At 38.5% G+C, this 115,343-nt stretch carries 101 protein-coding genes and 1 riboswitch (1 of these 102 running past the window's edge); of the genes, 65 read left to right on the forward strand and 36 right to left on the reverse strand.

Annotated features, from left to right (window positions below; all coding sequences use genetic code 11):
- Positions 1–170: 170 nt before the first annotated feature.
- The 3 genes from UXI14_RS09085 to UXI14_RS09095 form a co-directional block, all read right to left on the reverse strand.
- The gene (locus UXI14_RS09085) at positions 171–848 is read right to left on the reverse strand and encodes a DNA-binding response regulator (RefSeq protein WP_335965872.1); all 678 of its coding nucleotides are present in this window, start codon (positions 846–848) and stop codon (positions 171–173) included.
- 7 nt (positions 849–855) lie between these two features.
- A complete protein-coding gene (locus tag UXI14_RS09090; protein WP_335965873.1) occupies positions 856–2,877 on the reverse strand; it encodes a tetratricopeptide repeat protein in 2,022 nt (673 codons plus the stop codon).
- 123 nt (positions 2,878–3,000) lie between these two features.
- Positions 3,001–3,159, reverse strand: coding sequence for a hypothetical protein (locus UXI14_RS09095; protein WP_277898474.1), 159 nt, complete (start codon positions 3,157–3,159; stop codon positions 3,001–3,003).
- Between the two features lie 300 nt (positions 3,160–3,459).
- Here UXI14_RS09095 and UXI14_RS09100 point away from each other — a divergent pair, with 300 nt between their 5' ends.
- On the forward strand, positions 3,460–4,305 hold the full coding sequence (locus UXI14_RS09100) for an RteC domain-containing protein (protein WP_335965874.1): 846 nt from the start codon (positions 3,460–3,462) through the stop codon (positions 4,303–4,305).
- 42 nt (positions 4,306–4,347) lie between these two features.
- Here the strand turns inward: UXI14_RS09100 and UXI14_RS09105 are convergent, their stop codons facing one another.
- A complete protein-coding gene (locus UXI14_RS09105) occupies positions 4,348–5,319 on the reverse strand; it encodes a WD40 repeat domain-containing protein (protein WP_335965875.1) in 972 nt (323 codons plus the stop codon).
- Positions 5,320–5,820: a hypothetical protein gene (locus tag UXI14_RS09110; protein WP_335965876.1), complete on the reverse strand. Its 501-nt coding sequence runs from the start codon at positions 5,818–5,820 to the stop codon at positions 5,320–5,322.
- A gap of 36 nt (positions 5,821–5,856) precedes the next feature.
- Here UXI14_RS09110 and UXI14_RS09115 point away from each other — a divergent pair, with 36 nt between their 5' ends.
- The 16 genes from UXI14_RS09115 (at position 5,857) to UXI14_RS09190 (ending at position 23,392) form a co-directional block, all read left to right on the forward strand.
- Complete coding sequence (locus tag UXI14_RS09115; RefSeq protein WP_335965877.1) at positions 5,857–6,009, forward strand: hypothetical protein; 153 nt, start codon at positions 5,857–5,859, stop codon at positions 6,007–6,009.
- Between the two features lie 112 nt (positions 6,010–6,121).
- Positions 6,122–6,718, forward strand: coding sequence for a Crp/Fnr family transcriptional regulator (locus UXI14_RS09120; protein ID WP_335965878.1), 597 nt, complete (start codon positions 6,122–6,124; stop codon positions 6,716–6,718).
- A gap of 66 nt (positions 6,719–6,784) precedes the next feature.
- Positions 6,785–7,663: a pirin family protein gene (locus UXI14_RS09125; protein ID WP_335965879.1), complete on the forward strand. Its 879-nt coding sequence runs from the start codon at positions 6,785–6,787 to the stop codon at positions 7,661–7,663.
- Between the two features lie 54 nt (positions 7,664–7,717).
- Positions 7,718–8,035, forward strand: coding sequence for a GNAT family N-acetyltransferase (locus UXI14_RS09130; protein WP_335965880.1), 318 nt, complete (start codon positions 7,718–7,720; stop codon positions 8,033–8,035).
- Positions 8,032–8,607 (forward strand): TMEM175 family protein, encoded by a 576-nt coding sequence (locus UXI14_RS09135; RefSeq protein ID WP_335965881.1) that lies wholly within the window; start codon positions 8,032–8,034, stop codon positions 8,605–8,607. Before UXI14_RS09130 ends, UXI14_RS09135 begins: the two co-directional genes overlap by 4 nt.
- Before the next feature lie 7 nt (positions 8,608–8,614).
- Complete coding sequence (locus UXI14_RS09140; protein WP_335965882.1) at positions 8,615–8,920, forward strand: phosphoribosylpyrophosphate synthetase; 306 nt, start codon at positions 8,615–8,617, stop codon at positions 8,918–8,920.
- 1 nt (position 8,921) lies between these two features.
- Positions 8,922–9,830: a pirin family protein gene (locus tag UXI14_RS09145; RefSeq protein ID WP_277898483.1), complete on the forward strand. Its 909-nt coding sequence runs from the start codon at positions 8,922–8,924 to the stop codon at positions 9,828–9,830.
- A 489-nt stretch (positions 9,831–10,319) separates the two neighbouring features.
- A complete protein-coding gene (locus UXI14_RS09150) occupies positions 10,320–10,598 on the forward strand; it encodes a helix-turn-helix domain-containing protein (protein WP_335965883.1) in 279 nt (92 codons plus the stop codon).
- 87 nt (positions 10,599–10,685) lie between these two features.
- Positions 10,686–11,345: an ATPase gene (locus UXI14_RS09155; RefSeq protein WP_335965884.1), complete on the forward strand. Its 660-nt coding sequence runs from the start codon at positions 10,686–10,688 to the stop codon at positions 11,343–11,345.
- 1 nt (position 11,346) lies between these two features.
- Entirely contained in the window at positions 11,347–14,094 is a 2,748-nt protein-coding gene (locus UXI14_RS09160; RefSeq protein WP_335965885.1) for a family 78 glycoside hydrolase catalytic domain, read from the forward strand.
- Between the two features lie 329 nt (positions 14,095–14,423).
- On the forward strand, positions 14,424–15,266 hold the full coding sequence (locus UXI14_RS09165) for a hypothetical protein (RefSeq protein WP_335965886.1): 843 nt from the start codon (positions 14,424–14,426) through the stop codon (positions 15,264–15,266).
- A 167-nt stretch (positions 15,267–15,433) separates the two neighbouring features.
- Positions 15,434–15,856, forward strand: coding sequence for a hypothetical protein (locus tag UXI14_RS09170; protein WP_277898488.1), 423 nt, complete (start codon positions 15,434–15,436; stop codon positions 15,854–15,856).
- Positions 15,857–16,016: 160 nt separating this feature from the next.
- Positions 16,017–17,102, forward strand: coding sequence for an efflux RND transporter periplasmic adaptor subunit (locus UXI14_RS09175; RefSeq protein WP_335965887.1), 1,086 nt, complete (start codon positions 16,017–16,019; stop codon positions 17,100–17,102).
- A gap of 23 nt (positions 17,103–17,125) precedes the next feature.
- Positions 17,126–20,368: an efflux RND transporter permease subunit gene (locus UXI14_RS09180; RefSeq protein WP_335965888.1), complete on the forward strand. Its 3,243-nt coding sequence runs from the start codon at positions 17,126–17,128 to the stop codon at positions 20,366–20,368.
- Positions 20,369–20,381: 13 nt separating this feature from the next.
- Positions 20,382–21,815, forward strand: coding sequence for a TolC family protein (locus UXI14_RS09185; RefSeq protein ID WP_335965889.1), 1,434 nt, complete (start codon positions 20,382–20,384; stop codon positions 21,813–21,815).
- A 380-nt stretch (positions 21,816–22,195) separates the two neighbouring features.
- Positions 22,196–23,392 (forward strand): AAA family ATPase, encoded by a 1,197-nt coding sequence (locus tag UXI14_RS09190; protein ID WP_335965890.1) that lies wholly within the window; start codon positions 22,196–22,198, stop codon positions 23,390–23,392.
- A 330-nt stretch (positions 23,393–23,722) separates the two neighbouring features.
- Here the strand turns inward: UXI14_RS09190 and UXI14_RS09195 are convergent, their stop codons facing one another.
- Genes UXI14_RS09195 through UXI14_RS09205 form a run of 3 tightly spaced genes read right to left on the reverse strand, consistent with a single transcriptional unit; the run spans position 23,723 to position 26,209 of the window.
- The gene (locus UXI14_RS09195) at positions 23,723–24,310 is read right to left on the reverse strand and encodes a porin family protein (protein ID WP_335965891.1); all 588 of its coding nucleotides are present in this window, start codon (positions 24,308–24,310) and stop codon (positions 23,723–23,725) included.
- Between the two features lie 56 nt (positions 24,311–24,366).
- Positions 24,367–25,320, reverse strand: coding sequence for a transketolase C-terminal domain-containing protein (locus UXI14_RS09200; RefSeq protein WP_277898504.1), 954 nt, complete (start codon positions 25,318–25,320; stop codon positions 24,367–24,369).
- A gap of 43 nt (positions 25,321–25,363) precedes the next feature.
- Positions 25,364–26,209, reverse strand: coding sequence for a transketolase (locus UXI14_RS09205; RefSeq protein ID WP_277898505.1), 846 nt, complete (start codon positions 26,207–26,209; stop codon positions 25,364–25,366).
- Positions 26,210–26,481: 272 nt separating this feature from the next.
- On the opposite strand from UXI14_RS09205, the gene tgt reads away from it, so the two are divergent.
- From tgt to UXI14_RS09360, 31 genes are all read left to right on the forward strand, one after another.
- Positions 26,482–27,612, forward strand: a complete 1,131-nt coding sequence (gene tgt / locus UXI14_RS09210) for a tRNA guanosine(34) transglycosylase Tgt (protein ID WP_335965892.1) — start codon at positions 26,482–26,484, stop codon at positions 27,610–27,612.
- 65 nt (positions 27,613–27,677) lie between these two features.
- The gene (locus tag UXI14_RS09215; RefSeq protein ID WP_335965893.1) at positions 27,678–28,757 is read left to right on the forward strand and encodes an LptF/LptG family permease; all 1,080 of its coding nucleotides are present in this window, start codon (positions 27,678–27,680) and stop codon (positions 28,755–28,757) included.
- Positions 28,744–29,646, forward strand: coding sequence for a DMT family transporter (locus UXI14_RS09220; RefSeq protein ID WP_335965894.1), 903 nt, complete (start codon positions 28,744–28,746; stop codon positions 29,644–29,646). Before UXI14_RS09215 ends, UXI14_RS09220 begins: the two co-directional genes overlap by 14 nt.
- Before the next feature lie 47 nt (positions 29,647–29,693).
- A complete protein-coding gene (locus tag UXI14_RS09225) occupies positions 29,694–30,647 on the forward strand; it encodes an acetyl-CoA carboxylase carboxyltransferase subunit alpha (protein ID WP_277898509.1) in 954 nt (317 codons plus the stop codon).
- A gap of 169 nt (positions 30,648–30,816) precedes the next feature.
- Positions 30,817–32,364: a replicative DNA helicase gene (dnaB, locus tag UXI14_RS09230; protein ID WP_335965895.1), complete on the forward strand. Its 1,548-nt coding sequence runs from the start codon at positions 30,817–30,819 to the stop codon at positions 32,362–32,364.
- Between the two features lie 186 nt (positions 32,365–32,550).
- Positions 32,551–33,345: a 3'(2'),5'-bisphosphate nucleotidase CysQ gene (gene cysQ / locus UXI14_RS09235; RefSeq protein ID WP_335965896.1), complete on the forward strand. Its 795-nt coding sequence runs from the start codon at positions 32,551–32,553 to the stop codon at positions 33,343–33,345.
- The gene (locus UXI14_RS09240; RefSeq protein WP_277898512.1) at positions 33,346–33,762 is read left to right on the forward strand and encodes a DUF2061 domain-containing protein; all 417 of its coding nucleotides are present in this window, start codon (positions 33,346–33,348) and stop codon (positions 33,760–33,762) included.
- A complete protein-coding gene (gene cysC, locus UXI14_RS09245; protein ID WP_335965897.1) occupies positions 33,763–34,356 on the forward strand; it encodes an adenylyl-sulfate kinase in 594 nt (197 codons plus the stop codon).
- Positions 34,357–34,358: 2 nt separating this feature from the next.
- Positions 34,359–35,264, forward strand: a complete 906-nt coding sequence (gene cysD / locus UXI14_RS09250) for a sulfate adenylyltransferase subunit CysD (RefSeq protein WP_277898514.1) — start codon at positions 34,359–34,361, stop codon at positions 35,262–35,264.
- A 21-nt stretch (positions 35,265–35,285) separates the two neighbouring features.
- A complete protein-coding gene (cysN, locus tag UXI14_RS09255) occupies positions 35,286–36,542 on the forward strand; it encodes a sulfate adenylyltransferase subunit CysN (protein ID WP_335965898.1) in 1,257 nt (418 codons plus the stop codon).
- A gap of 265 nt (positions 36,543–36,807) precedes the next feature.
- Entirely contained in the window at positions 36,808–38,073 is a 1,266-nt protein-coding gene (locus UXI14_RS09260) for a nucleotide sugar dehydrogenase (RefSeq protein ID WP_335965899.1), read from the forward strand.
- Positions 38,074–38,084: 11 nt separating this feature from the next.
- Positions 38,085–39,161 (forward strand): dTDP-glucose 4,6-dehydratase, encoded by a 1,077-nt coding sequence (rfbB, locus tag UXI14_RS09265; RefSeq protein ID WP_335965900.1) that lies wholly within the window; start codon positions 38,085–38,087, stop codon positions 39,159–39,161.
- 50 nt (positions 39,162–39,211) lie between these two features.
- Positions 39,212–40,072: a glucose-1-phosphate thymidylyltransferase RfbA gene (gene rfbA, locus UXI14_RS09270; RefSeq protein ID WP_335965901.1), complete on the forward strand. Its 861-nt coding sequence runs from the start codon at positions 39,212–39,214 to the stop codon at positions 40,070–40,072.
- Between the two features lie 114 nt (positions 40,073–40,186).
- The gene (gene rfbC / locus UXI14_RS09275; protein ID WP_335965903.1) at positions 40,187–40,729 is read left to right on the forward strand and encodes a dTDP-4-dehydrorhamnose 3,5-epimerase; all 543 of its coding nucleotides are present in this window, start codon (positions 40,187–40,189) and stop codon (positions 40,727–40,729) included.
- A gap of 62 nt (positions 40,730–40,791) precedes the next feature.
- On the forward strand, positions 40,792–41,604 hold the full coding sequence (rfbD, locus tag UXI14_RS09280) for a dTDP-4-dehydrorhamnose reductase (RefSeq protein ID WP_335965904.1): 813 nt from the start codon (positions 40,792–40,794) through the stop codon (positions 41,602–41,604).
- Between the two features lie 269 nt (positions 41,605–41,873).
- A complete protein-coding gene (locus UXI14_RS09285; RefSeq protein WP_335965905.1) occupies positions 41,874–43,265 on the forward strand; it encodes a UDP-glucose 6-dehydrogenase in 1,392 nt (463 codons plus the stop codon).
- 23 nt (positions 43,266–43,288) lie between these two features.
- Positions 43,289–44,422, forward strand: coding sequence for a UDP-N-acetylglucosamine 2-epimerase (non-hydrolyzing) (wecB, locus tag UXI14_RS09290; RefSeq protein WP_335965906.1), 1,134 nt, complete (start codon positions 43,289–43,291; stop codon positions 44,420–44,422).
- Positions 44,415–45,632 carry a UDP-N-acetyl-D-mannosamine dehydrogenase gene (gene wecC, locus UXI14_RS09295; RefSeq protein ID WP_335965908.1) on the forward strand — a complete coding sequence of 406 codons (1,218 nt, stop codon included), beginning with the start codon at positions 44,415–44,417 and terminating at the stop codon, positions 45,630–45,632. The genes wecB and wecC overlap by 8 nt, the downstream gene beginning before the upstream one ends.
- Positions 45,633–45,655: 23 nt before the next feature.
- A complete protein-coding gene (locus tag UXI14_RS09300; protein WP_335965909.1) occupies positions 45,656–46,927 on the forward strand; it encodes a nucleotide sugar dehydrogenase in 1,272 nt (423 codons plus the stop codon).
- Positions 46,928–46,929: 2 nt separating this feature from the next.
- Positions 46,930–47,925: an SDR family oxidoreductase gene (locus tag UXI14_RS09305; protein ID WP_335965910.1), complete on the forward strand. Its 996-nt coding sequence runs from the start codon at positions 46,930–46,932 to the stop codon at positions 47,923–47,925.
- A gap of 24 nt (positions 47,926–47,949) precedes the next feature.
- Positions 47,950–49,278, forward strand: a complete 1,329-nt coding sequence (locus UXI14_RS09310; protein ID WP_335965911.1) for a lipopolysaccharide biosynthesis protein — start codon at positions 47,950–47,952, stop codon at positions 49,276–49,278.
- Entirely contained in the window at positions 49,269–49,811 is a 543-nt protein-coding gene (locus UXI14_RS09315) for an acyltransferase (protein ID WP_335965912.1), read from the forward strand. Before UXI14_RS09310 ends, UXI14_RS09315 begins: the two co-directional genes overlap by 10 nt.
- Positions 49,812–49,826: 15 nt before the next feature.
- On the forward strand, positions 49,827–50,855 hold the full coding sequence (locus tag UXI14_RS09320) for a hypothetical protein (RefSeq protein ID WP_335965913.1): 1,029 nt from the start codon (positions 49,827–49,829) through the stop codon (positions 50,853–50,855).
- Positions 50,848–52,104, forward strand: a complete 1,257-nt coding sequence (locus UXI14_RS09325) for an O-antigen ligase family protein (RefSeq protein WP_335965914.1) — start codon at positions 50,848–50,850, stop codon at positions 52,102–52,104. Before UXI14_RS09320 ends, UXI14_RS09325 begins: the two co-directional genes overlap by 8 nt.
- Positions 52,076–52,513 (forward strand): serine acetyltransferase, encoded by a 438-nt coding sequence (locus UXI14_RS09330; RefSeq protein ID WP_335965915.1) that lies wholly within the window; start codon positions 52,076–52,078, stop codon positions 52,511–52,513. The genes UXI14_RS09325 and UXI14_RS09330 overlap by 29 nt, the downstream gene beginning before the upstream one ends.
- 131 nt (positions 52,514–52,644) lie before the next feature.
- Entirely contained in the window at positions 52,645–53,577 is a 933-nt protein-coding gene (locus UXI14_RS09335) for a glycosyltransferase family 4 protein (protein ID WP_335965916.1), read from the forward strand.
- The gene (locus UXI14_RS09340; protein ID WP_335965917.1) at positions 53,578–54,819 is read left to right on the forward strand and encodes an O-antigen ligase family protein; all 1,242 of its coding nucleotides are present in this window, start codon (positions 53,578–53,580) and stop codon (positions 54,817–54,819) included.
- Between the two features lie 49 nt (positions 54,820–54,868).
- The gene (locus tag UXI14_RS09345) at positions 54,869–56,482 is read left to right on the forward strand and encodes an alginate lyase family protein (protein WP_335965918.1); all 1,614 of its coding nucleotides are present in this window, start codon (positions 54,869–54,871) and stop codon (positions 56,480–56,482) included.
- A gap of 5 nt (positions 56,483–56,487) precedes the next feature.
- Positions 56,488–57,678: a glycosyltransferase family 4 protein gene (locus UXI14_RS09350; RefSeq protein ID WP_335965919.1), complete on the forward strand. Its 1,191-nt coding sequence runs from the start codon at positions 56,488–56,490 to the stop codon at positions 57,676–57,678.
- Between the two features lie 26 nt (positions 57,679–57,704).
- Positions 57,705–58,844, forward strand: coding sequence for an MraY family glycosyltransferase (locus tag UXI14_RS09355; RefSeq protein ID WP_335965920.1), 1,140 nt, complete (start codon positions 57,705–57,707; stop codon positions 58,842–58,844).
- Positions 58,845–58,892: 48 nt separating this feature from the next.
- Complete coding sequence (locus UXI14_RS09360; protein ID WP_335965921.1) at positions 58,893–60,170, forward strand: O-antigen ligase family protein; 1,278 nt, start codon at positions 58,893–58,895, stop codon at positions 60,168–60,170.
- A 28-nt stretch (positions 60,171–60,198) separates the two neighbouring features.
- Here UXI14_RS09360 and UXI14_RS09365 read toward each other — a convergent pair whose 3' ends face one another.
- The 8 genes from UXI14_RS09365 to UXI14_RS09400 all read right to left on the reverse strand — a co-directional run bounded on the left by UXI14_RS09365 (position 60,199) and on the right by UXI14_RS09400 (position 72,258).
- Complete coding sequence (locus UXI14_RS09365) at positions 60,199–62,247, reverse strand: tetratricopeptide repeat-containing sensor histidine kinase (protein ID WP_335965922.1); 2,049 nt, start codon at positions 62,245–62,247, stop codon at positions 60,199–60,201.
- A 167-nt stretch (positions 62,248–62,414) separates the two neighbouring features.
- Positions 62,415–64,367: a DUF349 domain-containing protein gene (locus tag UXI14_RS09370; protein ID WP_335965923.1), complete on the reverse strand. Its 1,953-nt coding sequence runs from the start codon at positions 64,365–64,367 to the stop codon at positions 62,415–62,417.
- 719 nt (positions 64,368–65,086) lie between these two features.
- Positions 65,087–65,824, reverse strand: a complete 738-nt coding sequence (gene aroE / locus UXI14_RS09375; protein WP_335965924.1) for a shikimate dehydrogenase — start codon at positions 65,822–65,824, stop codon at positions 65,087–65,089.
- The gene (locus UXI14_RS09380) at positions 65,817–66,839 is read right to left on the reverse strand and encodes a DUF368 domain-containing protein (protein ID WP_277898547.1); all 1,023 of its coding nucleotides are present in this window, start codon (positions 66,837–66,839) and stop codon (positions 65,817–65,819) included. Before UXI14_RS09380 ends, aroE begins: the two co-directional genes overlap by 8 nt.
- Before the next feature lie 2 nt (positions 66,840–66,841).
- Positions 66,842–67,756: a DUF368 domain-containing protein gene (locus tag UXI14_RS09385; protein WP_335965925.1), complete on the reverse strand. Its 915-nt coding sequence runs from the start codon at positions 67,754–67,756 to the stop codon at positions 66,842–66,844.
- A 32-nt stretch (positions 67,757–67,788) separates the two neighbouring features.
- Positions 67,789–69,192, reverse strand: coding sequence for a tetratricopeptide repeat protein (locus UXI14_RS09390; RefSeq protein WP_335965926.1), 1,404 nt, complete (start codon positions 69,190–69,192; stop codon positions 67,789–67,791).
- A gap of 88 nt (positions 69,193–69,280) precedes the next feature.
- Positions 69,281–70,474 (reverse strand): aspartate aminotransferase family protein, encoded by a 1,194-nt coding sequence (locus UXI14_RS09395; RefSeq protein WP_335965927.1) that lies wholly within the window; start codon positions 70,472–70,474, stop codon positions 69,281–69,283.
- Positions 70,471–72,258, reverse strand: a complete 1,788-nt coding sequence (locus UXI14_RS09400) for an OstA-like protein (protein WP_335965928.1) — start codon at positions 72,256–72,258, stop codon at positions 70,471–70,473. Before UXI14_RS09400 ends, UXI14_RS09395 begins: the two co-directional genes overlap by 4 nt.
- 384 nt (positions 72,259–72,642) lie before the next feature.
- On the opposite strand from UXI14_RS09400, the gene UXI14_RS09405 reads away from it, so the two are divergent.
- Together UXI14_RS09405 and UXI14_RS09410 are read left to right on the forward strand one after the other, a co-directional pair.
- A complete protein-coding gene (locus tag UXI14_RS09405; RefSeq protein ID WP_335965929.1) occupies positions 72,643–75,804 on the forward strand; it encodes a SusC/RagA family TonB-linked outer membrane protein in 3,162 nt (1,053 codons plus the stop codon).
- Positions 75,805–75,816: 12 nt separating this feature from the next.
- On the forward strand, positions 75,817–77,268 hold the full coding sequence (locus UXI14_RS09410) for a SusD/RagB family nutrient-binding outer membrane lipoprotein (protein ID WP_335965931.1): 1,452 nt from the start codon (positions 75,817–75,819) through the stop codon (positions 77,266–77,268).
- 124 nt (positions 77,269–77,392) lie between these two features.
- Here UXI14_RS09410 and UXI14_RS09415 read toward each other — a convergent pair whose 3' ends face one another.
- From UXI14_RS09415 to UXI14_RS09435, 5 genes are all read right to left on the reverse strand, one after another.
- Complete coding sequence (locus UXI14_RS09415; RefSeq protein WP_335965932.1) at positions 77,393–78,664, reverse strand: adenylosuccinate synthase; 1,272 nt, start codon at positions 78,662–78,664, stop codon at positions 77,393–77,395.
- An 18-nt stretch (positions 78,665–78,682) separates the two neighbouring features.
- A complete protein-coding gene (locus tag UXI14_RS09420) occupies positions 78,683–79,126 on the reverse strand; it encodes a transcriptional repressor (protein ID WP_277898554.1) in 444 nt (147 codons plus the stop codon).
- A 41-nt stretch (positions 79,127–79,167) separates the two neighbouring features.
- Positions 79,168–81,372, reverse strand: coding sequence for a RelA/SpoT family protein (locus UXI14_RS09425; RefSeq protein ID WP_277898555.1), 2,205 nt, complete (start codon positions 81,370–81,372; stop codon positions 79,168–79,170).
- 121 nt (positions 81,373–81,493) lie between these two features.
- A complete protein-coding gene (locus UXI14_RS09430; protein ID WP_335965933.1) occupies positions 81,494–82,732 on the reverse strand; it encodes a M48 family metallopeptidase in 1,239 nt (412 codons plus the stop codon).
- Positions 82,733–82,797: 65 nt separating this feature from the next.
- Entirely contained in the window at positions 82,798–83,598 is an 801-nt protein-coding gene (locus UXI14_RS09435; protein WP_335965934.1) for an RNA methyltransferase, read from the reverse strand.
- A gap of 261 nt (positions 83,599–83,859) precedes the next feature.
- On the opposite strand from UXI14_RS09435, the gene UXI14_RS09440 reads away from it, so the two are divergent.
- From UXI14_RS09440 to UXI14_RS09460, 5 genes are all read left to right on the forward strand, one after another.
- A complete protein-coding gene (locus UXI14_RS09440; protein ID WP_335965935.1) occupies positions 83,860–84,531 on the forward strand; it encodes a TetR/AcrR family transcriptional regulator in 672 nt (223 codons plus the stop codon).
- Positions 84,528–86,174, forward strand: a complete 1,647-nt coding sequence (locus UXI14_RS09445) for an ATP-binding cassette domain-containing protein (RefSeq protein ID WP_277898559.1) — start codon at positions 84,528–84,530, stop codon at positions 86,172–86,174. Before UXI14_RS09440 ends, UXI14_RS09445 begins: the two co-directional genes overlap by 4 nt.
- A gap of 3 nt (positions 86,175–86,177) precedes the next feature.
- On the forward strand, positions 86,178–87,545 hold the full coding sequence (locus UXI14_RS09450; protein ID WP_335965936.1) for a biotin/lipoyl-binding protein: 1,368 nt from the start codon (positions 86,178–86,180) through the stop codon (positions 87,543–87,545).
- Positions 87,523–88,959: a TolC family protein gene (locus UXI14_RS09455; RefSeq protein WP_335965937.1), complete on the forward strand. Its 1,437-nt coding sequence runs from the start codon at positions 87,523–87,525 to the stop codon at positions 88,957–88,959. Before UXI14_RS09450 ends, UXI14_RS09455 begins: the two co-directional genes overlap by 23 nt.
- Positions 88,960–89,254: 295 nt before the next feature.
- Positions 89,255–89,647 (forward strand): hypothetical protein, encoded by a 393-nt coding sequence (locus UXI14_RS09460; RefSeq protein ID WP_335965938.1) that lies wholly within the window; start codon positions 89,255–89,257, stop codon positions 89,645–89,647.
- A 3-nt stretch (positions 89,648–89,650) separates the two neighbouring features.
- On the opposite strand, the gene UXI14_RS09465 is transcribed toward UXI14_RS09460, so the two are convergent.
- The 3 genes from UXI14_RS09465 to UXI14_RS09475 all read right to left on the reverse strand — a co-directional run bounded on the left by UXI14_RS09465 (position 89,651) and on the right by UXI14_RS09475 (position 95,046).
- Positions 89,651–90,946: an amidohydrolase family protein gene (locus tag UXI14_RS09465; RefSeq protein WP_335965939.1), complete on the reverse strand. Its 1,296-nt coding sequence runs from the start codon at positions 90,944–90,946 to the stop codon at positions 89,651–89,653.
- Positions 90,947–90,953: 7 nt separating this feature from the next.
- Positions 90,954–93,959, reverse strand: coding sequence for an amidohydrolase family protein (locus tag UXI14_RS09470; RefSeq protein WP_335965940.1), 3,006 nt, complete (start codon positions 93,957–93,959; stop codon positions 90,954–90,956).
- A 76-nt stretch (positions 93,960–94,035) separates the two neighbouring features.
- Positions 94,036–95,046, reverse strand: coding sequence for a DUF3810 domain-containing protein (locus tag UXI14_RS09475; protein ID WP_335965941.1), 1,011 nt, complete (start codon positions 95,044–95,046; stop codon positions 94,036–94,038).
- Between the two features lie 183 nt (positions 95,047–95,229).
- On the opposite strand from UXI14_RS09475, the gene UXI14_RS09480 reads away from it, so the two are divergent.
- Positions 95,230–96,693, forward strand: a complete 1,464-nt coding sequence (locus tag UXI14_RS09480) for an aminoacyl-histidine dipeptidase (RefSeq protein ID WP_335965942.1) — start codon at positions 95,230–95,232, stop codon at positions 96,691–96,693.
- Positions 96,694–97,192: 499 nt separating this feature from the next.
- Here UXI14_RS09480 and UXI14_RS09485 read toward each other — a convergent pair whose 3' ends face one another.
- Genes UXI14_RS09485 through UXI14_RS09495 form a run of 3 tightly spaced genes read right to left on the reverse strand, consistent with a single transcriptional unit; the run spans position 97,193 to position 99,896 of the window.
- A complete protein-coding gene (locus UXI14_RS09485) occupies positions 97,193–98,308 on the reverse strand; it encodes a peptidylprolyl isomerase (RefSeq protein ID WP_277898568.1) in 1,116 nt (371 codons plus the stop codon).
- An 11-nt stretch (positions 98,309–98,319) separates the two neighbouring features.
- The gene (gene gldI / locus UXI14_RS09490) at positions 98,320–98,886 is read right to left on the reverse strand and encodes a gliding motility-associated peptidyl-prolyl isomerase GldI (RefSeq protein ID WP_335965943.1); all 567 of its coding nucleotides are present in this window, start codon (positions 98,884–98,886) and stop codon (positions 98,320–98,322) included.
- Positions 98,883–99,896: a bifunctional oligoribonuclease/PAP phosphatase NrnA gene (locus UXI14_RS09495; protein WP_335965944.1), complete on the reverse strand. Its 1,014-nt coding sequence runs from the start codon at positions 99,894–99,896 to the stop codon at positions 98,883–98,885. The genes gldI and UXI14_RS09495 overlap by 4 nt, the downstream gene beginning before the upstream one ends.
- A 74-nt stretch (positions 99,897–99,970) precedes the next feature.
- On the opposite strand from UXI14_RS09495, the gene UXI14_RS09500 reads away from it, so the two are divergent.
- A complete protein-coding gene (locus tag UXI14_RS09500) occupies positions 99,971–100,999 on the forward strand; it encodes an alkaline phosphatase D family protein (protein ID WP_277898571.1) in 1,029 nt (342 codons plus the stop codon).
- Positions 101,000–101,210: 211 nt separating this feature from the next.
- Positions 101,211–101,630, forward strand: a complete 420-nt coding sequence (locus UXI14_RS09505) for a nucleoside-diphosphate kinase (RefSeq protein ID WP_277898572.1) — start codon at positions 101,211–101,213, stop codon at positions 101,628–101,630.
- Between the two features lie 245 nt (positions 101,631–101,875).
- Here UXI14_RS09505 and UXI14_RS09510 read toward each other — a convergent pair whose 3' ends face one another.
- The 5 genes from UXI14_RS09510 to UXI14_RS09530 form a co-directional block, all read right to left on the reverse strand.
- Positions 101,876–102,172, reverse strand: a complete 297-nt coding sequence (locus UXI14_RS09510) for a DUF721 domain-containing protein (RefSeq protein WP_277898573.1) — start codon at positions 102,170–102,172, stop codon at positions 101,876–101,878.
- Positions 102,173–102,199: 27 nt separating this feature from the next.
- Entirely contained in the window at positions 102,200–102,634 is a 435-nt protein-coding gene (locus UXI14_RS09515) for a hypothetical protein (RefSeq protein WP_277898574.1), read from the reverse strand.
- 144 nt (positions 102,635–102,778) lie between these two features.
- The gene (locus tag UXI14_RS09520; RefSeq protein ID WP_335965946.1) at positions 102,779–103,123 is read right to left on the reverse strand and encodes a hypothetical protein; all 345 of its coding nucleotides are present in this window, start codon (positions 103,121–103,123) and stop codon (positions 102,779–102,781) included.
- Positions 103,120–104,424, reverse strand: coding sequence for a voltage-gated chloride channel family protein (locus tag UXI14_RS09525; protein WP_335965947.1), 1,305 nt, complete (start codon positions 104,422–104,424; stop codon positions 103,120–103,122). The genes UXI14_RS09520 and UXI14_RS09525 overlap by 4 nt, the downstream gene beginning before the upstream one ends.
- A gap of 39 nt (positions 104,425–104,463) precedes the next feature.
- Positions 104,464–104,527, reverse strand: a riboswitch (Fluoride riboswitch).
- Positions 104,528–104,578: 51 nt separating this feature from the next.
- Entirely contained in the window at positions 104,579–105,658 is a 1,080-nt protein-coding gene (locus UXI14_RS09530) for a DNA replication/repair protein RecF (protein WP_277898577.1), read from the reverse strand.
- 130 nt (positions 105,659–105,788) lie between these two features.
- Between UXI14_RS09530 and UXI14_RS09535 the strand changes: the two genes are divergently transcribed.
- The 7 genes from UXI14_RS09535 to UXI14_RS09565 all read left to right on the forward strand — a co-directional run bounded on the left by UXI14_RS09535 (position 105,789) and on the right by UXI14_RS09565 (position 112,217).
- A complete protein-coding gene (locus tag UXI14_RS09535; protein ID WP_335965948.1) occupies positions 105,789–106,553 on the forward strand; it encodes a tetratricopeptide repeat protein in 765 nt (254 codons plus the stop codon).
- Between the two features lie 65 nt (positions 106,554–106,618).
- A complete protein-coding gene (gene ribH, locus UXI14_RS09540) occupies positions 106,619–107,101 on the forward strand; it encodes a 6,7-dimethyl-8-ribityllumazine synthase (protein WP_335965949.1) in 483 nt (160 codons plus the stop codon).
- 242 nt (positions 107,102–107,343) lie between these two features.
- Positions 107,344–107,637: a hypothetical protein gene (locus UXI14_RS09545; RefSeq protein WP_277898580.1), complete on the forward strand. Its 294-nt coding sequence runs from the start codon at positions 107,344–107,346 to the stop codon at positions 107,635–107,637.
- Entirely contained in the window at positions 107,637–109,472 is a 1,836-nt protein-coding gene (mutL, locus tag UXI14_RS09550; protein WP_335965950.1) for a DNA mismatch repair endonuclease MutL, read from the forward strand. The genes UXI14_RS09545 and mutL overlap by 1 nt, the downstream gene beginning before the upstream one ends.
- A gap of 21 nt (positions 109,473–109,493) precedes the next feature.
- Positions 109,494–110,237 (forward strand): rhomboid family intramembrane serine protease, encoded by a 744-nt coding sequence (locus UXI14_RS09555; RefSeq protein WP_277898582.1) that lies wholly within the window; start codon positions 109,494–109,496, stop codon positions 110,235–110,237.
- Positions 110,238–110,300: 63 nt separating this feature from the next.
- Positions 110,301–111,173 carry a rhomboid family intramembrane serine protease gene (locus tag UXI14_RS09560; RefSeq protein ID WP_335965951.1) on the forward strand — a complete coding sequence of 291 codons (873 nt, stop codon included), beginning with the start codon at positions 110,301–110,303 and terminating at the stop codon, positions 111,171–111,173.
- Between the two features lie 27 nt (positions 111,174–111,200).
- A complete protein-coding gene (locus tag UXI14_RS09565) occupies positions 111,201–112,217 on the forward strand; it encodes an endonuclease/exonuclease/phosphatase family protein (RefSeq protein WP_335965952.1) in 1,017 nt (338 codons plus the stop codon).
- A 178-nt stretch (positions 112,218–112,395) separates the two neighbouring features.
- On the opposite strand, the gene UXI14_RS09570 is transcribed toward UXI14_RS09565, so the two are convergent.
- From UXI14_RS09570 to dapB, 4 genes are all read right to left on the reverse strand, one after another.
- Positions 112,396–112,707: a DUF6122 family protein gene (locus UXI14_RS09570; protein WP_335965953.1), complete on the reverse strand. Its 312-nt coding sequence runs from the start codon at positions 112,705–112,707 to the stop codon at positions 112,396–112,398.
- 11 nt (positions 112,708–112,718) lie between these two features.
- Positions 112,719–113,354: a WbqC family protein gene (locus tag UXI14_RS09575; RefSeq protein WP_335965954.1), complete on the reverse strand. Its 636-nt coding sequence runs from the start codon at positions 113,352–113,354 to the stop codon at positions 112,719–112,721.
- Between the two features lie 113 nt (positions 113,355–113,467).
- Entirely contained in the window at positions 113,468–115,024 is a 1,557-nt protein-coding gene (lepB, locus tag UXI14_RS09580; protein WP_335965955.1) for a signal peptidase I, read from the reverse strand.
- 117 nt (positions 115,025–115,141) lie between these two features.
- Positions 115,142–115,343 carry the 3' portion of a 4-hydroxy-tetrahydrodipicolinate reductase gene (gene dapB / locus UXI14_RS09585; protein ID WP_335965956.1) on the reverse strand. Its footprint extends 503 nt past the window's final position, so 202 of the gene's 705 nt are visible here — the last part of the coding sequence; its start codon lies beyond the right edge, outside the window; it ends in the stop codon at positions 115,142–115,144.

Below are 115,343 nucleotides of genomic sequence, written 5' to 3' on the forward strand. Positions count from 1 at the left end.
CAGCTTTTACATGGTATAAAGTTACAATCCCGGATGTTAAAGCCGGTAACCGTCCCGAATACTTTTTTTATTCAAAAGGTATAATTATAAACCATTTTTTAACATTTTAAGGTGTTGTATGTCCAGATGAAGGCGCAGAGCAGTCTTTTTAAGGACCGCGGGGACGGTTTTTAAATAAACCCCATTTCTTTGGCCTTGCGTACCAGTTCACGATCATTTCTGCCTTTCACGTTGAAGTATGTCCGCAACTTGGACTTACGGTTTAATAAAGTGGAATGTGCCAGTGGAATGATTTCGTCCATGTCGTTAAGGGTGCCGCCTTGGGAAAGTTCATAGAGTATTCGCCGATCATGTTCATCAATGGTAAAAGTCTTTGCCACATAGGAGCGCATAGCTAGCCATACGCTGGGACTATAATAGGGCTCGTTATTTAAAACAAGGCTTAAATTGCTGTTCAGTTCATCCGGTTTTAAGTCATTTTTTACCATAAAACCTTCCGGATTAATGCTCTGCAGAATATTGTGTATGCGAAAAGGTTCGTTGTGAGTGGTTGCAATGATAATTCGGGTTTCCGGGTACTCCTTACGTATTTTAAGCCCTAGGTCTTCTCCCGATATTATCTTATTGTCCAAAGACGGGGGCAGGTTAATATCCAAAAAGAGGTAATCTATTTTGTAAAGGGACGATACCCTGTTAAATACCGCAAGGGTTTCATCAGAGGAATGCACCTCTATGATGTTCAGATTGAGTAGCTTATGATTGGCCACATCGATCAGCGTGTCACGAATGGCTCTGGTGAAGATCCGATGGTCATCCAATAGTACTACATTATAATTTTCTTTTTTCATAATTCGGTTATATTTTAGTTAAGGGGATTCGGATGTGGAGGATCGTTCCTTTTCCCGGTTTGGATTCAATTACAAAACGCCCATTGAGTTCTTTTACATTGGATTCAATATGGGAAAGGCCGATACCATGCGTTGTTTCCTGTTTCTTGATTCCTTTTCCGTCATCTGCCATGGTTAGTTGTATTTCCGGTTCCCGATAGGATAAACATATCTTTAGGTGCTTGGCTTGTGCGTGTATGATACAGTTTCGGACCCCTTCTTCAATGATGTTATAAAGGTGGTTTTTGATCATTAGCGGGACTGCCTTCCAGGGGATACCGCTATCGTTGTTTAAGTAATATTTCATGTTTATGGTATTACACCGGGTTTGGATTAGTTTCTCGATTTCCTCTATAAAATTATTTTCAATGGCCGAAGCCATTTTATGGAGCTTATGCGAGGCATCCCGTATTTGCTGCTCGTATTCCCGGAGTTTCTCTATATTTTCTTTATGCTCCTGCATTATTTCAGGGGGACCGGTCAGTGGTAACCTGAACCAACTGATACGGAAACCTGCCATATCTCCCAATATCTTTCCGTGCAATACCTTTGATATGCGTTCCCGTTCTTTTTGAAGGGCCTTGTGCTTTTGATTTTCCTGATAAAGGAGCTTGTTGCGTATGTGCTGCTGTTGATTCTCCAGGTGCAACATCCGGTTACGGGCAATTTCACGGTAATAAAAATACGTGGTTGCCAGAAGGATAAAGACCACAACCGAAACAGAAATGATCCACAATCTTTGGGTAGTGAGCGTTTTGGTCCTTTCAATGTACTTATTGGTTTCATATCGAACCCGGGCAAACTTGTTACGTACCTTTCTCTCATGGTTATGAATCCTTTCGGTAAGGATTGAAAATTCCTCCAGATAGGAGCTCTTCGAAGAGGGGTCTACTTTAGAGAGAAACTTCAAGCTTTTTAGGGTTTCACTGTTATTTTTTATTTTTCTTGCTTTCTGTAATGCTTCTTTAGCCAGTGAAATGGCCCGTTCCGTATTTTTTTTAAATGCAAAATATGCCGCCAGGTGCAGCATGCTGGTCACAACACCGGTCTGTTTATTTAGGCTATCGCGTAGATACAGAGCCGGATAAAAATCATTTTCATTTATGGTAGGATCTTTCATTAATAAGCGGGTATAGGCAACATTGTCTTTAAGACGGGCATATAAAGCGGGGTCTGTGGTTTTTAAATCTAACATCTTCAAAGCGTTATCGAAGTAAAAAAGGGAGCGGTCATACTGCTTCTGGTCCTGGAAAAGAATCCCCAGGTTATTGTTTAGATGGGCATTTAAAAGCTCTGTACAGCCTATTTTCCTGAGATTGTTCATGGCCATTGTGTAATATTCAATAGACCTTTCAGGTTCGTTGAGCTCGTAATAGACAATTCCCAATAGGTTATAGCAATAGTATAACTGTTTGTGTTTTTTAAGCGGCTCCAGGATAGTAATAGCTTGGAAAAGAAGTACTTCACAGGCCGTATAATCTTTGATACGGCTGTGTACGATGGCCATATTATACAGCATTTTACCGGTATAATATGGAGCAGGGATTCTTTGATAAAGGTTCAGGGCCTCATTATAGTGATAGTAGGCGCTATCATAACATTCCTTTTGAAGGTAAAATGCGCCATAGTTCCAATGAGCATCTGCTTTGACCGTATTGTCCCCATAGCTAGTAGCCAGATCCAAGGTTTTTTGATTCGCAGCCATGAAAAGTTCGGGGTCTTTTAGTTGAAAGGCCCGGTAGGCAATGGTCGCCAAATACGATTTCTTTATGGAGTCATTGGTAAGGGTATTGGCATAGGTATAAGCACTGTCCAAATAAAACTTTCTCTTAGTGAGCGAGTGGTTGTCGTTCTGTGTTTGATGCAGCCATAGGGATACCTTGTCCTCATGGTCTTGTTCTTTGGATATTTTTTGGTTACAAGAAAAAAAAGAAACAACAATAACAAGAAGAAAAACACAGTGACAGTATGTTAGTCTACCAGCAATCAAAAAGATTTGGAATGTTTTGCAAAAACAAATTTATAAAAAAACCCTCAACAAATACAGTTGAAGGCTTTTTCCGGATATAAAGATTAATTAAAATGTACCGATCCGCATTACTAAAATCGGTATTCAATCTTTTTCATTATCGGGTGGAATACTCACTTCATCCCCAGTAGCATATATATTGCTGGAGGTTTGTTGCTCATCGGCAAGGTCTTCTGGTGGCGTACAGGATTGTACGACCATCATGGACACTGCCAAAAGCAGTATCGTGCCTACGGTTTTCATGATTTAATATTTTAAAAAGGATCATTAGATGTCAGGGCCGTCAATGCGGCCTATTGCTAATCCGTAGTGCACTATGGAGGTATGAGCGGCGATATTTGCCCATACATAAAAAGCGGCTTTCAATGTGATAAAAGTAGATGGAGAAAATGTTAAAACACTGGTATAAACAGATAAAAAAAAGGATCATTACATATAATTTTTATTGCCCATAGAAAGGTAAATTGGAGCCCTTAAATTCCTTCCTTCATTTTTTTTGGACCTCACCCCCGGCCTTTTCATAAAGCAAAAAACTACCTGTATATGAATGATTATGAGAAATTGCTCAATGAGTTGGAAAATCGGCTAAATCAAATGGAAATCAATGAAAATGATGTATTAATAAGAGCGGAAAAAGGAATTCAGATTACCAAAGGGATTGTAGGGCGGATTAGGCGAATGGTCTTGGAAAGGGATTTTGTTAATAAAGCGGAAGAAAAAGATTTTTTTCGACGGATTAAACCGCGTGTCGTGAGCAGGTTCATCTGTTATACAAAGTTATATGACCTGGAGAGTAAACGGCCAATGAGCAGCAGCAAACTTCAAAAGCGTTATTTACAACATGCGATAAAAGAACTACAGTCCTATTTCACTGATAATATCGAATTTTACAATTATTACAGAAGGGGAGCGACCATTTTTGACGACGTATTTTTTTTAAGGAATAAATCGAACATCCGCATGGCCCCGGATGCGTTAGGCTCCTTTATGGACAGTGAATTCTCTACCAGCCATGATAATGTGGTGGCCATTATTTTAGGCCATGACATGCTAATTGATTATCTAAAAAAAGAAATGAAAAAGATAAGGGCAACAAACCGCACACAGCTGGCATCCACATCCCTTCCGGACCTAAGGTTGTCCTGGACCGCTTCCAAAGCTGCCTTAACAGAACTTATCTATGCCCTGTATTCCAGTGGGGTATTTAATCACGGGAGAAAGGACTTAAAGGGGATTACTGCAGCCTTTGAAAGGTTATTTGATATACGGATGGATACCGTTTATAAAAGTTATTCCGATATAAAGGCCCGAAAGGGAAACCGGGCCCGTTTTTTACAGGAACTGATCGACCGGTTCAATGACCGCATGGATGCGGATGATGCCCTATAGGCCAGGCGAGGGGACCGGCCTATCACAATATCCCCGAGGTCTTTATAGGTCCCAAAATTCAATGCCGCCTTTAAGGTCAACGGTTACCAGTTGTGATCGGTCCTGTGTGATATCCATGGCGCTCGGGGTCGCCCTATGTTTTGAATATGTTTCTACAATCGCCCCGGACGGCTTGTTCCATTTCCTGATCGATTTGTCCAGGCCATAGGTATATAGATGACCCTTGGTCATCAAGCCTGTAATCACTTCCAGGTTCAAGGGCACGTTCACCGTGGTATCTTTATCAGCGAGATAAATCGGCCAGTCGGGGTGTTTTTTTGAATAATATAAACTATCTGATGCGGTATTGTAATATCCGAACTCCTTGCCGTCGATTAATAAAAAATTAGCTTCACTATCGACATCGGCCAGCTTCCCTTTTATCGTATGTTGTTTGATTTCGTTTGTTTTATAATTCCATACGAGGATCTTATTCATACGCCCGTCAAAGTAAATATCCCCGTTATCGGTGATATATTTTGGACGCATTTGTTTTAATTCAGCCGGCGTGTCCAATTGTTTAAAATCATTTTCTGTATCCCATATATAGTGGTTCCCCTTAAAATCAAAAGTGGCCAGGATACCGTTTTTTTGATTGTAACAAAGCTGGTATGCCCAGCTTGCTTTCAGTGGTATTTTTTTGATAAGCGCGCCGCTTAAAGTATTAATAACGACAATACCAAGATGTAATGTAGCGGCATACACTTCATTTTTTTCGGCATTGTAGGCCATGTTGTATATCTCATCATCAATAGCGGCTATTTGTTTTCTGTTGTTTTTTTGGTTGATGAGCTCATATATTTTTCCATCATAGGTTGAAACAAATACGGTATCACGGCTTGATGTAAACACAACATCGGTATAGGATACCGGATTGATACCCGTGAATTTACTTTTCTTTATGGTGATTCTCTGTTTGCAATTCGTAAAAAGCAGGGATAGAAACACTAAGGTAGCTATTTTATAAAATTTCATTTATTGTTGATCGGTTTTGATTAACTCTTGTTTGTTTCCATTATCTAAAACATCCATCCAGGTACCATCGTCTGAGGTCCCGAGATTGATCTGATTTGCATTTTTACCCCACATCTTAAGGGTGGCCGCTCCCTGAGGTTCTGCCATAAACAACACCCGTTGGGATATTTTGGAGTCAAGGGTCAAAAATACGTTCCCATAGGAATCATCGGTCACATAACCGCCCCTTTCCTGTCCTTCGTGATCATAGAGCATGACCCCGGAGACCCCTGAATTGTCACCCCTGTAAAATCGATAACCAAAGGATTGGGCAGGGGGGAGATGGGATCCGATAATAACCCTTGCAACACCTGTAGAATCAGTAACTACCAGACCTTTGACCTTTAGGATTTCATTGGATAGGTCAATTTCTACCTTCCGGTTGTTTGCCATATAAATAACCAGGCCTATAGTAATTGCCAGGTTAAGAAATAAGAGGAATTTAAGTGTCCTATTTTTCATTCGTTGTTTTTTTTTCAAGACGAGTTAGTTAAAATAATGTTACATCCTAATTTAAAAAAGGAAGATTCGGTACGTATCGATTTTAAAAAGACAGCCGATCCGATTCCCTTTGATATCACAAGGATTGAATACTTGGCACAAATATCAAAATTCTTTTTTTCTCAAAAAATAGATAAGGCAGAATTATAATAGGGCGCTTTTTTGTTTTCTACAGATAATACCTGTGAAAAGCGCCTTTTATTTTCAAAATATAGACGATAAAGCGTATTTTAGTATTCTTATGGAAACTGTAATTTAAAAAATGAAGATTTTTAGGTTTAAAACATACCTGACCAGTAACATGGAGGTGCTTGAACCGCCGACGCAGGAGCTTTTGTCCAATTGCAGTCAACGAACTGTCGATAAAGGGGATTATTTGTTGCGTGAGGGGGAATCCACCGGTAGTTCTTATTTTGTGGAAGATGGCCTGCTCAGACAATTTTCAATCGATGAAAAAGGCAAGGAGCACATACTTCAATTTGCCCCTGAAAATTGGTTTGTTTCCAATAGGGAAAGTGAGTATCTGAACAGGCCTTCTTCCTACTTCATTCAGGCAATAGAGGATGCCAGAGTGCTTGTTGTCGAAAGGGAATTAATTGAAAGGCTATCAAAAAGCAATCCTGCATTTATTGAATTTAATACACGGTTGCTGCATAGGCATATTGCGGGCCTGCAAAAACGTGTGACGCAATTGCAAAGTTATACCGCTCGGGAAAGATACCTGGATTTCGTCCGATCGTATCCCGATGTTTTGCTTAGGGTTCCCCAAACCTATGTTGCTTCCTATCTCGGCATAACGCCAGAAAGCCTGAGCCGGGTACGAAAGGAACTGGCCAAAGAACAACAGGTTATTTCTTAACCTACATCAATGTAGGTCGGAAGCAGTCACTGTAAATTTGTACTATAAATCAAAAAAGGAGAAAAAATGAAACCAAGAACTATTGAAATGATAGCTACTCCAAGCGCTCCCCACTTTGTGGGTGACGGATTTAGGGTACATAATTTTATACCGAGTTATCCCAGGATGGATATGAAACGGATGGACCCGTTTATTATGTTGGATTACAATGCAAAATTTGAGTTTCCCCCTTCTGAAAGGCCAAAAGGGGTCAGTGTCCATCCCCATAGGGGGTTTGAAACCGTTACCATCGCCTATCATGGAAAGGTGGAACATCACGATTCATCGGGTGGCGGGGGTATTATAGGAGAGGGCGATGTGCAATGGATGACAGCGGCAAGTGGCGTGCTGCACAAGGAGTACCATGAAACCCAGTGGAGTAAAAAAGGAGGTGTTTTCCAGATGGTGCAGCTTTGGGTAAACCTCCCTGCAAAGGATAAAATGAGCAGGCCGAAGTACCAATCGATTGTAAATAGTGAAATGGCAAAAGTCGGGCTTGCGGACAATGCAGGGACGGTGGAGGTCATCGCAGGGGAATACAAAGGGATAAAGGGAAGTGCTGACACCTTTAGCCCCTTGCATATTTATAACGCCCGTTTGAACAAGGGCGGAAAAGCCGAATTTCAGCTGCCCTCGGACTTTAATACCGCACTTTTAATTATCGAGGGGGAAATACTCCTAAATGAAACCGAGACGGTTGCTGCCGATAATTTGGCGTTAATGGCCAATGACGGAGAAGATTTTACCGTTGAAGCTACCGAAAATGCCGTAGTATTGGTATTAAGCGGCGCTCCATTAAACGAACCTATAGCCGCACACGGCCCCTTTGTGATGAACACACATCAGGAATTGGTCGAAGCTTTCAACGATTTCAATACAGGGAAGTTCGGTTATTTAGAAGATTAAGTTATAACAGGAGCTGTCGGGTACAGGCCTGACAGCTCATTTTATCTAAAAAATATGAAAGAACGGTTCAAGAATATACCACTGGTAAAAAATGAAACAAAAAAGCGTTTCGAGATGGAAGTAGATGGATATTTTGCATTTATTAATTATGGCGAAATAGGAAACCAAATAACACTGGTACATACCGAAGCAGCACCGGAACTCTCCGGTACGGGGGCAGCTTCTGCTGTAGTTGAAAAAACATTACATTGGTTAGGGCAAAACAATAAAACATTGCTGCCTTTTTGCCCTTATGTATTTGCTTATATAAAGAAGAACCCTCAATGGAAACGTATCGTGGATAAACGATTTAACGCATACGATAAATTATGAAAACAAACAGATTGGAAGCCTTTAGTGACGGGGTTTTGGCCATTGTAATCACCATCATGGTATTAGAGATGAAAGTTCCGGAGGGTGCAAGCTGGGACCATTTATCGGCCGTATTGCCAAAATTTATGTCATATCTTTTAAGTTTTGTCTATCTCGGTATTTACTGGAACAACCATCACCATCTGTTCCAGGCCATACAAAGGGTAAATGGTAAAGTGCTATGGTCGAACCTCTTATTGCTTTTTACGCTTTCATTGGTTCCTTTTACAACGGCTTGGATGGGAGAAAACCATTTTGAGAAAAATCCGGTAATTCTCTATGGCATGAATCTGTTATTATGCGCCATTGCTTATGCACTATTGGAAAATGCCAGTACGGGCTCTGACGGGAAATCTTCTGTTATAGGTTCCGCCTTGACCGGTAAAAGAAAGGAAGCTGCCTCGGTAGTGTTATATCTGATCGGAATTGTATTGGCGGTATTTTATCCCTCTATGGGGATAAGCTGTTTTATTGTAGTTGCGGCCATTTGGTTAATACCGGATAAACGTATTGAAAATCAACTAAAAAAATGATAAGGATATGGAAAGTTACAGCAATTTGATCGAAGGCATAAACGGCTTAAAGGAGCAAGGTTATGTAGAAGATTTCAACCTAAAGGAAAATTGCCTTGAATGTCGCGAGGGAGCCTATAAGGTCTTTCATGATGAATTTGAAATAGATAAATGGTTTCGTATCGAAGGGGATGATTCCAGCGCAGAGAATGCTTCCATTCTCTATGCCATTTCATCTGAGAAGTACGGGTTAAAAGGAACCATGGTCAATGCTTATGGGGTTTACTCAGATAGTATTGCCGATCAAATGTTATCCAAATTAAAATTTGCCTGATATGCAATCAAACGTAGGTCTCATTATAGAAGAAAAAGCAGCCGATATCGGTAATTTTATGGTAGGCAGGCTGCTTCCCTTTAGACAAAAAAGAGCAGTCGGCCCATTTTTATTTATAGACCATATGGGCCCCGCCTGTTTAAAAGAATATCAAAATTTGGATGTCCCGCCACATCCGCATATCGGACTTTCCACGTTGACATATTTATTTGACGGTGCGATATTTCATCGTGATAGTCTGGGCAATTCAATAGAAATAAAACCCGGGGAGGTTAATTGGATGACTGCGGGAAAAGGAGTGGTCCATTCGGAGCGGACACCCGAATATTTAAGGGGGCAGGATACGTACCTGCACGGATTTCAAATATGGATCGGATTGCCAAAACATTTGGAACAGTGCGAACCTTCCTTTTTTCATATAGATAAAGATGCCATTCCTGCCTGGGAAGATAAAGGGGTTGCCTATAAACTGATTGCCGGGTCGATAAAGGACAGGGAATCGCCCGTTCCGGTGCACAGTCCCATGTATTTTATAGAAATAAAAACCAAGAAGCCGCAAACAATAGATATCGGCAATAGGCTTTTTGGAGAAGTCGGAATGTACGTTCTTGACGGGACGGTAAAAATCGAGGGCAATGACTACGGTAGCAAACAATTAATGATAGCCAAAAATGCTTCCTTATGTGAATTCGAGACCAATGGGCAGACAACACTTTACCTGTTCGGAGGGGAGCCTTTTCAAGAGGAACGTTTTATGTTTTGGAATTTTGTAAACTCTGACAGGTCCGTTTTGGAAAGTGCCAAAGAAAATTGGAAAAATCAAAATTTAGTAGCTTTCCCAAAAATACCCGATGATGACAAAGAATTTGTGCCCTTGCCTGAACCCAAGGCCATCAAGAGTAAACGATAAAACATTGACCCGAAAAAAAGAGGGAGAACAGGGGAAGAGACCAGGCATTGTAGCGGACAATACCCTTTAGTAAAAATAAATGGCTTAAAGTATGGGTAGTATCCCATGGCGGTTGGTGGTAATTTTACGGTATGCCCGTTGCTGTACTTACAAGCACCGGGGACCTTTCCCGTATATGGAACGTATTGCAAATACTTCGATAATAGGAAATAAGTTCGTAATTACCTTCAGTTTACGGATTTATTTCCTTTATGTTTTTTAAGCTAATTTATTGCTTTTACGGGGTTTCTTTTTATAGGGGAGGTTACAAATTGCCATAGACCCGGATAAATTAAATGTGTTAAAATTTATACGTAATTACGGGTGTCTTACGAATGATTCTTAAAAAAACCTTTCAAGTTTGTGTCGGAAAGTTAAATCACTGCAAAGCCGTCATGTGTAGTATCTAAGGTTTTACCTTTGGCGGTTTTGCTTTTTAAACCACAAATTATGAGCAGAAAGATAGTTACCAATGAAGACCTGTATCAGTTTAAAACGGAACTGATCAATGAAATCAAACAAATATTGAATTATGAAGGCGGCGAATCCCAAAAAAAATGGTTGAAAAGCAATGAGGTCCAGCAGTTGTTGGGGATATCGTCCGGCACACTTCAAAACTTACGGGTCAACGGGACCCTGCCTTATTCAAAAATTGGAGGGGTGTTGTATTACGAATATCAGCAAATTATAAATATCCTGGAGAACAACATGGTCAATTGCCGGTTTTAAGGACCCGGGCATTCATTATTCTCGAAGCCTATCGGAGAATACCCGATAGGGAAGGTAAGGAACATCCAATAGCCATAGTATATCTTTATGAAAAGGCGCCATCCGCTGATTATAAAAGAAGGTAAGGACACCTATCGCCTCGGTGAATTTAGGGGCGGTCTGCTGTTGTATGATTTTGAGGGGATTTTAAATTACCTAGAGGCCAGGGGGAAAATGCTGTTTGGGAGCAAATTTAGGATATATCCAAAAAACCATACAACACTATATAAATTATCGGTCTATCTTATCAGGGATACAAGAAGTTGTAAAAGACTCGGGATCGACCCGGACAAGGGCATACTTTTATCGGGCCCAAAAGGGTGTGGCAAGTCATGTCTTATAAAGCTGATACGGCATTTAATACCGGGGCAGCGGTTTTATGAGCTTATCCCATGTCACAATATCGTGTTCGGCTTTAATTGCATAGGTGACCATATTACAAGGCAATATGAAGACGACCGTCTTTATTGTTTTGATAACCTGGGATCGGAACCTATGGGAAATTATGCCGGGGACAACCGTGATGTAATGGGCGATATATTACTGATCAGGAACCGGTTGTTCAGAACGCATAAGGTAAAGTGTTTTGCGACCACACGGCTCACGGCCCGGGATCTGGAAGCACGCTATGGCCATAAGGTATATAAAGGCATGCGGGAGTTATTTAATTTAATAACCTTTAACAAGGGGAACAGGAAGAAACCATAGCTTGCTATTAAAATCAGTGGTTTTCTTTGTAAAGGGGAAAGAAAATGATAAATTCACTTCAAAAATAGAATTTCCCATGCGTTACCTCTTTCCACTATTATGTGCCATTTGTCTTTGCTCATGTCAAAAGAAAAATAAAATATCCCTGGACCGTCTTCAGGTGGAACATCTATCCGCTCCCATGGGAATAGATACCCCCAAACCGAGGTTCTCCTGGACGCTTTCAACCGATACCCCTGAATTATCGCAAAAAGAATATCATATATATGTAGCTGAAGATTCTTTGTCCCTGGTGGAAGGTGGGAATATTTTGTGGGACGAACATGGTGTTGCATCTGATAACCTGATAGTTTATAAGGGCCGGATGCTAAAACCCTTTACCAAGTATTATTGGGGTATTTCGGTAGTGGGAAATAATGGTGAGGAAAGTAATCTGGCCATCTCGCATTTCGAGACCGGGATGATGTCTACCAATAATTGGAAGGGTAAATGGATTACCGATACCGAAGATGTCAACCTAAAACCTGCCCCGTATTTCAGGAAAGAAATAACCCTTGACAAAAAAGTGGTCAGGGCCCGGGCATACATTGTAGCCGCCGGATTGTACGAACTTTACATCAATGGGCAGAAAGTAGGCAATCACCGCTTGGACCCGGTCTATACCCGGTTCGACAGGCGTAATGTATATGTAACGTATGATGTGACCGATGAACTCCGGCATGGTAAGGCTGCCATTGGCGTATTGTTGGGCAATGGTTGGTACAATCATCAATCAACGGCAGTTTGGAATTTTGACAAAGCAGGATGGCGGCACAGGCCCCGGTTTTGTCTTAATATACGGTTGACGTACCAAGACGGTTCCACAGAAATTATTTCAACCGATAAAAGCTGGAAAACCGCGTTAAGCCCGGTAGTTTTTAACAGTATATACACGGGCGAACATTACAATGCCCTCTTGGAACAAAAAGGATGGGACAAAGCAGGTTTTAATGATTCTTCATGGAGCAATTCCATGGAAGTCAAGGCGCCTTCAAATACCATTGTGGCGCAGGCTATTCCACCAATTCGGAACATACAGGAGATAACGCCCGTCTCTATGAGGAGACTCGGCGGCAAACATTACATTTTTGATTTGGGGCAGAATATTTCAGGGGTCACAAAACTTCAGGTAAGCGGCCAAATAGCTGCCAGGATATGGGTGTCCCATGCAGAACAATTGGACAGTCTGGACTATCCGGACATGTCCAATATCGATGTACATTACCGTCCGCAGGATAACTCGGACCCTTTTCAAACGGATATTTACACATTGTCCGGGGGTATACAAGAGGTCTTTATGCCCAAATTCAATTATAAAGGGTTTCAGTATGTCGAGGTGAAAAGCAATACCCCAATAGATCTTCAAAAGAATGATCTAAAAGGAGAGTTTATGCATACCGATGTAAAGCCGATCGGGAGCATCCATACTTCCAACGAAACCATAAACAAAATATGGCAGGCGACCAATAATTCATACCTGTCAAACCTTTTTGGATATCCAACCGATTGTCCGCAACGTGAGAAAAATGGGTGGACCGGCGATGCGCATATCAACATAGAAACGGGACTGTATAACTTTGATGCCATTACCGTATACGAAAAATGGATGCAGGATCATAAAGATGAACAGCAATCCAATGGCGTTTTACCTTCCATTATCCCTACCTGGGGTGGGTGGGGCTACGATTGGGGCAATGGTCCCGATTGGACCAGTACCATTGCCATTATCCCTTGGGAGCTCTATCGGTTTTATGGAGATGATAAGGCTTTGCAGATGATGTACGAGCCCATGAAAAAGTATGTAGATTATATTACGTCAATAAGTTACGATGAAGGATTGACCGACTGGGGATTGGGCGATTGGGTTCCGGTAAAATCGGTTACGCCCAAAGAACTCACATCGTCAATTTATTATTATGTAGATGCAAATATATTGGCCAAAACAGCCAAACATTTTGGAAAAGAGAAAGATTACCAGAGGTATGCACAATTGGCCAATAATATTAAAAAGGCCATCAATCAAAAATATTTGGATACAGAAACGGGTATCTATGGAAATGGGTACCAAACCGAGCTAAGCGCACCGCTTTATTGGGGGATTGTCCCGGACTCCTTAAAGCCAAAAGTAGCCAAGCAATTGGCAGAAGCGGTTTTAGAAGCCAAAAATCATATCGATGTCGGTTTGCTGGGCACCAAAACCATTTTAGGGGCATTAAGTCAAAACGGTCATGCCGATCTGGCCTATAAAGTGGCTTCACAGGAAACCTATCCTTCATGGGGATGGTGGATAAAAAACGGTGCCACTACATTATACGAAAATTGGAATATAGATGCCGCCTCTGATATTTCAAAAAACCATATTATGTTCGGGGCAATCAGTGCATGGTTTTATAAATCCCTTGGTGGAATCCTGCCCGATGAAAATGCTCCCGGGTTTAAACATATTATCTTAAAACCAAATATGGTAAGCGGGCTTGAAAATTTTGAAGCCAGATTTCAAGGGCCACAAGGTGAAATACTATCCCGCTGGGAAACGTCCCGGGAAGGAATTGTAAAATATGAGGTTATTATACCCAATAATAGTACGGCTACCCTCTATTTGAATGCCAATAAGGTTGAGTTTAATGATAAAATCTCGGAGAATGCCAATAACTTATATACCAAAGCATTAAATCCTGGACATTATACTTTTTTGATTTATAACAATTAAGGTTGAAATTCTATAACGATGTAAATTCCTTCATGTGGAAGATGATAATTATTCAATATAATTTGTATTAGAATTCTTATTTTTTACGTTTTTTCAGTTATTTTTTAATAATAAGTACTTACCTTTAGTATAGAAAAAATAATTTATCGTTACTTAATAAAGCGTTGATTTTTATGTTTCTGAAGCTTGATATGACAACTTTAAACGAGAAAATTATTTCAATAGGGAAATAGTAAGAATAAAATTTAAGAAGAAGATTAAATATAGAAAACATGAAACGATTGTTATGCCTTATAATGCTAGTTTTGGGTTGCGCAACATATGGTCAAATGAAAGATTTTCCATACAACAACCTTAGTGTTTTTCCCATGGATTCAGCAAATCTTCAGCAGGCAAATACTTTTGAGATGCCCCCATGGAGAGCAAGGCGTTTTAATATCACCGCTGGTTCTTTCTTTCCTATAAACAACACCCAGATTATGGTAGGAAGCAACGAAAGGGATTTTGGAACGACTATTGACCTTGAAGACGATTTGGGTTTTAACGATTTTAGCTATTCTTTTATGGCGAACGGGCAGTGGCGTATTTCCAAAAGATCGCGTTTCGAATTGGAATACTTTTATTTAAACAGAAAATCTACGCATACGCTGGAACGTAAACTGGAATTTAAAGACCATACCTATGAAGTAAATGCCAGGGTTTCCGCTTTTTTTGACGTCAGTATTGTCCGCTTTTTTTATAGCTATGCCTTTGTGGCAAAACCAACCTATGAAATAGGGGCGCTTATTGGGTCGCATGTGATTTTTGGCGATGTGGGCATGCAGGTCGATACGGAAACCGGGAGCGCGGAAGTAAGCGATAATTTTGATTTTACGGCGCCTATCCCCGATATCGGTATTTGGACCGATATTCAGTTGTCCAAAAAATTTGGACTTTATGCCAATGCCAATTATCTATCCTTGACCATCGATAATATTAAAGGTCGGGTATTGAGTACCAATATCTCCCTTTTGTACAATATTCACAACAATATAAGCCTTAAAGCAGGCTACAACAGCCTTAATTTTAGGGTAGATGTTGAAAAAGAGCGCTTGGACGGGTTTTTTAAATGGGGGTACAACGGCCCCATGCTGACCCTAACTTATGCTTTTGGCGAACAGGTAAAAATATAAGTATTGATAGCCTGTAAATTAAATTGATTTCTAATACCTTATAAACCTATTTTGTTTACGAAATCGTTGGCGTGATAAAATGATAAAAAATCAGGCTTATTTTTACTAATATTTAACGGTGAATGGCTTGTCTGTATAAACGACTTTTTTTAGTTTTGGCACCGGATATGAAATTACTACTCAAATTTTTTATATCGCTGTGCGTTATCCTTATAAGTGGTTTTGGCCAGCTGTATGCACATTCTTCTCAGGATGCAGTTGCTTATTCCTCTATCCGAAGCCTTGAAAACTTTACCCATACCAATTATTGTGTACTGCAGGATGCCCACGATCCAAATGCAGTGTCGTTTTCTCCCGGCCTGGAAAAAAGGGACCATAAGATCGAAATTACCGAGAGCGAGGTTACCGAGGAAGAATTGATTTCCTTTAAAAAGGATTCGGAAATTGCCGATTACCTTACTTCCTTATGGCAACTGAATGCTTATAAATATGCTTTTCTCAACAATAGAAAAACTACATTTCTAGATAAGCAGACTTCTTATTTATCATCTTTTAGATGGTATATCGTATTCCGTGTAATCAGAATTTGATTTATAAATTTTTCAAATTGGGCAAATAATTAATTGCCCGATCTTCAATTTTTAATACGTGCATTCCTTTTAAATTGACCAAAAAGGCTTGTGACAGTATTTCTATATACCTATTAATTAAATATTTACAAATTGTAACGCTTTAAAAAAAGCAATTATTATGAAGAAAATTCTCATGGTGATGGGCTTGTGTGCCTTGTTGTGGCATACCGGCTGTACCTCTAAAAAGGAAAAAGGAAACGAGGACCAGACCAAATATTTGGTTACCAATCCCATTAAAATGGACACCTTGATCACAGATGATTACGTGTGCCAGATACAATCCATCAGGCATATCGAGCTACGTGCCCAGGAAAGGGGCTATCTGGAAAAGATATATGTGGACGAAGGCCAGTTTGTAAAAAAGGGCCAATTACTGTTTAAGATCATGCCCAAAATTTATGAAGCTGAAAAGCAAAAAGCCAGTGCCGAGGCCAATTTTGCTGAAATCGAATATCAAAACACCAAGAAATTGGCCGATAGCGATGTAGTGGCCCCCAATGAACTGGCCATGGCCAAGGCCACTTACGATAAGGCCAAGGCAGAACTTGCGCTGGCCGAGGCACATTTACAGTTTACCGAGATCCGTGCACCCTTCGATGGTATTATAGACCGGTTCCATGTGCGACAAGGAAGTTTAGTTGATGAAGGAGAACTGCTTTCAAGTCTTTCGGATAATAGCCAAATGTGGGTATACTACAATGTGCCCGAGGCCGAATATCTTAATTACAAGACCAAGGTGAGCAAGGACAATCCGGTAAAGGTTAATTTATTGATGGCCAATAACCAGTTGTTTAAGCAAACGGGTGAAGTAGGGACCATTGAAGCAGATTTTGACAACGAAACGGGGAACATCCCCTTTAGGGCAACTTTCCCGAATCCCGACGGACTCTTGAGACATGGCGAAACTGGAAGTATTTTAATGAAGGTCCCATACAAGGATGCCATTATAATACCACAAAAGGCAACTTTTGAGGTATTGAGCAAAAAATATGTTTTTGTCATAGGGAAGGACAATAAAATTCAACAAAGGGAAATATCCATAAAAGCAGAATTACCACATTTATTTATTGTAGACAAAGGGTTGTCTGTAAACGATAAAGTATTGCTTGAAGGTATACGAATGGTTAAAAATGGAGAAAAAATTGATTACGAGCTTGAAAAACCGGATAAGGTATTGGCAAGTTTGGATATGTATGCAGAGTAAGTTAACCCATAATATTACAACAAATGTTTAGTAAATTTATAAAAAGACCGGTATTGGCCATTGTCATATCGGTGGTTATTGTATTTGTGGGCTTACTGGCCATAAAACAATTGCCGATCTCTCAATTTCCACAGATAGCACCGACCACGGTCAATGTTTTTATAGCATATCCGGGGGCAAGTGCGGATGTGTTGGTAAAATCGACCTTAATTCCTTTGGAAACCTCCATCAACGGGGTTCAGGGAATGCGTTACATAGCTTCTGATGCTACCAGTGCAGGGGAAGGGACCATGCGTATTATTTTTGAACCCGGAACCGACCCCAACCAAGCGGTGGTAAGGGTTAAGACCCGTGTCGATCAGGTAATGCCCCTGTTGCCGGAACTGGTACAGCGGGAAGGGGTGGTTATCACCCCCGTACAGCCAAGTATGTTAATGTACGTAAACCTGTTCAGTAAGGAAAAAAACAACGACGAAAAGTTCCTTTATAATTATGCATATACCAAAATTGTACCCGAAATACAGCGTATTAAAGGTATAGCTAGTGCCAAAATACTGGGGAGCCGTAAGTATGCCATGAGGGTTTGGTTGAAACCGGACCGGATGAGGGCATACAAAGTCTCTGCCGAAGAAGTATTGGAAGCAATGGACGAACAGAGCATTATAGCCAGACCGGGGCGTCTGGGTAGGAGCTCGGGCAAAAAAGCACAGGCCCTGGAATATGTACTGGTATACAAAGGAAGGTATAACGAACCGGAAGATTATAAAAATATCATCATTAGGGCCAATAAAGACGGAGAGATTTTAAAATTAAAGGATGTCGCCGATGTAGAACTGGGAAGTGAGTTTTTTGACATCTACTCAAATCTGGACGGGCACCCGTCCGCTTCCATTGTCTTAAAACAAACTTTTGGTAGTAATGGTAGCGATGTTATTAAGGCCGTAAAGGAAAAATTAAAAGACCTCAAAGAAGATTTACCGCCCGGGGTAGACTATCAAATTGGTTATGATGTATCCAACTTCTTGGATGCTTCCATTGAGCAGGTAATACATACCCTCCGCGACGCCTTTATCTTGGTGGCCATTGTGGTATTCCTGTTTTTGGGGGATTGGCGGTCTACCATCATCCCGATTATTGCCGTACCCGTATCCTTGATCGGTACCTTCTTTATCATGCAGCTCTTTGGACTGTCCATAAACCTTATCACGCTCTTTGCGCTGGTACTGGCCATTGGTATTGTGGTAGATAATGCCATTGTGGTCGTTGAAGGGGTTCACGTTAAGATGGAAGAGGAGAACCTTTCGCCATACAAGGCATCATATGCGGTACTGGGCGAAATAGGAGGGGCCATTGTGGCAATTACCCTGGTGATGGTTTCGGTGTTTATACCTATTTCGTTTATGACCGGGCCCGTGGGGGTATTTTACCGCCAGTTTTCCATTACCATGGCAGGGGCCATTATTTTATCGGCGGTCGTGGCACTTACGCTTACCCCGGTACTTTGTGCGATGTTGTTGAAGAACAATCATGGCAAGCCAAAGCGAAAATCGCCCGTTGATAAATTCATAGACTGGTTTAATGGTAAATTCGACAGGCTTACCGGAAAATATGTAAACGTCCTTAAACGAATAGTTAACCGGCGGGTAATTACCTTCGGAATGTTAATAGCATTTTGTGTGGGGATATTTTTCACCAATCAGGTGTTGCCGGCAGGATTTATCCCTAATGAAGACCAAGGGATGATTTATGCAATTATTCAGACCCCTCCGGGAGCAACATTGGAGCGGACCAATGAAGTAGCCCGTAAATTGCAGAAGATTTGCGAGGAAATGGACGGGGTACAATCGGTTTCTTCCCTGGCGGGATATGAGATCATGACCGAAGGTCGGGGATCTAATGCGGGAACCTGCCTTATCAACCTCAAGCCATGGTCCGAGCGCGAGCATAGCGTTCATGAAATTATGGAAGAGCTGGAAGAAGAAACCAAAGACCTTGGTGCGGTTATTGAATATTTCGAACCGCCGGCAGTGCCCGGTTTTGGTTCGTCCGGAGGTTTTTCCATGCGTTTGCTGGATAAAACTAGTTCAACCGATTTTCATGAGTTTGAGAAGGTAAACAACGATTTTATGGATGCCCTTCGCAAGCGTCCAGAAATTACGGGGCTGTTCACCTTTTTTGCAGCCAATTATCCGCAGTACGAACTAAAAATTAATAACAAGGCCGCCATGCAAAAAGGGGTTTCCATAGGAAAAGCCATGGAAAACCTAAATATTCTAATTGGTAGTACCTACGAACAAGGGTTTATTAAATACGGTAGGTTCTTTAAAGTGTATACCCAGGCAGCACCAGAATATAGGGGGATGCCATCCGACCTGGAAAAACTCTATGTTAAAAATGAAGAAGGCGAAATGGTTCCTTATTCTTCTTTTATGACCATGGAAAAGAAATTGGGGCCTAATGAAATCACAAGATATAACCTTTATAATTCTGCCGCCATTAGAGGGCTTCCGGCCAAGGGGTATACCTCTGGGGATGCCATTAATGCCATTAAGGAAGTAGCGGCCGAAACCCTTCCAAGAGGTTACGATATTGCTTGGGAAGGCCTTTCATATGATGAAGCTTCCAGAGGAAACGAATCCATTTATATTTTTGCCGTGGTATTGATATTTGTATACCTGGTACTTGCGGCACAATACGAAAGTTTCCTATTACCGTTGGCCGTTATCCTTTCCTTACCGGTCGGGGTATTTGGTTCCTTCCTGTTGCTTAAGCTCATGGGGCTTTCAAACGATGTGTATGCACAGATCGGTGTTATTATGCTTGTCGGCCTCTTGGGGAAAAATGCGGTATTAATTGTAGAATTTGCCGTTCAAAAGCGCAGACAGGGAGCTTCCATAATAGATGCGGCCGTTGAAGGCGCCAAAGTAAGGTTCAGGCCTATTTTAATGACGTCCTTTGCATTTATTGCCGGATTGATACCATTGGTTATTGCAACGGGAGCAGGTGCAATAGGGAACAGGACCATTGGCGGATCTGCCCTCGGCGGAATGCTTATAGGGACCATCCTAGGGGTAATGGTTATTCCGGGATTATATTTCGTGTTTGCAAAAATGTCGGATGGTCGCGATCTCATTAAAGATGAAAACACAGAGCCTGTTTCAGAGGAGTTCATGAGAATGACCGAAGGTGACAGTAAAATGAAAGCCAGCCTTCGAAAAATAAACAAGCTTTTGAAAAAATTAATGAAAAAATCAGACGATGAATAAAAAAACACGAACTATGTTACAGTGTAAAAAGGCATATTGGGTGGGGATTTTTGCAATAGCGACCCTCTATTCCTGTGCACCGACCTTGGATACTGTACAGGAAGATACAACGGTGGTTCCCGATCAGTATAAAAACCAGTCGGGCGATAGCTTAAATACGGCCCGGATAAAGTGGAGCGAGTATTTTACAGATCCTTATCTGGACACGATTATCGACGTGGCACTGAAAAACAATCAGGAACTCAATATTACCTTACAGGAAATTGAGATAGCCAGAAACGAAATCAGGGCCAAAAAAGGGGAGTACCTGCCTTTTATAGGGTTGACCGGTGCCGCTGGATTTGACAAAAAAGCAAGATATACCAGTCAGGGTGCTAGCGAAGCTACCACCGACATCAGACCCGGGGAAGAAATGCCTGAGCCGCTACCGGATTTTATGGTAGGGGCTTTTGCTTCCTGGGAAGTTGATATCTGGGGAAAGCTTCACGATGCAAAAAAAGCCGCCGTGAGCAGGTACCTATCTACCGTAGAGGGCAAAAACTTTGTGATGACCAACCTGATTGCTGAGATTGCCAACTCGTATTACGAATTATTGGCACTCGATAATCAGTTGGATATTGTGAACAAAAACGTGGAAATCCAAACCAATGCGCTCAAAATCGTAAAGCTGCAAAAACAGGCTGCCCGTGTTACCGAGTTGGCCGTTCGTAAGTTTGAAGCAGAGGTGTTAAAGACCAAGAGCCTTCAGTACGATATCCAGCAAAAAATAACGGAAACCGAAAATAAAATCAATTTTCTGGCCGGTAGGTACCCACAGCACATTGAGAGAAACCCGGTTGCTTTTAACGATTTGGCAATGAAATCCATTAGTACGGGGGTTCCGTCGCAATTGTTGGAAAACCGTCCGGATGTAAAAGCGGCCGAGCTGGAACTTGCAGCCTCCAAGCTGGATGTAAAAGTGGCCAAAAAAAGGTTTTATCCATCGCTTGATATTTCAGCGGGAATAGGTTTTCAGGCCTTTAATCCCAAGTATTTGTTCACGGCACCCGAATCCCTGCTTTATTCTTTGGCCGGAGACATAACGGCCCCTTTGATCAACAGGAGCGAAATTAAGGCCACATATTACAATGCCAATGCCAAACAGATACAGGCGGTTTATAATTATGAAAAGACCATATTGAATGCCTATGTAGAAGTTGCAAACCAGTTGGCCAAGATTGATAATCTAGAAAAGAGTTATGACCTTAAATCACAGGAAGTAGCGGCGCTTACAAAATCCATTGAAATATCCAACGTACTTTTTAAATCGGCAAGGGCAGATTATATGGAAGTATTGATGACGCAACGCGACGCACTTGAATCCAAATTTGAACTGGTAGAGACCAAAATGCAGCAGATGAATGCCATGGTCGATGTTTACCGTGCCCTTGGTGGCGGGTGGAATTAAACGAGAACCCTAATAATGTTCGTAATTTAAAATAGTGGTTAGCAACTTTATCCAATAATTTGGATAATTACCCGAAGCCTTCAAGACTTATTTGTCTTGGAGGCTTTTTTTCTTTAACCATGCATACCACAACATCATTAAACTATGATTGTGATGTTTACTCTTCTATATAGACACATAGTTTGTGCTTTCTTCTACTCATGATACAGTAAATTTAAATTAAAAAATTTCTAACTTAACCTACTGTCTGATTTTTGGGGTGAATCATAGTTCTCCATAGGTCATATCAATAGGTGGCGAAAAATAAATTCTTTTATATTTTATCTTTGCTTATTAGAACAAACAAATAATTGCTATTTTTGTATATCACAACTAACAAAATGGATTTTTTATTTGAACAGTTTCAGCAAAAATTAAAACACACTTCCCTTAATTTTGTCAGATCGGTGATGGAAGAGATCAATTGGAAGGCACGGCTTATAGGAATCAAAGGAGCACGAGGTATTGGAAAGACCACTCTTTTACTGCAATATATCAAATTACATCTTGGCGGAGAACTGAACCGTACCTTATACGTAAGCTTGGATGATATCTGGTTTAACAACCATTCTCTGATTTCCTTGGTACGTGATTTTGAACGCCAAGGAGGGAAATACCTCTTTTTGGATGAAGTCCACAAATATCCCGGATGGGCACAAGAATTGAAAAATATCTATGATAGTTATCCGGAATTGAAAATTGTTTTTACGGGGTCATTGCTTATGGAAATACTGAATGCCCGTGCCGACCTAAGTCGAAGGGCTGTGGTGTACACCATGCAGGGGTTTTCCTTTCGGGAGTATATAGGGGTGGAGACAGGAGCGGTCTTTGATAAGTTATATCTGAATCAAATCATGGAAAACCATTTAGAAGAAGCGCAAAGGATCAATGAAATGATAAAGCCGTTCCAATATTTTAAGCCATACCTTAAACATGGCTATTATCCTTTCTATTTGGAACAGTCCGATCTATATGAAATGCGCCTGGGAGAAGTGGTCAATATGATTCTGGAAATTGAACTACCGTTATTACGGCATGTAGAACTGGCCTATGTGGCCAAGATAAAACAGCTATTGGTGATCATAGCCGAATCGGTTCCCTTTGTTCCCAATGTCAGCAAATTGAGCGATAAAATCGGTATCAACCGGGCCACTTTATTGTCATATCTGCATTATCTAGATGAAATTGGATTGACACAAAACCTGTTTAAAAATACCCAAGGCATCAGTAAGCTACAGAAACCTTCCAAAATATACTTGGATAATACCAACCTAATCTATTTGCTGGCACGGGAAAATGCCAATAAAGGGAATCTACGGGAAACCTTTTTTTCTAACCAATTGGCCTACAGGCATACACTTGGATATACAGAACAGGGAGATTTTATGGTGGATGACAGATTTACTTTTGAAATAGGGAGCAAGGGAAAGAACCAAAAACAAATCCGATTGGTGGAGAACGCATACATAGTAGCCGACGATATTTTGTATGGTTCCCAGAACAAGATTCCGTTATGGATGTTTGGCTTTCTTTATTAACAATAATTTTCTAGCTGATAACTTAAGCGAACAACTTGTTCTTTTAATTCAGGACTGTAATATCGTTTTTTCATGTTTCTAAGATATTTGTTTTATAACAAACAGTCTTAAATTTTATGTCCGAGTAAAGGTAGCAACTCCAGTTGCTTTACATAATATTCTACTATACATAACCAAGGGCCAATGGTCTGATGGCATTTTCCATAAGGTTATCCGAAAGTTTGGATAAACTAAATTATTATCAATCTCCAGAATGCCATCATAAAGATAGAAAACAAAAAAGGCTGCCTCATAAAGCAACCTTTTTGAAAAAATATTAAAAACCTTTTTTTAAAGCTTAACTGATAAACTTAAAATAAGTTGAGATGGCCTGGTATCTATTCTTCCTTCCGGAATATCTGCAAAATCGGCTTCGTTATCGCTAAAACCTCTTTCGTAACGTAGGCCAACACCCAACTTTTCACCAAGGTTTACGCCAACTCCCAGGTTGACACCAACGGTAAAGTCGTTTTCAACATCTTCGAGTTCTACATCTTCCAAATCGGTATCAAGGATATATTGTAAAGAAGGCCCTGCGAACACATGTAAAGGTCCTACTATATTCAACCCGACCAAAAGAGGCATATCCAGTTTGCTCATTTTGAATTTACTGTCATATCCGCCTTCTTCATATTTAGAGTTGGTCTTGGTATATACCAACTCGGGTCGCAAATAAAGTGTTCCCAGATCTAATTTCCCGAAGGCGCCCAAGTGAAAACCAACTTGAGAGTCAGACCCTATATTTCCTATGTCACTGCCTATGGAAGCATCTCCGTTGGAGTTAAAGTTCAAACCTCCTTTAAGTCCAAAACCGGACCCAGATTGTGCAAAACTTGTGAAACCTGCTAATAAACAGATTATTAAAAATGTTTTTTTCATAATTGTTGTTATTTTTTAAGATGTTAATCAGGAGTATAAACTAAAAGTTGACCAGTTTATTTCCTTTTTAACACTTTTGTAACAGCTTTAACAATTGCTTCACTATTTAATCCGTATTTATCCATCAATTGAGCGGGGGTTCCACTTTCTCCAAAAGTATCTTGTGTTGCAACAAATTCCTGTGGTGTAGGATTGTTAACGGCAAGTGTTCTGGCAACGCTTTCCCCAAGGCCGCCAAGATAGTTATGTTCTTCAGCAGTAACCACGCAACCTGTTTTGGCAACAGAGGCTAAAATAGCATCTTCATCCAAAGGTTTTATGGTATGTATGTCAAGAATATCGGCAGAAATACCTTGTTTGGCCAATTCTTCACCGGCCAAGATGGCTTCCCATACCAAATGTCCGGTCGCAATAATGGTTACATCGGTACCGTCGTTAATTTTAACGGCCTTTCCGATTTCAAATTTTTGGTCAGCGGGCGTAAAGTTTGGTACGGCCGGCCTTCCAAAACGTAAGTAAACGGGCCCGTGGTGTTCGGCAATGGCAATGGTCGCAGCTTTTGTCTGGTTAAAATCGCAAGGATTGATAACGGTCATTCCGGGAAGCATCTTCATAAGTCCGATATCTTCCAAAATCTGGTGGGTGGCCCCATCTTCACCAAGGGTAAGCCCTGCGTGGGAAGCGCATATTTTTACGTTTTTATCAGAATAAGCAATAGACTGCCGTATCTGGTCATAAACGCGCCCGGTCGAGAAATTGGCGAAAGTACCGGTAAAAGGTATTTTGCCACCAATGGTCAAACCTGCGGCAATTCCCATCATATTGGCCTCAGCAATTCCTACCTGGAAGAAACGTTCGGGGTTTTCCTTGATAAAATCTGCCATTTTAAGCGAACCTACCAAATCTGCACAAAGTGCCACTACGTTCGGGTTGGTACGTCCCAGTTCTGTTAATCCTGCTCCAAAACCGCTTCGGGTATCTATTTTTTCTGTATATGTGTATTTTTTCATTTTTCTAATTTCTGTGTTTAACAATCAGTTTTCAAACAATGGTTTAGTAATCTCCTAACGTTTCAGGATTTTGTGCCAATGCTTTCTCTAATTGTTCATCGTTAGGGGCTTTCCCGTGCCATGCGTGCGTACCCATCATAAAATCTACACCATGTCCCATAATGGTGTGCAGTAAAATACATACCGGTTTCCCTTTTCCGGTCCTGCTTTTGGCTTCTTTTAGTCCGGCAATTACGGCTTCAAGGTCGTTTCCTTTTTCAATTTCCATGACGTCCCAACCAAAAGCTTCAAATTTAGCTTTCAGATCCCCCATTGGAAGTACATCTTTGGTGGCACCGTCTATTTGTTGGCCGTTAAGGTCTATGGTAGAAATAAGGTTGTCTACTTTATTCCCGGCGGCATACATAATGGCTTCCCAGTTTTGTCCTTCCTGTAATTCACCGTCGCCGTGTAGGCTAAATATGGTATGGTTGTCCTTGTTCAGTTTTTTTGCCAATGCCGCCCCAATGGCAACAGACATTCCCTGCCCTAAAGACCCCGATGCCACACGTATACCTGGAAGGCCCTCGTGCGTTGTAGGGTGCCCTTGCAGGCGTGAATCGATTAGACGGAATGTATTTAGTTCTTTTACCGGGAAATAACCGCGTCTGGCAAGTACGCTGTAAAATACCGGCGATATATGTCCGTTGGATAAGAAAAACAGGTCTTCTCCAATACCATCCATATTGAAGTCTGTTTTAATATCCATGATTTCGTTATAAAGTGCTACAAAAAATTCGGTACAACCTAAAGAACCGCCGGGATGTCCGGAGTTTACGTTGTGTACCATCCTTACAATATCCCTTCTTACTTGGGTAGTCAAATTGTTTAATTGTTGTGTGTCTGGCATTTGTGATTGTTAAATTTAATTATCATAACAAAAATAAACCTTTATAAATCCACAGCAAAGTAATTTTGTACACATATTCGCCATATTTGTTTTAAATGTAAAGGTTTTAAGTGTTATTTATGAAGTTGAAGCTGTTTTGTTGATTATCTTTGCAGATTTAAATTGATAAGTAAGCATAGTAATTGTATGGTAATTGGCCGTTGAAAGAGGTGTTATAACTTTTAACTGAAGCATTTCCAAGCTTGGCCAACAACCAGCACCTAATTGATTAAATGGATTTTAAATTACATACAACCGATGCCGGTAGCAAGGCAAGGGCTGGGGAAATAACAACTGGGCACGGTACCATTGAAACCCCTATTTTTATGCCCGTTGGAACGGTGGCCTCGGTAAAAGGAGTGCATCAAAGGGAGTTAAAAGAAGATATCAACCCGGATATTATCCTGGGGAATACCTATCATTTATACCTACGCCCCAAAACCCCCATTCTTGAAGCGGCAGGCGGATTGCACAAGTTCATGAACTGGGACAGGAATATTTTGACCGACAGTGGTGGGTACCAAGTATATTCCTTGTCTTCAAACAGGAAAATCAAGGAGGAAGGCGTAAAGTTTAAAAGTCATATTGATGGGTCTTATCATGTTTTTACCCCAGAAAACGTTATGGACATTCAGCGCACCATCGGGGCCGATATTATCATGGCCTTTGACGAGTGCACCCCATATCCATGCGATTACAATTATGCCAAGCGTTCCATGCACATGACACACCGTTGGCTGGACAGGTGTATAAACCGTTTTAAGGAAACCCCCGCTAAATACGGGTACGAGCAGGCGCTTTTCCCCATTGTTCAAGGGTCTACTTATAAAGACCTAAGGATGCAGTCGGCAGAATATATTGCCAATGCCGGGGCCGAGGGAAATGCTATCGGTGGCCTGTCGGTCGGGGAACCTGCCGAAGAAATGTATGCCATGACCGAAGTAGTTTGTAATATCTTGCCAGAAGACAAGCCGCGCTATTTAATGGGGGTAGGGACACCCATCAATATTTTGGAAAATATTGCCCTGGGGATTGACATGTTCGACTGCGTTATACCAACAAGAAATGCGAGGAACGGAATGCTCTTTACGGCACATGGTACCATCAACATAAAAAATAAAAAATGGGAAGACGATTTTTCTCCTATTGATGATATGGGCATCACCTATGTAGATACCTATTATACAAAGGCATATCTAAGGCACTTGTTTGCCGCCAATGAATATCTAGGCAAGCAAATTGCCACCATTCATAATCTAGGATTTTATTTATGGTTGGTTCGTGAAGCTAGAAAACATATATTAGCGGGAGATTTTTCCCGGTGGAAAGAAGGTATGGTAAAGCAAATGGACAAACGGCTGTAAGCGTAATTACTGAGCATAAAGTTGTTCGTGAACGGGATGTAATAAAAAAAGAAATAAAAAAATAGGTGAAAATAATAGATTGGTATATATTAAAGAGGTACTTGCTTACCTTTTTTACGATGATTATGCTGTTTATCCCGATAGGCATCATGGTCGATGTATCCGAAAAGGTAGATAAAATGATAGATAACGAGGCACCAACGGCTGCCATTATCTCTTATTATATCGATTTTACCTTTTATTTTGCCAGCTTTTTGTTTCCTATATTTCTTTTCTTGTCCATTATTTGGTTTACTTCCAAACTGGCCAATAATACAGAAGTTATAGCCATTTTAAGCTCGGGCATATCTTTTTGGAGGTTTTTACGGCCTTATTTTATAGGGGCAACCATTATCGCTATCTTTTCCTTTATCATGGGCATGTTTATAGTGCCCGAAGCCAGTGAAGGTTATAACGACTTTAGGATAAAATATTTAAAAGGAGGAAGGGATAAGGGCCGCGAGACCACCAATCTCTTTAACCAGATAAACGACGATGAATATATATATGTGAGCAGTTTTACACCAAGCACAAAGATCGGGTACAACTTCACTTTGGAGCATTTCGATGGAAATACCTTAAAATATAAAATCAAGGCGAGCAATATCCGCTGGATAGACAAAGACAGCATTTATCGTTTAAGTGGTTATATAAAGCGGGGGGTTGGCGAAAACGATGACATTCTTGAAAAGCAGAACAGGCTGGACACGGTTTTCGATTTCGATCTGGACGACCTTACCCCGGTTTCCTATGTTGCCGAAACCAAAAATTTATTCGAACTGAACAGGTTTATTGACGAGCAGCGCAAAAAGGGAGCGCCAAACATCAACACCTATTTGGTGGTTAAATACAAACGCTGGAGCTTGCCTATTTCGGCATTTATATTAACCATTATTGCCGTTTCTGTATCTTCCATGAAGCGAAGGGGCGGTATGGGGGTCAATTTGGCAGTGGGGATTTCCCTGGCCTTTATTTTTATCTTTTTTGATAAGGTTTTCGGCACCATGGCCGAGCAATCGGACTTTTCGCCTTTATTGGCCGTTGCCATTCCTAATATTTTATTTGGTGTTTTGGCCATCTATCTCTTAAACAATGCTAAACGATAAATTAAAAAACTATCTCCATTTACATTTTATAGTATTTATTTGGGGGTTTACCGCAGTGCTCGGCGCGCTCATAACCATAGACGCTATTCCGTTGGTTTGGTTCAGGATGCTGTTGGCCTCCTTTTTTGTATGGCTGTACGTGGCTCTTAACAAGTTCACTTTAAAAGTACCCAAAAAAGCAATTATTACCATGCTTATTGCTGGTTTGGTCATTGCCCTGCACTGGATTACCTTTTTTAAGGCAATAAAAGTCTCCAATGTATCCGTAACTTTGGCCACCATTTCAACGGGCGCTTTTTTTACGGCCGTTCTGGAGCCTATTTTTTACAAGCGGAAAATGATTTGGTACGAAATTGTGTTCGGACTTGTGGTCATTGCCGGTTTGTTTATTATTTTCAATGTAGAAACCCAATACATGCTCGGGATAGGCTTGGCGCTTATTTCGGCATTATTGTCTGCTACATTTTCATTAATCAACGGAAAACTGGCAAAACAGTACCGTCCATCGGTTATTTCATTTTATGAGCTCGGCAGTGGTGTAGGGTTTATTACTTTGTATTTATTGTTCTCCGGAAGTTTTTCTGCTGAATTTTTCAAGCTTTCTGCTTCCGATTGGATGTATTTGTTACTTTTGGCAAGCATCTGTACCGCCTATGCATTTATAGGTTCGGTAAAAGTGATGAAGCTTATAAGTCCATATACCGTTATGTTAACAATAAACATGGAGCCTGTGTACGGAATTGTACTGGCTTTTGTAATTTTGGGGGCATCAGAAAAAATGAGCCACGGTTTTTATATCGGGGCCGTAATAATAATTATGACAGTGGTGGTAAACGGGATTTTAAAAAATTCGTTAAAAAGAAAACGGCCTATCGGGCAGGCTAAATAGTATAAAGTTTTATATTTGTACGCTAATAAATTTTCAAAACAAAACTCATGGAGTATTTAGATTTTGAGTTACCAATTAAAGAGCTTGAAGAACAGCTTGATAAGTGTAAAGTTCTTGGATCGGAAAGCGATATCGACGTTTCCGATACCTGCAAGCAATTGGATAAAAAATTAGAAAAGACCAAAAGAGACATCTATAAAAACCTGACTGCATGGCAGCGGGTTCAATTGTCAAGGCATCCTTCAAGGCCATATACCCTTGATTATATCAAAGCTATTTGTGGCAATACGTTTTTGGAGCTCCACGGCGACAGGAACGTAAAAGACGACAAGGCCATGATTGGCGGATTGGGCAAAATAGGCGATCAGACCTATATGTTCATCGGCCAGCAAAAAGGGTACAATACCAAAACAAGGCAGTACAGGAACTTTGGAATGGCCAACCCCGAAGGATACCGAAAGGCATTACGATTGATGAAAATGGCCGAAAAATTTGGTATTCCCGTGGTATCGTTAATTGATACTCCCGGTGCCTATCCCGGAATTGAAGCCGAAGAAAGGGGGCAGGGAGAAGCCATTGCAAGGAATATTCTGGAAATGACACGCCTTAAAGTGCCTATTATTGTACTTATTATTGGCGAAGGAGCTTCCGGCGGTGCCTTGGGGATAGGAGTAGGAGACCGCGTACTGATGTTGGAGAATACTTGGTATTCTGTAATTTCACCGGAGTCGTGCTCGTCCATACTCTGGAGGAGCTGGGAATATAAAGAACAAGCTGCCGATGCTTTAAAATTAACCGCTACCGACATGAAAAAACTGCACTTGGTGGACGATATTATTAAAGAACCATTGGGCGGTGCCCATTCCGATAGGGAAACAACTTTTAAAACGGTTGAAACTCAAATTGCTTCGGTTTATGAAGAGTTAAAAAAGTTATCCCCAGCCCAGTTGGTAAAAGAACGTATGGATAAATATGCCAACATGGGGGTCTTTAAAGATTAAAACCCCGTGTTTGTTACCTTAATGTTAAGACCGAAGTTTTTGCTTCGGTTTTTTTTACCTTTATTAACAGGAATTAAAAGTTATCAACAGTTAAATTGTTGATGACCAGTTAAAAACCAAAGATACTTTTTAACCGCTTTTCAGGTTACAATTATATACATTCGCATTCATGGAAAAAGTGAACCCAATACATGGAGTTAAAGTTGATAAATCAAATGTCATCCAGCTGGAGAAAGGTAAAATACCTCCGCAAGCCATTGATTTAGAGGAAGCTGTGTTGGGGGCCATGATGATTGATAAAAAAGGGGTGGATGAAGTAATTGACATTTTGCATCCCGATGCGTTCTATAAAGACGGCCATAAATATATTTACGAGGCCGTGGTGCAGTTGTTTGAAACCTCCGAGCCGATAGACTTATTAACAGTTTCGGCCCAATTGAAGAAAAATAAAAGGCTGGAGTCCGTGGGAGGCGATTTTTACCTTATCCAGCTCACCAAAAAAGTATCCTCTTCGGCACATATTGAATTTCATTCCCGAATTATCTTACAAAAGTTTATCCAGCGCAGCCTTATAAAGATTTCAAGTGAAATTATAGAAGATGCCTATGATGAAGGAACCGATGTTTTCGACCTTTTGGACAATGCCGAGGCCAAATTATACGAAGTAACACAAGGAAACATAAAAAAATCTTCTGAAACCGCTCAGAGTTTGGTAATCCAGGCAAAGAAGAAAATTGAAGAAATCTCCAATAAAGAAGGGCTCAGCGGAATCCCGTCAGGGTTTGACAAATTGGATAAACTAACATCCGGTTGGCAGCCCAGTGATTTGATTATCGTGGCGGCCCGTCCGGGGATGGGTAAAACAGCCCTTACCCTTTCCATGGCAAGAAATATTGCCGTAAATTCCAATATCCCCGTTGCTTTCTTTTCGTTGGAAATGTCTTCCGTGCAGTTGATTACCCGTCTGATTTCTTCTGAAACCGGCCTGTCTTCAGAAAAATTGCGTACCGGAAAACTGGAAAAACACGAATGGGAACAGCTCAACGTAAAGGTGAAGTCGCTTGAAACAGCACCACTTTTTATTGACGATACCCCATCGCTTTCTATTTTCGACCTTCGGGCAAAAGCACGCCGATTGGCCTCTCAGTTTGGAATTCGCATGATTATTATTGATTACCTGCAATTAATGACCGCCGGGGGAAGTCAAAAAGGAGGGAACCGTGAACAGGAGATTTCTACCATTTCCAGAAACCTAAAGGCTTTGGCAAAAGAGCTGGACGTGCCCGTTATTGCACTTTCCCAGTTGTCGCGTGCCGTGGAAACCCGAGGCGGAAGTAAGCGACCGCTTTTGTCCGACCTTCGTGAATCTGGGGCGATTGAACAGGATGCCGATATTGTGTCTTTTATATACCGGCCCGAATATTACAAGATCGAGGAATGGGACGATGAAGAAAGAAGCCCGACACAGGGACAGGCAGAATTTATCGTGGCAAAGCACCGTAACGGGGGCTTGGAGAACATCCGACTCAAGTTTATCGGGCAGCTCGGTAAGTTCGACAACCTCGATGATTTTGATTCCCCGTTCGAATTCCAATCAAAAATGAACAAAGGGGAAGAAAATCCATTTATCACCAAAGACCTTCCCAGTGCCGACGAGGCCTTTGGAAGTTCCATGAATGATGATTTTTCCGGTGGGGACGATGATGTGCCGTTCTAGGCAGCATTTGGAAACAAAAACAATATCCGGTATATGATAATATTTTAAAGATTCAATCCATCAATAATTAAACACTTCGGCCAAAGCATATAACAGATGTCCTAAAACATATAGTAAAATATAACTTGCCGTGCTTTTTAATTATGCTATTTTTGATATTCCTATAAAAAAAGCTGCATATAACAAGTGAATATAGAGAATAAATTAATACAAATTGCTATTAAAGCAGCGGTCCGGGCAGGCATGAATATCATGGAGGTCTATAATGGTGCTGATTTTGATGTTTCCCTTAAAGCAGATAATTCCCCAATTACCAAAGCAGATAAACAAGCCAATAAAATTATCACCCAAATTTTGTCGACTACGGGAATTCCCATTATAAGCGAAGAAAACAGTATAATTGACTATAAAATTAGGAAGCATTGGGAACAATGCTGGATTGTTGACCCACTGGATGGGACCAAGGAGTTTGTAAAAAGAAATGGGGAATTTACGGTAAACATAGCCTTGGTAAAGAATCAAAAACCAATACTGGGGGTCGTATATGTCCCGGTGACCAAAGCATTATATTATGGAATAGTTCCAAAAGAGAAGGCATATAAAACCATTCTTGATAATCCATCAGAAGAATTCTTCATTAGTGGTCAAGAATTATCGGGACCCGAAAAAAATTCATCAATAATAAAGATCGTTGGAAGTAGGTCGCATATGTCTTCAGCAACAAAAGGAATCATATCAGCTATAAAAAAGGGATCGAAAAAGGTAGAAATGGTATCCGTTGGGAGTTCGCTGAAATTTTGCCTGTTGGCAGAAGGAAAAGCAACAGTCTACCCAAGGTATTCCCCTACGATGGAATGGGATACGGCTGCTGGACATGCCCTTTGTAGCGCCGTTGGATTACGGGTTTTGAATGCAGAAACCCAAGATCCGTTAAGATATAACAAAAAAGAGCTGATAAATCCGTCATTTATTGTAAATTAAATGCAAGATAAAACCAGAAAGAGACATATAGCCAAAGCTATAACATGGCGCCTGGTAGGGACAATAGATACAATTACATTGTCCTGGATTATTTCCGGAGACCCATTTACAGGGCTTAAAATAGGCCTGGCCGAAGTAGTGACAAAAATGTTTTTGTATTATTTTCATGAGCGTATATGGTTTAAGGCCAATGTCCCCGATAGTAAAAAACGGCATCTATTGAAGACCGTTACCTGGAGGATTTTGGGAACCATTGATACTATGGTGCTGGCATGGATTATCTCCGGTGACCCGTTTACCGGGCTCAAAATTGGTTTTGCAGAAGTGATTACCAAGATGGTCTTGTATTATTTACATGAAAGGACCTGGTACAGAATAAATTTTGGACTGGATAAAAGAAACAATAGTACAACATAAATGGAGAAAAATATATTTCCATATCAATTTAAGGTTACCCAAAAAGACCGGAATAAACTTAACAGGCACAATTCCTTGCTTGTTTGGTTTACGGGATTGTCTGGTTCTGGTAAATCTACCATTGCCGATGCCCTGGAGCAAAAATTGCATTCCCGGGGAATAAAAACAATGGTATTGGATGGAGATAATATTAGGAGTAGTTTATGCAAAGGATTGGATTTCAGTAAAAAAGATCGTTCTGAGAATGTTAGAAGAGTAGCCGAGACAGCCCGCCTGTTGCTCGAATCCGGGGCCGTGGTTTTGGCAAGTTTTGTATCACCCTACAAAAAAGATAGAGAATATGTAGAAAAGACGATAAAACCTAATATATTTGTCGAAGTTTTTGTGAATACGAGCATTGATATTTGTGAAAAGCGAGACCAAAAAGGCTTGTATGAAAAGGCAAAAAGCGGAACATTGGACAGTTTAACGGGTGTGTCCGCGCCTTATGAAAAACCAGAGAAACCAGCGGTTGAAATTACCGAAAAGGACAGTATACAGGAAGCTGTCGAAAAAATATATATAGAAATTAAGGATAAGTTAGAACTCAATTAAGAATGAGTAAGTATTATTTAAATTATTTAGACGAGTTAGAATCGGAGGCCATATATGTACTGCGTGAAGTTTGGGCACAGTTTGACAATCCGGTTATTTTATTTTCCGGTGGGAAGGATTCCATTGTAGTAACACATTTGGCAAAAAAGGCCTTTTATCCGGCAAAAATCCCATTTGCACTGATGCATGTGGATACCGGTCATAATTTTCCTGAAACCATTAAATTTAGGGATGATTTAATAGAGAGTTTGGGCGTACGTTTAATTGTAGGTTCCGTTCAGGAGTCCATTGATCAAGGGCGCGTTGCCGAGGAAAAAGGTAAAAACGCTACCAGGAATGCACTACAGATTACTACATTGCTCGATGCCATTGAGGACAACAAAGTTGATTGTGCAATTGGTGGAGGCCGACGTGATGAAGAAAAAGCAAGGGCAAAAGAGCGTTTCTTTTCACATAGGGACGATTTTGGGCAATGGGATCCAAAAAATCAGCGTCCTGAACTTTGGAACCTTTTTAATGGAAAACATTTTGAAGGGGAGCATTTTAGGGCTTTTCCGATAAGCAATTGGACGGAAATGGATGTTTGGAATTACATTAATCGTGAAAACATACAGATTCCTTCGCTCTACTTTGCGCATGAGCGTAAAGTAGTTTGGAGAAGCAATTCATGGATTCCATATTCCGAATTTTTACAATTGGAAGAAGACGAGGAAGTAGTAACCAAAAAGATCCGTTTTAGGACACTTGGGGATATAACCATTACCGGAGGGATTGAAAGCGAAGCTGATACCGTTTCCAAAATAGCACAGGAGGTTTCGGCAATGCGGCAAACCGAACGGGGAAACCGTTCGGATGATAAGCGTTCTGAAACAGCCATGGAGGATAGAAAAAGACAGGGATATTTTTAAGATTAGATTTAAAGAGAAAAAATGCAGATAGATAACAATCAATTATTAAGATTTACCACTGCCGGAAGTGTAGATGATGGGAAAAGCACCTTGATAGGAAGGTTATTGTTCGATTCCAAATCTATTTTTGAGGATCAGTTGGAGGCTATTGAAAACACCAGTAAAAAGAAAGGACATGAAGGCGTGGACCTAGCGCTCTTTACCGACGGCCTTCGAGATGAAAGGGAGCAAGGGATTACCATTGATGTGGCCTATCGTTATTTTACCACTCCGAAACGGAAATTTATTATAGCCGATACACCGGGGCATATTCAATACACCCGGAACATGATTACGGGGGCCTCCACCGCCAATGCGGCCATTATATTGGTAGATGCACGCCATGGGGTTATTGAACAGACCAAGCGACATGCCTTTATTGCTTCATTGCTTCAAATACCCCATATTATTGTATGCATCAATAAAATGGATTTGGTTGATTTTAAAGAAGAAGTATATAATGATATCATATCGCAATTCGAAGAGTTTTCTTCAAAATTATTGGTAAAAGACGTGCGTTTTATTCCTATCAGTGCTTTATTGGGAGATAACGTAGTAAAACGTTCGGCAAATATGGAATGGTATCAGGGGGCCCCTTTGTTACATACCTTGGAAACCATGCATATCAGCAGTGATATCAACAAAGTGGATGCCCGTTTTCCGGTGCAAACCGTACTCCGCCCACAAAATGAAGAACATAGGGATTATAGGGGGTATGCAGGGAGAATATCAAGCGGGATTTTTAGAAAAGGGGATGAGATTACGGTCATGCCTTCCGGGTTTACTTCCAAGATAAAATCGATCGACACCTTTGAAGAAGAAGTAAACGAGGCCTATGCCCCTATGTCTGTTTCCATTACTTTGGAAGACGATATTGATATCAGCCGTGGCGATATGATCGTGCGTACCAAAAACAAACCGGAATCCTCACAGGATCTGGAAGTAATGCTATGTTGGTTGAACAATGAAGCCGCTAAGCCAAGAACCAAATATGTGGTACGCCATACATCCAATGAACAAATGGCCATGGTAAAAGAAATTATCTATAAAATCGACATCAATACCCTTGGAAGGAGTAGTGAAGACAAAGAAATGGGGATGAATGATATTTGCAAGGTAAAACTGCGCACGACCAAACCATTGCTGTTCGATTCTTATAGGGAAAATCGGATGACGGGAAGTTTGATTTTAATCGACCCAGCAACCAACCAGACCGTAGCCGCCGGGATGATTGTGTAAGTTATGAAGATTATCAAGTGTTTAGCTTGATTGTATAAAACAATGAAAGAGCAGAAAAGTTTATGAGGGATTCCCATACTTTTCTGTTCTTTTCTTTTATAGAAAGCCCAAAGCTTTTGTTAACACTTTCATGAATTTCGTTTAGAAAACCTATTTTTACGTATTATTGAAAAATACGGATCCTTTATCAACTAAATTGGGTACAACAACCGTATTTACATAATAAGGTTTCAAAATAAAATTTTCAAAAGTTGAATTTACATACATGAAAGAAAAATATAAAATTGCCATAGTAGGTCTTGGGTATGTAGGGTTGCCCTTGGCCGTTGAATTTGCCATTAAAGGTTTTTCGGTAATCGGTTTTGATATCAATCAAAAAAGGGTTTCCGAGCTTAAACAGGGAAAGGATGTAACCGATGAAGTAAATAATGACGAGCTACAAATAGCAGAAAGTTTGGTGTTCAGTTCAGATGAAAACGATCTAACCGATTGCAATGTATACATAATTACTGTACCGACCCCTGTGGATGATTTTAAACAGCCGGATTTGCGCCCCTTAATTTCTGCGAGCACCACTGTAGGGAATCACCTTAAAAAAGGTGATATAGTCGTGTACGAATCCACTACCTATCCCGGATGTACCGAAGAAGATTGTGTGCCTGTATTGGAATCTTCAAGTGGATTAACTTTTAACAAGGATTTTTTCTGCGGATATTCCCCGGAACGTATCAACCCGGGCGATAAACAAAGAAGGCTTAGGAACATTATGAAGGTAACTTCCGGAAGTACCCCGGAAATCGCCGAGGAAGTCGATAAACTATATGGAGCCATCATAGAAGCAGGAACACATAAGGCATCGAGCATAAAAGTAGCCGAAGCCTCCAAGATTATTGAAAACACACAGCGCGATATCAATATTTCCTTGGTAAACGAGCTAGCCCTTATTTTTGATAGGATTGGCGTGGATACCGTTGAAGTATTGGAAGCCGCAGGGACCAAATGGAATTTTTTGCCATTCCGGCCGGGATTGGTTGGCGGACATTGCATCGGGGTAGATCCGTATTACTTGACCCATAAAGCTGAGCATTTGGGATATCATCCGCAGGTGATTTTATCGGGAAGGCGTATTAACAACGATATGGGCGTTTTTATAGCCAATAAAATTGTAAAATTGATGGTGAAAGACCAGCTTCCGGTTAAAAATGCCAGAGCCTTGGTTTTAGGGATAACTTTCAAGGAAAACTGTCCGGACGTAAGAAATTCGAGGGTCATCGATGTTATTGAAGAACTGGAAGGTTTCGGACTCGATGTGGATACATACGATCCCTATGCCGACAAGGAAGAAGTTAAAAAGTATTACGATGTTGATTTGATTGATGAAATAACCGACAGGTACGAAACCATTGTACTTGCGGTTGGACATAAAGAGTTTGCCGATTTGGATTTCGATACGCTAAAATCTGGTCCGCGGACCATTATTTATGATGTGAAAAGCTTTCTTCCGAAGAAAATAGTGACCGCAAGATTATAAGAAGAACGTAAGTGAGCGTAGAAAAACATACCAAAAAAATATTAATAACCGGAGGAGCCGGCTTTATCGGTTCCCATGTGGTTCGATTGTTTGTAAATACATATCCCGATTATCAAATTGTCAATTTAGACGCATTGACATACGCAGGCAACCTGGAGAATTTAAAGGATGTTGAAGGTAAACCAAACTACACATTTGTAAAAGGAGATATTACCCATGCCGACTTTATCTATAATTTATTTGATAAATACCAGTTTGATGGGGTTATCCATTTGGCGGCCGAAAGTCATGTAGATCGCTCCATAACCGATCCATTAGCGTTTGTAAAAACAAATGTTATTGGCACGATGAATTTGTTGAATGCAGCTAAAAAACTTTGGTTGGATACGCATCAGGATAGCCGGGAAGGGGCTCGTTTTTATCATATCAGCACCGATGAAGTATATGGATCTCTGGGCGAAAGCGGACTGTTTACAGAAGAAACTTCATACGATCCAAACTCTCCCTATTCAGCATCCAAAGCAAGCTCCGATCATTTTGTCAGGGCTTACGGGGAGACTTATGGATTGCCATATGTTATCAGTAACTGCTCGAATAATTATGGTCCGAATCACTTTCCGGAGAAATTAATCCCATTATTCATCAATAATATTATCAAGAAAAAAAACCTACCCGTGTATGGTGATGGAAATTACACACGGGATTGGCTCTATGTTATCGATCATGCAAAAGCAATAGATTTAATTTTTCATAGAGGTAAGAACGGAGAAACCTATAATATTGGAGGATTTAACGAGTGGAAGAATATTGATTTGGTGAAGATTTTATGTAAATTGATGGATAAAAAATTAAAAAGAGCAGAAGGTGAATCGGAAAGATTAATCACCTATGTAAAAGACAGGCCAGGACATGATTTACGTTATGCCATAGATGCCACTAAAATCAATAAAGAATTGGGCTGGAAGCCATCGGTAACCTTTGAGGAAGGGTTGGAGAGAACTATTGATTGGTATTTGGGGAATCAACAGTGGTTGGAAAATATTACGACGGGGGATTATATAAATTACTATAAGAAACAATATAAATAGTAGTGTTTTTCTATATATATGATATATAAATAAGCTTAAAGTTAAAAAAAATGAAAGGAATCATACTTGCGGGCGGATCGGGAACAAGGTTACATCCATTAACATTGGCGGTAAGCAAACAATTAATGCCCGTGTATGACAAACCTATGATTTATTACCCGCTTTCAACATTGATGAGTGCTGGGATAAGGGAAATTTTAATTATTTCTACCCCAAAGGACTTGTCCTTGTTTAAAGAATTGTTGGGAAATGGTGAAAAATATGGTTGTAAATTTGAGTATGCCACACAAGAACACCCGAACGGATTGGCAGAGGCCTTTATTATAGGGGCTGATTTTATAGGAATTGATAAAGTAGCATTGATTTTGGGGGACAATATATTTTACGGAACAGGTTTCGATAAATTATTGCAGGAGAATGTTGACCCGGATGGAGGAATTGTATATGCATATCATGTTCACGACCCAGAACGCTATGGGGTCGTGGAGTTTGATAAAAACAATCAAGCGATATGCATTGAAGAAAAACCACTAGAACCTAAATCCAATTATGTAATACCAGGCATTTACTTTTATGATAATGATGTGGTTGAAATAGCAAAAAATATAAAACCCAGTAAACGTGGTGAGCTGGAAATAACAGATGTTAACAAGGTATATTTAGAAAAAGGAAGGTTAAAAGTAAGTGTAATGGACCGTGGGACTGCATGGCTGGATACTGGAACATTTCAATCTTTAATGCAGGCATCGCAATTTGTAGAAGTAATAGAAGAAAGACAAGGGTTAAAAGTAGGTTCTATTGAAGCTACAGCTTTTGAAATGGGTTATATAGATAAAGAACAGTTTAGAGCTTTGGCAGAACCATTGGTAAAAAGTGGTTATGGCAAAAAATTGTTGAGTATGTTGAAGTGATGTTGAAAGATTCATGGTTATTTCAGATTCCTTTAGAGGCGGAAATCTCAAGAGGCGACAATTCAATAACTAAAAACAAATAGCGCCATAACTTCATAACAGATAAAAGAGTAAATGAAAATAAAAGAAACCAAATTAAAAGGTTGTTTTGTGATAGAACCACAAGTTTTTTACGATGATAGAGGTTATTTTTATGAAAGTTTTCATCAGAAAAAATTTGAACAAGTAATAGGAGAAGCGATAAACTTTGTTCAGGATAATCAGTCTTTTTCTAGAAAAGGTGTATTGAGAGGGATTCATTTTCAAAAAGGCGAATATGCACAGGCTAAATTAGTAAGAGTATTACAGGGAAAAGTATTGGATGTTGTTGTAGATTTAAGAAAAGATTCTGAAACCTTTGGGCAATACGAAACAATAGAATTATCTGCAGATAATAAAAAGCAGCTATTTGTTCCGAGAGGTTTTGGTCATGGTTTTATTACTTTGAGTGAAACTTCAGAATTTGCGTATAAATGTGATGCTCCATATCATAAAGAATCGGAAGGCGGAATTGTATTCAATGATAAAACTTTAAAAATAAATTGGAAATTTCCTAAATCAGAAATTATTGTTTCAGAAAAAGATAAAGAATTACCTCCCTTAGAAGAGCCATTTTAGCTGCTCCCAGTCGTCATCCTGGGCTTTTCGAAGGATGATTGAGTTATAACAATAAGTAAAAAATGAAGAAGAGTATGTCAATACCCAATACCCAACATCCAATTACTGTTCTTGTTACTGGAGCTAATGGTCAGCTAGGACTTACTATTCAGAAATACAAAGGCGATTACGAAAATGTGGTATTTATTTTTTGTTTATCAAAAGAACTGAATATAACAAAAAAGATTTCTATAAAAAGTGCTTTTGGAAAATACAATCCAGATTACTGTATTAACTGTGCAGCCTATACCAATGTAGAGAAGGCAGAGGAAGAACCCGAACAAGCATTAGAAGTAAATGCAGAAGGTGTTAAGAAATTAGCTGAGGTTTGTAAGGAATATGGAACAACCTTAATTCATATCTCAACCGATTATGTGTTTGATGGCGAAAAAGGAACACCATATACAGTAAATGATGAACCAAACCCCATTAATGAATATGGAAAATCAAAATTGCAAGGGGAAAAATATATTCAAGAAATAACAGAAAACTATTTTATTGTAAGAACTTCCTGGCTATACAGTAAAGAATTTGGTAAGAATTTTTACAGAACCATTTTACAAAAAGTCCAAACAGAAAAGGAGCTTCGAGTAATAGATAGTCAAACCGGATGTCCAACAGATACAGAAAACTTAGCTACATATATTATGAGCTTAATAGTAAGTAATGATAAAGGCTACGGGATACGTCATTTTTCTGGTAAAAAGGAGATGACTTGGTATGAGTTTGCTGTAGATATTTTAAAGGATAATGAAATTAAAAAAGATTTAAAAATAGTAAGTGATAATAGCTATAAGATGAAAGCAAAAAGACCTGTATATAGTGTGTTGAAGTGAATTTGATAAATTATAACCATTTCGAATTCCGTCATTAGTTGCGGATGAAAAATCTTTCTCTTACTAGGAGAGTTAAAATTAACAAACTGTATCTGAAAAATAATTAAAATGCATGGTATTTCAAAACTGCTTTTTTAACTGAAGACTCTAATAATATAGCATTGTAACAACACAAATAATAGCTTATAGTAATAAGTCTAAAAAGGCTTGGTGAAATGTAGGATTATTGTATTTTTGTGCGAAGTGTAAAAGAAATCTTAAAAAGTTTAATGAAAATAAGTAAAATTTGTTGTATCGGTGCAGGTTATGTAGGAGGTCCTACAATGGCAGTTATAGCACAAAAGTGTCCAGAGATTAAAGTGACTGTTGTGGATATTAATGAGCAACGTATAACGGATTGGAATAGTGATAATTTAAATAAATTGCCAGTTTTTGAACCTGGATTAGATAAAGTAGTTGAAGAAGCACGAGGAAGAAACCTCTTTTTCTCTATAAATGTTGATAAAGCAATTGAAGAGGCAGAAATGATTTTTATTTCTGTCAATACTCCTACGAAGACTTATGGGAAGGGGAAGGACATGGCAGCAGATTTGAAGTATATAGAACTTTGTGCTAGACAGATAGCGAAAGTGGCTAAAACTGATAAAATAGTAGTTGAGAAATCAACACTTCCAGTTAGAACGGCTCAAGCTATAAAGAGTATATTGTCTCAAACCGGTAAAGGGGTAAATTTTCAAATACTATCAAACCCTGAATTTTTAGCTGAAGGAACTGCAATACAAGATTTATTAAATCCTGATAGAATTTTAATTGGAGGAGAACTGAATGAAAAAGGGATAGAAGCAATAAATGCATTAGTTAATATTTATGCTAGTTGGGTTTCAAAAGATAAAATATTAACTACTAACGTATGGTCATCTGAGCTTTCTAAATTGGTAGCAAATGCTTTTTTAGCACAAAGAGTGTCTTCCATTAATTCTATTTCTGAATTATGTGAAAGTACAGGAGCAGACGTTAGAGAGGTGTCAAGAGCAGTGGGTATGGATAGTAGAATTGGATCGAAATTCTTAAATGCATCTGTGGGCTTTGGTGGTTCTTGTTTTCAAAAGGATATTCTTAATTTAGTTTATATTGCTAAAAGTTATGGGTTAAATGAGGTGGCTGATTATTGGGAACAAGTAATTTTAATGAATAATCATCAAAAAAGTAGATTTGCATCTAAAATACTATCAACATTATATAATACGGTATCTGGTAAGAAAATAGCTATGTTAGGTTGGGCTTTTAAAAAGGATACGAATGATACAAGGGAGTCAGCAGCTATATATGTAGCAGATCAATTATTGGAAGAAAAAGCTAACATAGCGGTTTATGATCCGAAAGTTGAATCGAATAGGATTTATGCCGATTTAAATTATTTAAATAGTAGAAGTGAAGATGAAAATTCTTTATTAGTACAGGTACATAATAATTCATATGAAGCATGCAAAGATGCACATGCAATTGCTATTATGACTGAGTGGGATGAATTTAAAGATTGTGATTGGCAAAGAATTTATGATAACATGCTTAAACCAGCTTTTATTTTTGACGGGAGATTTTTATTAGATAGGGAGGAGCTAAAAAAAATTGGATTTAAGTCTTTTTCAATAGGGATATAAATTAAAGGAACTAAATGTCTCGTATGAAGAAAAATTTAATCATTTTTGGAACCCGACCAGAAGCTATTAAAATGGCACCTTTGGTGAAGGAGTTTCAAAAAAATAGTGATAGTTTTGAGACTAGAGTCTGTATAACAGCTCAACATAGGGAAATGTTGGATCAGGTACTTGAATTTTTTGAGATTCAACCAGATTATGACTTAGATTTAATGAAGCCCAATCAGAACTTATATTCACTAACTTCGGATATTATTACTAGTCTAAAAGTAATTTTAGAAGATTTTCAACCGGATTATGTCTATGTCCATGGGGATACCACGACTACCATGGCCTCAAGTATTGCTTCGTTTTATTCAGGGGCAAAAGTTTGCCATGTGGAAGCAGGATTAAGGACTTTCAATATGCAGTCTCCTTTTCCAGAGGAAATGAACCGATGTGTTACCGGCATGATTTCAAATTATCATTTTTCTCCAACGGAAACATCAAAAGAAAATTTGTTAAAAGAAAACAAGGCTGAAAAATCGATTTTAATAACGGGAAATACTGTGATAGATGCATTGTTTTTTAGTGTTGAAAAGATTAAATCGGTTGGATTTATGGATGATGAAGTTAAAAAGCTTGGAGAAACAATCGACCTTGAGAAGAAGCTGGTCTTAGTTACGGGTCACCGGAGGGAAAATCATGGGCAAGGATTTTTAAATATATGCAAGGCTTTAAGAGCAATAGCGGAACAGAATCCCGATATTCAGATTGTTTATCCGGTACATCTAAACCCGAATGTGCAAAAACCGGTATATGAATTACTTTCCGGGATTCCTAATGTAAAATTAATTGATCCCCTTTCGTATCCCGCTTTTGTGTGGTTAATGGAAAAATCTTATTTAATAATAACAGACAGTGGAGGGGTGCAGGAAGAAGCACCGGGTCTGGGCAAACCTGTGTTAGTGATGCGAGACACTACGGAACGTCCTGAGGCTGTGGAGGCAGGTACAGTATTATTGGTGGGCACGAATAGCCATAAAATAATCCAGGAAACAACTTCGTTATTAAAGAATGAAGATGTGTATAATAAAATGAGTAATCTGCATAACCCCTATGGGGACGGTAAAGCATGCAAAAGAATTGTAGATTTTATAAAAGAAATTTCAAATGGATAAGCCAGAAGTTGTAATGGTAGGCCTTGGGTATATTGGATTGCCAACAGCAGCATTAATTGCCCAAAACAAAACTTATGTACATGGAGTTGACATAAATCCGCAAGTAGTGGAAACAATCAATGCCGGAAAAATACATATTATAGAACCGGAATTAGATGATGCAGTTGCCCAAGCCGTTAAAGGAGGCTTTTTAAAAGCATCAACACAACCAGTAGGAGCAAATACATATTTAATTGTTGTTCCAACGCCATTTAAAAATAAAAACGAACCCGATATATCTTTTGTGGAAGCGGCTACCGAAGCTGTTATACCTTTGTTGAAGGAAGGTGATTTGTATATTATAGAGTCAACCTCCCCAATCGGAACTACAGAAAAAATGATGCAATTAATTTATTCTGAACGCCCCGAACTAGAAGAGAAATTATATATTGCATATTGTCCCGAAAGAGTATTGCCAGGAAATGTGATGCACGAACTAGTTTACAACGATCGAGTGATTGGAGGAGTTGATGAAAAATCCACTCAAAAAGCGATAGCTTTTTATCGCCAATTTATAAAAGGAGATTTACACAAAACCAATGCCCGCACTGCAGAAATGTGTAAATTAGTAGAAAATTCGTCAAGAGATGTGCAAATAGCATTTGCTAATGAATTGTCGTTAATCTGTGACAAAGCAGATATTAATGTTTGGGAGTTAATCAATTTGGCAAATAAACACCCAAGAGTGAACATTTTGCAGCCAGGATGTGGAGTAGGAGGTCATTGCATAGCTGTAGACCCATATTTTATTGTAGCAGATTATCCTATGGAATCACAGATTATAGGGAAGGCTAGAGAAATTAATAATTATAAATCGTTTTGGTGTGCCGAAAAGATACAAACCGCTAAATTGGGGTTTGAATTGGAGCATGGAAGAAAACCAAATATAGCTTTAATGGGCTTAGCATTTAAACCAAATATTGATGATTTAAGAGAGTCACCTGCCAAATATATAGCGCAAAAAGTATTGCAGAATGCCAATAATGAAGAATATTTTATTGTTGAGCCTAATATTAAAGAGCATAAGGTTTTTAAATTGACCGATTATAAAAAAGCAGTAAGTAGAGCTGATATAATAGCATTTTTGGTAGCTCATGATGAGTTTAAGGGATTGACTTTATCAAATGATAAAATTGTGTTGGATTTTTGTGGTATTGAAAAAAAAATATGAATTAATTATTTAAAAAAATATAAATGGATGATAAAAAATATAAAATTGCTATAATTGGACTGGGCTATGTGGGCTTACCCTTGGCGGTTGAATTTGCGAAAAATCAATTTGATGTAATCGGTTTTGATATAAATCCATTGAGAATAGAACAATTAAATAGTAATAGGGATATAACAGAGGAAGTCTCTTTAGATGATTTATCCGAAGTTTCAAATAAATTAGCTTATAGTAATGTTGAATCAGATTTAAAAAATAGTAATATCTATATAATTACTGTTCCTACACCTATAGATAAATACAAACAACCAGATCTTCGTCCAATAGTGTCAGCAACAGAATTAGTTGGTAAATATTTAAAAAAATCGGATATTGTTATTTATGAATCTACTGTATATCCTGGTTGTACAGAAGAGGAATGTGTGCCAATATTAGAATCAGTTAGTGGACTGATATTTAATGAAGATTTTTATTGTGGATATTCTCCTGAAAGAATTAATCCTGGCGATAAAAAAAGGCGACTTTATGATATAGTTAAAGTCACTTCAGGGAGTACTCCTAAAGTTGCTAATATTATTGATGAGTTGTATAACTCAATTATAAAGGCAGGAACGTATAAAGCTCCAAGTATAAAAGTTGCAGAAGCCTCTAAAGTTATAGAGAATACTCAGCGAGATTTGAATATCTCACTAGTAAATGAATTAGCACTGATATTCAATCGGATGAATATAGATACATTAGAAGTTCTTATGGCTGCTGGGAGTAAGTGGAATTTTCTTCCCTTTAGACCGGGATTAGTAGGAGGTCACTGTATCGGAGTGGATCCTTATTATTTAACTCATAAAGCAGAGAGTTTAGGGTATCATCCTCAAGTAATTTTAGCGGGAAGAAGAATAAATGATAATATGAGTGTTATGATAGCTAATGAAGTTTTAAAACTAATGGTGAAAAGTGAATTGAAAATAAAGCAAGCTAGAGTTTTAATTTTAGGTATAACATTCAAGGAAAATTGCCCAGATGTAAGGAATACTAAAGTTGTAGACGTTTTCAATGAACTAAAAAGTTTTGGGTTAGATGTTGACATATATGATCCATATGCAGATAGAAATGATGTTAATAAATATTATCATATTAAATTATTAAACAAAATAACAACTAAATATGAAGCAATTATTTTAGCGGTAGGTCATAAAGAGTTTGAATTACTTGATTTAGATACTTTGAAACTTACAGCTAATTCAATCGTATATGATATTAAAGGTTTTTTTCCGAAAACTAAGGTCACGAAAAGACTATAATAATGAAATCAAAAATTGAAAATAAAAGAATTTTAGTTACAGGTGGAGCTGGCTTCATTGGTTCAAATATAGTGGAACAATTATTACAACAAAATAATGAAGTAGTGTGTTTAGATAATTTTTCTACAGGAAAGTATGAAAATATATCGCTATTTAATGAAAATAATCGTTTTCGCTTAGTGGTAGGCGATATTAGAGATTATTCGATTTGTATAAGTGCGGTTGATGGTATTGATTATGTGTTACATCAAGCAGCATTGGGTTCTGTGCCTAGGTCAATTAATGATCCAATAACAACTAATGAAGTGAATGTATCTGGATTCTTAAATATGCTAAATGCTTCAAAAGAAGCTAAAGTTAAAAGATTTGTTTATGCTGCTTCCTCATCTACGTATGGAGATCATCCAAGTTTGCCTAAAATCGAAGAGATTATTGGTAATCCATTATCACCATATGCAGTAACAAAATATGTTAATGAATTATATGCAAAGGTTTTTTCTAATATATATGAATTAGAGACCATTGGTTTGCGTTATTTTAATGTATTTGGTAGAAGACAAGATTCTAAAGGTTCTTATGCTGCTGTAATTCCAAAGTTTATTGAATCGTTAATTGACTTAAAAAGTCCTATTATTAATGGCTCTGGTGAACATTCCAGGGACTTCACTTACATCGATAATGTAGTTCAAATAAATCAGCTAGCCGCCTTATCTAAAACGAAGGAATCATTAAATACAGTTTATAACGTAGGTTGCGAAGAAAGCATAAGTTTAAATAAAATGTATGTGACTTTACGTGAATTATTATCTTTTTATGATGAAAGAATAAGCGAAGTCAAACCTGTTTATGGTCCTGAACGCAAAGGAGATGTTAAGCATTCACTTGCAGATATTTCAAAAGCTAAAAAAATGTTAGGATATAATCCATATTACAAATTTGAAGATGGTATTACTGAGTCCGTAAATTGGTATTGGGAGAATTTGAAAGTAAGACGATGAAATATGTAATTTATCGAGATTGGAATGTTTGATAGGATTTTTAAATCTGAGTTCGGAAAAAACGTTATAACTTTAATGAGTGGAACCCTGATTGGTCAAGCCATTCCTTTTATAGCAACCTTTATTTTAACACGTATTTTTACTCCCGAAGACTTTGGAGTATTTGCTATATATTTCTCATTAGTTAATATTTTAGGTACAATTTCTACGGGTAGATATGAGATGGCTATATTACTTCCAAAATCCGATTTGGTAGCATTTGATTTAGTAAAAATTTCTTTAGTTTTATCGTTATTATTTAGCAGTTTATGTTTTATTGTAATATTAATTTTACAGAATTTTTTAAAAGTATTTATTTTAAATACTGAGTTGATTAAGTATCTATATTACCTCCCTTTAAGTATTTTTGGATTTGCTGCTTATAAGGTGTATACTGTCTGGTATACACGAGTCAGACAGTATAAAAAAATATCTTTAAGTATAATTGTCAAGAGTTTATCTGGGGTTTTTTTTAATATTATCATAGGGTATTTTTTTGGATTAATAGGGTTATTTTTAGGAAATATTATAAGTTCATTATTTGCCGTTTTTATAATTAGAAGAAATTTTTTTTCTGATCTTTCTTTAAAATATGATAGGAGTAGAAAATTACTATCTTTATACTATAAGTTTCCCTTATATGATATACCAACATCTTTTGTTTACACCTTATCCAAGCATGGAATAGTATTACTGATTAATAAAGGATTTTCATCTGTTATTACCGGCTTATATTCGATGACCGAAAGGTTATTAATTTCACCTAGCCAAGTTTTTGTTGGCTCTTATATTCAAGTTTATAATCAGCAGATAACAGAAAAATATAATTTAAACCATAATATCAATAGTTTTGTTATAAAGAATATTGTTAAAATATCTAAGGTTTTAGGCATACCCTATGTGATTTGTGTGTATAGTTCATTCTATTTTATACCTTTTGTTTTAGGTGATAATTGGAGTGAATTATATAAGTATATATATATATTATCTCCCCTTATATTTTTCTCGATGGTTTTGAATCCATTGGGATATATATTAAAAATTCTTGACAAACAAAATGTTTCATTTATTCAACATTTAGTTTTAACTGTAGTAAAATTGGGTTGTCTTTTTATCTTTGGTTTTTTGCTTAAATTTTCAATTCTTAATGTATTAATGATTTATGTTATATCTTCATTAATTGTTTTGATGTATAATGCTAATATAATATTTAGATTATTGTTTATGAGTTCAACTAATAAATTAATGGTTTTTTGTATTGGCTGTATATGTATATTATTAACAATATTTAATTATTATTTAATATGTCAATAATTAGAAATAAAATTAAAACATTTGAAATTTTATTTTATAATCGCTTATGCATGTTGATGCCAAATTATCCGGAGCACAGAGTGATTTATTGTTTTTTTGAAGGAATTAGGCAATTTGCTTGGAAAAGAATGTTTCTTTCATATGGAAACAAATCTTACATAAGGAGTGGAACCAACATAGTCGGTCATCAAAACATAACCATAGGAGATAATTGTTTGATAGGTCCTAACTCAATTATTAATGGAGCTAACAAAATTTTTATTGGAGATGATTTTTTATCTGGACCTCAATTAATTATATATACGTCTGAACATGGCTTGACGAATGGATCAATTCCTTTTAGAAGTCAAAAATCAAAATCTAAAGAAATTAAAATAGGAAACAATGTATACATCGGAGCAAGAGTTACAATCTTAAAAGGGGTTATTATAGGAAATAACGTTATTATTGCGACAGGAAGTGTAGTAAATAAAAATATTCCATCTAATCAAGTATGGGGCGGGGTACCTGCGAAAAAATTGAAATGTTTTTGATAATATTAATTTTTAATGAAAATACTTATTCAAAAAGATGATATTAAGTCCAAAATGTGGGGTAATGAATTGAGAAGTATGGGAGTATCTGTTCATACTCTTCGTGGCTCTCCGATAAATTGGATATTCTTTTATATGAAAGAACTTTCTAAAGATAAGCCTAGTGCGATAATTTTTAGATATTTAAATGACTATCCAGAATTTTATAAGACTATATTACGATTTTTTTCTGAAATCATAACAATGCTTTTAGCAAAATTATTAGGTACTAAAATAATTTGGATATGTCATAATATAGATAGAGAAACAGATGTGCATTATAAATATATTTCTGAAATTAGAAGATTCCTTATTAAGAAATTTGCAAGAACTATTTTTGTAATGGATTCTTTACTTGTAAATAGTGCCAAAGATCAACTAAAGAGCTCTTCAATTGATTTTATTACATTTGGAACGATTGAAAAGAAAATAGATATAGAGCTTATTAATAAAATCAATCAATATATTAGAAGTCATTCGAATAATACTATTTTTGGTCTTACAATTGGATCTATTAATTATAAAACAATTCATTTTAAAAAGATACCAATGTTGATTGAGTCTGCTAAAAAAAATGGATTCGATTTAAAAATGATAGTTTGCGGTCCTATAGAAAATTATTTAAATAAACATGAGTCAATAATTCTGGAGTATATGAAAAACAGTGAAAATGTATATTTTATAAATGGTTATGTTAATCTTGATGAAAGGCTATTAGAAAGAATATCTTTTGTTTTCAAATCAAATCTTGATTTGTCCGTGCCTTTAAGTTATTATAGTACTGTTTCAGCAAGAATACCAATAATTGCTATTGATGGTACTTTTTCTGCAAAATTAGTTTCAACCTATAAAATAGGCACTACAATCACTGAAGACTTTTCTAATATTCAAGCTGTTTTTAATAATATTAATTCTGAAAAGTTTTTATTTGATGATTTCTTATTAAATCATAATTGGAAAATTGGAGCGGAAAAAATAAGAGATATAATTAAGAAAGATGATTAATAGAAGTTATTTTTTTTCATTTATGATAGGGGTCATTTATGTCTTATTTACATTTGAGGCCCAGATTTTTTTTAGCTTCCTTACTACTACCAGAATAGCTACTTTAATTGTTAGTATTTTATTTATTGACTCTATTATAATGAAAAGGAATATTAAGATTTCAAGATTATATCTTCCTATTATTTTGTTTTTTATAATACTAATTATTTGGGCGGTACTGAATTTAATAATTCATTTTGTTATTGGTGGGGGGACTGAAATAAAATCATTAATAACTATCATTTTAATTACTTTAAACATCCTCATGTTGGCTACTATTTTTGAAAATAATAAGATAGAGTACAATATAGTTATAGATGTTATTTGGGTTTTGGGATTGATTACCACTATATCTGTTTTATTTTTTTTAATAAGTAATGCAAATTTTAATTTATTAGATTCTAACACTAGAATAAGTATAGTTAAAAATTATTTTAATTCTAATTTGGTATCGGGAACTAGTCGTTTTTTTTATGGATTAATAGCTTTGAATATTTTTTCAGTGGCCTATGCTTTAAGTTATATGAAATCGAATTTTTTTATAAAAAAATTATCTTTATTAAATATTTTCATGATTTTAATAATGTTAATTATTTCAAACAGTAGACAGAATTTACTTTTTTTATTGTTTTTATTACTCATCCCTAAAATTTTATCATATCAGTTAAGAACTATTATCCAGACTTTTTTTAAGGTTTTAGGAGCTATTTTTTTATTTATTGCGATAATATCATTTTCAACTAATTTCATTAATGTTTTTAAAAAGAAATACATTGAAAGGACATCAAAACAACTAGAAGAGGGAAGCGAACGTACAATTACATATCAAAATGCTATAAACGATATACAAGCTAATCCAATATTTGGTATGGGTATGGGAGAATTTGAAAAGCAACATTCTATAACTACACATAATGGCTATTTATGGATTGGAACCGAACTTGGAATTTTTCCTTTAATTGTCTATACTGTTCTATTGATTTTTATTCTTAGTAGTCTAAGGTTGTTTAAAAAGTTAAATAAGGATTACATTTTATTATGTAGAATTTTATATGCTTATATTGTTTGTTTTATTATGATATCAAATAATTTAAATGAGCTTTTCAAAGATTATATATTTTACATAGTTGTAATTATATATTTTTCAATTTTGGCTAGTAAAAAATATGACATAAAAAAAAATGGAGAGACCACCAGTATTACTATATAGATTAGGGAATTTTTTTTATAGAAAAAAGATTTTTATTCTTGGAGCATTATTGACTTGGATAAATAGACTGATTTTTTCTACATTCTTACCTTCTTCAGCATCAATAGGTAAGAATTTTAAAATTGGATATTTAGGTTTGGGTACTATAATACATAAGAATGCAAAAATTGGAGATAATTGTACTGTTGCACAGAATGTAACAATTGGCAGAAATATTGGAGAAAAGAAAGTACCTGTGATTGGTAATAATGTTTACATAGGGACTGGTTCGGTAGTTTTTGGAGAAATAATAATCGGAGATAATGTTATCATAGGGGCTAATTCTTTAGTAAATAAGGATATTCCAAGTAATAAAATCGCCTATGGTAATCCGGTTAAAATAGTTAGAGATAATACGAGAAAAAAATGAGTTTGAGTAACAAAATTTTATTGATAAGTGAGTCAATGTTACATTACAGGATTTCATTATATCAAGAATTTGCCAAAAGATTTGACAAAAGAGGTTTTAAACTGTTGATTTACTCAAATAACAAATCTTTTTTGAAGACTGAAGATTCTAATAATTATGTAATAGATGATTATAATATATTTAAACTCGCTAAGAACATAAAATATGAAGCTCCAAATTGTATTATATTATTTTGGAATATATATAACATGAATTCTTGGTTGCTTTTAATTTATTGTAAATGTAAGAAAATTAAGATTATTTATTGGAGCCATGGAATGAGTTTACAAGACCCAAACAATAAATTGAAAAAACTAATATATAATACATTTCAGTTATTTAGTGATTCTATCCTTTTGTATTCACCAAATGAAATGAAATACATACCTACATGTTTACATAGTAAGACTTTTATTGCAAATAACACAATTAACTTCGATGAGATACCTCAAATAGAAGTATCTAAATCTGATATAAAAAAAGAATTTAATCTTGGATATGATAAAATAGTGCTTTTTGTGGGTAGAATTCAAAAACGGAAGCGATTGGATATATTACTAGATATTTTTAAAAATAGAAAAGACTCAAATATAGGTTTAGTTATTGTTGGTAGTGGTTTTTCAGAAGATTATCAGCGAATGGTAAAAAATAATTATAATATTGAATATTTAGGAGAAATTTATGATAAAATAAAAATAAATATGTTGTTTAAATGTGCCGATATATTTTGTATTCCGGGTACCAATGGCTTAGGTGTGAATCAGGCAATGTATTGGGGCTTACCAGTATTAGCATTGAATGTGAATCATAGTCCGGAAATTTATTATTTAAAGAATGGAGTAAATGGATATATAGTGAATAGCTCGAAAGAATTAGAGAATAAAATGTTTAGTATACTAAATGATGAAAATCAATTAAAGAAGTTGTCAGAAAATGCATATAAAATAATTAGAAAAGAAGCTTCGGTTAATAATATGTTTAATGGTTTTATGAATTCGATTAACTTTTTTAAAACAACGATTTAAATGAAATTTTCTTTGTCAAACTTAGAACATTTTTTTGTTTCACTTCTTTTCTTTTTATTGACAGTTGACAATAAATTTTTACCACCGTTATTAGTATTGATTTTTGTTATTAATTTAATAAAGTTTGATAAAAGAAGTTTTATCGCTAGAATTCGAAGCTCATGGAAATATTATTCAATATTTGTAATTCTATTTTTTGCATTATCTCTTTCTATTTTTTGGACTGAAGATTTAAAGTCTGGTTTTGATGGTATAGAAAGAAGGTTTTTTTTTGTAGTGGCTCCTTTCCTTTTTCTTAATATTGAACTCACATATAAAAAACTAATTTTCTACCTCAAGATGTATATACTCGGCACTATGTTAGCATCTTCTTTTTTTTTAGTAAATGGGATATTAGAGTTTATGTCGATTTATTCTCCTAATATAAAATATCCGTTTTATGCCTTTCTATTTATTTTCAGTACTATAATGGATGATTTTGAAGTACATCGAGCTTATTTTTCTGTATCAGTGCTTTTATCAATTGTATTTTTATTTGGAAATATTCTACTCTTTAAGCGCATAAAATGGTTAATGATTTTTTATTTTATAATAATAGTTTTATTATTTCAATCTAAAATGTCTATTTTAATCCTTATCTCCATATTTTCGGCAATATTTGTAATTTTCTTTATTAAGGGAAATTATAAGTTTAAAATAATTATATCAGTTTTTTTTCTATCTGTCTTATTTTTAACAGGACTCATTATGAAAAAAAGATTCGATACTATGTTGAGAAATATACATCGAATTGATTTAGTAAACGGTGGAGGTAGTACAATAGAAAGAATTCAATATTTTAACAGTGCTATTACTTTAATAAATCGTAATTATTGGGGATACGGTATTGGTGATGTAAAAGATGAAATGTCTAATATGATTCATGAATTGAATTATAAAAAATTGGCAATTAATAATGTAGGAGACCCTCATAATGAATTTTTAAATGTATTTTTGATTTCTGGATGTTTGGGGTTTGGAGTCTTATTATTATTATTTTGGAAGTTATTCAAATATTCATTTCTGTATAAGAATTGGATTCTTTTTAGTGTAGTCTGGATATTTTTTTGCAGCTGTATGACTGAATCATATTTAAGTAGGCAAGGAGGGATTTTACCTTTTTTAATTTTCTCCTGTCTTTTATATCGAATTAAGATACCTGCTACGCCCCATGTATTAATTAATAATAAGGATGACAAATAAATATATCATCTATTTTTAAGCTAAATTAATTGAATAAAGTTACTTGATAATGTTAAGAATTATTGATTTAGTAAAAATGTTTTATAATACTATAAAGTATCTTAAAGCTAAGCAATTATATTACCAAATATTCTATAGGCTAAGAAACTTTATTATTAAGCAACAATTTGACAATAAAAATATTAATTTGGTTATTGATGGATTGGTATGGAAAAATTTTATTTTTAGTGATTCTACTTTAAAAAAAAATAGAACTTTTACATTTTTGAACATAGCGCATAAATTCAATGAATCAATTGATTGGAACTATTCGAAGTATGGGAAATTATGGACATACAATTTGAATTATTTTGATTTTCTTAATCAACCTGAAATTACTGCTATAAAGAGAATTGAATTAATACGGGATTATATTTTAAAATACCACCTTATAAAAGATGGTAAAGAGCCTTATCCTACCTCCTTAAGAGCCATTAATTGGATTAAATTTATCTCTGCAGAAAGTATTATTGACCCGACAATTAATAAATTTTTACATTATGATTATAAAAGATTGTCGAATAATATCGAATATCATTTATTAGGAAATCATTTATTAGAAAATGGTTTTTCTTTATTATTTGGTGCTTATTATTTTGAAAATGAGGAATTTTATTTTTTAGCAAAAAAAATTATTCAAGAAGAATTAGAGGAACAAATTTTAGTTGATGGTGCTCATTTTGAGTTGTCCCCTATGTATCATCAAATATTGCTTCGAAGACTTTTAGATTGTATTCAGCTTGTAAAAAATAATGCATGGGAGATTGATAATCTTTTGCCTTTATTAAAAAATAAAGCTGAAATTATGTTAAGCTGGTTAGAAACAATTACATATAAAGATGGAAGTATTCCTATGGTTAATGATAGTACTTATAATATTGCGCCCAGATCGGAGCAATTATTTTGTTATGCTTCATCACTAGGTCTTAATTGGTCTACCATATTGTTAACAGAATCAGGATACCGCAAATTTTCTAATAGTAAATATGAATTATTCATAGATGTTGGAAATATAGGTCCTAAATACCAACCCGGACATGCTCATTCCGATACTTTTAATTTTGAATTATATGTTAATAAAATGCCTTTAATCGTCGATACAGGAATATCTACTTATGAAAAAAATGATATTAGACAGATTCAGAGATCGACTTCCAGTCATAATACTGTAGTCGTGAATGAAATGAATCAATCTCAAGTTTGGGGGGGATTTAGAGTAGGGAATAGGGCTAATATAATATCATTGATGGAGGAGCATAACTTTGTTGAAGCATCTCATAATGGATATATAAAGATAGGAGTAATCCATAAAAGATCTTTTTCTTTTAAAAAAGATAATATTTCTATAAAAGATTTTTTGATAGGACCGGATAAATATAAATCATATGCCTATTTACATTTCCATCCTAATATAGAAAATATCATATTAGATGATAAATCTATCTATATAGAAGACTTCGATATTTCTATATCTTTTAAGGGTTCAAAAAAGATTGAACAATTAAAATATTTTTATTCTTTAGGGTTTAATGTTCAGGAAAAAGCTATTAAGCTTAAGATAATATTTATAAATGAGCTTGAGACAACTATTTCGACAGGTAAAATAAATTTTAATGGTATATAAAGTATATGAAAGTATTATTTCTAACTGATAATTTTATACCGGAGACAAATGCTCCAGCAACAAGGACATATGAGCATTGTAAAGAATGGGTTCAGCAAGGAGTTGATGTTACAGTAATTACTTGTGTGCCTAACTTTCCAAAGGGCAAAGTATTTGATGGTTATAAAAACAAGCTATTTCAAAAAGAAATAATAGATGGTATTAAGGTAATAAGAGTTTGGACTTATGTTACAGCAAATGAGGGCACAGTCAAAAGAATACTCGATTATATAAGCTTCATGATAAGTTCTTTTCTTGTGGGGTTATTTATTAAAACCGATATTATAGTAGCTACATCTCCTCAATTTTTTACAGCTATTTCAGGAAGTTGGTTAGCTTTTTGGAAAAGGAAGAGATGGATAATGGAAGTACGAGATATCTGGCCGGAATCGATAAAAGCCGTGGGAGCAATGAAAGATGGATATATTCTTAAATATTTTGAGTATATGGAGCGTAAAATGTATAAGTCTGCACATAAAATTGTTGTAGTCACTGATTCTTTTAAAAAATATATCATAGAGTCTCATGGGATAACTGAGGATAAAATAGGGGTGATTAAAAATGGAATCATATGTGATAAATTTATACCTAAAGAAAAAGATGAAGAGTTATTAGAAAAACTAGATTTAAAAAATAAATATATAATTGGATATATTGGGACACATGGTATGGCTCATGCATTGGATTTTATTTTAAAAGCAGCAAGTAAAGTAACAAATAATAAGTATCATTTTCTATTAATCGGTGATGGAGCTCAAAAAAAAAATCTCATGTCATTAAAGAAAGATTTAAATCTTTATAATGTTACTATGCTTAATAATATTGATAAGAGTTTAGTAAGGGATTATCTTTCAATATTAGATATTGGTCTTGTAAATTTGAAGAAATCAGATACTTTTAAATCTGTTATACCTTCCAAGATTTTTGAACTATGCGCTATGAATAAACCAATTTTAATAGGAGTGGAAGGAGAGGCTAAGAAAATAGTAGAGGATTATAAAGTAGGAAAGGGATTTATACCAGAAAATTATGAAAGTTTTGAATCAAATCTGAATTATATGTATAATAATAATATTTCTTATGATTTCACGAAAATACTTTTAGATTATGATAGAATAAAACTCTCAAAAAGAATGTTAGATTTTATTATTAATTAATTTTACTTTCTAATTAATATATGATTATGAACTTTTTAGAAACAGCCATTTTATTCTTCATAGCAGCTTTTTTGATTACTTATTTTACCATACCAAGAATAATTGCGGTTGTTGAATATAAAAAGCTAATGGACAACCCTAATTCAAGAAGTTCTCATAAAAAGATAACTCCCACATTAGGGGGAGTAGCTTTTTTTTATTGTTTGGTATTTGCAATTTTCTTTTTAAAAAATTGGGATTTGCATAATGAGGCCATTTATTTAATGCCTAGTTTAACTATACTATTTATTATCGGATTAAAAGACGATTTAGTAGTTATCTCTCCTCTGACAAAGCTAATAGCACAGATAGTATCGGTATCTTTTATATTAGCAAGTGATAGTTTTGTGATTACTTCATTGCATGGATTTTTAAATATAAATGAAATACCTTATTTTTTATATTTATTAATTGGTGGATTTTTTATGATTACAATTATTAATGCTTATAATTTAATCGATGGTATAGATGGGTTGGCTGCAATGGTAGGAATAGTCATTTTAATACTTTATACCACTATATTTTATATGTCAAATGAGTATTTTTATGCTTTATTATGCATTGCTTTGAATGCTTGTCTGATAGCATTTCTTGGTTATAATCTTTCTACTACCCGAAAGATATTTATGGGAGATACAGGATCTTTAATCGTTGGATTTATGTTGGCTATGTTTACACTTAAATTTCTTGCCTTAAAACCTACGTCTTATAAAGATTTGCCTTTTTTATTAGAAAACGCACCACTGGTAGCAATAGGTATATTAATAGTGCCATTGTTTGATACAGCTCGTGTTTTTACATTAAGGATAGTAAGTAAAAGAGGTCCTTTCTCACCTGATAGAAACCATACGCATCATATTTTGGTAGATTATTTGAATCTTTCCCATCAGCAGGCTAGTTTTATCATTGCCAGTTTCAATTTTATTTTTGTGGTATTACTGATAGTCTTAGGGAGTACATCGAACAATCTATGGATGATATTGGCATTAGTTACCACCGTAGTATTTTTGGCATATCTTTTTTATCGCTTAGATTATAGCTTTGCTAACCTAAAAAGAAAAATATTTTTTAAACGTAAGGTTGAAAGTTTCAGAGAAAGGTTAAAGAAAAGGAATAAGAATAAGTGATATTTATTTAATCCTCTCATAATATAAGCCACTAATTATAGTTTTATATTGATCAACACCATCCAACATATAAAAACGTTGTTTTATCAAGACGAGAACAGTAATCTGGTACAACGTGTGTTTTGGAACAGTCTCTATATCGCTTTTTTTTTATTGCCTATCGATATTAATTATCCTACGCCATTTTTTGCGGTAGCCATTGTAAGCGGGGGCATTAATATTTTTAAGGGTGATAAACAATACCTATCGGAGAATAAAATATTGTTGCTTTTCCCGCTTTATTTTTTGATGCTTCTTTTAAGTATGTTTTATACTGAAAATGTAAGCGATGGCTGGTATCTTATCCAACGTTCCTTAACATTGCTGTTGTTTCCGGTTATTTTTCTTTTTGTAAAGGAAGATGGGCTCTCGGTCCGTAAACTTTTCGATTTTTTATTATACGGGCTTATCGTATCCTTCTTTATCAACCTTTTAATGGTATTGTATGACGTTTTCTTATTTCTGGGGAATATTCCTCCCAATAGTTCCTTTTTTGACTATGTAAAACAAGGATGGGACTTTTTTATGCACGTACAGTTCTCCAGCCTTGTGAATCCCGGATATATCTCTTTGTACATTTTATTGGTACTGAGTTATTACCTGAAAAAAGAACTAAATACCATTTTTAGGCTTTTAACGGTGATCGTATTATTTGTTTATCTCTTTTTATTGGCCACCGAATCGGCCTATTTTACCTTGTTTATCATGGCTTTGCTATTACTCCTTAAGGTGAAGGATAAAGTGAGGCGTAATTTGTTGATACTGGTGCTTGTATTGGGGACGTTGGTGTTTCTCAGTAACCCGCGCATCATTGATTTAAATTCCAATTTGAATGCCCGCGGATTAAAAGAAGTATCGGTGAACAATCCTACCATTTCCGAGTCCTTGCGGCTGCTCTCCTGGAGGGCCTCCATAAAAGCGATCAACGAGGCACCCTTATTGGGTTATGGGGTAGGGGACGCCCATGAGGAATTGGTACAAAAATATAAACAGCTGGGATACAATGAGAGTTATGAGCACCGGTATAACGCCCATAATCAGTTTTTGGAAACATGGTTGCAAATGGGGGTTGTAGGGGTATTTGCTTTGATGCTTATTTTTACTTTTTTAGCCTATAGCATGCGAAGGAGCTATAATGAATTTTCGGTCTTTCTGGCCCTTTTCATTGCTTTATTGTTCGAATCCATGTTGGTGCGTTTTAACGGAATCGTTTTTTTCTCCATCATCGTTCCATTATTGCTCAAAAAACGGAGCATCTTGAGCAGTCGAATCATCCGGAATGAATAAAACTCGGTTAAGTGCTTTTTTATTTCATTTAGCCTTCCATTTTTGGCAGGGTGAAAAAGAAACTGGTGCCTTCGTTTATTTTTGAAACAATCCAGAGCTCCCCGTGGTTCTTTTTAATCATTTCCTTGCACAGGTTAAGCCCCAATCCGGTTCCTTTTTCATTATGCGTCCCATAGGTAGAGCTAAAATGGGTTTTGTCTGAAAGTATATTGTCTATTACTTCCTGTGCAATTCCAATACCGCTGTCCTTGATTTCTATTTGCCAGTGGTTTTTAAGCTCAGTTCCTATTATTTCAATAAATCCGGACTCGGCCGTGAATTTAATGGCATTGTTGACCAGGTTTCTAAATATTAGTTGTACTTGGTCCCTGTCAACATAGGCAAAAGCCTTGTCGGGAACCTTATTGTATATGTCGATGTTCTTTTTATGGGCAAGCTCTTTTAGCAAAAGCATGGTCTCGGCCACTTCGTGTTTAATATCAACTTTCGAAGGCCTTGAAATGGCCCCTTTCATTTGTGCCTGTCCCCAGACCAATAAATTGTTCAGCGTAAAGGATATGCTTTTTACCTGCTCGCTGAGCTTCGGTGCAAATTGCATAAAGTCGTTCGGACTGATCTGGTTGTCCTTTAAAAGGTCTATCAGGGAATTAAGGGAAGCAATCGGGGCCCGCAGGTCGTGTGCTATGATCGAAAAGAATTTGTTTTTGGTTTCATTGAGCTCTTGGAGCTCCTGCTCCCTCTTTTTTAAATCGTAATTTTTATTGGCCAATAGCCCGTTGAGCTTGCGCTCCAGTTTCCTGCTGCGCTGTGTAAAAAATAAAACCGTAAGCAATATAAGAACCCCGCCAGTGGACAGGTAAATGAAGAGTTCTTGCTTGTTGAGCTCTTTTTCGTTTTTTAAAATAAGCTCGTTCTCCTTTTCAATAAAATCCATCTGCGCTTCATGGGCGGCAATACTTTTGGTATTTTCATGGTTAAAAATACTGTCGTTGTATTTTTTAAACTGCTCGTGGTATTGAAGGGCCTTTTCAAAATCTTTTGTTTTTTTGTAAATGACCGAAAGCGTTTGAGAGCATTCCTTGATGTCTTCAAAAGAATTTAACTCCTTGGCAATAACAAGCGCTTCTTCGGCATATAATTTGGCAAGGTCGTATTCCTGCATGCCGCTATAGGTCCTGGCAATACCGTTTAAAAGGGATATTTTTTCCCGTTTGTCCTCTACTTTTTCATAAAGGGAAAGCGATTGCATAAAAATATCCAGGGCCGGTTCGTACTTGTTCATCTCCACATATAGCTGCCCCTTTACCTTTAGGGCATAGGCCAACCAGTCGTCGTAGCCCAGCTCTTTAAATATGGGAATACTTTTATCGATGTTCTTTAAACCTTTTTCAAATTCCCTGGTCTTTAATTGAAAACTGGCAATATTGCTCAGGGTCTGCCCTTCCGATAGGGTATTCTTTGTTTCAATGTTTATTTTTTGGGCTTTGTATAGAAACTCCAATGCCTTTTTGTATTCCCGTTGCATTCCATAGGTAATCCCGAGGTTTTCGTATAGCAGGCTTAGGTACAACTTGGCATCTTTGCTTTTATGCCCGTTGTGCTCGCCCAGACTTATGCCCTTTAAGCTAAACTCTACCGAATTTTTTATGTCGCCGGAATATTCATAGAAAGTAGCTATGTTGCAATAGCACATTAATGTTTGTTCCAGGTTATTGGAGTTCAGGGCTTTGGCCAGGCTTTTTTGTGCGATGGAAATAGCTTCCGTGTAATTCCCCAATTCGCTTTCATAAAATGCAAGGTTGATAAGGGCCTCGACTTCTCCTCTTGTGTAGTGTATGCTTTTGGATAATTTTAAACTTTCTTCAGAATAAAATTTAATGGTATCGTTGCTTATATAAAAGTTGGCAACCACATACCTGTTTAAAAGATTGATATATGCGGTATCCCTTTTTTCTTCTATGGAGCGGTGTTTTTGCTGGGCAATTCTTTTCGCAAGACTGTCTTTTTTTTGCTCCTGGCCATAGCTGTTGGGGCAAAATAATAGGCATATTGGTATTAAGAGTAGCTTAAATTTCATTCAGGGAAACAAATCTGTTTCAAATTTAATATAAAAAAAAATATTTTTTAGTATTTATCTGATAAATAGGGGACTAAATACCAATGTAATCGATTGATAAAAAAAATGGCCCTGCTTTTCGAGGTGGAGCAAGGCCGTTTTTTAAAGGAAATCGGTGCAGATACAATTTATTGATCCATATTTTTTAGCTTTTTAAGCTTGGCTTTCCATAAATTAAGGTCGTCTTTGTGCTTTTCTATGTTCTTTTTAACCTCCATAACAATGGGATTGTTGTCATCGGCATTGAAAAACTGTAAGTTGTTTTCAAGCTGGCGGATTTCAGATTTTGCCTCGTCGATGCGCCTTCTAATAAAAACACGCTCGTTCTGGATAAGCGAATCGTTGTCCGAGTTGGCCAGCTGATCCAGTTTGTTCCCGTACTTTATAAGCTCGGCTTTCTGTTTGTCAAGATCGAGCTTTTTAAAGAGGGCATCCAGGATTTTGTTAAACTTTCCTTCAATGCTCTTTTTGTTATGTGGAATCCGGCCAATGGCTTTCCAGTCCGAAATAAAACTCTTTATTTGCTCCAGGTCCTTTTCCTTGTCACCGGAAAGTTGATATTCTTTCAGGTCGTCCAAGAATGCTTTCTTTTGCTCAAAGGCTTCCATTTCTTCTTTAAAATGTTCGTTCTTTCTGGCATGGAGCCGGTCAAAATAATGGTTACAGGCCGATTTAAATTCGTTCCAAACCTTGTCCGAATATTTCCTTGGCACATGGCCTATTTTTTTCCAGTCTGCCTGGATCTTTTTCATAATAGGGGTGGTTTCCTCCCAATCTTCACTGTCTTTTAAAGATTCTGCAAGTTTTACCAGTTCTATTTTCTTGTCGAGGTTGTGCTGCTGGTCTTTTTTCAGACTTTTATAAAAAGCGTTTTTATTCCTGTTAAATTTCCGTACCGCTTCCTTAAATGCAGACCATGTCTGCTCGTTTACCTTGTATGGTACGCGTCCGGCATTAAAAAAGTCTTCCCTTAAAGCCTCGACTTCCTTAATCTGTTTCTGCCATCCGCTATGGTTGCCCGCCGGATGCTGGGTAACGTCCATTATCTTTTTAATAATGTCCTGTTTTACCAGTAAATTATCTTCATGAATGGCATCCTGGTTCTTAAAATACTCCTGACGCTTTTGGTGTATGACCTTTGTGGCGGCACTAAAGCGGTTCCAAATATCCTCACGGTGTTCCCTGTCCACGGGGCCCAGGTCTTCTTTCCAGATTTTATGGAGCAGCTGCAACTCGCGGAACGCCTTGTTTACATCGCCCATTTCGGTAAGGGACTCGGCCTGTGCAATTATTTTTTCCTTTTCTTCAAGGTTGTGCTTAAAGTCAAGGTCGCGCAAATCGCGGTTCAGGTCCAGAAAATCGTAGAAAATCTCTACGTGGTGATGGTACGTGCGCCAAACATCGTTGTAATTTACGCGTGGAATAGGGCCTGCATTGCGCCATCTGTCCTGAAGTTCCTTAAAATGCTTATAGGTATCGTTAATATTTTCTTCAACGTTAATAAGGCCTTTCAGTTCTTCTATAATCGCCAGGCGGTTTTCCAAGTTGGCGTGCAGGCGGTGCTCCAGATTTTTATAATACTGGTTGCGCTTCTCTTTATATTCGCCATACACCTCGTTAAATTGCTTTTTAACGGGAGTGCTGTAGCTAAAATCTATTTCATTGCCGCCCTCGTTTATAAAATCTTCCTTTTTTTGCTCTAAAAGTTCCTGGTACTTTAAATCAAATTCAGATTTTATCTGGTCCACATGGGCCTTAATGGCTTGAATCTTTTCCTTTTTAACCAGTTTTTCAAGTTCAGACACCAATTTGTCCATGTTCATGGCATGGTAGTCCAGTAAAGGGATTTCATGACGATCCTTATGCCCTTCATCTTCGGCATCCTCCGCATTGGATTCATCGATCTCGTTGTGCACGTCCTCATCTTCGCCAGAATCTTGTGCAGCATCCCTTTTAACTGCTTCCGGAGCTTTTTCGGCAGTACTTTCTTCTTGATCCTCTATTTGCGCGGCCTCTTTGTTACTTTCGTTCTCGTTTCCATCTGCATCGGGATGCAGGTTATCGTTTTTTTCTTCTAACATTTTATAAATGTTTAAGGTTCGTCAATACTTTCAAGTTGAAAGATACTAACAAGTAACAAATTAGCCAAGTGTTTTAAAGCGCAACTATAAAATATTTAGATTTTAATCGTATCCAGGGGGCGTTATCCCCCATAAATGAGGCTTTGTTAACATGTATGTCCCATAAATATAGAAAATGGCCATGCTGCACAGGGGTTGTTTCGTGCACTCCCGGTTATTTTATAAATGTTCCTGTTGATGTCTCCCTTTTCTGAAATATTTTTTATAAAAAGCGTAAAAATGATGTATTGCAAATAGCCAAAACCTGGCAAGGTTGCCCATGTGCATGATAAAAACCCATATGGTAGGAAAGGTTTTGCAGGATATTAAAAATGAAGCTACTGCACCAATGCCGAAGCATGGGATATTGCGGAAAAAGATGAAAGAAAGCTGAATATAAAATCATAAATTCCTGCAAGGTCTTTTTTTCGACCTTGTAGGTCTACTTTCAACCGTAAAAATGAAACATCGGCTCCAAAGTATGGAATAAAGCCAAAAAAGATGCGCTATAGCTGATGAAAGATGGGGGTATTGCAAAAGAAGACCATAAAATTGACAAAGGCGTGTGGAACAATAACGATTTTTTCGGTACCAAATATGCGGACCTATAAACAGGAAGGAATGCGGGCGCCTTATTACCAAAAACGGAGGGGGTTTTTATAAAATCAGTATCGAAAAGCCTAATTTTCATTCCAAATCTCCCATGCTTTTTCGGCTTGCAGCTTTAACATCTCATGTCCGTTTACGGCAGTGGCTCCTTGTGCTTGTGCATGCTTCATAAAGCTGGTTTGTGGGGGATTGTAGATAAGGTCGAACACCAAGTGCCTGTCGGTTAAAAATTGATACGGAATTGCGGGCTTTTGCTCTACATTGGGGAAGGTCCCCAGCGGGGTGCAATTAATAATAACGGTATGCTTGGAAATCGTGGCCGCATTTAGGTCGCCGTAGCCAATTTTCCCACTAGAAGCGGTCCTGGATACATATTTGTATGGAATTTGCAGACTTTTTAGGGCATGGGCAACCGCTTTGGAGGCGCCCCCCGTACCCAGTATCAAAGCGTTGGTATGCCATGGTTTTAAGTGGGGCCTTAAAGATTCTTTGAAACCATGTACGTCTGTATTATAGCCTTTTAGGCCATTTGGCACAACCTTGACCACATTTACGGCGCCAATTTCTTTGGCTTCGGGATCTATAGCTGTTAAATAGGGAAAAATGGCTTCTTTGTACGGAATGGTAATATTAAAGCCCACCAGACCTTTGGTACTGTTTATTATTTCTTGAAAATCCTCTATTTTTTGTACATCAAAGTTAACATACGAATAACCTGTAAGCCCCAGCTCCTTAAATTTCTCGGTAAAGTACCCTTGAGAGAAGGAATAAGAAATATTTCTCCCTAATAATCCAAAACGCTTATCCATTTTCTGTATTTTTTTCCCCGTACCAGTCCAGTGCCAGTACAATTAAAATTCCAATAATAATAAAACCAACGGCAATCCATGTTTCGCCATTATGTATGTGCGGAAGGTAGCGTTGGTAGTTTGCTATGATTTTTTCGCCGGCAGAATCTGTCATGATATCACCGTGTGCGTCCAATCTGTAAATGGTTTTCTTCCATGGCCACACCACGCCCAGCGAACCCGTGATAAAACCTAAAATAATGGCCGTTGTAATGTATTTATAGTGTTTTAGCACATAACTTAATAAATGAGAAAGGGTTACCAGCCCGGTAACGGAGCCCAAAGTAAAAACCATGAGGATTTTAAGCATTTCAATGCGCTCGGAATTATTTACAAAGCTAACATCTCCTTGAAAAACTTCGGCAAAAGTGTCGTACAGGGCATTTACCGAGTCTACCAAAAGCAATACGTAGTTGCCGAGCAAAATTAAGATGAAGGAACCGGAAAGCCCGGGCAGCGTCATTCCCGAAACGCTTATAATTCCGCAGAAAAAAACAAAGAGCAGGTTGTCGTTTTGTTTGGCGGGGTTGAAAAAGCTCAGGGAAACGCCAATGGCAATGCCGATAATGGAAAAGAAAACGGTTTTTCTGCTCCAATGATGAAAATCCTTGGAAATGTAATAAATAGAACCGACGATCATCCCGAAAAATGCGGCCCATACATACAGTTCTTTCTGTGCAATAAAATAATCCAGTATTTTGGAGACGCTAAAATAACTGACCAGCATGCCCAGAAGGAGCAAGCTTAAAAAGCGCCCATTGATGTATTGAAAAAAGCTTTTAAACCGCCCGTTCAGGATAAGTTTTAAGGCCTTTAAGTTGATTTTTTGCAGGGAATAGATAAATTCTTCGTAAAAACCGGCCACAAAAGCAACCACACCGCCCGAAACCCCCGGGACTTTATTGGCCGCACCCATGGCCAGCCCCTTGATAAAGAGGAAAAATTTATCCATAAGTGTGCGCGTGGGTTGTTGCATCGTTATTCTTTTACCGTAGCAAGTTTTTCTAATAGGAAGATGGTTAAAAAACCAATAAATGCCAAAATTATTGCCCACATTAACTTGGGGTCGCCATCAAAATAAAACGGACTGATGCTTCTGTCTATAGTAATGGTCTTATCGCCAAACTTTTCAATTTCCATGATTTCCTTCCAGGGCCATATTTTATTGAGCGACCCCAGGATAAAACCGGTAAGTAAGGCCAAGGTACTGTTTTTGTAATTGGTAAAGAGGTATTTTAAGAGCCTTGAAAAACTTAGCAGTCCAAATACAGCGCCCAGGCCAACAATGGCCAAGGTTATTAAATCTCTGTTGTTGACTGCCGCCAAGACCGTTCCGTATGCGCCCAAAAGTACTAAAATAAAGGCGCCGGAAATTCCGGGAAGTATCATGGCACAAATGGCCAAAGCCCCTGCAAAAAACAAATAAAGATAGCCCCCGCTTGCATGGGATGGGGGGATGGTAGTGATGTAATAGGCAAGCGCCGCCCCAATGATGAATGCAATGATAACACCGATGGACCATTTGGAAATTTGTTTGCCCACAAAAAAGATACTGGCCACAACGAGCCCAAAAAAGAAGGACCACAATAAAATAGGATGGTGCTCCAGCAACCACTCCAAAAGTTTGGCCAAAGAGAGCACGCTTATGGCTATGCCCAAAAAAAGCGCTGCCAAAAAGTTTCCGTTAATGTGCTGCCAGGCTTTTTTGAACCCTTCTTTTCTTACTATTTGAAGGGTCTCCAGGCTGATATTGTTAATGGAGGTAATGAGCTCTTCGTAAATACCGGAAATAAAGGCAATGGTCCCGCCAGAGACACCCGGGACAACATCGGCGGCCCCCATGGCGATCCCTTTAAGGGTTATAACGAGATAGTCTAAAAATGATCTTTGCATATGTTGTTCTTAGGCGAACAAAAATAGCAATTTTATAGGGATGCATTTTTAAAACTACAGATTATATTTTTGACCGTTTTTCTACTGTAAACGGCCGGGAACAATATTTCCATGGTATCCCGTTCTTCGTAGTTGTGTTTCAGGGCATTTTTTAAATGGTAGGTGCCTTTTAGGGAATCGGAGGACAAATAGTACATTCCGGCCAAACGGTACTCCAGGTCGGCATGTTCCGGATAAAATTCCAGTGCTTGTAACAAGGCATGGATAGCGCTGTCGTATTCGCCTAATTTTAAGAGGATATCCGACCATGAAATCCAGGTTTCCAGCTCGTAATTGCCAAGTTCTATGGTTTTTTGATAAGCCAAATCGGCTTCTTCATAAAAATGGAGCAATTCGTTTATTTTGGCACTCCGCTTCCAGTACAGAACATTTTCACTATCTATATTGATGGCCTTATTGATGTAATACAGCGCTTTTTGATAGTTTCTTTGTTTGAAGTAAAAATCGGTAATGGCAATCCAGCCTTTGTCCAAGAGGGGGTCTTCGTGTACCGTGCGGTAAAAGAATTTTTTGGCCAGTTCTAAATTGCCGAGCTTGTCGTGGCATTTTCCTATTCTTAAATAGGCAAAAGAGGTAGGATCGTCCAGTCCAAGGGTAATCTCGTAATTTTCAATGGCCTCGTTATACCTTTTTAAGCGCTCCAGTACCCGGCCTTTTTCAAGATAGGCACCAATGAAGGTATCGTCTGAATAAATGGCAAAATCAAAGCTGGAAAGTGCTTCTTTGTACATTTTTTTACTAACAAACTGTTTTCCCAGTTGATGCCATGCAACTTCGCAATAAGGGTTTTGGTCCAGATAGGAATTCAGGAACTCGATGGCCCCATCGAAATCTTCCAAAAAGTCAAAACAATAAATAACATTGTACAGAGCGGCATAATCTTCAAAGTCTTCGTTCAGGCATTGAATAAAAGCATCTTTGGCCGACTCGTAATCGTCCAGAAAGAGGTATTCCATACCGAGCAACGAATATATGTCGGCATTGTCGTCATCGGTCATCGACAGGGCTTCGTGAAGCAGCTCGATTGCTCTTTGATGGTTGTCCTGCTTGGAATAGATGTTGGCTTTTTGGATATAAATTTCTTCATTGGAAGCCTCAATGGCCTCTACTTCATTTAAAATCCTTTCGGCGGCTTCAAATCGGTTTTCAAAAACAAGGATCTCCACGTGCAACAGTTTAAGTTCTGAAGAAGAGGGGTGTTGCTGTAACCCGATCTGTATGGCTTTTTTTGCCAAAGCTACTTTTCCGGAATTTAAATAGTGATGAATAATGTCTTGAAAATCCTCTGAATCAAAGAAATAAACGTCGTTTGTTTTTAGCATTGATTCAAATTTTGCTAATGGAAGGTTATGGTCTTCGTGAGCACTAAATGGCATAGGCGATGCATTTTTAGATTTCTACGTTAATAAATTTAGGGCTTGAAGCGTTACGATATGAGCCAAAAACCTTATTGTTATTAACAAATTAGTTAACATTTTGGCTGTCCCACTCCTCCAGAAGTTCTAGAATGGCGGTACAGCCTTCTTCAATTTCTTCATTAGAAATGGTTAACGGCGGTGTAATTCTAACGGCTTTCGGTTCAAAAAGCAACCAAAATAAAAGGAGCCCTTTTTTCATGCCTTCCAAAACCAGAAAATTAACTATTTCCGGGTCTTCCAGAATAATGGCCAACATTAACCCTTTTCCTCTAATTCCTTTAATCAAAGGATGTACCAAAAGCGATCGGAAAAGTTTTTCTTTTTCAAGGGTTTGCGGTATTAAGTTGGAACTTGTCAATTCCTGAAGCGTGGCAAGGGCCGCGGCGGCAATAACGGGGTGTCCGCCAAAGGTGGTGATATGTCCCATTTTGGGAGCTTCCTTCAGCAATGTCATCATGTCATGCGAGGCAGTAAAGGCCCCGACCGGCATCCCGCCTGCCATTCCCTTTCCCATGACCAAAATATCGGGCACTACTTGATAGTTCATAAACCCGAAAAGTGTGCCCGTACGGCCAAACCCCGGTTGTATTTCATCCAGGATCAAAAGTGCCCCGACTTCTTCGCAACGTGCCTTAACTTTTTTTAGGTAGCCGTTTTTAGGTTCTATAAAACCTGCGCCTCCTTGAATGGTTTCCAAAAGCACTCCTGCGGTGTCCTCGGTTATGTTGTACAGGTCGTTTTCATTGTTGTATTCAATAAACGATATCCCGGGGAGCAGCGGCCTGTATGCCTGTTTGCGCGGCTCGAAGCCCATAAGGCTCATGGATCCCTGCGTATTGCCGTGATAGGCATGCTTTGCGGCAATAAGTCCGCTTCTTCCGGTGGCGCGTTTGGCCAGCTTCATGGCCCCTTCAATAGCCTCGGTGCCGGAATTGACCAAATAAGTGGTTTCAAGTGGCCCGGGCAGTAATTTTGCAAGCAATTTGGTGAACTCCACAGCGGGTTTCTGTATGTATTCCCCGTAGACCATTACATGCATGTACGAAGCAGCCTGTTTTTGTACGGCTTCCACTATTTTTGGGTGGCTATGGCCGAGCGTGTTGGCGGATACCCCGGCCACAAAGTCCAAATATTTTTTATGGGAGACGTCATAAACATAAGTCCCCTTTGCATGTGAAACTTCAATGCTCAGTGGTGCAGGTCCTGTTTGCGCCTGGTATTTTAAGAAGTCTTTTTTCATTTGGACGGCGTATCTTCTTCTTTTTCTTTGTTTTGTTTGGGCAAGGTTGCTTTTTTGCTTGGTCGGGCCCTTTTTTGTTGGGGGGCCTTTTGGTCGTCTTCCGGCTTATTCAAGGTTTCTCCGGGGGCCAAATCAGGGTTATCGATATCTATGGGGTTGTTTACGCCTTTTATCACCGGAAGTACAATGTTGTTGTCTTCTTCGCTAAAAAGATCTTCCTTGCTTAAAATCATTTCGTCGCCGCGCCAATAAAACCCTCTAAATTTCCTTCCGTTTACCGGAAGGTCATCATCTGGGTAGATGGTTCCTTCAACATCGATAAAAGAAGTGGTGTTGTCAATTTCATTGTTTTCCATAATCATTTGTATGAGTCCACACTTTCGTTTGTCGATCCCCACAAATTCATCTTTGTCGTTCCACAGGAAATAAATAAGTTCGGCATTTTTAACAATGTCAACAACCCTTAATTCGTTCTCTTCGAACAGCCCATAAAGATATTTTCCTTTAATTTGGTTGTAGCCCTGTTTTAGGGAGTCTTTAAATTTTACGCCGCTCAGGGAATCTTTTTGGATTATAAATGCATTTTCCCAGACTTTTAAGGAGTCCAGTTTGTCGGTCTTTAAGTTAGAAAGGATGTGTATGCTGTCTCCGGTCATTTGGGTCTGTCCGCTCCAAAGAATGGGACGGAAAGCCGAAATTTTATTTTCGGGGGTACTGGGCGGGATCTTGCCAATGAGTTGTGCAATGCCGGTTTTTTCATCCGAGTGAATGGAGTCGCATTTGCCACTAAGGTCGGTTTTGTAAAACCGTGCATCCCTATAGGCACGGATAACCCTTTCGTTTTCTTTTCCGGTAACCATCAAAGTGTCTGCGTGGATATACATGGAGTCTTTTTCAAAAACGCTAATGGCCAAGGCTCTTTTTGTAACCAGCACCGAATCCTTCGCTTTGTATATTTCGGCATAATGGCCCCTTAAAACCCCGTCGTTAACGGTATCTATTACTTTAATGTTGTTGGTAGCCGAAGCAAATTCTGTCGCCTTGTCAAAATAGAGGCTGTCGCCATAGATAATCCGTTGGCTATAATCAATGCGGGTATTTTTTAGTCCATACCCGGTCTCTGCAACGGTATTGTAATACCCTCTTTCACAGTACATTTTATAGTCTTCTCCGGTAACAGTGGAAGGCCCGTACATGTATGCATTTTTAGATTTGGTGTAATAATCCATACGTGCAGAATTAATAATATAATCGGGATTTGTTATTCTAACGTCGCTTTTAAATTCATATTTATCAATCTCCATATAATAGCGCCCTTTATTGCTTGTTAAAACATTGGCGCTGTCCTTAACGGTACCAAAATTATCGTAAAACGCCTCTTGGGTATTCCTGTCAAACTCCAATTCTTCCGTGTTTAATGTCATCGAACTGTTGCGCAGCTCTACATTTTCTTTTGCAATGGCAATTTTCGAGGTCCCATCATATTCAATGTATTCGCTGTTCATTTTAATGGAATCGCCCTGTTGGAAGAAAACGTTTCCATAGGCTTCAATACGGTTTTGTTTTTGGTAATATACGGCCAAATCGCACCAAAGATCTATACCCTGATGCTCAAACTGTACTTGTTGGTCGTCTTTGCTAAAGATTGAGGCCCCGGGATATTTTTCTTCATCCTTGTTAAAATCCCCACCGTGGACAATGGTAATCTCTTTCTTTTCTTGTGCCGAAAGTAGTGGGGTGCCAGCTATCAGCATTAAAAATATATATGTTCTTAAAATCTTCAAAAGCTCTGAATTTTGCATCAAAAATAAAGCTTTTTCAGTTAGTTGATGATTTGTTGGGAAGAATTTATAAAAATGAAATTTTTTGAATGATAATAGCAAATGTCACTTCTTCTTATGAATTTTTTATAGTATAAAATCAAGCAGGTAAAGACTACTATAACCAAATGTAGAAGATGTTATAAATCTACTCATTCTATGGGGAAATGTGACAATATATCAAATCGACAATTTAAGGACGTCAAAATAAAAAACTGATAATTTTTAGGTGTTTGGATTAAAACATTAAAAATAATTATCATTTTGGCTGAAAACTATAAAATATCTTCAATGATTTAACTTTTTCTTTTATAAGTTAGTCCCTGCTAATCTCAAACTATATTAACAATGAAAATTAAATTACGTGTATTTTTAATGCTGATGCTAGCATTAATTGTGCAATTTACATTTGCGCAAGAAAAAACCGTAACAGGGACGATTACCGATCAAGACGGATTACCGTTACCTGGAGCGAATGTTGTAGTCAAGGGCACCGCCAATGGTGCCCAAACTAATTTTGATGGGGTGTACTCCATCTTGGCCAGCGTAGGAGATGTTCTGGTGTTCTCTTATGTCGGTCAAAAACCGGAAGAACGTACCGTAGGTGCTTCTAACGTAATAGACCTTGTACTGGAACAGGACGCACAGGCATTGGCCGAAGTGGTTGTGACCGGGCAGGGGATTAGAAGGGAGAAAAAGGCACTTGGTTTCTCTCAGCAATCGGTGGAGGGCGACCAATTGGTGCAGGCCCGGGAAACTGATGTAAACAACGCACTGGCCGGCCGTGTTTCGGGTATCCAGGTAGTGGGAAACAGTAGTTCTACTTTTGGGGAATCAAGGGTGAGGCTTCGTGGAAACGATGATCTGCTTTATGTGGTGGATGGCGTTAGGATTAATAATTCCAGCGATATAAATACCGATAATATTGCGGAAATGTCGGTGTTGAAAGGTGCTTCGGCAACGGCCATTTATGGTCCCGAGGGAAGGAATGGGGTCATCATTATTACCAGTAAATCAGGCACCGTGGGTGCAGCAAAGGTTGAAGTGAATTATTCCGTAGGACTTAGTTCTGTATCTGCTTTACCGGAGTATCAAAATGAATACGGCGGCGGTTATAGTCAGACATTTAATGTTTTTCATTACGACCCCGCACAGGATCCTGCTTCATGGGCTTCTTTTGAGGGACAGCTTTACCCGGATTTTTGGGCCGATGAAAGCTGGGGACCCAGACTTGACGGGCAAATGGTCCGTCATTGGGACAGCTGGATACCCGGCACCCCGGAATTTGGAGAACTTCGCCCTTGGACACAATCCCCGAACGATGTACGCAGTTTCTACGATTCTGCACTTACCAATAATACCACGGTTTCTTTTTCAAAAGCCGGGGAAGATTACAATGTAATGAGCACCATTTCTTATGTAGACCAGAACGGGGTCATCCCTAATTCCAGTAACAAATACACCAAAGTAGCTTTTAATGCTTTTTACAATGTTACGGAGAAATTAAAATTTGTTGCCAATATCAATATAGAAGACAGGGACCGGGTTAACAATCCCGATCAGGGATATGGGAACTTAGGGTCTAATTTTAATCAATGGTGGCAACGACAGCTCGATTTTACCAGACTGCGTGATTATATGAGAAACAATCAGGCAGTTTCATGGAACATCCGGGGGCCAAGAGATGCCAGGCCCTTGTATTGGGATTCCCCTTATTTTCATTCTTATGAAAATGAAAAACACGATTATAAAAACTCTTATTTTGGTAAAGTAGGGATTGTCTATGAAATTACGGACGACCTTGAATTTACCTTCGATGTAAGAAGGACCTTTTACTCTTATCTGGAAGACGACCGCGGAACGACCATCAGCCTGTTGGATCCCGCTTTTTACCTAGAAGAACATAGAAGGGAGGAGAGACAGGATTTCTTTGGGATGCTAAATTACCACAAACGATTGTTTAATGACGATCTGGATGTAGATGTTGTTGTTGGCGGTGAAAAAGTAGAGGAAGACTACAGAAGGTTATACAGTACGACCAATGGCGACCTCACGATTCCCGATTTTTATAATTTGGCCGGTTCTCAAGACCCCGTTACGGCCGAGAACGAGATAGGAAAGGAAAAGAGAAATGCCCTGTTTGCAAAAGCTTCCCTGGGGTACAAAAGCCTTCTTTATCTGGATGGTTCTTACAGATTGGACTGGTCTTCCACAGCGAGGGACGACGATAACCGGGTGGATACCTACGGAGGGTCCCTAAGTTTTCTTCTACATGAAATCCTTCCTAAAAACGATGTGCTGACTTTTGCAAAGCTGCGGACAGGTTATGCCAGTGCTCCTTTTTTTCCAGATCGGTATCTTACCAGGAATGTTTATGATGTAAATCCATTGTATCAAGGAAACGGGCGGTTGTCGGTTTCCAATGTTCAGGAAAATCCCATTTTAAAAGGAGGTACCAGGGACGAGTTTGAAGTAGGTGCCGAACTGCAGTTTTTTAGAAATAGGCTTTCGTTGGATCTGACTTATTATAACAGGATAGACAAAGACCTTCCTATTAATGTGCCTTTGGACGGCGCCACGGGATATTCTGATATTACGGTCAATAGCGGTAAGCAAACGACCAATGGTATTGAGGTGGCCCTGACAGGGGATATTATTGACGGCGAAGATGTAACCTGGACACTTGGAGCAAATTTTGCCACGTTGAAGAGGGAGGTCAATGATCTTTATCCCGGGATCGATGCCAGGGATTTAAGCGATTATGGATCCAGTATACGCTTACAGGAACGGGTAGGGCAGGAATATGGATTGTTCTACGGAACTGGTTATGCCACCGATGAAAATGGCAATATTCTCTTTACGGAAAACGATGGGAATTATTACTACAGTATTCAACAAAATAAATATTTGGGGTCTTTGTTGCCAGATTATACCGGGGGTATCTTCTCTAATTTCAGATACAAAAATGTATCCTTAAACCTTGGGTTTGATTTTCAAAAAGGTGGGAAGTACTATTCCAGGACAGAGCGCTATTTCGATCATTCGGGGCTTTCGGCCAAGACAGCTGGACTTAACGATCTAGGAAACCCTAAAAGGGATCCGGTTTCTCAAGGTGGGGGAGAGCATATAGTTGGGGTACTGCAAACGGGAATCGATGAATCGGGAAACCCCATTAGCGATGGAACAGTGGTTGACGCCTATGTAGACCCACAGGTGCTCTATAATTCAGGGAACCTTGGTGCGATTTATGAAAACAACCTCCACGATGCAACATATATCAAGTTAAGGACCATTCGGTTGAAATATGACTTCAACAAGGAATTGCTTGAAAAAATAAGCCTGTCAAGCGCTTCCATAAGCCTTTATGCCAACAATGTTTGGTTGATTTATGCCGATGAACCTTGGATAGACCCTTCGGAACTGGAAAAGAGAAACGATATCAACTGGGCAGAAGGAGGAACTTTACCAATGACCCGGACCGTAGGTTTAAACCTGAATTTAACTTTCTAAAAAATAATGATGATGAATACGATAATAAAACATATAAAAATAGTGGCATGTATAACTGTATTGTGCAGTTCGTGTAATACTATTGATTATGACGATACCAATGATAACCCCAACGGGCCGACCGACGCGGTGACCTCGCAATTGCTTACCAATGCCTTATCGAGCATCCCGGATATTGTAGTCGATGAAACACCCATATTGTATATGCAGCACATTACCGAAGGGCAATACCCGGGTTCATCAAGATATTCTGGGCTAACCTATAGTTACGACAGCTGGTATACGGGGCCGTTACAGGATTTAAATGAAATTATAGCCATCAACAGCAATCCGGAAATTGCCGAAGATTATGCCATTTACGGTGCAAATGCAAACCAAATTGCAACAGCCAAAACCATTAGGGCCTATTTTCTGCAATATATGACAGATCGTTGGGGGGCACTCCCTTGGTCCGAAGCGTTTATGGGAATAGAAAACCCGCAACCAAAATTTGATACGCAGGAAAGCCTTTACGATTTTATGTTTGCAGAAATTGAAGACGTATTATCCTTAATAGACCATAGTGCTTCGGGACCTAGTGGCGATATTTTATTTGATGGCGATATGGACAGGTGGGAGGCCTTTGCCAATAATTTAAAAATGACAATGGCATTGAGGATTTCTCATGTAAACCCTTCCCTGGCAAAAACAAAATTTGAAGAAGCAGCGGCTTCCGGTCTTTTGGTAACTTCTAATGATGATAACATTGAGTACCATTACGGTACCGATGATGCCAGTGATAGCCCGTGGATGGATAACTTCAGGACAAGGGAGGATTACATCCTTTCCCGGACCATGGTAGAATCACTTAGGGAAAATTTAGATCCCAGACTGTTTGAATATGCCGCCCCGGCAAGAGATAGTGTTTCGACCGTAACAAACTTTCCTGATGCCATTGATGCTGGATATGTTGGCGCCCCCAATGGAAATGTAAACGGGAATGTTCCCAGCTATTCTTTTATTAACAATGAAATTATTTACACACCGGATTATCCTTCACCAATCTATACGGCAGCTCAAATAAAATTTGCCATGGCCGAAGCGGCCGCAAATGGTTGGGATGTTGGTGGAAGTGATGCCGCTACCTTATATGAAGAGGCCGTTACCGCTTCTATGGAATATTGGGGGGTTGCCACTGAAGATATTACAGAATATATCGCGGCACATCCTTATGGGGGGATCGAGGACATTGCTTATGAAAAATGGGTGGCATTATATTTGAACGGCCCCGAGGCCTGGGCCGAATGGCGAAGGTTGGATGCGCCTGCTTTGGTACCCTCCTCCTATGCAAATGACCCGAGGATTCCCGTAAGGCATGCATATGATGCCTCTATTGCAGATAATAATGCTGCCAATTATGCTGATATGATATCGTTTCAAGGTCCAGATAATTTGCACACCAAGTTATGGTGGGATATACACTAAAAATGTTTGTGGATCTTTATAAATTTATTTTATTAGCTAACCATTAACATCAAAGCCGATCATAGATCGGCTTTGTTTTTTTTGGTTGAAAAACAATTTGTTTTTCTATGTTCTTTCTAATTATTTATCTGTGGATCGTTTGTGTTCTGTCCGGTCCCACTGAAACAATTTTTATGGGCACGTTCAGTTCTTTTTCCAAAAATTCAATATAGTCGTTTAATGCTTTCGGAAATTGACCGGCTGCATCCAATTGGGTCAGGTCCTTGTCCCAGCCTTTTATTTCGGTATAGATAGGCGTTACGTTTTCTTCTTCTATATTATAGGGCAGGTGTTGAATGGTCTCCCCCTTGTATTTGTAGGCAGTGCATATTTTTAATGTTTTAAACCCGCTTAAAACGTCGGCCTTCATCATCATGAGCTGCGTAACCCCATTTACCTGAACGGCATACTTTAAGGCTACCAGATCCAGCCATCCACAGCGTCTGGGCCTTCCGGTTACGGCACCGAACTCGTTTCCTATTTTGGCCATTTTCTCACCATCACCATCGAATAGTTCAGTGGGGAAGGGACCGCTTCCCACGCGGGTGGTATACGCCTTAAAAATACCAAATACTTCACCGATCTTGTTCGGGGCCACGCCAAGTCCGGTACAGGCGCCCGCGGCGGTCGTGTTGGAAGAGGTTACAAAGGGATAGGTGCCAAAATCGATGTCCAGTAAGGAGCCCTGTGCGCCTTCGGCCAAAATGGTCTTATTGTTTTTAAGCGACTGGTTTAAAAATTCCTCACTGTCGATAAAGGTAAGTTCCTTAAGTGTGGCAACCGATTCAAAAAATTCTTTTTCAAGTTCTTCCAAATCGTATTGTACATCAACGTTGTAAAAATTGATCATGGCCTCGTGCTTGTCTGCCAGTGCCCTGTAGCGTTCTTTAAAATCGTCCAGCTCCAGATCGCCGATACGCAATCCGTTCCTGCCGGTCTTGTCCATATATGTAGGACCGATCCCCTTTAGGGTGGAACCAATTTTAGCCTTTCCTTTGGAGGCTTCCGAAGCGGCATCCAGCAAGCGGTGGGTTGGCAATATTAAATGTGCTTTTCGCGATAGGATCAGTTTCTTTTTATAATCAATGCCAAATTGGTGTAAACCTTCCAGTTCTTTAACAAAAACTACAGGGTCTATTACAACGCCGTTGCCGATTACATTGATGGAGTTCTCATGAAAAATACCAGAGGGAATTGTTCTCAATACGTGTTTGATGCCGTCGAATTCAAGTGTATGGCCTGCATTTGGACCGCCTTGGAAACGTGCAATAATATCATAATCTTTGGTGAGGACATCTACGATTTTACCTTTTCCTTCGTCTCCCCATTGTAAACCTAGTAGTAAATCTACTGCCATTGTAATTAAATAAGATGATTAGCTTTTTTCGTTCTTGGTACCGTAAAAGTACAACGAATGATTTTGAATTTTTATGTCGAAAACTTCTTCGATCGTTTTTTTGATGTTCTGTATCCTTGGATCGCAAAACTCCATTACCTCCCCGGTATCCGTTAAAATAACATGGTCGTGCTGTTTATCAAAATACGATTTTTCGTAATGGGCCTGATTTTGACCGAATTGGTGTTTTCTGACCAGTCCGCATTCCAAGAGAAGTTCTATGGTATTATAAAGCGTAGCACGGCTTACACGATAGTTCTTGTTCTTCATTTTTATATAGAGCGATTCTATATCGAAATGTTCCTTGTTATCGTATATTTCTTGCAGTATAGCATACCGTTCAGGAGTTTTCCTGTGCTTGTGTTCTTCCAAGAATTTGGTGAACACGTTTTTAACGATTTCCTGGTTTTTGTCGTTCGCCATGATCAATTCTACGAATTAGATTACAAATGTAGTATTTAAAATTAAATTCGTCTTACTTTATCGATACCATTAATTTTTTTCAAGTTTTCTAACAATTTTTTTAAGATGGTTTTATTTTTAACTTCCACGGTAATTTTTCCGGAAAAAACACCGCCTTCGGTTTCAAAGTTGATGTTTTTCATGTTTACGTGCATGTTGTTGGAAATTACCTTGGTAACGTTGCTTACCAGCCCTAAATTGTCTATCCCGTCCAATTTAATAATGGCCGTGAACTCCTGTTGTGTCGAATCGATCCATTTTGCGGGAATAATCCGGTATGCATAATTGGACTGGAGCGTAATGGCGTTGGGACAGTTTTTCTTGTGCACCTTGATGCCTTCGTTTACCGTAATGAAACCAAAAACTTCATCTCCGGGGATGGGGCTGCAACAATTGGAAAATTTATAGTCCAGTTTTTCCTCCTCCTTGCCAAAAACAAGCTGGTCGTAATTGGTGGTAATTTCTTCTTTGTTAATTTCTTCGGAAGATGCGGGCTTGCGCATTTTATTTTTAAAGAAATTAATGAAGGTATTGTTTCGCGAGGCGGCAAAATCCTTTAGCATCTGGTTGTCTATGGTGCTGATCCCGATGCGGTAGAATAAATCCAAGCTGGTTTTCAGTTTAAAATAGACCACCAGATCGTTTACCACTTTTTCGTTAAGGGTAATTTTAAGCTGCTTTAATTTTCGACGGAGGATTTCCTTGCCTTCTTCGGCAATTTTTTTCTTCTCTTCTTTCAGGGAAGATTTTATTTTGGCCCTGGCCCTGGCCGTTGTGGCATAATCCAACCAGTTGGCATTTGGTTTTGAACTCTCGGAAGTAATGATCTCTACCTGATCGCCGCTCTTTAATTCTTTGCTGAGCGGGACCAACTTACCGTTTACTTTTGCCCCACGTGTTTTCAGGCCTACTTCCGTATGGATATTAAAGGCAAAATCCAGTGGGGAGGCCCCTTTTGGCAATGATTTTAATTCGCCTTTTGGGGTAAAAACAAAAATTTCCTGCGAATAGAGGTTCAGTTTAAATTCCTCAACAAAATCCACTGCATTTCCTTCGGCGTTTTCCAAGGCTTCCTGCAGGCGGTTGAGCCAAATTTCAATTCCCTGTTCTTTTTGGTCGCCGTGCTTGTATTTAAAGTGGGCCGCATATCCCTTTTCTGCAATTTCGTGCATGCGCTCACTTCGTATCTGCACTTCCACCCAACGGCCCTTGGGACCGATCACGGTAATGTGCAGTGCTTCGTACCCGGTAGTTTTTGGGGAAGAGATCCAGTCGCGCAAACGCGTCGGGTTGGGCCTAAAGTGGTCTGTGACGATGGAATATATCTTCCAGGCGAGAAACTTTTCGTTTTCGCGGTCGCTTTTGTAGATAATACGGATGGCAAACTTGTCGTATACTTCATCGAAGCCCACGTTTTGGGCCTTCATTTTCCGGCGGATGGAAAAAATGGATTTTGGCCGTCCTTTGATCACATAATTCAGCCCTTCATCATCAAGGCTTTCCTTGATAACATTGCTAAATGAACTTATGTAGGCTTCCTGGTCTTCCTTGCTTTCTTCCATTTTGCTCAAGATGTCGTTGTAGACATTTGGCTCGGTATATTTTAAACCAAGGTCTTCCAGTTCGGTTTTTATGTTATAAAGCCCAATCCTATGGGCGAGCGGGGCATAAATGTACAGTGTTTCCGATGCAATTTTTACCTGCTTATGATCGGCCATGGAGTCCATGGTCTGCATATTGTGCAGGCGGTCGGCAATTTTTATGAGTATTACCCTGACATCGTCGTTTAGGGTAAGCAGCATTTTCCTGAAATTTTCGGCCTGAAGGGAAATGTCCTGTTCGGACGTCATTTGTGAAATCTTGGTAAGGCCGTCTACGATCCTGGCCACGGTTTCACCAAACAGGCGTTCCATATCTTCGAGCGTATACGAAGTGTCTTCCACCACATCGTGCAACAAAGCTGCCGCAATGGCAGTTGCATCCAGCCCTATTTGCTGTGCCACTATTTTTGCAACCGCAATTGGGTGGAAAATATAAGCTTCGCCGCTTTTTCTCCGTTGGTCCTTATGTGCATCAACGGCCGTATCAAACGCCAACCTGATCAATTTTTTGTCTTCATCAGAAAGTGTTTGGTAACTTATGCGCAACAATTCCTTGTATTGCCTGGCGATCTGCTTGTTTTCTTTTTCTATGTCCAATACCCTCATATACTAAAAATACTATAATCTTTATTATTTAACAACAAATTCCATGCCCTATTCTCATGGAGATGTTAACAAGTTTATTTACAGAAAAGGGCGCTTCTAAGGTATGAGAATACACTATATATTAATGTTGTGCGCTCAAATTTTTAAACCTTTCCAGTAATGTAGGGTGCGAATAATGCACAAATACATACGCCGGATGCGGGGTTAGATTGCTCAAACTGTTTTTGGACAGCTTTTTAAGGGATGTGATCAGCGGTAATGGAGCATAGGTTTCTTTTGCATAATCGTCGGCCTGGTATTCAAATTTTCTGGAAAAATAGTTCATGATAAGTCCCGTAATTTCCGAAATGGGGCTGTACAAAATACCAAAGGCAATCAAACCTGCATGAAAACTGGGCTGTTTAACGCCAATGGCCAAGGAGAGTTCGGGAATGTTGATGAAAAGGGAAAGGAGGTACAAGGTCAAACCGGTTAATACGACCGATGCGGTAATGTTGAAAATAATATGCCTGCGCTTGTAATGCCCCACTTCGTGTGCGAGCACCGCTACAATTTCATCCTCCTCCAAATCTTTTATAAGAGTGTCGAACAGGGTTATCCTTTTTTGTTTGCCAAACCCCGAAAAGTAAGCATTTGCCTTGGTAGAGCGCTTTGAGCCGTCTATCACAAAAACATTGTCCAGCTCAAACCCGACCTTTTGGGCATATGCTTCTATTTTTGACCGTAGGCTCCCATCTTGTAAGGGGGTTTGCTTGTTAAAAAGTGGGACTATAAGGTTGCTGTAAAACATATTTATTAAAACGGTAAAAACAGCCACCAATGCCCAGGCGTATATCCAAAAATCAGCACCCGTCAGCATATAAAACCATATAACGAGCGAGAGTATCCCGCCGCCCAGGACGATCATCATCAGCCATCCTTTTAGCTTATCAAGGAAAAATGTTTTTTTTGACATTTTGTTGAAGCCAAACTTTTCTTCGATGACAAAAGTATGGTAATAAGAAAAGGGTATGGTCAAAATATCACCGGCCAATAGAATGGTCCCGAAGAAAATAAGGGTCACGGCTATTTCGTTGTTGCTGATGCCCCTTGCAAGCTTGTCCACAAATTCAAACCCGTCCAAAAAGAAAAAGGCCAGTGTAAGCATTAAAGAGTACAGGGAACTGATATTGGAAAATTTGTAATTGGTTTTTTTATAAGCCTGCGATTTTTTGTATTCGCCCTCGTCATAGACATCGTTTAATTCTTTTGGGACGGGACGGTCGAAATTCTTGGCATTGAGGTAATCCAGGATCTTATCAACGATAAAATCGAGCAGCAGGATTGTTATGATGCTATAAAAAATGGTTTGTGGTGTCATCTTCTAAATAATTGGATGCTACAAAAATAGGATTGTTTTTTTAGGCCATGGACTTTTTCTGAGATTTACAAGAAACCACGTTGCCTTTTTGCCTCAAAAATAACGATGGCGGCAGCTACCGAAACATTCATGGAATCGATTTCGCCTTGCATGGGGATAAGAATGTTCTGGCTGGAAGCATCGAGCCATTCCCCGCTAAGTCCGGTAGCTTCGGTTCCCACAACAATGGCGGTTGGAACGGTATAATCCAAAGTACTATAATTTACCGGTGCCGTCAAGGCGGCACAGTTGATGGCAATTTTTTTTAATTGCAGGTATTCAATAATCTCCAAAGTCGTGCCCGTTGCAATTTTATTGGTAAAGACACAACCTACACTGGAACGGATGATGTTCGGGTTGTACAGGTCGCTTTTTGGATTGGCAATGATTACCGCATCCAAATTCGCCGCATCTGCCGTGCGGAGCAATGCACCGATATTTCCGGGTTTTTCTGGGGCCTCGGCCACCAAAATTAACGGATTTGCGTTTTTTAAATCCAAACTGTTTAAGCTATGCGGTTTGCTTTGGGCAATGGCCAAAATTCCTTCTGTGGTTTGCCTATACGCAAGTTTTTGATATACTTCTTTTGAGATTTTAATAAATTCTACCGAAGGAAGTTTTTTGATTAAAGCGTCCAGATTTTCTTCAGAAAAAATATCGGCAAAAAAAAGAAGGGTTTGTATGTTGTAATTTCCCTTGAGGGCCAGTTTGAGTTCCCGTTGTCCTTCAATAACAAAAAGTCCTGACTTGCGCCTTTCTTTGGATTTTTCCTTGAGCTGTAAAATTTGTTTTACAAGATTGTTTTGAGTGCTGGTAATTTCTTTCAACGCTATTTTTTTTCAAAAATAAATTAAAATCACCGGAAAACAATATTCCTATTTGGCATTGAGTTTCATTGGGCATGAATGATTTTATAAAATATACATTACGATATTTCAAATATAACGGCCTTATTTTTTTACATCAATAATTAAAAACCCCGCTTTTGAGAATCCCGTTTTTTTACTGTTAATTAACGTTAAATATACATAAGTTAATAGTGTTACTATTAATTTTGTGCGCTTTCATATTAAAATGCTGAAAATTAAATGGAATTTCCTGGAAATTTACGTTTTACAATTAATGATAAATTATACCTGAAGGACCCTGAATCTTCCGAATTAGGGAGGAAAATCCTTAAGTATAGCATTATCCTTATCGACCAGATAGGGTTTGAATCCTTCACCTTTAAAAGGTTGGGGCAATGCATAGGATCCAATGAAAGTTCGGTATACCGCTATTTTGAGAACAAGCACAAATTGTTATTGTATTTATCTTCCTGGTACTGGTCCTGGATAGAATACAGGATGTTGTTTTCCATCCAGAACATTGCCGACCCCCTGCAAAAACTGCATAGGGTAATTGAAGTGGTTGCTGCCGAAGTAAAGGACGATGAGACAACGGCATATATAGATGAGGCCATACTTAACAGGATTATAATTTCCGAGTATTCCAAAACATTTCTCACCAAGGAAGTGGACAAGGAAAACAAGGATGGTTTCTTTTTGGTCTACAAAAGGATAAACCTTTTGCTGGCCGATATCATATCTGAAGTTAAGCCCGATTATCCATACAGTAAAACATTGGCTTCATCCATAGTTGTTGGTACCATTAACCAGCATTTTTTTAAACAACACTTTAAAGCGATTACCGATTTTTCCGGTCATGATGGGGAAGTCGCATCGTTTTATATTAAAACCCTTGATAAAATATTGCTATGACACCATTTAAAAGATTTAGAGGCTTGCTGAAAGTGGATAAAAAAGATATATACCAGATTTTTTTGTATTCCATCCTTGCCGGGGTAATCAGTTTGTCGCTTCCCTTGGGGATACAATCCATTGTTAATTTCCTTCAGGCGGGAAAGGTAAGCACGTCTTGGATAGTGCTGGTAATTATTGTGGTTCTGGGGGTAGCAATGGTCGGGGTTTTTAGGATTATGCAATACCGTATAACGGAAAATTTGCAACAAAAGATCTTTGTGCGGTCTTCTTTTGAGTTTGCTTATAGGTTTCCTAAAATGAAGTTCAGCAAGCTTTACCCTTATTTGCCGGAAGAACTTGCCAACCGCTTTTTCGACACGCTCAATGTCCAAAAGGGCGTTTCAAAATTATTGCTGGATATTTCCGGAGCTGCGCTCCAGGTTATTTTCGGCATTATCCTTTTATCGCTATACCATTCTTTTTTCATTCTGTTCGGCATGATGCTCATTGTGTTGTTATACCTAATATTCAGGTTAAACTTTTCTTCGGGTGTGGCAACAAGTTTGAAGGAGTCTAACTATAAATACAAGGTAGCGCATTGGTTGCAGGAAATAGCAAGAAACCATATGAGCTTCAAAAACAAAAGGGTTTTTAATTTTTCCCTCGACAAAAATGATGATTTGGTTGGCGGTTATTTAAAAGGAAGGGAAAGCCACTTCGATATTTTAAGGAGACAGTTTATACAACTTACCGGGTTTAAGGTGCTTATGACGGCAGGACTGCTTATTATTGGCGGTTTGCTGGTATTAAATCAGCAAATGAACATTGGTCAGTTTGTGGCCGCCGAAATTATTATTCTGAATATTACCAATGCCGTTGAAAAACTTTTTTCGGGCACAGAGTTGTTTTACGACGTGCTGGCATCGTTGGAAAAAATAGGAAAGGTCATGGATATCGAGTTGGATGCAGAGGAAGAAGGGCAGTATAAATTAAACGAAAAGCCCATAGCTATTGAAACAAGGGGGTTGTCGTACAAGTTTCCCGATTCCGACCAGTTTGTGCTCAAGGACGTTTCCATGGAGATAGCACAAGGCGACCGTATTCTTATCGAAGGGCCCAACGGATCGGGAAAAACAACACTGGCCAGGCTCTTAAGCCGTGTAATAGAACCCACAGAGGGCATGTTATATATCAATGGGACTAACTATAAAAAGTATTCCTTGGAAGATTTTAGGTTTAACATAAGTACCATAAACGTTAACGACAATGTTTTTGAAGGGACTATTTTAGAGAATATCACCTGTAAAAATCCCGATATTTCACTTGCAAGGATAGTGTCGGTAATGGAAGATTTAAAGCTGGCAGAATATATCAAGTCCCTTCCTAACGGATTGGACACAAAGGTCCACTCGGGGGGAAAACAGCTTTCGTCTTCCATCGTCGAAAAAATATTATTGGTCCGCTGTGTCCTTTCCGATCCCAGGATGATTTTTCTGGAAGAACCTTTGGAAAATGTAGATAAGGACTCTGCTAAAGAAATTATTGATTACATGACTGCCAAAGACAAGCCCTGGACATTGGTGGTAATTTCAAAGAACCCTTATTGGAAGTCAAAATGCAATAAGAGTTTTTATATGGAACAAGGTACTTTAAAAAATTAAGCTATGTTGAATATTTCAGATAATAGAATCCATAACTATATAGATGTTGGCAGGTTTAAGTCCATGAAGATTTTTGCCGACAACAAACACTATAAGATCATCCGTAAAGTTGTTTGGGGTGTGTTTATTGCATTGATCTTGGTTTTGTTCCTGCCGTGGACGCAAAATATAAGCGGAAGCGGTTTTGTAACTACGCTCAAACCCGGACAACGGCCACAAACGGTGCATGCCATTATTGGCGGTAGGATAGAAAAATGGTATGTGCAGGAAGGGGATTATGTAGAAAAGGGCGATACCATTTTATACATTTCCGAGACAAAATCGGAGTATTTGGACCCCAACCTTATCGAGAATACCGAAAGCCAGGTCAAGGCCAAGGAAAATGCTGTTGCATCGTACATGGCCAAGGTGGAAGCCCTTGGAGAGCAAATTCAAGCCATTAAAAGGGAAAGACAACTTAAACTTAAACAGGCCGATAATAAATTAAAACAAAGTAGGCTTAAAGTAGAAAGCGACAGTATGGAACTGGAAGCCATAAAAACGCAGTTAAGTATTGCCGAAACTCAATATCAGCGGGCATTCAATTTAAACGAAGAAGGCCTAAAGCCTATGACGTATGTTGAAGAAAAGAGGGTTAAGCTTCAGCAAATGCAGGCCAAGATAATAACACAAGAGAATAAGTTTTTGGCAAGCCAGAACGAATTGATCAATAGCGAAATGGAGCTTACCCGTTTGTCGGCATCCTATTCGGAAAAACTGGCCAAGGCAAACAGCGACCGCCAAACGGCATTGAGCACCCAATTTGATACCGAATCCAATGTAAGCAAACTCCGGTCGCAATTTGCCAATTACAAGCTCCGTAATGGCATGTATTATATTACCGCGCCCCAAACGGGTTATGTGAACCGGGCATTACAATCGGGTTTAGGGGAAACGGTCAAGGAAGGCGCCTCGATAGTGAGTATTATGCCGGCATCTTTTGAGATTGCCGTGGAATCGTATGTGGAGCCTATGGATTATCCTTTAATAAATAAGGGAGAAAAGGTCAGGATATGGTTCGATGGATGGCCTACAATTGTTTTTAGCGGTTGGCCCGGGGTTTCGTACGGTACCTTTGGGGGTGTTATTGTGGCCAAGGAGAATTTTATAAGTGCCAATGGTAAATACCGGGTATTAATAGCCCCCGACCCGAGTGATAAGCCCTGGCCAAAGCTATTGAGCATTGGTGCGGGCACACAAACCCTTGCCTTGTTGGACACGGTTCCTATTTGGTTTGAAATATGGCGGACATTAAACGGGTTCCCGCCCAACTTTTACAGGACCCAAACGGGTGCAAATACAAAAGCAAATGCAGAAAAAACAAACAAGTAAACTTAGTTTGCAACAAAAACTGAGAAAATATATAATTGGGTGTGGCTTATTATGGCTTATGTGCTTTACGGGAATTGCACAGGCTCAAAATGCCAACGAAGAGTTTACCTATGATGAATTTCTGGGCATTGTAAAAAAATACCATCCTTTGGTAAAGCAGGCAAATCTTATTGTAAGTGCCTCCCAGGCAAAATTATTAAAGGCAAGGGGGTATTTCGACCCAAAAATATCGGCTGATTTTTATAAAAAGCGTTTCGACGATAAAGAATATTACAACTTATTCAACGGCAACCTTAAAGTGCCGACCTGGTACGGGGTAGAGTTTAAGGCAGCTTTCGATAGAAATCAGGGGGAATATTTAAACCCTGAAAATTACGTTCCCGAAGATGGGCTGGCAAGCATTGGGGTTTCTGTGCCTATTGGTCAGGGACTATGGATCAATGAGCGCATGGCGGAAGTTAAAAAGGGAAAGCTTTACCGGCAATTGGGTGATTACGAAAGGACCTTGGCAGTAATGGATGCACTTTTTGAAGCATCTGAAGCATATCTGGACTGGAAGCAGCAGTACGAAAAAGTGATGCTTTACGAAAGGTTTTACCATAATGCATTGGAACGCCAACAATGGATAAAAAAGGCTATCGAACTTGGAGAGCTGTCGCCAATAGATAGTGTAGAATCCGGGATTATACTTAAAACGCGCAAGCTTGAACGGGACCAGGCCGAACTTAAATTAACAAAAAGCCGGCTGCACCTCTCTAATTATCTTTGGGCAGCGGATGATATCCCTTTGGAACTTTCGGAAAAAATGGTGCCGGAAGAAAACCTAAAAGATAATATGTTGGATGTATTGGGCATTAATCCCATGGCCACCGAGGTGAACCTTGAAAATCATCCAAAATTGAATGCCTTGAGTACTAAAATAGACATGAAAGAGGTGGACCGCAAGTTAAAGGCGAATAAGCTTTTGCCAAAATTGCGGCTCAATTACAACTATATAGCAGCACCAAATTATTTTAATAATTATAATTGGGACGATTATAAAATTGGGGCTTCGCTTTCGTTCCCTATTTTGTTGAGAAAGGAAAGGGCAGAAGTGAAAATAGCAGAAGCCGAGCTTAACAATGCTCAATATGGATTGCAGTTTCAAAGGCAAACACTTCAAAATAAAGTGAGGTCCAAATATGCCGAGCTAGAGTCGTATCAATCACAAATGGGCATGAACATGGACCTAATTGCCGATTATAAACAAATGCTCGATGCAGAGGTTAGGCTTTTCGAGTTGGGCGAAAGCTCCATATTTTATATTAATACCCGTGAAAACAAATTGGTAAAAGCCAAAGTGACACAAATAGAACTGGAAAACACCTATTTTTTAATAGTTGCCGATTTGTACCGGGCTTTGGCTAAAATATAAAAACGCTTAGTTAATTTTGACTGAAATTGGTGTCCGGTTGGGTCAATTCACTTAAAATGCCCTTGAAATGGCTTGGCGACATTTCCATAATTTATGCCATTTCTTTAATTAAATTTATTTCTGATGAACCGATATGGCCATCGGCCGCCGCAACTGCAAAAGCAAATTATATAATATTTTCCTTGCCATGTTCGTTTAAAGACGGGGTAATTTGCTTTAAATAGGTGTCGATTTTTTCAGGGTTGTTCTCAATTTCTTCAATAAGCGCCTCCAATTGGCCCATATCTATATTGTTATGGATATATATTTGTTTAGAATTTTAAATACTATTTCCTTCTCGCTATTAGCTATTTCTCCATCGGCTAAAATCATTAAAACCATTAAATGGTTGATGGTCACATGCATTCAGTTTTGTGTGGTAGGCTCTTATAGCTTAATCCCTGGGGATAAAAGTTCCCTTGCAATGGTTGCATTCAACATATTCGCCAGCACTTCCGAGTGGAATTATAGGAATGAAATAAAGCGTGAAAAATTTGGTGACCTTACGGTGCCTGTAAGGTTTGCTTGTGTCGCATCGGGGGCAGTTAAAGTCGCCGGATTTAATGGTAGACTTAATGCCCCTTGTTCCAAAAATAATCATAGTATTATACGTTTAGGTCAAAAAATGAGGTTGAACATATTAGGGTAATTACTATTTTTTGCTGTATTTTTCGGTATAGCGTTTCCACAGTTCTGTTTGGTGGGTTTCCAAGCTAATGTCCCTTCCCTGAATATAAGCTTTACTGATAATGTTTGTCCGCATGTCCAGTGCATCGCCCTCTGAAATAAACAACGTAGCGTCCTTTCCTGTTTCTATAGTTCCAACCAGCTTGTCTACCCCGGCTATTTTAGCGGCATTTTCAGTGATCAATTGTACGGCCTGTTCCTTGGCCATTCCATAAGCGGCAAAAGATCCGGCATAAAATGGCAGGTTCCGTGTATTCATGCGTTCCATGCTCCCGCTCGGGTCTATACTACACAATACGCCCGCTTTGCTTAGTAATGAGGCCAGCATGAAGGTATGTTTGATGTTTTCATCATCACTGCTCGGGAGCCGGTGCGGGCGCTTAACCACTACGGGAATATTATTTGAGGCCAATAAACCGCTGACTTCATCGGCTTGGTCGCCGCCAACAACCACTATTTTTTCAATGCCTGCTTTTTTGGCAAAATTAACGGCATCGGTAATTTCGCGTTTTCCGTCTACATGAATAAATAGTTTTTGGGTGCCGTCAAAAAGACCTTTGGTAGCTTCGTAAGGCAGATTCCTGGGGTTTTGGTTTCCCGCCAGATATGCTTTGGCTTCCATTAAAAAGTGTATTATCCCGTCTATTTCTTTGGTATAATCTTCGTTGGGTTTCAACCCCGGGTCCTCGCCCCGCCATGGACGCCCTCTTTTTAAACTGTTTGGCCAATTCATATGAACGGCATCATCGACCTTTATGGCCGCATCTTCCCAGTTCCAGGCATCAAATTGTACCACCGAGGATGTTCCGGAGATACTACCGCCCCGTGGGGTGACCTGCCCCATTAAAACTCCGTTTGGGCGCATGCTTTCCACCACTTTAGACTCGGCATTGTAGGCAATTAAACTCCGGATATGGGGCAGGAGCGAACCAATTTCGTCCTCGTCATCGGTAGCCCGTACCGCATCAATTTCCACGAGTCCCAATGTAGAGTTTAAGGCAATAAAGCCGGGATATATATGTTTTCCAACGGCATCTATTACTTGGCTAAACTCATTTTTATCAACAGCAGAGGCACTTCCCACGTAGGTGATTTTTCCATCGTTAAAACCAACGGCCCCGTTTTCTACCACGGTTCCGTTGCCAATATGTATTGTGGCCCCTGTTATCAAGATGGATGATGTTTGCGGCGATGCCGGTGTTTGCTGTGCTAAGATGATGTGGGTTATCATCAAAAAGGCTGTATATATTAATTTTTTCATTTTAAGGCTATTTCAATTGATAAATTAGTGTGTTGCAATGGAACGCTTCGTCTTCCTTTACTTTTGGGGCCTGTGTTTTTACCCCGTTGTTTTTGGCACGTATCATCATATTAACGAGCTCGTTTTTTTCCTGTCGGATTAGGGTTTCTGCTTCCTGCATTTGCTCATAGTCATAATAAACGGCACCTTCAATAATTGTTTTTTCGGCAATAGCGTACACCGAAAGCGGATGGTCGCTCCATAAAACCAAATCGGCATCCTTCCCTTCTTTAATACTTCCAATATGGGTATCGAGGTGCAATAACTTTGCAGGGTTGATGGTAACCATTTTCCATGCTTCTTCTTCGCTCATACCGCCGTATTTAATAGTTTTGGCGGCTTCTTGGTTTAGCCTTCGCGACATTTCGCCATCGTCTGAGTTGATGGCGACGGTAATTCCCTGATCGTGCATAATTGCGGCATTGTAGGGAATGGCATCGTTTACCTCAAATTTGTAAGCCCACCAATCAGAAAAGGTAGAGCCGCCAACCCCGTGTTCTTTCATTTTATCGGCAACTTTGTAGCCTTCCAGAATATGGGTGAAAGTGTTAATGTTGAAGTCGAATTTCTCGGCTACTTTCATGAGCATGTTTATTTCGCTCTGCACATAGGAATGGCAGGTAATAAAACGCTCTTTGTTTAATATCTCGGCCAAGGTTTCCATTTCCACATCGTAGCGTGGGGCTTTTGTTCTGGATTTTTTAGAAGAAGAAAGCGCATTGTATGCTTTCCATTGTTCACTGTATTCTTTGGCCCTTTGGAAATAATCGGTAAAAACCTGCTCCACGCCCATGCGGGTCTGTGGAAAACGGATGGTCTGCGAAGCTCCCCAATTGGATTGCTTCACGTTTTCGCCCAAGGCAAATTTTATAAACTTGCTGCGTTCTTTGTATAAAAGGCCGGTTGGGTCCTCGCCCCATTTTAGTTTTATAATGGCTGAACGTCCGCCAATCGGGTTTGCCGATCCGTGCAGTATTTGAATGGTAGTGACGCCCCCTGATAAATTTCTGTATATGTCCGCGTCTTCAGAGTTAACGACATCTTCAATGGTAACTTCGGCAGAGCTGTTATGCCCGGCCTCGTTAATTGCGGCGGCCGCAATATGCGAATGCTCGTCTATAATCCCTGCGGTGAGGTGTTTCCCGGTTGCGTCTACGATTTTTGCGCCCGATGCGGATAAATTTGTACCAATGCTTGCAATTTTTCCATTTTTTACCAAAACATCCGTGTTTTGCAAAATGCCGGTATCTTCACTGGTCCAAACCGTGGCATTTTTAAACAATATGGTTTGTTGTTGGGGCAGGCTTTTTAAACCAAAGGCCTTATTTGGATAGGTAACGGGAAATACTTTTGGAATCTCATCCGTTTCGGTTTCTTTTTCCTTTTCTTGTGAAGCTTTTTTGATGGCTGTCCAATTTGTTGTGTTTCCGTTGGTAAGTACCGCTTCACCTTTTAAATTTCCTTCGGAAGCAATTAAAGAAGAAAGCCTGATGAATTGATCTTTGTAGGCATCGCCTTCGGGGTTGAAGAATAAGTGCAGCCATCCGTTCTGGTACGTAATATTTGAAGCAATCTTCGTGGCCCCCTTTTTAAGTTCCGATTTTATTTTTTCAAGTTCACCAGAGAGGGAAAGCGCATAACTTTCGCTATTGATATTCAAGGTATATTCTCCCCGGATATCAATGGTTTCCATATTATTTACAACATGTTTGTTGCCTTGAACCCAGTTTTCGTAAAGTGTGGTTTCTTTATCAAAAATATCGCCGGAGGTAATTAAAAAATTGGCATAACGTCCTTTTTCCAAGGTCCCTATTTCATCGCTTTCGTTCAGTAAGGAAGCGGGGATTGTAGTTAAGGCTTCCAAGGCCGTGGTTTTATCGAGACCGTATGCAATTGCTTTTAAGAGGTTTGCCTTAAAATCGGTTAGTTTTTTATTGTCTTTTGCGGTAATGGCAAAAGTTACATTGTTTTCGGCCAATACTTTTGGGTTGGTAGGGGCCTGGTTCCATAACAGCATTTCTTCCAAAGAAATTTTGTTGGCCATGTAGGGGTCGGTAACATCGTAAGCATCGGGAAAATTTAGCGGGATAATGTAAGAGGCCTTGGTGTCTACGATTTCATCAATGCGCTCAAATTCGTTGCCGCCACCTTTTATAATGTAATTCAATTTAAATTCGTCGCCAAGGTTGTCTGCCCTTAAGTCGTTTAATTTATCATCTGCAATAAAAATCTGCGGAAGCGGTCTGTTTTTAATCAAAGCTTCCAGGGAAAGGTCTTTTCCCTCTGCATTTCCCGCTTCATACCATTGTGCATCAAAATACATTTGCCGCAATAGGGCAATGGCCCCCATTAACGATGTCGGATAGGCCTGTCGGGAAGCTTTACTTTTTTCGAATGAAAGGAATTGAGCGGCATCCTCGGCAATAATTCTTTCACTATTTGTAGTATTTTCATTCAATGCGATCAATGCTCCGCTACCCCTTATAATTCCGTCGGAAATATGAGTGTTTACAACGCCAAAACCTGCATCTAGCAATTCTTTGGCTCTTTTTTCTTCAAAAGAAAATTTTTCAACTGCCCTGTTTTCCGGCATTACATGATCGTTCCAATAATAGCCTTCGCGTGATGCATCGTATTGTGGGGTATTGCTTTTTTGCGGTTCTTTGGGGGCCAAAATTCCAAAATCGGAATACATATCGATAAAGGAAGGATAAATGGACTTCCCGTTAAGGTCGATGGTAACACTGTTTTCGGGAATGGAAACCGAACTGCCAACGGCGGCCACTTTTCCGTTTTGGACAAGGAGCACTCCGTTTTCAATAATGTTGGTAGGGGTCACGTAAATTTTTGCGTTTTTAAATGCAGTGTAGTTGGAGTTTTCTGTTTTAACACCGTCGTTTTGTGGGAAATATTCTTGAGAAAATAAAGATAAAGAACACCCGAACAGTGCTAAAATGCATAGTTTGATTTTCATTTATTATAAGAGTTATAAATTAGTGGTAAGTAAATTTAAAATTTTTTAGATGAAAACGGTTATTTTACGAGTGTATCTATAAATTTTTGTCTTTATAATAATTTACAAGCAGTGCTACTACATAACTGTAACTTTTTAGCCCTTCTTTTTGATTATTTGCTTTTAGGAAAGAGTTGAACGTATTTTTAAAAACAGGCTCGGCCTTGGTTTTATGACGACGCCAAAAATTGGCGACTTCTATGTAATTTTTAATGATACCTGGATGGATTTTACCGTTGAATTCTTCAAATTTTTTAATGTCCCGCCTTTTTACTTCACCTAAACAATAGCGCAGTACATAAATATAACCCGAATATTGAAAATAAAGGTCGTTGTTTGAAGTAGCCGCCAAAAAAGCGATAAAATTGGCCTCGTTTTCCGCCGAATACCCAATTTGGTGTGCTTCTTCGTGGCAGCTGACGGTAGGGTACTTAAAATCAAGTTGTAGGCCATTTACCTGTGCCTCGTTGGTAAAAGGGTTTAAGTAACCGCTGTACCCCATATAGGTCAGGGCCGTGCTGTATAACGAAGTTTTAATGCTTTTGGGATGGTATTGAAAATCCGGGATTTTTTTTACCAGGTTTTGATAACCGTTTATGGACATGCCATAAATCTCTTTTTTCGAATATGGAATTTTAACAATAATGGTGTCCGAATCAACCAGTTTGCTATGTATGGAGTTGCTTTTGGCAACTAATTTTTCGGTAAAAGCATAGAGTTCCTCAGAAGTATATTCATTGTCTATTTTTAGTTTTTTATGGATGGGCAAGCGGTAATAATTAAAGCCCCAAAATACATGAAAGACAAAGTACGCAAACGAAACCACAAGCATGACTTCCCTGAGAAAATAGCGGGTACTGTTAAAAAACATCTTTCCCTTTAAAATTAAAAACCTAATTATCAATACGGCTAAAATGGTATACAAAATGTCGCCCACCGAAAAAGGGACCCAGCCAAAGACGTAGCGAAAGCCTTTGGATATTATTGGATATACCAAAGTACTGTAGTATTCTTCAATAAACCAAGGATATCCCGCCAACCATTTCACGAAGATGATTTGAGGAACAATGGATAAAGCTAAAATGGTTTTAACCCGATCGGACATAAAGTCAAAAATAGAAATAAGTTGCAGTTTATTAAAACAGTTAACAAACAAATAAGAGAACTTCTTTTTTATAAAGGCACAGGGCTGTTAAAAATCCCTATTTTTGTAAAAAACAAGTATACATTAATGAATTCAGAAATAAGAGAACTACAACCCGAAGAAGTTTGGAATAAGTTTACCGACCTAAATGCGGTACCAAGACCATCTAAAAAAGAAGAACAGGTAATAGCCTTTATGCTCGATTTTGGAAAACAGCTTGATTTGGAAACTTTTAAGGATGAAGTAGGGAATGTAATTATAAAAAAGCCGGCAAGCCCCGGCATGGAAAACCGGAAAACGGTGGTACTGCAATCGCATTTGGATATGGTACACCAAAAAAACAACGATACTGTTTTTGATTTTAGTAGCCAGGGAATAGAAATGTTTGTAGAAGATGGCTGGGTAAAGGCAAAAGGAACAACTTTAGGGGCCGATAACGGTTTGGGCGTAGCGGCCATAATGGCCATTTTGGAGAGCAAAACAATAGCGCATCCTGCCATCGAGGCGCTTTTTACCATTGATGAAGAAACCGGGATGACAGGTGCCCAAGGCCTTAAGGAAGGGCTGCTTGCCGGCGATATACTTTTAAATCTGGATACCGAGGAAGACGACGAAATAGATATAGGCTGCGCCGGGGGCATTGATATTACCGCTTCCAGAAAATATGAAGAAGAAACAACCCCGGAAGATGTTACGGCCTATAAAATAGCTGTAAAAGGCCTGCAAGGCGGGCATAGCGGAATGGATATCCACCGTGGGTTTGGGAATGCAAATAAAATAATGAACCGGTTGTTGTTTGACGGGTTTGAAAATTTTGGACTCAGGATTGCCAAGATCGACGGGGGCGGACTTAGAAATGCCATCCCGAGGGAAAGTGAAGCCATTGTAGTTGTGGACAGGATCCATCATGATGCCTTTGCCTTGGAGTTTAACCAATTGGCCACTTCAATAAAAAAAGAGTACAAAACCATGGAACCCTCCTTGTTTATTTCTGCCGAAGCTACCGACACCCCCGATAAGGTAATGAATATTGGCGTTCAGGAAGGCATTACAAAGGCACTGTATGCAGCACATAATGGTGTGTATGTTATGAGTCCCGATATGGAAAATCTGGTACAAACCTCCAATAACATTGCACGTGTTAAAATAGGCGAAGGGAAAATTAAGGTGCTTTGCTTAACAAGGTCTTCGGTAGAAACCTCCAAAATAGACATGGCAAACTCGTTAAGGGCCACTTTCGAGCTGTGTGGTTGCGAGGTAAAGTATAGCGGGGAATATCCGGGATGGAAACCCAACGTAAACAGCCCCATACTAAAGGTGCTTAATGAAAAATACCGAGAACTCTTTAAAGAAGCCCCGGAAGTGGTTGCCTGCCACGCCGGATTGGAATGCGGTATATTGGGGCAAAATTACCCCGAAATGGACATGATTAGTTTTGGGCCAACCATAAAAGGAGCACATTCCCCCGATGAAAGGGCCCATATTGCCTCGGTAGAAAAATTCTGGAAATTCTTAAAAGAGATACTAAAGGAAATTCCCGTAAAGGATTAAAAATGGAGCATAAATAACTGCATGTGTAGCGAAAATGATTATTGGCTATTTAGTCAGGGGCAGCGCTTGTGTTATTTTCTCTAACGTGTAGAAACCTTAAACCCACAAGTTCCTTGATAGCTTGATTGATGAATTCTGCTTTGTTTAGGCGATCATTTTCAATTAAAAAAAATGTCTTTTTTTGAGAAAAATAGCAGCTCTTAAGAAATTAATATAAGATTCTAATGTGTTACTTTCATTAAAAGAATCTTTTTCAAGAGCTTTCTTTTTGTTAACATAATTCTGAATTGCAACTTCCCGTACATCAGGTACTGTTATGGCCGATGTTCCTTCATTGATTAGGTGGCAACATTTAATGAAAAGGACTAAAAAATCTCTTGGACCCCCAACCGATACGGCGACCAACCTGTCTGGAGATATAAAAAACCCGCCAGATGGATTTTGCCATCGGGCGGGGGTGTGTATAAGTTCTTCGGGTTTTCTATACAGGAGTTCTTTTCTATTCTTGAATGCCCGTCATTTCCAGATCGAAAACCAAATCTGTTTTTGGTGGAATGGGCCCGTAACCAGAATCGCCATAGGCTAGGTAAGAAGGGATAAACAAGCGTAGTTTATCTCCTACTTTCATCATCATGATGCCTTCTTTAAAGCCCGGGATCAAGGTAGCGTCGGGGCTTATTACCATTGGTGCGGGTTTGTACAGGCCCCTGTCCAGTTTGCCAGGGTTTACATTGCCGAATTTTTCTGCAATGTCAAGTATACTGGTATCAAAAACATTTCCATTTTCAAAATACCCAGCATAATCAATCAATGCTGTTTGCCCTACTTTTGGTTTTTCGCCGGTACCTTCTTTTATATAGATGTAATGCAGTCCGGATTCGCTGCTTTGGGCTTCTTCTTTCTGGGCTTCAAACTCGCTGGCTATTTCTTTTTTGGCATCTTCAATAGCTTTTTGTCTTTCGGCTTCTTCGGCAAAATAGTCTTCAAATACTTTTGAGGCGTCAAAACTTTTGGCTTCTTTTCCAACCCGGACTATTTGTACATGGTTGACTTTAACGGTGTCTATGGGCCTGTCTTTATTGGCCGGGTCTTGCGAGGTTTCTACATTGGCAATACTGTCTATAACTCCCAGTCCCGCTACAACTTCACCAAAAATAGAGTATTTCCCGTCTAGAAAAGGGGTTGCCTTGTGTGTAATAAAAAACTGGCTCCCATTGGTATCGGGGCCTGCATTGGCCATGGAAACCATTCCTTTTTTGTCGTGTTTTAGGCTGTCAACAATTTCGTTTTTAAATTTATAGCCAGGATTCCCGCTTCCAGTGCCAGTTGGGTCGCCCGTTTGTATCATAAAATCCTTGATTACGCGGTGAAAGGTTACCCCATCGTAATACAATTTGCCTTTAAGCGTATCGCTCACATAGGTATTGGTCCCTTCGGCAAGGCTTACAAAATTGGCTACGGTTATTGGGGTTTGATTATAAAAAAGTTTTACAATCATATCTCCTTTGGTGGTTTGGATATCTGCATACAAACCATCTCCCAGATCGGAGTATTTAGAGCTTGAACAAGAGGTAAGCACAATGGCCAAAATGAAAATAAAACTTAATTTTTTCATTGAATTTATATTTAATTATTTGTTTTTATACTGTCTGATGCTTTTTCGATAATATCGATAAGCGTAATGGTACTTTTTATAGGTTGATTGGTGCCTATCCGCTGGTCATCGCCATGATATCCGTATGCTAGTGACGAAGGGAACAAAAAAGTAGCCTTTTCGCCTTCTTTAAGCAGCTTTACGGCGGTGCGCAGCCCCGGAAAATAGTCTTCCTTGTCGACCTTAAAATGTACTTCCCCGATTTCTTCACTTGAATATATGGTTTCTTCGGAGAGCGACCTAATATCGTAATTAATTTTTACTAGGTCTCCTTCTTTTGGAACATAATTTTGCGTACCGTCCCTAATGTCAAAATAATACCAGTACCCATTGGAAGATGCGTGGTATTGGTGCAGGCTGTCTTTGGCAATAATACTGTCTATACGTTTTTCTTCGTAATCCAGCAGGTTTTTGTTCCTTTCAATAGAGGTCCGCATAAAAGAGCCCGTTTTGGCGCTCACGGGCCGCCGGGCCTCAGGCTGTTTGCAGGCCACCAGCATTAATAGCGGGGCAAATATAATTAAGCAGGTTTTTGTCATTGTAGTTCTTCTTTATATGCTTTCAGGGTTTTTTCGAAAAATGCGGTAGTTTCTTCTAAAGACATTTCGCTCCTTCCCCCGGCGGCATTTATATGGCCTCCGCCATTAAAGTGTTTTCTGGCAAATTCGTTCACGGAGAAATCGCCTTTGGAGCGTAACGATATCTTTATAATGTTCTCTTGGGCGCTTTCAATAAATATAGCTGCAAATTTTATTCCCTTTAAGGAAAGGCCATAGTTTACAAAGCCTTCGGTATCGCCTTTTTTATAGTTGAACTGTTGCAGTTCTTCTTTAGAAAGGGTTATGTAAACGGTATGGTACTGCGGCAGCTCTACCAAATTTTTAAGTGCACAGCCCAATAAATGAAGCTTGTCCAGTGAATTTGTGTCAAAAATATCGTTGTGGATCAGGGCATTTTTGGCGCCATAATCAATTAAATTGGCAATAATGCGGTGCGTGGCACTGGTTGTGGACGGAAACCGGAAAGAACCGGTGTCTGTCATAATGCCGGTATAAAGGCAGGTGGCTATTTCGGCAGTTATTTTATGGGCCTCTCCCAGAAAGTCGATAAAATTATATACCATTTCGCAGGTGCTGCTCATGGACGTGTCAGAATAGGTATACTTTGCATAATCATCGGGCGCCTGGTGATGGTCTATCATAACGTAATCTCCCGTAAAGGCCTTTAAGCCGTTGGCAACTTCATCGATCCTGCTCAACGAATTAAAATCCAAGGTAAATATCAGTTCGGCTTCTTTTATCTTCTTGCAGGCAATATCGTTTTGGACATCGTACTTGATAACGACCTCCTCGCCGGGCATCCATTTTAAAAAATCGGGATAATCATTGGGGGAAATTATACTAATATCGTGTTTATTTTGTTTTAAGTAATGGTACACCCCTAAACTGGATCCAATGGCATCGCCATCTGGGTTTTTGTGAGGGATAACAACTATCTTTTTTGGTGAGGATAGTACCTTTTTTAGTTCTTTTATCTTACTTTTTTCCATTGTGGGCTAATATACAATTTAATAATAGAAAACTTGAAAAAGGAATAGTACATTTGTAAGTATAAACTATATCTATGCGTGTAATACTCTGTGTTTTTGGGGCAGCTTTGCTTTGCTTCGGGTGCAAATCGGTAAAAAATAGTACCTATGCGCTTTCCGAGGGCAATTTCGTTATCGCCTTTGGTTCCTGCAACAAGCAGGGCGAACAAAATTTATTGTGGGACGATGTGCTTGCAAACAAACCGGCCGTATGGATTTGGGGTGGCGATAATATATATTCTGATACCGATAACGTGCGCGAAATGCGCAAAGATTATGAAGAACAGCGTTACCAAGACGGCTATAAGGAAATAAAGAAGCACATGGACATAATTGGTACTTGGGACGATCATGATTATGGCGTAAACGATGGCGGTGCCGACTGGAAGATGAAGAAAGAGGCACAGGAGCTTTTTTTAAATTTTATGGATGTGCCAAAACACGACCCGAGAAGGAGCCAAGAAGGGGTATACAATGCCAAAACATACCATACCACAGCGGGCGATGTAAAGGTAATTGTGCTGGATACACGCTATTTTAGGAGCCCGCTTACCAAAAACCTGGGCGATGACGGTAAGCGCTTTATGCCAAACCCAAAGGGCGTGGGAACCATACTTGGGGAAAAGCAATGGGCCTGGTTGGCCAACGAGCTAAATGGCTCCACGGCAACTTTTAATATTATTGTAAGCAGTATTCAGGTGCTGTCCAATAAACACGGCTTTGAAACATGGGGCAATTTCCCGGGCGAAGTTGAAAAATTGTTTACATTGATAAAATCCAGTGGCGCCCAAAGGGTTATCATGCTTTCTGGAGATCGCCATATTTCTGAATTTTCTCAAATTAACATTAGCGATTTAAGTTACCCGTTAATAGACTTTACTTCCAGTGGGCTTACACATACCTATGAAGCCTATTCGGGAGAAGAAAACCCATATAGGGTAGGAGAAGTGGTAATTCAAAAGAGCTTTGGCCTGTTAAAACTCAATATGAAAAACCACAGGGTAACCATGGAAATGATAGGAAACGGAAACCGGGTTTTAAACGAATTGGAGCAGGGGTATTGATGCCTGTTTTATGCAATGACCTTAATTCGGTAGCCCTCCCTTTGATTAAAAGTCTTTATTTTTTTCCATCAGAAAGTAAAAATAAATATAAAACCCTTACTTTTGCCGCAAATTTAAAAAACCCATAAAGGGATGTTTGGCATAAATAATAGCGCCAAACAAATACAAATTAGGATGCAGCCCAGTGTGGCTTGCAAAATTTTATTGAAAAATGGCAACAAACAGAACATTTACAATGATTAAGCCTGATGCCGTAGAAAACGGACATATAGGGGCTATTCTTGAAAAAATAACTGCAGCAGGGTTTAAAATCGTTGCAATGAAATACACGCAGTTAAGCAAGCGTGATGCAGAAGCGTTTTATGCAATCCACAAAGAGCGCCCGTTTTTTGGGGAATTGGTTGAATTTATGACCCGCGGCCCCATTGTGGCGGCTATTCTTGAAAAAGACAATGCAGTAGAAGATTTTAGAACGCTTATCGGGGCTACCAACCCAGATGAAGCTGCCGAGGGTACCATTCGTAAATTATACGCGGCCTCCATTGGTGAAAATGCCGTTCACGGCTCCGATAGCGATGAAAATGCAGCTATTGAAGGCGCTTTCCATTTTTCGGGAAGGGAAGTTTTTTAAGCAAGAAAAAAATAGTGAAACTCCATTGCTGTAAAGTGATGGAGTTTTTTTATGGTTAGCACAGTAGTATTCAATAAAAACGTATCTCCTTACAGTTCAATTAACCATTAACAAATAACTGGTCCCTTATCCCTGGTCACTGTTATTCAAGGTTTCAGGTTTTTGTTTCAAAGTTGCAAAGGTTCAAAAGTTTAAATTCTTCAACGATCGTTAAACTAGTCCCTAGTACCTAATTAATACAACAATCACCTTAAAACAATACTTTTGACCACCTCTTTGCCCAGCTCCTCATTGAGCATTGTTACAATTTTTTCTTTCCCGTAGCTCAGTTCTTGCCGCAATACGGCCGAAGACAAAGACACATAAAGCACATTGCGCTTTAGCACTACTTGCGTTGTGTAATTGTTAACGCCGTTGCCCATAAGTTTTTGCCATGCATTTTTTACATCGACTTTATCCATGCCTTTATCCAACTTGTTTTCCTGAACAAATTCTTTTAAAGCTTCGTTAAGCGATATGTATTCGTTGCGTCTTTTGGACATTTTATATAAGTTAAATGAGCTAATGTTTTAATGCTCCGCGGAGCCCTTTTTTAATGAGAATTTTTCAAAGCGTTTGTAAAAATAGGTTTTGTCCTGGTCGTTACTAACGGCAAAAATATCTTTGGTTAATTTAACAAGTTGTTCTTTTCTATACCCCTCTTCATTATTATAGACCATAAAAAATTGCCCGTCTTCTTTTTTTATACTGAAGCTTTCATATTCGTTCATGGAAATAAAAGTGCCGTCCAATCGTGGCATTACTTTTTCACGGGTCCCGGTCGAATCGTTTTTTACCTGAATAAAATCGATAACCGTATTTACCTTATATCCTTTGCTTTCCCCGGAAGGGAAGGTAACCTTCTCGATTTCCCAATAGCCGTTTAACTGGCTAAGGTTTTCAATTTTTTGTTGGGAACAGCCCAAAAGTAAAAAGCTTAACCCGATAACTATTTTTAATTTCAATACAAATGTTTTTGTGCCAATTACAAAGTTAGGTAAAAGTTTAGCGCATACTGTTTAAAAACCCTGCAATTTTATATGGAAGAATCTTAAAATATAACTTTAGAATTCATTATAATGATGTGAGGGTATTCCGATGAATTCATTTTATGGGTGAACTAGGATTTCATTTTTTACGATAATTACATTGGTTTTTAGGAGCAATGCTTTTTCTTGTTCCAAAAAAGCGCTTATTTTCTTTTCATTATCTGTAATTTCTATTAAATGTGGATGATTATAATGACGGGTTTCTCCAATGCCCCAATTGATTTTTTCCTTATTGAAATACCCTTTACCGATGTTGATGTTTAAAACCTGGTACAGGTCAAGAGCTTTGGCCCGCTTTATCAGTTCTGTAGAAAAATCAGGGGCATATATTTTTTTCCAAAAAGAACGGTCTTTTATTTTCTGGCCATATTCGAAATAAATTCTAATGGTAATTATGTTGTTCATTTTTTATTTCTTTTATTTTTAATTTCAGACAAATGCAAGCCTTTTTCCCTAATGAATGAGGTGTGTTTAGGGCTTCCTATTATTTGTGAAGAATATACCCCTGAGTGACCTGAAAATAGATAGGCTGTACTGCAGGCCAAGGCAATAAATACTCCAGATTCTACGCCAAATAATTCAATGCCCATTACGGTACATGCAATAGGAGTATTGGTGGCTCCAGCAAAAACAGCCACAAAGCCCATTCCGGCTAATAAGCCCATTGGTAGCGGGATAAACCATATCAAAACATTCCCTAAAGCCGCCCCAATATAAAAAAGGGGTGTTACTTCTCCTCCTTTAAAACCGGCTCCTAAAGTAAAAGATGTGAATAATAGCTTTAACAAAAAGTCATAAGAATTAAGCTTGATATTAAAAGAATCCACAATGGTCGGTATTCCAAGCCCGATATATTTTGTAGTCCCCATTGCATAAATAGCTATTGCTAAAATAACACCCCCAATAGCAGGGCGCAGTGGAGGATATGAAATAAATTTTTTAAATAGGCTGTTCCAAAAATGTGTGGATTTAGAAAATAGCATCGCTACCAAACCAAATAAAATACCTGCCAATAAAGCCCATAATACGTTTTCAGGGTTTATTTCTGCAACTGTTTTAATATGGTAATGTGTATGTCCAACATTCCAGATCCTGCAAAAGTAATCGGCAAATACCGCTGCCATAAAACTTGGTATAATGGCATCAAGCCTTATTCTGCCCAGAACAAGCACTTCCAGAGCAAAAATACCGCCGGCGAGCGGTGTTCCAAAAACCGAAGCAAAACCTGCGCTAATCCCAGCAATTAATACAATTCTCCTGTCTCTTTTGGAGAGTTTAAAGATTTTTGTAAATCTATCTGCAACTGCACCTCCAATTTGTACAGCCGTACCTTCCCGGCCCGCAGAACCCCCAAACAAATGCGTAACAACAGTGCCAAATAAAACAAGCGGTGCCATTCTAAACGGAATGATTTTTTTAGGTGAATGAAATTCTTCCAACAATAAATTATTTCCTTTTACGACACTGTTTCCATAAAGATGGTAAGATAGCCCAATAATCAAACCGCCAACAGGAAGAAGACCGATAATCCATATATGTGATTCTCTCCATCCGGTTGCCCAGTTTAAACTGATAAGAAAAAATGCAGAAATACTTCCGGCTACAATTCCCAGCAATAAACATATTACAATCCATTTTAATAAATAAATCAAGGAAGGGATTTGCTCAAAAGAGCTCAAGAAATTTTTAATTTTGAGAATGTTCATATGGCGTTTTTATATACAATTCTACTTTGGCATAAGCCATTTAAAGTAGAAGCCATCAGCTTTTATAAAGCGGTTCAAGGCAGGCCTCATTGCCACATGAAGCTGCAAATTTACATTAAAAAATAAATTAACTGTATAGGTTGAAGATAAATTTTTACAAACCAATCATTTTGTACGATTGGTGTGTTTGCTTGACCACATTTTCGGTACGCTCGTAATGCGTATCGCTTATAAATATTTGACCAAATTCGTCCTGGTCTACCAGTTCAATAATCTGGCTAACGCGGTTTTCGTCCAACTTGTCAAAAATATCGTCCAATAAGAGTATGGGGGTATGTCCGGCCTGTGCTTTTATAAAATCGAACTGTGCCAGTTTTAGTGCAATTAAAAAGGATTTTTGCTGTCCTTGGCTACCAAATTTTTTTATGGGAAAACCTTCAATTTCAAAATTAAGGTCGTCTTTGTGCGTGCCTACCGAAGTATATTGCAAGGCTTTGTCCTTGTTGAGGTTTTCAAGAAAAAGGTCGGCAAGCGGTTGTTCGTGCAGCTGACTTTGGTACGAGAGGTCAATTTGTTCCTGTCCCCCTGAAATGGCCGTGTACCGCTCTTTAAAAATCGGGATAAAAACCTCTAAAAAGGCCTTCCGTTCCCGGTATATCTTGCTTCCGTATTCGTTAAGCTGTTGGTTGTATACCGCTAAAGTGTCTGTATTAAAAGTATTGTTGAGCGCAAAATATTTTAAAAGGGAATTTCTTTGCGCCAGTACTTTGTTGTAGTTAATAAGGTTTTGTAGGTATGGCCTGTTGCTTTGGGAGATAACGCTGTCTATAAATTTTCTTCTGGTTTCGCTTCCTTCAACAATAAGGTCCCTGTCGGCTGGAGATATAATCACCAATGGTATAAAGCCAATATGGTCAGATAATTTATCATACACTTTACCGTTGCGTTTTATGGTCTTTTTTTGCCCCTTTTTTAAGCTGCAAATAATGTTCTCTTCCTTTTCTCCCCTTAGAAAACCACCATCTACTACAAAAAACGACTCTCCATGCCTTATATTTTGTGAGGCAATAGGGTTAAAATAGCTTTTCCCAAAAGAAAGCAGGTAAATAGCGTCCAGTGCATTTGTCTTGCCAATACCGTTTTGACCTACAAAACAATTGATTTTGGCATCAAACTCGAAACGCTGTGAAGTAAAATTCTTAAAATTAATAACCGATAATTTTTGCAACTGCATTATGGACCTTCTGCTTTTATTAAGATTTTAGTACCTTGTAAGAAGTTGCAAATTATTGAAAATAATCAAATAAATTCCCTTTCCTATTTGAATAAAAATTTTATTTTTGCGAGGCTTAAAAAAATGAGATATGGCAACATATAAGAAAAGAGGTTATAAAAAACCAACCGGTAAGGAGGAAACTTCAGCTCACGACGAGCATAGCACGACCGAAGAGGTTTTTAGTACTTTAGACCAAAGTGCTAGTAAGACAGAAGAATGGGTAGCTAGAAACCAAAAAGTAATTCTTGGCGCCATAGGTGTAATTGCTTTGGTGGTTTTGGGGTTCTTGGCATATCAGCAATTTGTAATGAGGCCAAAAGAGGCAGAAGCTTCCAACGAAATGTTTTTCGCCCAACAATATTTTGACGAGGCCGTGAACAGTACGGCCAAAGATTCTTTGTACGGGCTTGCCCTAAACGGTGCAGAAGGAAAATATGGCTTACTGGACATTATTGATAATTACAGTGGTACAAAAGCCGCTAATTTAGCACATTACAGTGCCGGAATGGCATATTTGAATACCGGAAAATATGATGAAGCCATAAAATATCTTCAAGACTTTGACTCAGATGACCCTATTTTAGGGGCCCTTGCCAAAGGTGGGATAGGTGATGCTTTTGTTCAATTGGGTCAGGAAAGCGATGCGCTTGAGTATTACGAAAAGGCCATTGCACATTCTGATAATGCCTTTACCACCCCCAAATTTTTATTCAAATCCGGTGTAATGGCAATGCAAGAAGGCAATAAAGATAAAGCCTTGAAAAATTTCAACAGGATTAAAGATGAATATCCAGATTCTGAAGAAGGAAGAACCATTGATATCTATATTGGTAAGGCCGAAACTGCCAAATAAATAATCGATTGTTATTTCTTTTGTCCTTTATCGACTAAAGGGCAGCAATTAATGTAGAGTATAATATGGCTACTGAAAATAAAAATTTATCAGTTTACGATAAAACAACAATCCCAAATGCGAAGAACCTTCGGTTTGGGATTGTTGTTTCTCAATGGAACGGCAAAATAACCGAAGGTTTATACAATGGGGCATTAAGTGCCTTGCTCGATTGTGGCGCGGTAGTGGAAAATATTATCCGATGGGACGTTCCCGGAAGTTTCGAACTTACGTACGGTGCGAAGAAAATGATTTTAAAGCACGAACCCGATGCAATTATAGTTATAGGAAGCGTAATTCAAGGGGAAACCAAACACTTCGACTTTGTTTGTAGTGCCACCGCACAAGGGATAAAAGACCTGAACGTAAAATACAATACGCCCGTAATTTTTTGTGTCCTTACAGACAATACCATGCAACAGGCCATAGACAGGAGCGGGGGCAAACATGGAAATAAAGGAACAGAGGCTGCCATAGCGGCCATTCAAATGGCAGTTCTTGGAAATTAACGGTTTCTTCTGTTTTTTTCTTTCATCTTCAACAAGCTCCATGCCCGAACAAAAAAACACAACCGCATAACAATAGTATTAAAGCTCGTAATGTAAAGCGGTATTGTTAACAATTTTTAGGAGTTAAAAGCCTCGATTCTCTTTGTTTTTAAGTAATTTTGATAATTAGCATATAATTATTGTTTTTGATGGGGGCTTTTTAAATAAAACCATCAAAAATTATAACCTGTAAATATAAAACCGTGAGGCTTCCAACACTTTTTAAACAACGATCTGCAAAAGGGTATAGCTATACCCCAAGATATTACGATGAACGAAAAGAACGTTTGGAGGAGCTTAAAAAAAGTAAGGAGAATAGAAGCAACGAAGATTATTTTAAAGGCTACAGAAGGAAAAGCTACCGTGAAGACTGGAAATCGACCCGAAAACCTTCCGTGGACACAAATTCCCGATTTAGATTTATTGTAATCCTTATTTTACTGCTCATGTTTGCCATGGTTGCGGTTCGGTATATTAATTTAGATAAACTCTTTTAATGGCGGATATTATTCAGCTTTTACCGGATCATGTTGCCAACCAAATTGCAGCAGGAGAGGTGGTACAAAGACCAGCTTCTGTTGTTAAAGAGCTCATTGAGAATGCCGTTGATGCCGGGAGTACTTCCATAAAATTAATTATTAAAGATGCGGGAAAGACCCTTGTTCAAGTGGTCGACAATGGTAAGGGAATGAGCGAGACCGATGCACGCTTGTCTTTTGAAAGGCATGCAACCTCAAAAATTAAGGCTGCCGAAGACCTTTTTCAATTGCATACCAAAGGATTTCGTGGTGAGGCACTGGCATCTATTGCCGCAATTGCCCATGTGGAAATGAATACAAGGCAGGCAGATGAAGAGGTTGGCGTTCAAATAAAAATTGAAGGGAGCACGGTTGTAGGGCAAGATGTTACCGTAACACCGCAGGGAACTTCCATATCGGTAAAAAATCTTTTTTTTAACATTCCGGCACGCAGAAACTTCTTAAAGTCAGATACAGTAGAGCTGCGCCATATTATCGACGAGTTCCATCGGGTGGCACTGGCGCACCCAGACATTCATTTTGAATTTTATAATAACGGAAGCGAACTTTTCAACCTTCCGGTTTCTAACTTAAGGCAAAGGATCGTTCATATCTTTGGAGGAAAAACCAATGAAAAACTGGTTCCCGTTGAAGAAGAAACGGAAGTGGTAAACTTAAAGGGCTTTATTTGCAAGCCCGAGTTTGCCAAAAAAACCAGGGGCGAACAGTTTTTTTTTGTGAATAACCGGTTTATAAAAAATTCGTATTTGCACCATGCAGTTTGTGCCGCTTTTGAAGGGCTGATCAAAGAACAGACACACCCGAGTTATTTCCTGTTTCTGCAAGTAGATCCATCGGGGATCGATATCAATATCCACCCTACAAAGACCGAAGTTAAATTTGATGACGAACATGCCATGTATGCCATATTGAGGTCGGCTGTAAAGCATAGTCTGGGGCAGTTCAACGTAGCCCCGGTTTTAGATTTTGAACGGGACTCCAATTTGGATACTCCTTATGGTTATAAATCTAAGAATGTAAATTTTCCAACCGTGGAAGTGGACGCGGACTTTAACCCTTTTGAAAAAGAAAATAAAGGAAAAGTTTCTGTAAGCTACCCCAAAAAAGAACGATTAAACAACAGTTGGGAAAGTTTATATGTTGGGCTGGAAAAAAAATCGGATTTTAGTTCCATTGAATTTGAATCAGAAGAAGTTACAGGGTCACTTTTTAACGAAAAAGAAGATGAAGTTTCAACGGCCACGTATCAACTCCATAAAAAATATATTGTTACCACCATCAAATCCGGGATGGTAATAATTAGCCAGCACCGGGCACACCAAAGGGTGTTGTACGAGCAGTATTTAAAAAATATTACGGTAGACAAGGGCGTGAGCCAACAATTGCTTTTTCCCTTAAAACTGAATTTTTCGCGCACCGAAATAGAATTATTAAAAGAATTAAAGGACAGTTTGGAGAATACAGGCTTTATTTTTTCTAATTTTAAGGATGATGAAGTGGCGGTAAATGGGATTCCGCTCAATATTTCAGAAAGCGAAGTGGCAATGGTGGTAGACCAGTTATTGTCCGATTTTCAATCGGAAATACCGGAAAGTTCATTCTCGCAAGCCGATATTTTGGCAAAGGCAATGTGTAAGACCTTGGCCGTAAAAAGCGGGGAAATATTAAACGCAGCTTCACAAGAAGCATTGGTAAACAACCTTTTTGCAACCAAAGACCCCACGGTGTCGCCGTTTAACAAGCCCACATATATAACAATGTCGGTTGAAGAAATAGATAAAAAATTTTTATAATATTAAGATAAATTCCAAATAATGGGCAGAATTACCGATGCTGTAAAGCATTTATTGATAATTAATGTGTTGTTTTTTATAGCTACACAATTGTTGGGAGATCAAATGTACGATCTCTTTTCGCTTTGGTTTCCTAAAAACGAACATTTTCAGCTGTGGCAAATCGTTACGCATATGTTTATGCATGGAGGATTTATGCATATTTTGTTCAATATGTATGCACTTTGGGCATTTGGTACGCCATTGGAGCAGATATGGGGCCGTAACAAGTTCTTTTTCTTTTATTTTTCTGCCGGTCTGGGTGCTGCGTTAATTCATACATTGGTTAATTACTATTATTTTAATGAAGGAATGCAAGCATTGTTAAATGCAGGATTTAACCAGGCCAATATTATGGACATAATCAGTCAGGGAAAATTTGATACAGCCTGGCAGAATGCCATTCCGCAAAGCACATTACAGAATTTTTTAGGGGCATATATGACGCCGGCCGTGGGTGCTTCCGGGGCCATTTATGGAGTATTGGTAGCCTTTGGGATGATGTTCCCCAATGCCGAGCTCATGCTTATATTTTTACCCATCCCGATTAAGGCAAAATATTTTATTCCCGGACTTATTCTATTGGATTTGTTTTCGGGCGTTACGGGATTTTCGGTCTTCGGTGGCGGTATAGCGCATTTTGCACACGTTGGAGGCGCCATATTTGGATTTATCATGATGTGGTACTGGAAACGCAACCAGTTTAAAAATAACCGTTGGGATTGAAAAAGGAATAACGAAAGACAGATAGTGCCAAAAAATAATAAAAACGGTCAATAAACCTAAATCATGGGGATAACAAACGACATACGATACAAATTTTCAACATTGAATATTGCTGAAAAAATCATTGTGATCAATGTTGCTATCTTTATTATTGATACATTGTTGGTGTTTCTTTTACAGCTACCGGGAGATTATATAATGCGTTGGTTCGAGCTTCCAAAAAGCTTTAATGTGTTTATTTTACAGCCGTGGTCTTTGGTAACCTATGCCTTTTTTCACGGAGGGTTTATGCATATATTCTGGAATATGATATTGTTGTATTTTTCATCCAGGATATTTTTAAATCTGTTAAGCAAAAAATATTTTTTGAATGTTTACTTTTTAGGGGCCATTAGCGGGGGCATACTTTTTTTGTTGAGCTACAATATATTCCCTGCATTTTCGGGTATTAATTCTTCGCTTATAGGCGCCTCGGCTGCTATTATGGCCATATTGATATTTATTTGTACTTATTTGCCCAACCAAGAGGTAAGAATCATATTTTTCAATATAAAACTATGGTATATTGGCGCCTTATTTGTGCTATTGGACCTTATACAATTACCGTTGGGAAATTCGGGCGGCCATATAGCACATTTGGGAGGCTCTTTGTTAGGTTTTGTTTATGCAAAAAAGCTTCAGGAGGGTACCGATATCGGAGCTGGGTTTTCAAACCTGATGTCGTCCGTGGGAAATATGTTTTCCAAAAGCAAGAAATCCCCATTAAAAACGGTACATAAAAATAAACAACGGCCAAAAGCTTCAAGAAACAATAAGGCTTCCGGGAACGAACACCAAAAACAAATTGACGCCATTCTCGATAAAATAAGCAAAAGCGGCTATGAAAGCCTGTCCAAGGAAGAAAAGGATTTTCTGTTCAAGGCCGGTAAAGAATAAATAAACCAACCAATAACCAACCAACCGATGATGAAAAAGCTTAACTGGTTTCATAAAACATTATTTCTTGTTAATTCGGTTTTTGCTTTTCTGCTATTGCTAAGTTTGTTGGTTCCTTATGTACCCATAAAATCATTTCCCAAGATTGCTATTTTTAGTTTGGCCACTCCTATTTTAATCATCTTAAATATCCTTTTTATGGGGTATTGGATAATCAGGCTGAAAAAACAATGGCTGTTGTCTTTTTTTGTATTGCTATTGGGTTATCAGCAAGTGGCTTCCTTATACAAATTTTCGGGAAAACAAAATGTGGCAACCAGTTCGGCGCTCAAGGTAATGACATACAACGTACGTGTGTTTGATGTTTATAAATGGATTGGCAAGGATGGTGTTTTTGATGATATTTTGGGAGTCATCAAGCAAGAAAATCCCGATATACTGTGTTTACAGGAGTTTTATTACACCAAGGAAAAGGCATTTAAGTTTTACCCGTACCGGTTTGTAAAATATAAAACCAAAGAGACCGGGCAGGCCATTTATTCAAAATTTCCAATTATTAACAAAGGTTCGCTCAATTTCCCCAATTCCGGGAACAATGCCATTTATGCCGATATTGTCAAGGATAACGACACCATAAGGGTATATAATTTGCACATGCAATCGTTTCATATAAACCCACAGGACGAAGAAATTTCCCAGGAAAATTCAGGACGATTGGCAAGGCGCATGGGGGCGGTGTTTTCCAAACAGCAAATACAGACCAATATTTTTGTATCGCATAAAGAAAAATGCCCTTATAAAACCATTACTTGCGGCGATTTAAACAACAATCAATATTCTGCAATTTATAATCAGATAAAAGGGAACGACGTAGATACCTTCGATGAACAAGGCAGTGGAACGGGAAAAACCTATTATTTTAAATATTTTCCTTTTAGGATAGATTTTATTTTAGTTGATGAGGCAATCCCGGTAATTTCCCATAAAAACCGTTACGAATTGCTTTCCGATCATTATCCAGTGATTTCCCAGTTAAAGATTTAAGTTTAGTTTATGTATGTTATATGCGTAAGTAAGTACAATGCCATTTGGTGGTAAAGATGTTACAAGAAAACAATGTATTTATACATCATATATTATTTATATTTCATTATACTTTTGAAGTAAGACTGTTCCTCTTTTTCTAAGGAGGATTTAATCTTATAACTAACCAAAAATAATATTATGACATCAACAGGCAATCTGCAATATCCGCAAGTATATGGAGCAGTAATGCTATCCCGAATATCCTTGTCCGTTTAAAAAAAAGCAAGAGGAGGTACAGCGCAATTGCTATATAAGAATGAAAAAAATGAAAGCCTATGCTGCACCGGTCGGGATCAAAAACAGGACTTGCCCAAAGATGATCTACATCTATAACAATCCCAAGCAATAAAATAAGGCTAACCTTTATAAAATCCTTTCTAAATAAAAAATGTGCAATAAGTACCGGGGCAATAAAATGAAGGCCATAATGAATAATAAACCGAAACACCGAAATATATTTTATGGGTTTTGTTGTTCCAAACTAAGTTGGTCTAAATAGCTTAACGCATTGGTGCCTTCGTTGAACAATAAATCCAACCCGCTTAAATTTTCTATAAACCCATGCTTGGCATCAAAGACTTGGGTATAAGGATCAAAACCGTAATTCTTTTCCTTTTTTGCAAGTACCAGAGAACGTAGGTCCTGGTACTTTGTAACTTCAACCTGGTAGGTTTCTGTATATTTTAGGGCTATTTCCAGTTGAAGGCAATCTGCCATGAGCATGATGCTTTCGAGGTTCATATCATACAGAAAACGGTGCTTTTTTTCAAAAAAAGGTGCAAATTCATCTTCATAAAATTCAAAAAATGGAGAAGTCCTATAGGCCGTTTGAATTGATTTCCAATGTTGTTTTTTCCAATCAAAACTATCTTCCAGCATAACGTCCCTGTATTTTTGATGCCCCTCTCCTTTGATGTGTTTAATGGGAATGGAAAGCAACTGTTTTCCATTCGGACTGTATATATATGTTCTATTTCTATAGGTCTGCTTTTGGTAATTGTCCTGTTTTTCAAAGATAATATCCCCTTCATTCTCATTTAGCGCTACCCAATGAGCCACCGAAGGAAAATATGTAGGATGAATAATGGTTTGCATGAATAGGTTTATAAGGTTGAAAGTATGTAAAGTTAAAAGTCATTGAAAAAGATCCCATAAACCGAACCATATCCCAATACGATAATTACAGAATATCAAGCCCAGCTTAACTATCAGCTATTTGCTTTTTTCCTTTTCCTGAATTTGCTGTACCCATACCAAAGCGCAAGAGCAACCAGGAAATAAACCAAATAAGAGCGGGGTTTGCCCTCACCACCAACAGTAGTGAACACGCGATCCCAACGAACTTTGTTCCAGAAAGGCCCACTAGCATTGCTGTCCCAACTAAACCATATAAAAACAGGTTTTCCAACAACATGATCTTCAGGTACATACCCCCAATAGCGGCTGTCTTCTGATGCATGGCGGTTATCTCCCATCATCCAGTAATAATCCTGTTTAAAAGTATAGGTTGTGGCAGGTTTGTTGTTAATGGAGATTTGGCTTCCGTTTACTTGAACAGTATTCCCTTCATAACGCTCAATAATGCGTTTATACAGTGGTAATACATCTAGGTTGAGTTCCACGGTTTTTCCTTTCTGTGGAATATAAATGGAACCGTATTGATCTTGATTCCATGGGTATTTGCTTGACTGAGGAAAAACAGGTGCCATTTTAGAGGCTCCTTTGGATTCTATGTTGCGTTTAACACTAATTACATTCGGGTTGTCCTTTAGCATATCTGCTGCTTTCTCTGTCATAGCAGAAAAATAATAAATCCCTTGTTTTACTTGGCCAAAACTTCCCGTTACCCCATAACGTTCGTACATGTACCTCGGCGTAAGGTTGCCCTTGGCCTGTACATAATAAGAGTATTGGGGCTTGGCCCTGTCGGGTAACTCCAGGCGCTTGTTGTTTATGTATACATAGCCATCTTTTATAGAAAGGGAGTCTCCGGGAAGCCCAACGCAACGTTTGACATAGTTTGATTTTTTGTCGATGGGTTTGCGGATTTTTCGATGTGTAATTTTAAAAAATTGTTCAACTGTATCTGTTGGCCAACTAAAAACGACAATGTCGTTTCTTTTAATTTTTTGCAAGCCGGGAAGCCTAAAATAGGGCAATTGTGGCTTGTTTATGTACGATTTTGTGTTTAGTACGGGAATTGTATCGTGTACCATTGGAAAAGCAACAGTTGTCATGGGTGTTCTGGCACCATAATGAAACTTGCTCACAAATAAAAAATCGCCTACCAATAATGTTTTTTCCAAAGATGAAGTGGGGATAACATAAGGTTGCATAAAATAGGTGTGAACAAGAGTTGCCGCAACAATAGCAAAAAGGATAGAGCTTATCCATTCTCCCGTAGCTGTTCTGGGCTTGAGGTCCCTGTCTTCTATATAAGTAACATCTAAAGCATAGTTTACGTAAAAAATATAAAAACCAAGGGTTAAAATTACAAGCCAAGTATCTGCGGTACTGTTCCTGCCAAAACTCCTAATGGTTTCCACCCAAACCACGGGAATCATGATCAGGTTTATAATCGGTATAAAAAGCAGGATGACCCACCACCATGGGCGGTTGATTATTTTCATTAAAATAACGGCGTTGTATATGGGAACAATTGCTTCCCAAGGTTTTCTCCCTGCTTTTATGTATAATTTCCATGTAGCCAGAAAATGAATTACCTGGATTACCAGAAAAAAAATAAACCATTGTGTCATTGTCATAGTTGTATGCTTTATATACTTTACATTTTACCAAGAGGGCTTAAGTAAAGCGTTTAATTGGGTAAAAATAATTTTTTTCTTAATGATATAGGCCCTGGTAAGAATCAAATTTAGCATTTAACCCAAGTTTAACACATCCTTCATGCTAAAAGCCCCTGTTTTTCCCTGAATCCATTCAGCGGCAATAACCGCGCCAAGGGCAAAGCCTTCACGGTTGTGGGCTGTGTGTTTTATATCAATTGTATCCACATCGCTTTTGTAGCTAATACTATGGGTCCCCGGGACTTCTGGCTCCCGTAGGGCGGTAATCGGGATTTCG

Source organism: Galbibacter sp. PAP.153 (genome assembly GCF_037029175.1).
In the GTDB taxonomy this organism is placed as follows: Bacteria; Bacteroidota; Bacteroidia; order Flavobacteriales; family Flavobacteriaceae; genus Galbibacter; species Galbibacter pacificus.

Bases quoted from the DNA above. Each gene is read 5' to 3' on its own strand.
- UXI14_RS09085 (WP_335965872.1), bottom strand. From the start codon at position 848: ATGAAAAAAGAAAATTATAATGTAGTACTATTGGATGACCATCGGATC.
- UXI14_RS09095 (WP_277898474.1), bottom strand. From the start codon at position 3,159: ATGAAAACCGTAGGCACGATACTGCTTTTGGCAGTGTCCATGATGGTC.
- UXI14_RS09100 (WP_335965874.1), top strand. From the start codon at position 3,460: ATGAATGATTATGAGAAATTGCTCAATGAGTTGGAAAATCGGCTAAAT.
- UXI14_RS09105 (WP_335965875.1), bottom strand. From the start codon at position 5,319: ATGAAATTTTATAAAATAGCTACCTTAGTGTTTCTATCCCTGCTTTTT.
- UXI14_RS09110 (WP_335965876.1), bottom strand. From the start codon at position 5,820: ATGAAAAATAGGACACTTAAATTCCTCTTATTTCTTAACCTGGCAATT.
- UXI14_RS09115 (WP_335965877.1), top strand. From the start codon at position 5,857: ATGTTACATCCTAATTTAAAAAAGGAAGATTCGGTACGTATCGATTTT.
- UXI14_RS09120 (WP_335965878.1), top strand. From the start codon at position 6,122: ATGAAGATTTTTAGGTTTAAAACATACCTGACCAGTAACATGGAGGTG.
- UXI14_RS09125 (WP_335965879.1), top strand. From the start codon at position 6,785: ATGAAACCAAGAACTATTGAAATGATAGCTACTCCAAGCGCTCCCCAC.
- UXI14_RS09130 (WP_335965880.1), top strand. From the start codon at position 7,718: ATGAAAGAACGGTTCAAGAATATACCACTGGTAAAAAATGAAACAAAA.
- UXI14_RS09135 (WP_335965881.1), top strand. From the start codon at position 8,032: ATGAAAACAAACAGATTGGAAGCCTTTAGTGACGGGGTTTTGGCCATT.
- UXI14_RS09140 (WP_335965882.1), top strand. From the start codon at position 8,615: ATGGAAAGTTACAGCAATTTGATCGAAGGCATAAACGGCTTAAAGGAG.
- UXI14_RS09145 (WP_277898483.1), top strand. From the start codon at position 8,922: ATGCAATCAAACGTAGGTCTCATTATAGAAGAAAAAGCAGCCGATATC.
- UXI14_RS09150 (WP_335965883.1), top strand. From the start codon at position 10,320: ATGAGCAGAAAGATAGTTACCAATGAAGACCTGTATCAGTTTAAAACG.
- UXI14_RS09155 (WP_335965884.1), top strand. From the start codon at position 10,686: ATGAAAAGGCGCCATCCGCTGATTATAAAAGAAGGTAAGGACACCTAT.
- UXI14_RS09165 (WP_335965886.1), top strand. From the start codon at position 14,424: ATGAAAGATTTTCCATACAACAACCTTAGTGTTTTTCCCATGGATTCA.
- UXI14_RS09170 (WP_277898488.1), top strand. From the start codon at position 15,434: ATGAAATTACTACTCAAATTTTTTATATCGCTGTGCGTTATCCTTATA.
- UXI14_RS09175 (WP_335965887.1), top strand. From the start codon at position 16,017: ATGAAGAAAATTCTCATGGTGATGGGCTTGTGTGCCTTGTTGTGGCAT.
- UXI14_RS09180 (WP_335965888.1), top strand. From the start codon at position 17,126: ATGTTTAGTAAATTTATAAAAAGACCGGTATTGGCCATTGTCATATCG.
- UXI14_RS09185 (WP_335965889.1), top strand. From the start codon at position 20,382: ATGTTACAGTGTAAAAAGGCATATTGGGTGGGGATTTTTGCAATAGCG.
- UXI14_RS09190 (WP_335965890.1), top strand. From the start codon at position 22,196: ATGGATTTTTTATTTGAACAGTTTCAGCAAAAATTAAAACACACTTCC.
- UXI14_RS09195 (WP_335965891.1), bottom strand. From the start codon at position 24,310: ATGAAAAAAACATTTTTAATAATCTGTTTATTAGCAGGTTTCACAAGT.
- UXI14_RS09200 (WP_277898504.1), bottom strand. From the start codon at position 25,320: ATGAAAAAATACACATATACAGAAAAAATAGATACCCGAAGCGGTTTT.
- UXI14_RS09205 (WP_277898505.1), bottom strand. From the start codon at position 26,209: ATGCCAGACACACAACAATTAAACAATTTGACTACCCAAGTAAGAAGG.
- tgt (WP_335965892.1), top strand. From the start codon at position 26,482: ATGGATTTTAAATTACATACAACCGATGCCGGTAGCAAGGCAAGGGCT.
- UXI14_RS09220 (WP_335965894.1), top strand. From the start codon at position 28,744: ATGCTAAACGATAAATTAAAAAACTATCTCCATTTACATTTTATAGTA.
- UXI14_RS09225 (WP_277898509.1), top strand. From the start codon at position 29,694: ATGGAGTATTTAGATTTTGAGTTACCAATTAAAGAGCTTGAAGAACAG.
- dnaB (WP_335965895.1), top strand. From the start codon at position 30,817: ATGGAAAAAGTGAACCCAATACATGGAGTTAAAGTTGATAAATCAAAT.
- UXI14_RS09240 (WP_277898512.1), top strand. From the start codon at position 33,346: ATGCAAGATAAAACCAGAAAGAGACATATAGCCAAAGCTATAACATGG.
- cysC (WP_335965897.1), top strand. From the start codon at position 33,763: ATGGAGAAAAATATATTTCCATATCAATTTAAGGTTACCCAAAAAGAC.
- cysD (WP_277898514.1), top strand. From the start codon at position 34,359: ATGAGTAAGTATTATTTAAATTATTTAGACGAGTTAGAATCGGAGGCC.
- cysN (WP_335965898.1), top strand. From the start codon at position 35,286: ATGCAGATAGATAACAATCAATTATTAAGATTTACCACTGCCGGAAGT.
- UXI14_RS09260 (WP_335965899.1), top strand. From the start codon at position 36,808: ATGAAAGAAAAATATAAAATTGCCATAGTAGGTCTTGGGTATGTAGGG.
- rfbA (WP_335965901.1), top strand. From the start codon at position 39,212: ATGAAAGGAATCATACTTGCGGGCGGATCGGGAACAAGGTTACATCCA.
- rfbC (WP_335965903.1), top strand. From the start codon at position 40,187: ATGAAAATAAAAGAAACCAAATTAAAAGGTTGTTTTGTGATAGAACCA.
- rfbD (WP_335965904.1), top strand. From the start codon at position 40,792: ATGAAGAAGAGTATGTCAATACCCAATACCCAACATCCAATTACTGTT.
- UXI14_RS09285 (WP_335965905.1), top strand. From the start codon at position 41,874: ATGAAAATAAGTAAAATTTGTTGTATCGGTGCAGGTTATGTAGGAGGT.
- wecB (WP_335965906.1), top strand. From the start codon at position 43,289: ATGAAGAAAAATTTAATCATTTTTGGAACCCGACCAGAAGCTATTAAA.
- wecC (WP_335965908.1), top strand. From the start codon at position 44,415: ATGGATAAGCCAGAAGTTGTAATGGTAGGCCTTGGGTATATTGGATTG.
- UXI14_RS09300 (WP_335965909.1), top strand. From the start codon at position 45,656: ATGGATGATAAAAAATATAAAATTGCTATAATTGGACTGGGCTATGTG.
- UXI14_RS09305 (WP_335965910.1), top strand. From the start codon at position 46,930: ATGAAATCAAAAATTGAAAATAAAAGAATTTTAGTTACAGGTGGAGCT.
- UXI14_RS09310 (WP_335965911.1), top strand. From the start codon at position 47,950: ATGTTTGATAGGATTTTTAAATCTGAGTTCGGAAAAAACGTTATAACT.
- UXI14_RS09315 (WP_335965912.1), top strand. From the start codon at position 49,269: ATGTCAATAATTAGAAATAAAATTAAAACATTTGAAATTTTATTTTAT.
- UXI14_RS09320 (WP_335965913.1), top strand. From the start codon at position 49,827: ATGAAAATACTTATTCAAAAAGATGATATTAAGTCCAAAATGTGGGGT.
- UXI14_RS09325 (WP_335965914.1), top strand. From the start codon at position 50,848: ATGATTAATAGAAGTTATTTTTTTTCATTTATGATAGGGGTCATTTAT.
- UXI14_RS09330 (WP_335965915.1), top strand. From the start codon at position 52,076: ATGGAGAGACCACCAGTATTACTATATAGATTAGGGAATTTTTTTTAT.
- UXI14_RS09340 (WP_335965917.1), top strand. From the start codon at position 53,578: ATGAAATTTTCTTTGTCAAACTTAGAACATTTTTTTGTTTCACTTCTT.
- UXI14_RS09345 (WP_335965918.1), top strand. From the start codon at position 54,869: ATGTTAAGAATTATTGATTTAGTAAAAATGTTTTATAATACTATAAAG.
- UXI14_RS09350 (WP_335965919.1), top strand. From the start codon at position 56,488: ATGAAAGTATTATTTCTAACTGATAATTTTATACCGGAGACAAATGCT.
- UXI14_RS09355 (WP_335965920.1), top strand. From the start codon at position 57,705: ATGAACTTTTTAGAAACAGCCATTTTATTCTTCATAGCAGCTTTTTTG.
- UXI14_RS09365 (WP_335965922.1), bottom strand. From the start codon at position 62,247: ATGAAATTTAAGCTACTCTTAATACCAATATGCCTATTATTTTGCCCC.
- UXI14_RS09370 (WP_335965923.1), bottom strand. From the start codon at position 64,367: ATGTTAGAAGAAAAAAACGATAACCTGCATCCCGATGCAGATGGAAAC.
- aroE (WP_335965924.1), bottom strand. From the start codon at position 65,824: ATGGATAAGCGTTTTGGATTATTAGGGAGAAATATTTCTTATTCCTTC.
- UXI14_RS09380 (WP_277898547.1), bottom strand. From the start codon at position 66,839: ATGCAACAACCCACGCGCACACTTATGGATAAATTTTTCCTCTTTATC.
- UXI14_RS09385 (WP_335965925.1), bottom strand. From the start codon at position 67,756: ATGCAAAGATCATTTTTAGACTATCTCGTTATAACCCTTAAAGGGATC.
- UXI14_RS09390 (WP_335965926.1), bottom strand. From the start codon at position 69,192: ATGCCATTTAGTGCTCACGAAGACCATAACCTTCCATTAGCAAAATTT.
- UXI14_RS09395 (WP_335965927.1), bottom strand. From the start codon at position 70,474: ATGAAAAAAGACTTCTTAAAATACCAGGCGCAAACAGGACCTGCACCA.
- UXI14_RS09405 (WP_335965929.1), top strand. From the start codon at position 72,643: ATGAAAATTAAATTACGTGTATTTTTAATGCTGATGCTAGCATTAATT.
- UXI14_RS09410 (WP_335965931.1), top strand. From the start codon at position 75,817: ATGAATACGATAATAAAACATATAAAAATAGTGGCATGTATAACTGTA.
- UXI14_RS09415 (WP_335965932.1), bottom strand. From the start codon at position 78,664: ATGGCAGTAGATTTACTACTAGGTTTACAATGGGGAGACGAAGGAAAA.
- UXI14_RS09420 (WP_277898554.1), bottom strand. From the start codon at position 79,126: ATGGCGAACGACAAAAACCAGGAAATCGTTAAAAACGTGTTCACCAAA.
- UXI14_RS09425 (WP_277898555.1), bottom strand. From the start codon at position 81,372: ATGAGGGTATTGGACATAGAAAAAGAAAACAAGCAGATCGCCAGGCAA.
- UXI14_RS09430 (WP_335965933.1), bottom strand. From the start codon at position 82,732: ATGACACCACAAACCATTTTTTATAGCATCATAACAATCCTGCTGCTC.
- UXI14_RS09440 (WP_335965935.1), top strand. From the start codon at position 83,860: ATGGAATTTCCTGGAAATTTACGTTTTACAATTAATGATAAATTATAC.
- UXI14_RS09445 (WP_277898559.1), top strand. From the start codon at position 84,528: ATGACACCATTTAAAAGATTTAGAGGCTTGCTGAAAGTGGATAAAAAA.
- UXI14_RS09450 (WP_335965936.1), top strand. From the start codon at position 86,178: ATGTTGAATATTTCAGATAATAGAATCCATAACTATATAGATGTTGGC.
- UXI14_RS09455 (WP_335965937.1), top strand. From the start codon at position 87,523: ATGCAGAAAAAACAAACAAGTAAACTTAGTTTGCAACAAAAACTGAGA.
- UXI14_RS09460 (WP_335965938.1), top strand. From the start codon at position 89,255: ATGGATATATATTTGTTTAGAATTTTAAATACTATTTCCTTCTCGCTA.
- UXI14_RS09465 (WP_335965939.1), bottom strand. From the start codon at position 90,946: ATGAAAAAATTAATATATACAGCCTTTTTGATGATAACCCACATCATC.
- UXI14_RS09470 (WP_335965940.1), bottom strand. From the start codon at position 93,959: ATGAAAATCAAACTATGCATTTTAGCACTGTTCGGGTGTTCTTTATCT.
- UXI14_RS09480 (WP_335965942.1), top strand. From the start codon at position 95,230: ATGAATTCAGAAATAAGAGAACTACAACCCGAAGAAGTTTGGAATAAG.
- UXI14_RS09485 (WP_277898568.1), bottom strand. From the start codon at position 98,308: ATGAAAAAATTAAGTTTTATTTTCATTTTGGCCATTGTGCTTACCTCT.
- gldI (WP_335965943.1), bottom strand. From the start codon at position 98,886: ATGACAAAAACCTGCTTAATTATATTTGCCCCGCTATTAATGCTGGTG.
- UXI14_RS09495 (WP_335965944.1), bottom strand. From the start codon at position 99,896: ATGGAAAAAAGTAAGATAAAAGAACTAAAAAAGGTACTATCCTCACCA.
- UXI14_RS09500 (WP_277898571.1), top strand. From the start codon at position 99,971: ATGCGTGTAATACTCTGTGTTTTTGGGGCAGCTTTGCTTTGCTTCGGG.
- UXI14_RS09505 (WP_277898572.1), top strand. From the start codon at position 101,211: ATGGCAACAAACAGAACATTTACAATGATTAAGCCTGATGCCGTAGAA.
- UXI14_RS09510 (WP_277898573.1), bottom strand. From the start codon at position 102,172: ATGTCCAAAAGACGCAACGAATACATATCGCTTAACGAAGCTTTAAAA.
- UXI14_RS09520 (WP_335965946.1), bottom strand. From the start codon at position 103,123: ATGAACAACATAATTACCATTAGAATTTATTTCGAATATGGCCAGAAA.
- UXI14_RS09525 (WP_335965947.1), bottom strand. From the start codon at position 104,424: ATGAACATTCTCAAAATTAAAAATTTCTTGAGCTCTTTTGAGCAAATC.
- UXI14_RS09530 (WP_277898577.1), bottom strand. From the start codon at position 105,658: ATGCAGTTGCAAAAATTATCGGTTATTAATTTTAAGAATTTTACTTCA.
- UXI14_RS09535 (WP_335965948.1), top strand. From the start codon at position 105,789: ATGGCAACATATAAGAAAAGAGGTTATAAAAAACCAACCGGTAAGGAG.
- ribH (WP_335965949.1), top strand. From the start codon at position 106,619: ATGGCTACTGAAAATAAAAATTTATCAGTTTACGATAAAACAACAATC.
- mutL (WP_335965950.1), top strand. From the start codon at position 107,637: ATGGCGGATATTATTCAGCTTTTACCGGATCATGTTGCCAACCAAATT.
- UXI14_RS09555 (WP_277898582.1), top strand. From the start codon at position 109,494: ATGGGCAGAATTACCGATGCTGTAAAGCATTTATTGATAATTAATGTG.
- UXI14_RS09560 (WP_335965951.1), top strand. From the start codon at position 110,301: ATGGGGATAACAAACGACATACGATACAAATTTTCAACATTGAATATT.
- UXI14_RS09565 (WP_335965952.1), top strand. From the start codon at position 111,201: ATGATGAAAAAGCTTAACTGGTTTCATAAAACATTATTTCTTGTTAAT.
- UXI14_RS09575 (WP_335965954.1), bottom strand. From the start codon at position 113,354: ATGCAAACCATTATTCATCCTACATATTTTCCTTCGGTGGCTCATTGG.
- lepB (WP_335965955.1), bottom strand. From the start codon at position 115,024: ATGACAATGACACAATGGTTTATTTTTTTTCTGGTAATCCAGGTAATT.